Origin of the sequence: Enterobacter cloacae complex sp. SYL003 (assembly GCF_049236925.1) — a bacterium.
Taxonomy (GTDB): Bacteria; Pseudomonadota; Gammaproteobacteria; order Enterobacterales; family Enterobacteriaceae; genus Enterobacter; species Enterobacter intestinihominis.
Window position 1 is genome coordinate 230,687 of record NZ_JBMKJK010000004.1, and the last position, 94,252, is coordinate 324,938.

Below are 94,252 nucleotides of genomic sequence, written 5' to 3' on the forward strand. Positions count from 1 at the left end.
GGATGGGGTTGCCCGATGACGCAACCCTGGCGCGGGAATTTGCCCGCGCCCGCGCGCAAGGCGCACCGGAGAAATGGCTCGCGCCGTTCGAAGGCGGGTTCACCGGCATTGTCGCGACCCTGAATACCGGTCGCCCCGGCCCGACGCTGGCCTTTCGCGTGGACATGGATGCGCTTGATCTGAGCGAAGCGCATGACGACAGCCACCGGCCGTACCGCGACGGTTTTGCCTCCTGTAACCCGGGCATGATGCACGCCTGCGCGCATGACGGCCACACCACCATTGGTCTGGGGCTGGCGCAGGTGCTTAAGCAGCATGAAGCCCAGCTCAACGGCACCATCAAACTGATCTTCCAGCCTGCCGAAGAGGGTACGCGCGGCGCCCGCGCTATGGTCGCTGCAGGGGCGCTGGACGACGTGGACTACTTTACCGCCATTCATATTGGAACCGGCGTTCCGGAAGGGACGGTGATCTGCGGCAGCGATAACTTCATGGCGACCACTAAATTTGACGTGCGCTTTACCGGCGTTGCCGCACACGCTGGCGGTAAACCGGAAGAGGGCCGTAACGCCCTGCTCGCGGCGGCCCAGGCCGCTATCGCGCTGCATGGCATCGCGCCCCACAGCGAAGGCGCGTCCCGGGTTAACGTCGGAGTCATGCAGGCGGGCAGCGGACGCAACGTGGTTCCGGCTAATGCGTTACTTAAGGTTGAAACCCGCGGTGAAAGCGAGGCCATTAATCAGTATGTCTTCGATCGCGCGCAGGCGGTGATTACCGGCGCGGCAGCGCTCTACGGCGTAACAGCCGGGATAAACCTGATGGGGGCGGCGACCTCCAGTGCCCCCTCCCCGGCCTGGGTCGATTATCTGCGCGAACAGGCAAGCCAGGTGCCCGGCGTGACTCATGCCATTAATAAGGTCAAAGCGCCTGCGGGCTCCGAAGATGCCACGCTAATGATGGCCCGCGTGCAGCAGAACGGCGGCATGGCCTCGTATATGGTCTTCGGCACCGAACTGAGCGCCGGACATCACAACGAAAAATTCGATTTTGATGAGCAGGTGATGAACGTTGCCATCGAAACACTGGCGCGAACTGCGCTTAATTTCCCGTGGACGCGAGGTGTGTAATGCAGGAGAACTACGCTTTTATCGCTGATGCCATCGACACGCGATGTCAGACGTTTACCGATATTGCCGACGACATCTGGGATCATCCCGAAACGCGCTTTGAAGAGTTCTGGTCCGCCGAACGGCTTGCCAGCGCGCTGGAAGCCGAGGGCTTTACCCTGATGCGGGAAGCCGGAGGCATTCCCAACGCCTTTATTGCCAGCTACGGCAGCGGCAAGCCCGTTATCGCCCTTCTGGGCGAATACGACGCCCTGGCCGGGTTGAGCCAGCAGGCGCACTGCGCGACGGCGCAATCCGCCACCCCGGGGGCTAACGGCCATGGCTGCGGGCATAACCTGTTGGGTACTGCTGCCTTTGCCGGTGCGGTGGCGGTGAAAAGCTGGCTGGAACAGCACGGCGGCAGCGGAACGGTACGATTTTACGGCTGCCCCGGCGAGGAAGGCGGCTCCGGTAAAACCTTTATGGTGCGTGAAGGATTATTTGACGACGTGGACGCTGCCGTGACCTGGCATCCGGAAGCCTTTGCCGGGATGTTTAACGTCAGCACGCTGGCCAATATTCAGGCCGCCTGGCGGTTTAAGGGGATCGCCGCCCACGCCGCAAACTCCCCACATCTGGGACGTAGCGCGCTGGATGCCGTGACGTTGATGACCACCGGCACAAACTTCCTCAACGAACACATCATTGAAAAAGCGCGCGTTCATTACGCCATCACCGATACCGGCGGGATTTCGCCTAACGTGGTGCAGGCTCAGGCAGAAGTGCTGTACCTGATCCGCGCTCCGGAGATGGCCGATGCGCAGCAGATCTACGCGCGCATCGAGAAAATCGCCAAGGGCGCGGCGATGATGACCGAAACCACTGTCGAGTGTCGCTTTGATAAAGCCTGCTCCAGCTATCTGCCGAACCGTACGCTCGAAGCGGCCATGTACCGCGCATTGCAGCATTACGGCACGCCGGACTGGACGGAAGAAGAACGCGAATTTGCCCGTGAAATCCGCGCCACGCTCACGGCAAACGACCTGCAAAACAGCCTGAAAAACATTGCCGCAACGGGAGCCGAAGAGGGAAAAGCCTTTGCCCGACGCCATCACGAGACGCTACTGGTGGATGAAGTTGCCCCTTACGCCATCACCGATAACGTGCTGGCAGGCTCCACCGACGTGGGGGATGTCAGCTGGAAGATGCCTGTCGCACAGTGCTTTAGCCCCTGTTTTACCGTCGGCACCCCGCTGCATACCTGGCAATTGGTGGCGCAGGGGCGTACCTCTATTGCCCATAAAGGCATGCTGCTGGCCGGAAAAGTGATGGGCGCGACCGCGCTGCATCTGCTTCAGGATGCCGACCTGCTGCGAAAATGTCGGGAAGAATTTGAACAACACATAACAGAAAAACCGTACGAGTGTCCGATCCCACAGGACGTGACACCGTCACCTTTAAAATAAAAAAACACAACACAACACAACAACAGTCCCGAGGAACGCCCATGAGTATGTCTTCCATACCTTCGCATTCCCCATCCGGTAAGCTCTATGGCTGGGTTGAAAGGATCGGCAATAAAGTGCCGCACCCTTTCCTGCTTTTTATCTATTTAATTGTCATCCTGATGGTCGCGACAGCCGTGCTGTCCGCCTTTGATGTGAGCATGCGCAGCCCGGCCGACGGCAGCATGGTGGCCGTAAAAAATCTGCTCAGCGTGGAGGGGTTGCACTGGTTTTTGCCGAACGTGATTAAAAACTTCAGCGGTTTTGCGCCGCTGGGCGCCATCCTGGCGCTGGTGTTAGGCGCGGGTCTGGCCGAACGTGTGGGTCTGCTGCCCGCGCTGATGGTGAAAATGGCCTCGCATGTCAGCGCGCGTTATGCCAGCTATATGGTGCTGTTTATTGCCTTCTTCAGTCATATCTCGTCCGACGCGGCGCTGGTGATCATGCCGCCGATGGGGGCGCTGATTTTTCTTGCCGTTGGCCGTCATCCTGTTGCAGGCCTGCTGTCGGCGATCGCAGGCGTCGGCTGTGGGTTTACTGCTAACCTGCTTATCGTGACCACCGATGTGCTGCTCTCCGGCATCAGCACGGAGGCAGCAAGCACCATCGATGCGGCCATGCACGTCAGCGTGATCGACAACTGGTACTTTATGGCCAGTTCGGTGATTGTCCTGACGATTGTCGGGGGGCTGATTACCGATAAGATCGTTGAGCCGCGCCTGGGTAAATGGGAAGGCCGGAGCGATGAAAAGCTGGAGACGCTGAGCAAAGAGCAGCAATTCGGCCTGCGCGTCGCCGGGATCGTCTCGCTGGCGTTCATTGCGGCTGTGGCGCTGATGGTGGTGCCGGAGAATGGCGTGTTGCGCGATCCAATCAAACACACCGTACTTCCCTCGCCGTTTATTCAGGGTATTGTGCCGCTGATAATTCTCTTCTTTTTCGTCGTTTCGCTCGCCTACGGCATCGCTACCGGTAAAATCCGCCGTCAGGGAGATCTGCCGCACCTGATGATCGAGCCGATGAAGGAGATGGCGGGTTTTATCGTGATGGTGTTCCCGCTGGCGCAGTTTGTGGCCATGTTTAACTGGAGCAACATGGGCAAATTTATGGCCGTGAGCCTGACGGACGCGCTGGAGGCGGCGGGGTTGAGCGGGGTTCCGGCGTTTGTCGGCCTGGCGCTGCTGTCGTCCCTGCTGTGCATGTTTATTGCCAGCGGGTCGGCCATCTGGTCGATTCTGGCCCCCATCTTTGTCCCCATGTTTATGATGCTCGGCTTTCATCCGGCGTTCGCCCAGATCCTGTTCCGTGTCGCCGATTCCTCAGTGATCCCGCTGGCGCCCGTGTCACCCTTCGTTCCGCTGTTTTTAGGCTTCCTGCAACGCTACAGACCGGAGGCTAAGCTGGGTACCTACTATTCGCTGGTCTTGCCCTATCCGCTTATCTTCTTAGGGGTATGGCTGGTGATGCTGGTGGCGTGGTATCTTGTCGGCCTGCCGATTGGACCGGGTATTTACCCGAGGCTGAACTAAGGAATACTGATGCTGAGATTACTCGAAGACAAGATTGCGACACCGCTGGGGCCGCTGTGGGTTATCGCGGATGAAGCGTTCAATCTTCGCGCTGTTGAGTGGGAAGAGCACAGCGACCGGATGGTTGAGCTGCTCAACATTCATTATCGCGCCGAGGGTTACGAGCGTATTACAGCCCGTAATCCTGGCGGGCTGAGCGATAAACTGACGGCCTACTTCGAGGGCGATCTCAGCATTATTAATACCCTGCCAACCGCCACGGCGGGTACCCCTTTTCAGCGCGAGGTGTGGCAGGCGCTGCGTAACATTCCCTGCGGGCAGGTGATGCACTACGGTCAGCTGGCAGAGCAGCTTGGCCGTGCCGGCGCGGCGCGCGCAGTCGGTGCTGCAAATGGCTCAAATCCCGTCAGCATTGTGGTGCCTTGCCATCGCGTGATCGGGCGCAACGGCACCCTCACCGGCTATGCCGGGGGCGTACAGCGTAAAGAGTGGCTGCTGCGTCACGAAGGGTATTTTCTGCTGTAATTCCCAGGCTTTTTGTGCTTAATTTTCTTCCTGTTAGGCTAATAATCCTTAATCATTCTGTGGAATTTCAAGGAGATGGCAGCTCGCTGCCGTCTCTTGTCTTTATTGGGGGTTTGCCAGACTTACGTCCTTACCAAAAAGATGTTAAAATTGACCAATATCAATTAAGGCTTGAGCAAACCTATGATCCCGGAAAAGCGAATTATACGACGCATTCAGTCTGGCGGTTGTGCTATCCATTGCCAGGATTGCAGCATCAGCCAGCTCTGTATCCCGTTTACTCTGAATGAGCATGAACTCGATCAGCTTGACAATATCATCGAGCGCAAAAAGCCTATTCAGAAAGGGCAGACGCTGTTTAAAGCGGGAGACGAACTGAAATCGCTCTATGCTATCCGTTCTGGCACCATCAAAAGCTACACCATTACCGAACAGGGCGACGAGCAGATCACTGGCTTCCATCTGGCGGGCGATTTAGTCGGCTTTGACGCCATCGGCAGTGGCCATCACCCGAGCTTTGCTCAGGCGCTGGAAACCTCTATGGTTTGTGAAATCCCGTTTGAAACGCTGGACGATCTGTCCGGTAAGATGCCGAACCTGCGTCAGCAGATGATGCGTCTGATGAGCGGTGAGATCAAAGGCGATCAGGATATGATCCTGCTGCTTTCCAAAAAGAATGCCGAAGAGCGTCTGGCCGCCTTTATCTATAACCTCTCCCGCCGTTTCGCGGAACGTGGCTTCTCCCCACGCGAATTCCGTCTGACCATGACGCGTGGCGATATTGGTAACTATCTGGGCCTGACCGTGGAAACCATCAGCCGTCTGCTGGGTCGTTTCCAGAAGAGCGGAATGCTGGCGGTTAAAGGTAAGTACATCACCATTGAAAACGGTGAAGCGCTGGCCATTCTGGCGGGTCACTCACGTAACGTGGCATAACTCTCCCGGATATCTTATGCCAGGTCGATAAATTTTCATGATTATTGATCTGGCAAAAACTTCCCCCCTGTTTCATTCAAGATATATAGGTTACTCTTTTACATACAGACTGTGGTGACAGTAGTAAGGAGACCTGTATGGCAAAGTATCAAAATATGCTGGTGGCTATCGATCCGAATCAGGACGATCAGCCAGCATTACGACGTGCTGTGTATTTACATCAACGGATTGGTGGCAAAATTAAAGCCTTTTTGCCGATTTATGACTTCTCATACGAGATGACCACCCTTCTGTCGCCTGACGAGCGCACCGCTATGCGTCAGGGAGTGATCAGCCAGCGTACCGCGTGGATCCGCGAGCAGGCGAAGTATTATCTGGAAGCGGGCGTACCTATCGATATCAAGGTGGTCTGGCACAACCGTCCTTTCGAAGCCATTATTCAGGAAGTGGTGGCCGGTGGGCATGACCTGCTGCTGAAAATGGCGCACCAGCATGACAAACTGGAATCCGTGATTTTCACCCCGACCGACTGGCACCTGCTGCGCAAATGCCCTTGTCCGGTATGGATGGTGAAAGATCAGCCGTGGCCTGAGGGCGGGAAAGCCGTCGTGGCGGTCAATCTGGCCAGCGAAGAGGATTATCACAATTCGCTGAACGAGAAGCTGGTGAAGGAGACCCTTCAGCTTGCCGACCAGGTTAACCATACCGAAGTCCATCTGGTGGGAGCCTATCCGGTTACGCCAATCAATATCGCCATCGAGCTGCCTGAATTTGACCCGAGCGTGTATAACGATGCGATTCGCGGTCAGCATCTGCTAGCCATGAAAGCGCTGCGCCAGAAATTCAGTATCGATGAGAACATGACCCACGTAGAAAAAGGGTTACCGGAAGAGGTTATTCCGGATCTGGCGGAGCATTTGCAGGCCGGGATTGTGGTGCTGGGCACCATTGGCCGGACCGGTATTTCTGCCGCGTTCCTGGGTAATACCGCCGAGCAGGTGATCGACCATCTTCGCTGCGACCTTCTGGTTATCAAGCCGGATCAGTATCAGACGCCGGTTGAACTGGACGATGAGGAAGACGATTGACCCCAAAATGAAAGCCCGCCGGTAACGGCGGGCTTTTTTTATTGCGCTTCGCTCAACCGTTGCGCCGGTGCCTCGTCGCCAGCATTCATCCAGGGCGCGTGCAGAACCATGCTCGGCAGCGCCAGCTTGATCTCCTGCTGGTTCAGCCCCTCCAGAATACGAATATTGATCTCCTGCTGAATATCCATGTACTTGTTGTAATCCGCCGTATTAACGATATGGACCACCTCGAAGGTCAGGCGATCGCGATCGAAGCCCAGGAAATGGGCGCGGTCAAACTTCGTTTCCCCGACGTCGGTAATGATCTGTTTGACCATATCACCCACTGAACGCAGTTTTTCCGGCGCCGTGTCGCTGGCGACCCCGAAGGTAAAGACGATCCGGCGCGTTTGCATCCGCTTGTAGTTATGCAGCGTCTGTTGCAGCAGGATGGCGTTCCCGCAGACAATCTGCTCCCCGCTCAGGCTACGGATACGGGTGGTTTTCAGGCCTATGTGCTCTACCGTCCCGGCGACATCGTTAAACACCACAAAATCGCCGATTTCGAACGGCTTATCAAAACCGATGGAGAGCGATGCAAACACGTCGCTCAGGATCGTTTGCACCGCGAGGGCGATAGCAATACCCCCTACCCCAAGGCTGGCAACCAGAGCAGTGATGTTGACGCCCGCGTTAGCAAGGATAGACAGCAGCATCACTGACCAGACAATGGCACGGAGGATAAGCCCCGTGATCACCAGCGTCACCGGGTTTTTATGGCTTCCCGGCGCCAGCATGACGTGACGAAGCCACGACACCACCCCCTGATCCATCCACAGCGCCACCTGGATAGCGAAGACCAGGAACCAGGCGTGGCTCACGGTACCAAAGAGATGATCCGGTAAGTCGACGAAACGCAGGCTGAACAGCAGCGCCACGACAAAAAGCAGGAAGCGGCTGGTGCGGTTAAGCATATCCGTCAGGATAAAACGCATCCGGTTGGTGGTGGGATGCTTGTCGCCCCAGGTGGTGATCCCCTTCTTAACAAAGGCGATCAGGCGCGTCAGCAGCCAGTACACCAGCAAAGTTACAAAGACTACCGTGGCGACGCCAATCCAGAATGATGGCGTCATCATCAGCGCGATGATGTCAAAGCGGGACAGAAATTGCATTACACCTCCTCGTATTACACAAAGGGTAAAGTATAGACAGAGGAGAATGGCTGACCGCAGAAATAAGAAAACCGCCCCCAGGGGCGGTTTGACAGGATGAAGCGGAATTAAAGAGATTTCAGAATCGCATCCACGCTGGCCTTGGCGTCGCCAAACAGCATGTGGGTGTTATCTTTAAAGAACAGCGGGTTCTGCACGCCAGCATAGCCGGTGTTCATAGAGCGTTTGAAGACAATGACGTTCTGCGCCTTCCACACTTCGAGAACAGGCATACCCGCAATCGGGCTGCGCGGATCGTCCTGCGCCGCCGGGTTAACGGTGTCGTTGGCGCCAATCACCAGCACGGTGTCGGTGTCGGCGAAATCATCGTTGATCTCGTCCATTTCCAGCACGATGTCGTAAGGCACCTTCGCTTCCGCCAGCAGCACGTTCATGTGGCCTGGCAGACGCCCCGCCACCGGGTGAATACCAAAGCGAACCTTGATACCGCGCGCGCGCAGTTTCTCGGTGATTTCCGCCACCGGATACTGCGCCTGCGCCACCGCCATGCCATAGCCCGGGGTGATGATAACGGAATGCGAGTTTTTCAGCATCTCTGCGGTGTCTTCCGCACTGATTTCACGGTGTTCACCCACTTCCTCATCAGAACCGGTTGATGAACCGTCAGAACCGAAGCCACCCGCGATGACGCTGATAAACGAGCGGTTCATCGCCTTACACATGATGTAAGACAGGATCGCACCGGAAGAACCGACCAGCGCACCGGTGACAATCAGCAGGTCGTTGCTCAGCATAAAGCCTGCTGCTGCCGCTGCCCAACCGGAGTAGGAGTTCAGCATGGAGACGACTACCGGCATATCTGCCCCGCCGATAGACGCCACCAGATGCCAGCCGAAGGCTAGCGCGATGATGGTCATCACCAGTAACGCCAGCACCTGCAAGCCTACGCTTTCGGTACGCACGAAGACCACCAGCAGCACAAAGGAAACGACCAGCGCCGCCAGATTCAGCTTGTGGCGGTTAGGCAGCATCAGCGGTTTGGAAGAGATCTTCCCGCGCAGTTTGCCGAACGCCACAATTGAGCCAGTGAAGGTCACCGCACCAATGAAGATGCCGAGGAACACTTCGGTCAGGTGGATGTTCACCAGAATCGGTTCCAGACCCGGTTCGTGGTACAGATAGCTGTTGAAGCCCACCAGCACCGCGGCCAGACCCACGAAGCTGTGCAGAATAGCAACCAGCTCCGGCATCTCGGTCATTTCAACGCGTTTCGCCAGACGAATACCAATCGCACCACCGATGATCATCGCCACCAGGATCCACGCCACGTTGCCAGTGTCCGGCCCAAAGATGGTGGCAATCAGCGCAATCGCCATCCCGGCGATACCAAAGTTATTTCCCTGCTGAGACGTTTCGTGTTTGGAAAGCCCCGCCAGACTGAAAATAAACAGGATTGCAGCAACAATGTATGCGGCTGTAACTAATCCTCCAGACATATGCTACCCCTTAGCCTTTACGAAACATTTTCAGCATGCGCTGAGTCACGGTGAAACCACCGAAAATATTGATACTGGCGATCAGCACTGCAATGAAGCTCAGGAAGCTGATCCAGCCGCCATGACCAATTTGCAGCAATGCCCCAACCACGATAATCCCGGAGATGGCATTGGTAACCGACATCAGCGGGGTATGCAGCGCATGGGAAACGTTCCACACGACGTAGTAACCCACCACGCAGGAGAGCGCGAAGACGGTGAAGTGGCCAAGGAACTCTTTTGGCGCGACGTCCGCCAGCCAGCCAAACAGGATAATGACCAGCGCCATGATGGCGTATTTGCGCCACGGCGACGCAGGTTTCGCTGGTTCTGCAGGCTCAGGCGCCGCTTTCGGCGCAGCCTGAGGCTGAGCGGAAACCTGTATCGGCGGTGCAGGCCAGGTGATTTCCCCTTCACGCACCACGGTCACGCCGCGCACCACCACATCATCAAAATCAACGGTGATGTTGCCGTCTTTCTCTTTGCAGAGCAGCTTCAGCAGATTAACGAGGTTCGTGCCGTACAGCTGAGAGGACTGGGTTGGCAGACGTCCTGGCAGGTCGGTATAACCGATCACCTTCACGCCGTTCGCGGTCGTCGTGACCTGATTTGGCACGGTATACTCACAGTTACCGCCGTTTTGCGCCGCCAGATCGACAATCACGCTGCCCGGCTGCATGGAATCCACCATCTCACGGGTGATCAGCTTCGGTGCCGGTTTACCCGGAATAAGCGCGGTGGTGACAATGATGTCCACCTCTTTTGCCTGCGCCGCAAAGAGCGCCATTTCCGCCTTAATAAAGGCTTCAGACATGACCTTCGCGTAACCATCACCGCTGCCCGCTTCTTCCTTGAAGTCCAGCTCAAGGAATTCGGCGCCCATACTCTGCACCTGCTCCTTCACTTCCGGCCGGGTATCAAACGCACGAACAATAGCGCCCAGGCTGTTTGCGGCCCCAATAGCGGCAAGACCTGCCACACCGGCACCAATTACCATCACCTTCGCGGGTGGTACTTTGCCTGCGGCCGTAATTTGACCGGTAAAGAAGCGACCAAACTCATGCGCAGCTTCGACAATGGCGCGATAGCCGGCAATGTTTGCCATAGAACTCAGCGCATCCAGAGACTGCGCGCGCGAAATACGCGGCACGGAATCCATCGCCATCACGGTGACACCGCGTGCCGCCAGCTTCTCCATCAGCTCCGGGTTTTGGGCTGGCCAGACAAAGCTCACAAGCGTCGTGCCCGCGTTCAGCAGTTCAATTTCACTCTCTTCCGGTGCGTTTACCTTCAGAATAATGGGTGATTGCCAGACCTCAGCACCGTCCACTACGTCCGCGCCAGCCTGAGTAAAGGCCTCGTCATCGAAACTCGCCAGTTTGCCCGCGCCGCTTTCAATCGCGACGGTAAAACCCAGTTTAAGCAGTTGCTCCACCGTTTTTGGTGTTGCCGCTACGCGGGTTTCATTGGCTAACCGTTCTTTTGGTACCCCAATACGCATAGTTTTCCCTTCCATCGGTTTGTGATGATGGTTTGTCGATAATTGCCCGCGGTTCGTATCAATTTTCACCATCGCGATAACGACGGAGAATGATTAACCCCGGAAAATAAAACAGTAACAAACTTTCTATAACCTACTGAAAATAGCGCCCGTGATCTACCGCCAGAAAACACTATTTCTTATTTTATCTGTGAAAAATAAGCGATCGGGGTCACTGACAGAGATATTTACCTTAAATTCGCCTTCAGGACCGATAAATCGCGCAAGCGAAGCGGTAAAAACATGATATAGCGCCATAAAAGAACAACTCATTAACATTAAATTAACTTGTAAAAGTCATATGCTTAATCAGTTTTTCTTGTGAAACGCCTGTTTTTTCCACATATCACAAAATGTTATCGAATCAGGTCCTTTGCTGAGCACAGGCTGTGAAAAATGCCGCAGACAGCGACGGGTGTTAAATGCCATAATCGGGACCGTCTCAAATTAACAACAACACCAGTACATGGTTTGCGCAAGGCGAAGGATTATTTTTATGAAGCTTAAGAACACACTCCTGGCGTCCGCACTTCTTTCCGCGACCGCCCTGTCAGCGAATGCTGCGACAGAGTTGACGCCGGAGCAAGCGGCAGCGTTAAAACCTTTTGACCATACGGTCATTGTGGGTCGGTATAATTCCATTGGCGATGCCGTCGCCGCCGCATCAAAAGCCGCCGATAAAAACGGCGCTGCCTCGTTTTACGTTGTTGACCAGTCCGATCAGGGCAACAGCGGTAACCAGCGCGTGACTGTTGCGCTGTACAAAGAGAATGCCCCAAAGGCAGATGAACAGAAAAACCGCGTGATTAACGGCATTGTTGAACTGCCGAAAGATCAGGCTGTTCAGCTGGAACCGTATGACACCGTGACCGTTCAGGGCTTCTACCGCAGCCAGCCTGAAGTTAACGATGCCATCACCAAAGCCGCGAGAGAAAAAGGCGCTTACGCGTTTTATATCGTGCGTCAGGTTGATGCCAACCAGGGCGGAAACCAGCGCATTACCGCCTTCATCTATAAGCAAGATGCGAAAAAACGCGTAGTGCAAAGCCCCGATGCGATTCCAGCGGATTCAGAAGCCGGTCGTGCTGCGTTAGCAAAAGGCGGTGAAGAAGCGAAGAAAGTTGAAATTCCGGGCGTAGCAACGTCTGCGGCACCAAGCGCTGAAGTGGGTCGTTTCTTTGAAACCCAATCCACCAAAGGCGGTCGTTATACCGTTACGTTACCAGACGGCACGAAAATTGAAGAGCTGAACAAAGCCACTGCCGCGCAGATGGTGCCGTTCGACAGCATCAAGTTTACGGGCAACTATGGCAACATGACAGAAATCTCCTATCAGGTGGCGAAGCGTGCTGCGAAGAAAGGCGCGAAGTATTACCACATCACCCGCCAGTGGCAGGAACGTGGCAACAACCTGACCATCAGTGCTGATCTGTACAAGTAACAAAACGGTTTCATAAAGGCGGCGCAGTGCCGCCTTTTTTGTTACTTTTTTTCTGATTTCTGCCCCATGTCATTGCATGCATCCGTCACACTCCGTAAAATCCCGCGCCTTAGCGTGATCCACCATTTTTATGCGCCTTAGCGAAATAATTATTCTGGATTTGGACTTTTCATAACAGGAAGCCAATGGAAAAGAAACTTGGCCTGAGTGCGTTAACTGCACTTGTATTGAGCTCAATGCTGGGCGCGGGCGTATTCAGTTTGCCGCAGAACATGGCGGCCGTCGCCAGCCCGGCCGCATTACTAATTGGCTGGGGCATCACCGGCGTCGGGATTTTGCTGCTGGCGTTCGCCATGCTGCTGCTGACGCGTATCCGACCGGATCTGGACGGCGGAATATTCACTTACGCCCGTGAAGGTTTTGGCGAGCTGATTGGCTTCTGCTCCGCCTGGGGCTACTGGCTGTGCGCGGTGATCGCCAACGTCTCCTATCTGGTTATCGTCTTCTCGGCGCTCAGTTTCTTTACCGATACGCCCGAACTGCGCCTGTTTGGTGACGGCAATACATGGCAGTCCATCGTCGGCGCCTCGGTGCTGCTGTGGATTGTTCACTGGTTGATTATGCGCGGCGTTCAGACCGCGGCCAGCATTAACCTGGTGGCGACGCTGGCCAAGCTGGTGCCGCTTGGCCTGTTCGTCGTGCTGGCCTTCCTCGCCTTCCGTCTCGATGTCTTTACGCTCGATTTCAGCGGTATTGCGTTGGGCGTTCCCGTCTGGGAGCAGGTGAAAAATACCATGCTGATTACCCTGTGGGTGTTCATCGGTGTTGAAGGTGCCGTCGTGGTCTCTGCCCGCGCGCGTAACAAACGCGACGTGGGACGCGCCACGCTGCTGGCCGTCCTGGCGGCGCTGGGCGTTTATCTGCTGGTGACGCTGCTGTCGCTCGGTGTGGTGGCCCGCCCTGAACTGGCGGAGATGCGTAATCCGTCCATGGCCGGGCTGATGGTGAAAATGCTCGGTCCCTGGGGTGATGTGGTTATCGCGGCGGGTTTGATTGTCTCCGTCTGCGGCGCGTACCTGAGCTGGACCATTATGGCAGCGGAAGTTCCGTTCCTGGCCGCCACGCATAAAGCGTTCCCGCGCCTGTTTGCCCGTCAGAATAAAAACAGTGCGCCATCGGCCTCTCTGTGGCTCACCAACATCAGCGTGCAGGTCTGTCTGGTGCTGATCTGGCTCACAGGTTCGGACTATAACACGCTGCTGACCATCGCCTCCGAGATGATTCTGGTACCCTATTTCTTAGTGGGCGCATATCTGTTAAAAATTGCGACCCGCCCGGCACACTATGCGGTAGGCGTAGGTGCCTGTATTTACGGTCTATGGTTATTGTATGCTTCCGGCCCGATGCATCTGCTGCTGTCCGTGGTGCTCTACGCGCCAGGCCTGCTGGTGTTTATCTACGCTCGCCGTACGCATCAGCTTGATAATGCCCTTAAGCGCCGCGAAATGGCGTTGATAGGTTTGCTGTTAGTCGCTGCCGTACCGGCAACGTGGATGTTAATGGGATAGCGCCGCCTGTCCCATTGTTGAACTGAAAAGGAGATTACGATGGGACACACGCAGCAACGCCCAATATTGATCACTGGCGCAGGCCGTCGCATCGGCCTCGCCCTCGCCCATCACTTTCTCAATCTTCGCCATCCGGTTATCGTCAGTTACCGCACGGAATATCCCTCCATTGAAGGGCTACGACATGCCGGAGCCGTCTGCATTCAGGCGGATTTCTCCACGGATGAAGGTATTCTTACTTTCGCGGAAAAAGTGAAATCGACCACCCCCGGGCTGCGGGCGGTTATTCACAACGCCAGTACCTGGCTTCCTGAAAAAGCAGGACATTCGCTCAGCGAAACGCTCGCCTGCATGATGCAGATCCACGTTAATGCGCCTTATCTGCTCAACCATGCCCTACAGGATCTGCTACGCGGACACGGCCATGCCGCAGGCGACATTATCCATTTCACCGATTACGTGGTGGAGCGAGGCAGCGATAAACACATCGCCTACGCGGCCAGCAAAGCCGCGCTGGATAATATGACTCGCTCGTTCGCGCGCAAGCTGGCCCCCGAGGTAAAAGTCAACGCGATTGCCCCGGCGATGATTTTATTTAACGAGGGCGATGATGCCGAGTATCGTCAGCAGGCGCTTAACAAATCGTTGATGAAAATTGCGCCCGGCGAGAAAGAGGTGATCGACCTGATCGATTATCTGCTGACCAGCTGTTACGTCACGGGAAGGACGTTTGCCGTGGACGGTGGCCGCCCGCTGCGCTAGTGAAAGCGGCTCCAGAAGAAGATGAGCACCCAGGCGCTGAGGCTCCAGCAGACCACCGCCCCGCCCAGCGCCAGGGGCAGACGCAGAAAACTGGTGAAGTACCACAGCGACAGCAGATAGATGAAATACGGGATGATTGACCACATCCCGAATACAATGGTGGCACGCAGCGCCTCTATACCCCGCTCAGAGGCCACAATATAGTGCGCAATTAACGCAAAGGTGGGAAACAGCGGGATAAGCCCGGCAATGTAGTAGTTCTTCGTTTTAGCCAGCACCCCAATCAGCAGCACGACCAGCGCACCCAGCGCGGCTTTGATCAACAGCCCCATTCTTTTCCCTTAACAATCAAATAACATTCCCGTGCAGGATAACGGAACTCCGGCTAATTATGAAAGATTAATGGAAGGTTAAGGTTGTGCGGTGTATGTTGACGTTTTTCGCGATGACAGACGTAGTATGAATAAGATTGTTTATGTTGAAGATGAACCCGAAGTGGGTCAATTGATCGCCGCTTATCTGGGTAAACATGATATTGAAGTGGTTGTCGAACCTCGTGGCGATCGCGCTGAAGACGTCGTCACCCGCGAAAATCCGGACCTGGTGTTGCTGGACATTATGCTGCCCGGAAAAGATGGCATGACGCTTTGCCGGGATCTGCGCGCAAAGTGGGACGGCCCGATCGTGCTGCTGACCTCTCTCGACAGCGATATGAATCATATTCTGTCCCTTGAGATGGGCGCGAATGACTACATCCTGAAAACCACGCCGCCGGCGGTCCTGCTTGCCCGTTTGCGCCTTCATCTGCGTCAGCGTGCCAGCGCTGAGCGTGAAGCGCCTGCGCCCTCTTTAACGCCGCATAAGGCGATGCGGTTCGGCACGCTTTCTATCGACCCGGTCAACCGACAGGTTATGCTTTCCGGGGAGCTGATTGCGCTCTCAACCGCAGATTTTGACCTGCTGTGGGAGCTGGCAACTCATGCCGGGCAAATTATGGACCGGGATGCATTGCTGAAAAATCTGCGCGGCGTAAGTTACGACGGAATGGATCGTAGCGTTGATGTGGCGATTTCTCGCCTGCGAAAAAAACTGCAGGACAGCGCCACCGAGCCCTACCGCATTAAAACCGTACGTAATAAGGGCTACCTGTTTGCCCCGCACGCATGGGAAACCTGAAAAAAAACTACACAGTAAATTTCGAAAAATAACTTGCGATGCATCAGGAATGTTATCGGTATACGTCGTAAGTTTTCGATTATATGCATCGTTAGTCATGAAATATCCCTTGATCACATTCCTCTTACCTGTTCAATTTCGATGTGCATTTTTCGCGTAAACAAAAGTAGCTCTAATGTATTTCATTGCTATAGTACAATATATATTCAGCAGTTCAGGAACCATCATCGATCAAAAATCCGTCACTTAAATGCACATTGTGTTAAAAATGAACTTTACAATTGACTAAAATATTATCTTATCCTTATGAAAACAAAGGGGATATAGTTAGCATATAAATAATATCGATCTTTTTCAATAGCTTACACGTTTGCAGAAATCTAATTCTCATGCTAAACCTTATACTCTCTCAATTATTTAATGAACGAGGTATAGCAATGTCATGGAGAGTCATTAGCTCGGTAATTTGTCCTAACACGGGGATCGTTTATTCAAGCATCTTGGGACTCAAGTTCTTGAAACTCATCATTTGGTATGAAAGCGATGTTTATTTGTACCCCGGCGATAGGATATATCCGACAAAGAATGGCGTCTTCATTAATGGTGTTTTCAAGCCAATATCGATATACAACATCTCCCCTTACAACGAGATGTTATGGAGTGAAATTAAAAACAAGATGGCCTGCCCATACAATCGAAACCAGGAAGAGGAGATATGTACCTACGCGGTGCATTGCAACGCGCGTAAGTGTCCGCATGGGTTTATCACGAATCCACTGATTGTCAGCACAGTCAAATCCAGACATTAACGAATGTTGGTAATGTTCAGGTTACAAAGATAAGTATCTTTGTCGCACCGTTTGCGCCGGATACCTCTCACTGGTAAACGCCATAAATAAAGCCACCCGCAGGTGGCCTTTGTCATTGTTATTCTGATTCACAAATACTCTCAATCGCAAATAAACTCGTATAGCGAAGCGTAAACGGATTACCCGGGCATTGATGGAATAAAGCGATGCGTGTTTTATTACCTTTCGACGAATACCCCTTTTCAACGCATCATGCCTGACTTGCGCCCATAGCGACCCTGCTGGTAAAAGACGTGTAGTGAAGCCCCTGTTTCGGTGAAATTAATGAAGAAGCTGTTTGTTCAGTTTTATTTACTGCTGTTTGTCTGCTTTCTGGTGATGACCATGCTGGTCGGGCTGGTCTATAAGTTCACCGCAGAGCGTGCGGGCAGACAATCCCTGGACGATCTGATGAAAAGCTCGCTCTACCTGATGCGTAGCGAGCTGCGCGAAATTCCTCCGCATGACTGGGCACGTACGTTAAAAGAGCTGGATCTGAATCTGTCGTTTGATCTGCGTATCGAACCCCTGAAGGATTTTGATTTAGCGCCGCCGGCGATGCAGCGTTTGCGCGATGGAGACATCGTCGCCCTGGACGAGAAATATACCTTCATTCAGCGTATTCCGCGCAGCCACTATGTCCTGGCCGTCGGGCCAGTGCCCTATCTCTATTACCTGCACCAGATGCGCCTGCTGGATCTCGCCCTGCTGGGCTTTATTGCCATCTCGCTCGCTTTCCCTGTATTCATCTGGATGCGACCGCACTGGCAGGACATGCTGAAACTGGAATCCGCCGCACAGCGTTTTGGGGAGGGTCATTTAACTGAACGCATACATTTCGATAGCGGTTCCAGTTTTGACCGTCTCGGTATTGCCTTTAACCAGATGGCCGATAACATCAACGCCCTGATTGCCAGCAAGAAGCAGCTTATCGACGGCATTGCGCATGAACTGCGCACTCCGCTGGTACGCCTGCGTTATCGCCTGGAGATGAGCGAGAACCTCACCGCCGCGGAATCGCAGGCCCTCAATCGGGATATTGGCCAGCTTGAAGCGCTGATTGAAGAGCTGCTGACCTATGCCCGCCTCGATCGGCCTCAGACGGAGTTGCACCTCAGTACGCCGGATCTTCCCGTCTGGCTACAGACGCATATTAACGATGTGCAGAGCGTTAACCCTCAGCGAAAACTGCTTACAGCCATTACCCCCGGCGCGTACGGCGCGCTGGACATGCGCCTGATGGAACGCGTGCTGGATAATCTGATGAATAACGCCATGCGCTACAGCGAAACCACGCTGCGCATAGGTTTAGATTTGCAGGGGAGCCAGGCAATTCTGTGTGTGGAAGACGATGGCCCCGGTATTGAGCCAGCGGAGCGTGAAAAAGTTTTCGAGCCGTTTGTGCGCCTCGACCCCAGCCGCGACCGTGCTACCGGCGGCTGTGGTCTGGGGCTGGCTATTGTCCGTTCTATTGCCCAGGCGATGGGCGGTTCGGTTCGCTGCGAAGCGAGCGAGCTGGGCGGGGCCCGGTTCGTCTTTAGCTGGCCGATCTATCACAACATTCCTCTTCCCATACCTGCCTGAACTAAACCGCACGCTGGCCTGACCCGGCGTGTTGTGCTATATCAGTAGTATGTTGTAACTAATTAAGGGCTATTATGGCGACTTACGATCTCATCGAAAGGCTTAACACCACATTTCGGGAAATAGAGCAGGCGTTACTGACCCTGACGGCGCAACTACAGGGCTGCCGCCTGCTGGCCGCCCGCGTCTTTTCCCTGCCCGAGGTGGCGAAAGGCGCGGAACACGACCCGCTGAACACCATTGAGGTAACGCAGCATATCGGTAAAGTGGCGCTGGAACTGACGTTGCAGCACTATCGCCGCCTTTTCATCCAGCAGCAGTCCGAAAATCGCAGCAGTAAGGCCGCCGTTCGCCTGCCCGGCGTCATCTGTCTGCAAACGGATACCGCAACGCGTGAAGCCATTGAGGCGCAAATTACGCATATTAATACGCTGAAAGCCGCCTTCGAGAAAATCGTGACCGTTGAGTCCGGGCTGGCACCGGCTGCCCGTTTTGAATGGGTGCATCGCCAGCTTCCGGGGCTGATCACCCTGAATGCTTACCGCACGCTGACGGTACTGCGCCACCCCGCCACGCTGCGCTTCGGCTGGGCCAACAAGCACATCATTAAAAACTTCACGCGCGACGAGATCCTGGCTCAGTTGGAGAAAAGCCTGAAGTCGCCGCGAACGGTCGCCCCGTGGTCGCGGGAACAGTGGATTGAACGGCTGGAGCAGGAGTACCACAGCATTGCCTCCCTGCCGGCTGATACCCGTCTTAAAATAAAGCGTCCGGTGAAGGTGCAGCCTATCGCTCGTGTCTGGTATGCGGGACAGCAAAAGCAGGTGCAATACGCCTGCCCGACACCGCTGATTGCGCTCTACGATGCCGATCAGGGTGCGGTGGTGCCGGATATAGGAGAACTGCTGAACTACGATGCTGAAAACGTTCAGCATCGCTATAAACCCCAGGCACAGCCGCTACAGCTGATTATCCCGCGGCTGCACCTGTATGTGGCGCAGTGATTACCTGATGCTGCCCACCATCGCTTCCGGGCGGACCCAGGCATCAAACTCGGCGTCCGTCAGGTAGCCCAGCGCCAGCGCAGAGGCTTTCAGGGTAAGCCCCTCTTTGTGCGCTTTTTTAGCGATTTCGGCCGCTTTGTCATAACCAATATGGGTGTTTAGCGCCGTGACCAGCATCAGGGACTCATTCAGCAGCTGGCTGATTCGCTCGCGATTAGGCTCAATGCCCACCGCGCAGTGCTCGTTAAAGCTCTCCATGCCATCGGCCAGCAGACGAATCGATTGCAGTACGTTGTGGATCACCATCGGGCGATAGACGTTAAGCTCGAAGTTACCCGACGCGCCGCCCATGTTGACCGCAACGTCATTACCCATCACCTGACAGCACAGCATGGTCATGGCTTCGCACTGCGTCGGGTTTACTTTACCCGGCATAATGGAGCTACCCGGCTCGTTTTCCGGAATGCTGATTTCGCCGATGCCGCAGCGCGGGCCGGAGGCCAGCCAGCGCACGTCGTTGGCGATTTTCATCAGCGAGGCTGCCAGCCCTTTCAGCGCGCCATGGGTATGGACCAGCGCATCACAGGTCGCCAGGGCTTCGAATTTATTCGGGGCGGTAACAAACGGCTGCCCGGTGATCTTCGCCAGCTCTTCGGCCACGCGCACCGCGTACTCGGGATGGGTGTTTAACCCGGTGCCAACCGCCGTTCCGCCGAGCGCCAACTCCGCCAGATGCGGCAGGCTGTTGTCTATATGCTTAAGATTGTGCTCCAGCATCGCCACCCAGCCGGAGATCTCCTGGCCAAGCGTCAGCGGCGTGGCGTCCTGCAGGTGCGTACGACCAATTTTTACAATGTCGCCGAAAGCCTGCGCTTTCTCGTTAAGCGTAGATTTGAGCACGTTGAGTTGCGGGATAAGCTGCTCGCGGATAGCGATGACGGCCGCCACGTGCATGGCCGTCGGGAACACGTCGTTGGAACTCTGGCTTTTATTCACGTCATCGTTCGGGTGAACCTTCCGCTCCATGCCGCGTACGCCGCCAAGCAGCTCGCTTGCGCGGTTCGCCAGCACCTCGTTCATGTTCATGTTGCTCTGGGTGCCTGAGCCGGTCTGCCAGATGGCAAGGGGGAATTCGTCGGGATGTTTGCCCGCCAGCACTTCGTCGGCGGCATTGATGATGGCCGAGGCTTTATCGGCATCCAGCAGGCCCAGATCCTGATTGACTTTGGCGGCAGCACGTTTGGTCAACGCCAGCGCCTGGATTAGCGAGACGGGCATTTTCTCTGTCGAAATGCGGAAATGCTCCAGCGAACGCTGGGTTTGCGCGCCCCATAGCTTGTCGGCCGGGACGTCGATGGCGCCCATGGAGTCTTTCTCGCGGCGATGCATTGTCATTACTTACTCCTTGATAACAAAGATGGGATTGCTCACATGCTTAAGAGATAAGTATTGATGACTTCTGAGAAACGTTATGGCGCTTTGTGCGCTCTTTTTGATGTCGGGTGGCGGCTGCGCCTTACCCGACCTACGAGAATGTAGGCCGGGTAAGCGCCAGCGCCACCCGGCAATTTACAGAATTACTTCACACACGCCGAACACTGGGAAGACTGGATCTGTTTGAAGAAGTCGTTACCTTTGTCATCCACAAGAATGAACGCCGGGAAGTCTTCCACTTCAATTTTCCAGATCGCTTCCATACCCAGTTCCGGGTACTCCACGCACTCCAGGCTCTTGATACTGCCCTGTGCCAGCACCGCTGCCGGGCCGCCGATGCTGCCGAGGTAGAAGCCGCCGTGCTTGTGGCACGCGTCCGTCACCTGCTGGCTGCGGTTGCCTTTCGCCAGCATGATCATGCTGCCACCGTTGGCCTGCAACTGGTCGACGTAGGAGTCCATACGGCCCGCCGTCGTTGGGCCTAACGAGCCGGAAGCATACCCATCAGGTGTTTTTGCCGGGCCTGCGTAGTAGATCGGGTGATCTTTAATGTACTGCGGCAGCCCTTCACCGTTGTCCAGGCGCTCTTTCAGCTTCGCATGGGCGATGTCGCGGCCCACGATAATCGTCCCGTTCAGGGAAAGGCGCGTTGAAACCGGATACTGCGAAAGCTGCGCCAGGATCTCCTTCATTGGGCGATTCAGGTCAACGCGTACCGCTTCGCCCTCACCCGCTTTACGCAGTTCTTCAGGGATGTATTTGCCCGGGTTGTTCTCCAGCTTTTCGATCCAGATGCCGTCGCGGTTGATCTTCGCTTTGATGTTACGATCCGCAGAGCACGACACGCCCATCCCCACTGGACAGGATGCACCGTGGCGCGGGAGGCGGATCACGCGAATGTCATGCGCGAAGTATTTGCCGCCAAACTGCGCGCCCAGCCCCAGATTCTGCGCTTCGGCCAGCAGTTCCTGCTCAAGCTGCACGTCGCGGAACGCCTGACCATGTTCGTTACCTTCCGTTGGCAGGCCATCGTAGTATTTGGTTGAGGCCAGCTTAACGGTTTTCAGGGTGCTTTCAGCAGACGTACCGCCAATCACAAACGCGATATGGTACGGCGGGCAGGCCGCAGTGCCAAGGGTGCGCATCTTCTCAACCAGATAGTTCTTCAGCTTGCCCGGGGTAAGCAGCGCTTTGGTTTCCTGGTAAAGATAGGTTTTGTTGGCTGAACCGCCGCCTTTGGCAATGCAGAGGAATTTGTACTCGTCACCGTCGACACTGTAGAGGTCAATCTGCGCAGGCAGGTTGGTGCCGGTGTTCACCTCTTTGTACATATCCAGCGCCGCGTTTTGCGAATAGCGCAGGTTATCTTCGGTGTAGGTATTGTAGACGCCGCGCGCCAGCGCCGCTTCGTCACCGCCGCCGGTCCAGACGCGCTGGCCTTTTTTACCGGTGATAATCGCCGTGCCGGTGTCCTGGCAGGTCGGCAGAATGCCTTTCGCCGCGATATCAGAGTTACGCAGGAATTGCAGGGCAACGTACTTGTCGTTCTCGCTGGCTTTCGGGTCGCTCAGAATATCGGCAACCTGCTGCTGATGCGCCGGACGGAGCATAAAGGAAGCATCGTGGAAGGCTTGCTGCGCCAGCAGCGTCAGCGCCTGCGGGTCAACTTTGAGGATCTCCTGCCCTTCAAACTCAGAGACAGAAACGTAATCGCGGGTTAACAGGTAATACTCGGTCCGATCCTGACTGAGGGGGAAAGGATCCTGATAATGGAAGGGTTTATTCGACATTATTCTCTCACTTACTGCTTCGGTCTGTTTATTCAGGGCAGATGTTCCGCTGCCCGGCTTAAAAGCGAGTCAGCTTATCCTACACAATTTTTTAACAAAAACTGAGACTAGTACGACTTTTTACATCCGCAGGTTACTTCCATTCGGTTTATTGCTTTAATACGCGAAGTTAATTCCACATATGAATCAGGGCTTGATAATGCAAAAACTCATCAACTCAGTGCAAAACTACGCCTGGGGAAGCAAAACTGCGTTAACGGATCTCTACGGTATCGCCAACCCGGACAACCTGCCGATGGCAGAGCTGTGGATGGGCGCGCACCCGAAGAGCAGCTCAAAAATTGAAGATGCCAGCGGCCAGGTGCGCAGCCTGCGTGATGTCATCGATGCCGACAAAGCCGCGCTGCTCGGCGATAAAGTGGCGAATCGTTTTGGTGAGCTGCCTTTTCTGTTCAAGGTATTGTGCGCCGACCAGCCGCTCTCCATTCAGGTTCACCCGAACAAAAAAGCCTCTGAGCTGGGCTTTGCCAAAGAAAACGCCGCCGGTATTCCGTTAGACGCCGCAGAGCGTAACTACAAAGATCCTAACCACAAGCCGGAACTGGTTTTCGCCCTTACCCCTTTCCTGGCGATGAATGCCTTCCGCGAGTTTTCCGAGATCATCTCCCTGCTGCAACCGGTCGCTGGGGCTCACAACGCGATCGCCCACTTCCTGGAAAACCCGAACGCAGAAGCCCTGAGCGCGCTGTTTGCCAGCCTGCTGAATATGCAGGGCGAGGAAAAATCCCACGCGCTGGCGGTGCTGAAAGCCGCGCTGAACGACCAGCAGGGTGAACCATGGGACACGATTCGCGTAATTTCCGCGTTTTATCCGGACGACAGCGGCCTCTTCTCTCCGCTGCTGCTGAACGTGGTGAAGCTCAACCCGGGCGAAGCAATGTTCCTGTTCGCTGAAACCCCGCACGCCTACCTGAACGGCGTGGCGCTGGAGGTGATGGCTAATTCCGATAACGTACTGCGCGCGGGCCTGACGCCAAAATACATCGACATCCCTGAGCTGGTTGCCAACGTGAAGTTCGTGGCGAAACCTGCTGCGGAGCTGCTTACTCAGCCGGTGAAAAACGGCTCAGAGCTGGACTTCCCGATTCCGGTTGACGATTTTGCCTTCTCCCTGCATGACCTCAGCGCAGACGAAACCGCCATTGCACAGGAGAGCGCCGCGATCCTGTTCTGTGTGGAAGGCGAAGCGACGTTGCATAACGGTAGCGAGCGTCTGCTGCTTAAACCGGGGGAGTCCGCTTTTGTCCCGGCAAACGAGTCGCCTGTCTTCGTGAGCGGCACTGGTCGCCTGGCGCGCGTTTTTAATAAGCTTTAGGGACTTACTGAATTTTTTAACAACTCTTGCTAAGCTAGTAACAGGCGTTGTAACACCAGGCGGTTTTAACCGCCTGGTTTCATTTTAGGGATAATCGCAATGAAAAAATCGGTCGTAGCGGTAGGAGTGATTGTTGCTTTAGGCGTGATCTGGACGGGTGCTTCCTGGTATACCGGGAAACAGCTGGAAAGCCGTCTGGCAGAGATGATGGCACAGGCAAACAGCGAAATTAAGCGCAGCGCGCCTGAAGCAGGTCTGGAGCTGAGCTACCAGAACTACCAGCGTGGCGTCTTTACCAGCCATATGCAGGTGGTGGTGAAGCCGGTAGCGGGCAATCAGAACGCCTGGCTGAAACCGGGCCAGAGCGTGGTACTGGATGAAGTGGTCAGCCACGGTCCGTTCCCGCTGGCGCAGTTGAAAAAGTTTAACCTGATCCCCTCTATGGCATCCGCCAGAACCGTACTGGTAAATAACGAGGTGACGAAGCCAATTTTCGATATGGCGAAAAATGAGTCGCCGTTCGAGATCAATACCCGCATCAGCTATGCCGGTGATACGCGTTCCGACATCGACCTGAAAGCGCTGAATTACGAACAAGGCACCGATAAAGTCGCCTTCAGCGGCGGTAATTTCCAGCTTGATGCCGATCGCGACGGCAAGAATGTCTCTCTGACCGGCGATGCCGCCAGCGGCCTGGTGAATTCAGTCAATGAATATAACCAGAAGGTCCAGCTCACCTTTAACAACCTGAAAGCCAGCGGCAATAGCCGTATGACCGATTTTGACGAGCGTATTGGCGATCAGAAGCTGAGCCTCGATAAGATCGCCATTGCGATTGAAGGTAAAGAGATGGCAGTGCTGGAAGGCATGGATCTGGACGGCAAGTCTGACGTTTCCAAAGACGGTAAAAGCATCAACACCCAGCTGGATTACAGCCTGAAAAGCCTGAAAGTACAGAATCAGGACCTGGGTACCGGCAAGCTGTCACTGAAAATTGGCAACATTGACGGCCAGGCATGGCACGAATTTAGCCAGAAATACAGCAAAGAGAGTCAGGCTCTGCTGACCGATGCCGCCCTGCAACAGAACCCGCAGGCGTACCAGCAGCAGGCGATGGCCGTGCTGTTTAATAACCTGCCGATCCTGCTGAAAGGCGAGCCGGTAATTACCGTTGCGCCACTGAGCTGGAAAAACGACAAAGGCGAAACCAACTTCAACCTGTCGCTGTTCCTGAAGGATCCGGCGGCCGCGACTGGCGAGCCGCAGACCCTGGCGCAGGAAGTTGACCGCAGCGTGAAATCGCTCGACAGCAAGCTGACCATCCCGATGGATATGGCAACCGAGTTCATGACGCAGATTGCGAAACTCGAAGGGTATGGTGAAGAAGATGCAGGTAAACTGGCAAACCAACAGGTGAAAGGCCTGGCGGCGATGGGCCAGATGTTCCGCATCACGAAGGTGGAAGACAACACCATTTCCACCAGCCTGCAATATGCTAATGGCCAGGTAACGCTCAACGGCGACAAAATGCCGCTGGAAGATTTTGTCGGCATGTTTGGTATGCCGACGCTGGGCATTCCGGCACCGGCTGAACCGGCAGCGCCGCCAGCAGTACCGCAGCAGTAAACGAAAAACCCCTCGCATGAGGGGTTTTTTTATTGCCAGGCGATGTGCAGCGGAGATTACTTCAGCGTCACTAACCGCGCCGCCACAATCTGATGCCCGGCCTGCACGTCCGTATTTTCAATACGCTGCATAATTCGGTCTGCCAGGGTGTATCCCATTTCACGAGCCGGCGTCGTCGCCCAGACGATGGGGAGATCGTCTAGCGCATTTTCACCGACATCCGCAAATGCCCCCAGCGCCACCTGATGGCCGAAGAACGTTTCTACCCCGCCCTCACCGCTCTGGCGTCCGGCGCGGATCAAGCCGAACCACGCCCCCATCGCAATCACATCGTTATAGCAAATCACCGCGCTGATTGTCGGGCTGTTGCGAAGCAACGTGCCGATGGCTTCGGCGGCTTTTTTCTGGCTGGACTCACACTCCACCACCCATTCGCTGTGAAACGGCAGGCCGTATTTGATGAGCGTGGAGCAGTAACCGCCCACCCGCTCCGCACGCGTCAGGGACGAGCTTTTACCGCCGAGCCAGGCGATGCGCTGATGGCCGCGATGAATAAGATGCTCGGTCAGCATTTGCGCGGCCTGCATGTTATCCGGCCGAAGGGTATCGGCTTCGTCGAGATAGCTGGCGCGTGACGCAACCACCAGCGGTACGCCTTTCTGCGCCGCGCGCTCACACAATTCACTGCCCACACCGGACGCGCCGGCCACGATCACCCCATCCACCCCTTGCGTCAGCAGCATATCCAGCCTGGAGAGCAGCTGCTCCGGTTCGCGCCCACCGTGGAGCAGGAAAACCATTCGCCCCTGCGCTTCAAGCGCCTCGGTAAGCCCGGCGGTCAGTTCTGCATAAAACGGCGACGCGAGGTCGCGAACAATCAGCCCTATCACCCCGCTTTGCCCACCGCGCAGCGCCGACGCCTGGCGATTACGCACAAAGCCCAGTTGCTCAACGGCCTCGTTGACGCGCTGACCCGTAGCAGGAGAGATACGCCCCTTCCCGCTCAATACCAGCGAAACGGTGCTAACGGAAACCCCCGCCGCCAGCGCGACATCGTTGATGGTGATCTTTTTCGCTACAGCCATGTGGTGGCGTGACTCCTTGATAATGAGATCGCTAAAACGTTTTATCAAAACGTTATCTTTATACTACCAGTAAAAGCCTGAGAATGTGATTTAGCGCGCACTAAAGTTTGATAAAACGTTTTATCTTTTCGCCCCATCGCGGTCGTTAAATCTCTTTCTACCATTTAAGGAGTCGTTTTATGACGACGAAAGCAGCACAAAAAATATCGCTGTGGGAGTTTTTCCAGCAACTGGGCAAAACCTTTATGCTGCCCGTGGCGCTTCTCTCTTTTTGCGGGATTATGCTGGGGATCGGCAGCTCGTTAAGCAGCCATGACGTCATTACCCTGATCCCTTTCCTCGGAAATCCGGTACTTCAGGCGATCTTCATCTGGATGAGCAAGGTCGGCTCTTTTGCCTTTAGCTTCCTGCCGGTAATGTTCTGTATCGCCATTCCTCTGGGTCTGGCGCGCGAAAACAAAGGCGTGGCGGCGTTTGCGGGCTTCGTTGGCTATGCGGTCATGAACCTTGCGGTTAACTTCTGGCTGACCGCCAAAGGGATCCTGCCCACGACCGACGCGGCGGTACTGAAAGCCAATAACATTCAGAGCGTGATTGGAATTCAGTCCATCGATACCGGGATCCTTGGAGCCGTGATCGCGGGAGTGATCATCTGGATGCTGCACGAGCGCTTTCATAACATCCGCCTGCCCGATGCGCTGGCCTTCTTCGGCGGCACCCGCTTTGTGCCAATCATTACGCTGGTTGTGATGGGTCTGTTTGGTCTGATCATCCCTCTGATTTGGCCGGTTTTTGCCATGGGGATCACCGGTATTGGCCGCATTATCAACGGCGCGGGTGATTTCGGCCCGATGATTTTCGGTACGGGTGAACGTCTGCTGCTGCCATTTGGTTTACAGCACATCCTGGTTGCCCTGATCCGTTTTACTGAAGCAGGCGGTACTATGGACGTTTGCGGTCATTCCGTTAGCGGCGCGCTGACCATCTTCCAGGCCCAGCTGAGCTGCCCGACCACGCACGGCTTCTCTGAAAGTGCGACGCGTTTCCTCTCTCAGGGGAAAATGCCTGCCTTCCTCGGCGGCCTGCCGGGCGCTGCGCTGGCGATGTACCACTGCGCCCGCCCGGAAAATCGTCATAAAATTAAAGGCCTGCTGATCTCCGGCGTTATTGCCTGCGTGGTGGGCGGTACGACAGAACCTATCGAGTTCCTGTTCCTGTTCGTGGCACCGGTGCTGTACCTCATCCACGCCGTACTGACAGGCCTGGGCTTTACCGTGATGGCTGTGCTCGGTGTGACCATCGGTAACACCGACGGTAACGTGATTGACTTCGTGGTATTCGGTATCCTGCACGGCCTGTCCACCAAGTGGTATCTGGTGCCGGTTGTGGCCGCCATCTGGTTCGCGGTTTACTACGGGATCTTCCGCTTCGCCATCACCCGCTTTAACCTGAAAACGCCTGGCCGCGATACCGATACGGCCACCAGCGTTGAACAGGCAGTGGCCGGTACCGTTGGGAAATCCGGATATAACACGCCGGCTATTCTGGCGGCGCTGGGCGGTGCGGATAACATTACCTCTCTGGATAACTGCATCACCCGCCTGCGTTTGTCGGTGGCGGACATGTCCAAAGTGGATACCAACGCACTTAAAGCTAACCGGGCTATCGGCGTGGTACAGTTAAATCAACACAATTTGCAGGTCGTCATTGGCCCGCAGGTACAGTCAGTGAAGGATGAGCTGGCAACCCTGATGCGAACCGTCGAAGCCTGATGCCTCGCCCCCCTCGTCATGAGGGGGTTTTACTTTACGGAGCACCGTCATGTTTGATTTTTCTACCGTCGTGGATCGACACGGCACCTGGTGTACCCAGTGGGATTATGTCGCTGACCGTTTTGGGGCTGCCGACCTGCTGCCCTTCACCATCTCTGATATGGATTTCGCCACCGCTCCCTGTATTACCGATGCGCTGCACCAGCGCATCAACCACGGCGTGTTTGGCTACAGCCGCTGGAAAAATGACGAATTTCTGGCTGCCGTGGCGCACTGGTTCCGGCAACGCTTTAACAGTCAGATTGATACCGAAACCGTAGTGTATGGGCCGTCGGTCATTTATATGGTCTCGGAGCTGATCCGCATATGGTCCGCGCCTGGCGACGGTGTGGTGGTTCATACCCCGGCTTACGATGCCTTTTATAAAGCCATTGAAGGCAACCAGCGTACCGTTGTTTCCGTGCCGATGCAGAAAACGGCGCGTGGCTGGGACGGCAATATGGCCGCGCTGGAAGCGGCGCTGGCAAAACCGGAAAACACGGTTCTGCTGCTGTGTAGCCCGCAAAATCCGACCGGCAAAGTCTGGACGCGGGAAGAGCTGGCCACAATTGCAACGCTTTGCAGCCGTCATGATGTGGCGGTAATCAGCGACGAAATTCATATGGACATGGTATGGGGCACGCATCGCCATACCCCGTGGAATGAGGTTGCACGCGGTAAATGGGCGCTGCTGACCTCCGGTTCCAAAAGCTTCAATATTCCGGCACTGACGGGCGCCTGGGGGCTTATCGCCGATGACGACAGCCGTAACGCCTATCTGAATGCATTAAAAGGGCGGGACGGACTCTCTTCCCCTTCCGTGCTGGCGCTGACCGCGCACATTGCTGCTTACCGGCAGGGCGAACCCTGGCTGGACGCGCTGCGGACCTATCTCGAAGAAAACCTGCGCTACATTGCTGACGAACTGAATGCTGCATTTCCGACACTCAACTGGCAACCGCCAGAGGCCACCTATCTGGCCTGGATTGATCTCAGCCCACTCGGTATTGATGACAAAACGCTGCAAAACGTGCTGATTGAACAACAAAAAGTGGCCATCATGCCGGGATATACTTATGGGGATGAAGGAAAAGGCTATGTGCGACTGAACGCTGGCTGTCCGCGTAGTAAGCTTGAACAGGGCGTTCAACGCCTTATCGCTGGCATCAACACTCTGCTGTAAATAATTTGCGCAACGGAATATTCCCTTGCGCAAATAGCTTTTTCCCCCGTTTTGTTTTTATAATATGGCGCACTTTAACCAGCAAAGAGTGCGACCATGATTGATACACGCCTGCCTTTAACTGATATTCACCGCCACCTCGACGGGAACATTCGTGCCCAAACTATTCTCGATCTTGGTCGCCAGTTCAATTTAACGCTTCCTGCCGAAACGCTTGAAACCCTGATCCCCCATGTCCAGGTGACGTCGAACGAGCCGGATCTGGTAAGTTTTCTGAGCAAGCTTGACTGGGGCGTGAAGATGCTGGCCTCGCTCGATGCCTGTCGCCGTGTCGCCTTTGAAAACATCGAAGATGCCGCTCGCAACGGCCTGCACTATGTCGAACTGCGTTTCTCTCCGGGTTATATGGCGATGACCCACAGTCTCCCCGTAGCGGGCGTGGTTGAAGCGGTCATTGAGGGCGTGCGTGAAGGTTGCAAAACCTTTGACGTTCAGGCGCGTTTGATCGGCATTATGAGCCGTACCTTCGGTGAAGCGGCCTGTCTTCAGGAGCTGGAAGCGTTACTGGCGCATCGCGACCAGATCACCGCCATCGACCTGGCCGGTGATGAGTTGGGCTTCCCGGGCAGCCTGTTCCTGTCTCATTTCAACCGCGCACGTGATGCAGGATGGCATATTACCGTTCATGCTGGCGAAGCCGCGGGGCCGGAAAGCATCTGGCAGGCCATTCGTGAACTGGGTGCGGAACGTATTGGTCACGGTGTGAAAGCCATTGAAGATCGCGCGCTGATGGATTTCCTCGCCGAACAACGTATTGGAATCGAATCCTGCCTGACCTCCAATATTCAGACCAGTACAGTGGCGTCGCTGGCGCAACACCCGCTGAAAACCTTCCTTGAACACGGGGTGCTGGCTTCACTGAACACGGACGATCCGGCGGTTCAGGGCGTGGATATTATTCACGAATACAACATCGCCGCGCCGCAGGCCGGGCTGAGCCGCGAGCAGATCCGTCAGGCGCAAATCAACGGGCTGGAGATCGCCTTCCTGACGCCTGAAGAGAAACAGGCGCTGCGCGATAAAGTTGCTCAGTAGTCCTCTTTACTGCCGGGTGGCGCTGCGCTTACCCGGCCTACGAAAGCGTTTGGCACTTATGCCAGACAGAGCGTTGCGCGATGTTTGGCGGATTCGATCCCCAGCTCGATGAGCTCCATAATCTGGATTGCCTGGCTCGCCGGAACCGGATTTTCACCTGAACCGTTCAGCGCGTCACGAATTGCGGCGTAATACGCCGGATAGTTCCCAGGCTGGGTCAACACCGTCTCTTCAACCAGTACCTCACCCTCCGCACGCGTCACCACCCCGTCCCGCATGTCGTAGCCCCAGTCCTCCTGCGGTAAGCGTTCGCCATTTTTGAGGCGCTCTTCCTGCGGATCCAGGCCGAACTTCACATAGCTGCCGCGCGCCCCGTGAAGGATATAGCGGGCCGATTCCGCCGCCGCAAGCATTGTCCCGTGCAGCACAATGCGCCGCTGCGGATAACTCAAAACGGCGTGGAAATAGTCGGTGGTCTGCGCCCCCGGCCTGAGCTGAGCTAAATCGACCGTCATGCTTACGGGCAGACCAAACAGATGAACGGCCTGATCGAGAAGATGCGGCGCTAAGTCATACCAGATGCCGCTGCCCGGTCCCGCCTGCTCGCGCCAGCGATCTCGCACCTGCGGACGATAACGATCGAAGTGAGACTCAAAAAAAGCAATTTCGCCGAGCGTGCCTTCGTTTATCAGCGCTTTGATCGTCAGGAAATCACTATCCCAGCGTCGGTTGTGAAAGACCGACAATAACCGACCCAGGCTTCGCGCCATCGCATCCAGCTCGCGCGCCTGTGACAACGTCACGGTAAAAGGCTTATCGACAACGACATGTTTGCCAGCCTCCAGCGCCGCTTTCGCCAGGGGGAAATGGGTGTCGTTAGGGGTGGGAATGACAATAAGGTCAATATTAGGATCGTTAAACAGATGCTTAGGCTCCGTTACCACCGGCACGGCTGGCCAGTCGGCATGGACTTTGGTTTCATCGCTGCTTGTGATAGCCGCCAGTTCCATTCCCGGCGTGCCGGCAACCAGCGGCGCATGAAAGGTTTTGCTTGCGTACCCGTAGCCAATAAGACCGACGCGGATGTTTTCACTCATCGTATGCCCCCTCGCTGTGCGCTTATTTATCACTGGCCTTGTGCTTAACGCACAGGTTAATAATGTGCCCTGTGAGTTAAAATAGCATCTCGCGACAGCTTTTTTTGTTACCTCGCATTAAAGTGTGTATATGGGGCCCGGGAATCGTTCCCAAAGCGCTTGCTCTGTCGAAAAGGCCGCTGTAACATTTGTAATCTGTATTTATGGATAAATTACAAACACAAAATATGTCATCAATAATTAATCGAATCATTGAATTAGCGGGATGGATTGTCCTTGGCGTTTCAGTCGTGTTGCTCGGCATTGCCAGCCATATCGATAACTACCAGCCGCCGGAGCCTGTTACTGTTGCTCAACAAAAGTAAGCCGCATCGTCATAAAGCGTGACACATTACGTCATGGAACGTATTGCCAGCCGTAATGAACGGGGTTACCCTTCTCTTCCAGGCATCTGCTGATGCCTGAATCTTCGCAAAGAAAACTCCTAATTTCGTCGCGTTACCCGAGTGGACAGTTTACGTCTTTATTAATCCGTTTATTATTCGAACGCATTACCTTTATGGGTATTACCCTTTTATATGGAAACTTATTAATATGACAGTTCAGGACTATTTATTAAAATTTCGCAAGATCAATTCCCTTGAAAGCCTGGAAAAACTGTTTGACCATCTGAACTACACGCTGTCGGATAATCAGGACATCATCAATATGTACCGCGCTGCTGACCATCGTCGCGCCGAACTCGTCTCTGGCGGTCGTCTGTTCAACGTGGGGGAAGTACCTAAATCTGTCTGGCGTTACGTTGTATAAGAAAGTAGCCTTCGGCGTGAAATGTTATATACTCTCCGCCCTGCAAATTTCTGTATAACATTTCGCGCAGACTATGGGAGAGCGTATGACCGCATTGCCTGGACAGAGAATTGGGGGCTGGTTAATCGCCCCGCTGGCATGGCTGCTGGTGGCTTTATTAAGCGCTTCGCTGGCGCTGTTGCTTTACACCACTGCACTGGTTACTCCTCATGCTATCCAGACACTGATGTCTCAGAGCGCGCTCAATATTGCGACGTGGTTTGTGTCGTTCGTTTTCGCAATCGCGATGTGGTACTACACGCTTTGGCTGACCATCGCCTTCTTCAAACGCCGCAAAAGCGTGCCGAAACATTACATTATCTGGCTGCTGGTCTCCGTGCTGCTTGCCGTCAAAGCGTTCGCTTTTTCGCCAGTTTCTGATGCACTGGCGGTTCGCCAGCTACTCTTTCCGTTGCTTGCGACGGCGCTTCTGGTGCCCTATTTCAAGCGGTCGACGCGCGTTAAGAAGACCTTCGTTAACCCGTAATAACCTTACAGTTAACCTGTTGTGGCCTGTTGTCGTTTATCCGATAATAGGCGGCTCTTTTATTTCAGGCTAAATAATGACCGATTACTTACTGCTCTTTGTCGGAACTGTGCTGGTTAATAACTTCGTACTGGTGAAGTTCCTTGGCCTGTGCCCGTTTATGGGGGTCTCCAAAAAGCTGGAGACGGCAATGGGCATGGGGCTGGCCACCACCTTCGTGATGACGATGGCCTCCATTTGCGCATGGCTGATTGATACCTGGATCCTGATCCCGCTGGACATGCTCTACCTGCGCACCTTGTCCTTTATTCTGGTCATTGCGGTGGTGGTGCAATTTACCGAAATGGTAGTGCGTAAAACCAGCCCTGCCCTGTATCGCCTGTTGGGTATTTTTCTGCCCCTCATCACCACCAACTGTGCTGTGCTGGGCGTGGCGCTGCTCAACATCAACCTTGGGCATAATTTCATGCAGTCGGCGCTGTACGGTTTTTCCGCGGCGGTCGGTTTCTCTTTTGTTATGGTCCTGTTCGCGTCGATTCGCGAGCGTCTGGCAGCGGCGGATATTCCCGCGCCGTTTCGCGGTAACGCCATCGCTCTGGTGACCGCAGGTTTAATGTCTCTGGCCTTTATGGGCTTTAGTGGTCTGGTGAAGTTGTAATGAGTGCTATCTGGATTGCCATCGCGTCCATCAGCGTACTGGGACTCGTCTTTGGCATCATTCTGGGTTATGCCTCCCGCCGGTTTGCGGTAGAGGACGATCCGGTGGTTGAAAAAATTGATGAGCTTTTGCCGCAGAGCCAGTGTGGGCAGTGCGGCTACCCTGGCTGCCGTCCTTACGCTGAGGCGGTGGGCGTGCAGGGAGAAAAGATCAACCGCTGCGCGCCGGGTGGCGAAGCGGTCATGCTTAAAATAGCTGCCCTGCTGAACGTCGATCCGCAGCCTGTCGACGGCGATGAACAGGCGCAGGAGCCCGTTCGTGCCCTTGCTGTTATCGACGAAGCCAACTGCATCGGCTGCACCAAATGTATTCAGGCGTGCCCTGTCGACGCCATTGTAGGCGCAACCCGCGCCATGCACACCGTTGTGGCGGACCTGTGCACCGGCTGTAACCTCTGCGTGGCCCCCTGCCCGACGCAGTGTATAGAACTCCGCCCGGTTGAAACGACGACCGAAAGCTGGAAATGGGATCTTCAGACCATTCCGGTTCGCAATATTCCTGTGGAACAACATGCTTAAGTTATTTTCTGCTTTCAGAAAAGAGAAGATCTGGGACTTCGACGGCGGTATCCATCCCCCGGAAATGAAAACCCAGTCAAACGGTACGCCGCTGCGTCAAATTCCGCTGGCGACCCGCTACGTGATGCCATTGAAACAGCACATCGGCGCGGAAGGCGAGCTGTGCGTGAAAGAAGGCGATACCGTCCTTCGCGGCCAGCCGCTGACCTTTGGTCGTGGACGTATGTTGCCGATACATGCCCCGACTTCGGGCAAGGTGGTGGCTGTTGCCCCCCATACCGTTGCCCATCCCTCGGCGTTGTCTGAGCTGAGCGTCATCATTGAAGCCGACGGGGAAGATCGCTGGATCGATCGTGACGGCTGGAGCGACTACCGTTCCCGCAGCCGTGAAGCGCTGATTGAACGCATTCATCAGTTTGGCGTAGCAGGTCTTGGAGGCGCTGGCTTCCCGACCGGCGCCAAGCTTCACGGCGGCGGCGATAAAATCGAAACGCTGATTATTAACGCCGCCGAGTGCGAACCGTACATCACCGCCGATGATCGTCTGATGCAGGACTGTGCCGCGCAGGTGGTGGAAGGTATTCGCATTCTTGCGCATATCCTGCAACCCCGCGAAGTGCTGATCGGTATTGAAGACAATAAACCGCAGGCCATTTCGATGCTGCGTGCGGTGCTGGCGGACAGCCATGATATCGCCCTGCGCGTGATTCCAACCAAATACCCATCCGGCGGGGCGAAGCAGCTGACGCAGATCCTGACCGGAAAACAGGTTCCCCACGGGGGCCGTTCGTCCGATATCGGCGTGCTGATGCAAAACGTGGGTACTGCCTACGCGGTGAAACGTGCGGTGATTGACGGAGAGCCATTGACCGAACGCGTCGTCACGCTGACCGGCGAGTCCGTCTCCCGTCCCGGCAACGTCTGGGCGCGTCTGGGTACGCCGGTGCATCATCTGCTGGAACAGGCTGACTTCTGCCCGGGGAGCGAGCAGATGGTCATTATGGGCGGCCCGCTGATGGGCTTTACCCTGCCGTGGCTGGATGTGCCAGTGGTGAAGATTACCAACTGCCTGCTCGCCCCTTCCCCAACGGAGATGGGCGAAACGCAGGAAGAGAAAGGTTGTATACGCTGTAGCGCCTGCGCGGATGCGTGTCCGGCAGACTTGCTGCCGCAGCAGTTGTACTGGTACAGCAAAGGCCAGCTGCACGATAAAGCCCAGGCGCATAACCTGGCTGACTGTATTGAATGCGGTGCCTGTGCCTGGGTCTGCCCAAGCAATATTCCGCTGGTGCAGTACTTCCGTCAGGAGAAAGCCGAAATCTACGCTATCTCCATGGAAGAAAAACGTGCCGCTGAGGCGAAGGCCCGCTTTGAAGCGCGCCAGGCGCGACTGGAGCGCGAGAAACAAGCCCGTCAGGAACGCCATAAGCAGGCTGCCGTGCAGCCTGCGGCGAAAGATCAGGATGCGATTAACGCTGCCCTCGCCCGTGTGCGGGAGAAGAACGCGACTGCCGCTCAGCCGGTAGCGATCGTGGCTGGCCAAAAGCCGGACAATAGCGAAGCGATTGCCGCCCGCGAAGCGCGTAAAGCCGAAGCGCGCGCACGTCAGGCGGAGAAGGCGCAAAACGCCAAACCGGAAACCGACACAGACCCGCGTAAAGCGGCGGTGGAAGCGGCTATCGCCAGGGCAAAAGCCCGTAAAGCCGGTCAGCAGACAGTGGTGGTTGAACAGGAAGCGACCGATCCGCGCAAGGCGGCCGTTGAAGCCGCTATCGCCCGCGCCAAAGCACGTAAAGCGGCACAGCTTCAGCCTGCCGAAGAGAGTGAAGCGCCTGTCGACCCACGTAAAGCCGCCGTTGAAGCGGCCATCGCCCGTGCCAAAGCACGAAAAGCCGCACAGCAGGACGAACGGCCTGCGGCCGCCAACGACGATCCACGCAAAGCCGCAGTCGCCGCCGCGATTGCGCGTGTTCAGGCAAAGAAAGCCGCGCAGCAAGCCGTTAACGAGGATTAAATGGTTTTCAGAATTGCAAGTTCCCCTTACACCCATAACCAGCGCCAGACATCGCGTATTATGATGCTGGTGTGCCTGGCCGCGTTGCCAGGTATTGCCGTACAGTGTTGGTTTTTCGGCTGGGGTACGCTTTTCCAGTTAGTTCTGGGTTGCGCCAGTGCCGTCGCAGCGGAAGCAGCGATCCTGAAGCTGCGCAAAATGGAGGTGACTCGCATCCTGAGCGATAACTCCGCCCTGTTGACCGGCCTGTTGCTGGCCATCAGCATTCCCCCGTTCGCCCCGTGGTGGATGGTAGTATTGGGAACGGTATTTGCGGTGATCATCGCCAAGCAGCTGTACGGTGGGCTGGGCCATAACCCGTTTAACCCGGCAATGATTGGTTACGTGGTGCTACTGATCTCCTTCCCGGTACAGATGACCAGCTGGCTGCCGCCGCATGAGATCGCCGCCACGGTGCCCGGCTTTATGGATGCCCTGAACGTTATCTTTACTGGCCACACCGCGATGGGCGCGGATATGAACGCGCTTCGCATGGGCGTGGATGGCATCAGCCAGGCCACCCCGCTCGATACCTTCAAAACCTCCCTGCGTGCCGGCCACAGCGTCGAGCAGGTGATGAAATCGTCTATTTACAGCGGCGTACTGGCGGGTGCGGGCTGGCAGTGGGTCAATCTGGCCTACCTGTTGGGCGGTGCCTTCCTGCTGCAACAAAAAGCGATCCGCTGGCATATTCCGGTGAGCTTCCTGGTGACGCTGGCCGTCTGTTCAACGCTCGGCTGGGTCATCTCACCTGAGTCACTGGCCAGCCCACAGCTCCATCTGCTCTCAGGCGCGACCATGCTCGGGGCATTCTTTATTCTGACCGATCCGGTCACCGCCTCTACCACCAACCGAGGTCGTCTGATTTTCGGCGCGCTGGCGGGCTTGCTGGTCTGGCTTATTCGCAGCTTTGGTGGCTATCCGGACGGCGTGGCATTTGCCGTACTGCTTGCTAACATCACCGTTCCGCTCATCGACTACTACACGCGTCCACGCGTGTACGGTCATCGCTAAGGGTTACGCCATGCTAAAGACTATGCAAAAACACGGCGTCACGCTGGCGATCTTCGCCGCCGCCCTCACCGGGCTGACCGCGCTGGTAAATGAACTGACGAAAAGCACCATTGAAGAGCAGGCAATGAAGCAGCAAAAGGCGTTGTTCGATCAGGTGATCCCATCAGACTTCTATGATAATAACCTGCAAAAAAGCTGCTTTGTCGTGCAGGCCCCGCAACTCGGTAAAGGAAGCCACCGCGTTTATATTGCCCGTAAGGGCGAGAACCCGGTGGGTGCCATCATGGAAGCCACCGCGCCGGACGGTTACTCTGGCGCAATTCAGCTGCTGGTAGGCAGCGATTTTTCCGGCACCGTGCTGGGTACGCGCGTGACGGAACATCACGAAACGCCGGGCCTTGGCGACAAAATTGAAACACGCCTGAGCGACTGGATTTTACACTTTGCCGGTAAGATGATTCATGGCGAGGACGATCCTGCTTTCGCGGTGAAAAAAGATGGCGGTGAGTTTGACCAGTTCACGGGCGCCACGATTACGCCCCGCGCGGTCGTCAACGCCGTCAAACGCGCCGGTCTGTATGCCGAAACGCTGCCCGCGCAGATCAATCATCTTTCCGCCTGTGAGGAGTGACCATGAGCCAGGTTAAAGAGGTTATCGTCCAGGGACTCTGGAAGAACAACTCGGCATTGGTACAGCTGTTGGGATTGTGCCCGCTGCTGGCGGTGACGTCTACCGCCACCAACGCGCTCGGGCTGGGGCTGGCGACCACGCTGGTGCTGACCCTGACCAACTTCTCCATTTCTGTTTTGCGCCGCTGGACGCCATCGGAAATCCGTATTCCGATTTATGTCATGATCATTGCATCGGTGGTCAGCGTCGTGCAAATGCTGATTAACGCCTACGCATTTGGCCTGTACCAGTCGCTCGGGATCTTCATTCCGCTTATCGTGACTAACTGTATAGTCGTGGGCCGCGCTGAAGCCTTCGCGGTGAAAAACAACCCGGCAATTTCCGCGCTGGATGGGTTTTCCATCGGCATGGGCGCGACTGCCGCCATGTTCGTCCTCGGCTCTCTGCGTGAAATTCTGGGCAACGGTACGCTCTTCGACGGTGCGGACGCGCTGCTTGGCGGCTGGGCGAAATCGCTGCGTATCGAGGTGTTCCATACGGACACCCCATTCCTGTTGGCCATGCTACCGCCAGGCGCCTTCATTGGCCTTGGGATGATGCTGGCGTTAAAATACCTGATTGATGAAAAACGTAAACGCCGCGCCGCTGAACGCAGCGTACAGGAAGGGATCCCCGAGAAAGCAGTATGAATAAAGAGAAACGCATTGCGATCCTGACGCGCCTGCGCGATGAGAATCCTCATCCAACAACAGAGCTGAATTTTAACTCGCCGTTTGAACTGTTGATCGCGGTGCTGCTCTCTGCACAGGCCACTGACGTGAGCGTCAACAAAGCCACGGCCCTGCTCTACCCTGTCGCCAATACGCCGCAGGCCATGCTGGGGCTGGGGGTTGAAGGGGTAAAATCCTATATCAAGACCATCGGCCTGTTTAACAGTAAGGCCGAAAACGTCATTAAGACCTGCCGGATCCTGCTTGAGCAGCACGGCGGTGAAGTCCCGGAAGATCGCGCAGCGCTGGAAGCGTTGCCAGGCGTCGGGCGTAAAACGGCAAATGTCGTGCTCAACACGGCGTTTGGCTGGCCGACGATCGCCGTGGACACTCACATCTTCCGCGTTTCTAATCGCACCCGGTTCGCGCCGGGTAAAAACGTGGAAGAGGTGGAAGAAAAGCTATTAAAAGTGGTCCCTGCGGAATTTAAGGTGGATTGCCATCACTGGCTAATCCTTCACGGGCGCTATACCTGTATTGCACGTAAGCCACGCTGCGGCTCCTGCATTATCGAAGATCTCTGTGAATACAAAGAAAAAGTCTATCCCTGAAGGTACATCCACTTGTTACTGTTCAAGCCCTTAGATTAAACAAGGGCTCTGATATCTTCTCCCTTGGCCGTAATTTTCCCTCTCATTGTCCATAAAGTGTTGTCGATTCTGCGGATATTTAACACTCAAACAGGTTAATAGTTTTTTCATCACCAAAAATTTCTATACATCTGTGATCGCGATCACTCTGATAACTTGATGTTGGATTTTTGTTGTTAAAACCCTCTCCACGCCTTTGCCAGACAAGATCTCCTCGTTTACTCACCGCATATAAGACCAGTCATTTTTCAGAATATGGGCTATATCACTGCCTTTCACCCAAAATAGCAGAACATATCGCCATACAGCCATTCATCAGGGTCATTTACAGTGAAAAAAACCACCAATTCTCAACGGATGAAATTTAACGCTGCATAACATTTGCGTGAACCGATAATTATACCGCCACAGTTATATGTAACAGATTATTACAAACGTATTGCCAGATGGGGCTGGATAGTGAACATTACCCGCCGTTTCCCCTCCCAATATAACTATAAAGCGGATGGACTACGGTCATCACGCTATGAACACCCCCGTTAATATGGGATGTAAAAAAAGAGGTATATGTGTCTACTGCAAACAATAAACCAACAGATGAGAGCGTAAGTCTTAACGCTTTCAAACAGCCTAAAGCGTTCTATCTCATTTTCTCTATCGAATTATGGGAGCGTTTTGGCTACTACGGCCTGCAAGGGATTATGGCCGTTTACCTGGTTAAGCAACTGGGTATGTCCGAAGCCGATTCCATCACGCTGTTCTCGTCCTTCAGCGCTCTGGTCTATGGCCTGGTCGCCATCGGCGGCTGGTTAGGCGATAAAGTCCTCGGTACGAAACGTGTCATTATGCTGGGCGCCGTGGTTCTGGCGATTGGCTATGGTCTGGTTGCATGGTCCGGGCACGATGCGGGCGTGGTATACATGGGCATGGCTACCATCGCGGTAGGTAACGGCCTCTTTAAGGCTAACCCGTCCTCCCTGCTTTCTACCTGCTACAACAAAGATGATCCGCGTCTGGACGGTGCATTTACCATGTACTACATGTCCATCAACATCGGTTCATTCTTCTCTATGCTGGCAACCCCATGGCTGGCCGCGAAATTCGGCTGGAGCGTAGCGTTTGCGCTGAGCTTCGTGGGTATGCTGATCACCGTTGTGAACTTCCTGTTCTGTCGCAGCTGGGTTAAAGATTATGGTTCTAAACCAGACTTCGAACCCGTGCATATGGGCAAACTGCTGGCAACCATCGTCGGCATTGTGATCCTGGCCGCTGTCGCGACCTGGCTGCTGCACAACCAGGGTATTGCACGTGCCGTACTGGCCGTGGTTGCGCTGGGTATCGTGATTATCTTCGCTAAAGAAGCCTTCGCGATGCAGGGTGCGGCACGTCGTAAGATGATTGTGGCGTTCATCCTGATGCTGGAAGCGATTATCTTCTTCGTCCTGTACAGCCAGATGCCAACGTCCCTGAACTTCTTCGCAATCCGCAACGTTGAGCACTCCATCCTGGGTATCGCGTTCGAGCCGGAGCAGTACCAGGCACTGAACCCGTTCTGGATCATGATTGGTAGCCCGATTCTGGCCGCTATCTATAACAAGATGGGCGACCGTCTGCCGATGCCGCACAAGTTCGCTATCGGTATGGTGCTGTGCTCTGGCGCATTCCTGGTGCTGCCGCTGGGGACGAAATTCGCGACCGACGCGGGTATCGTGTCTGTTAACTGGCTGATCCTGAGCTATGCGCTGCAATCCATCGGTGAACTGATGATCTCCGGTCTGGGCCTGGCGATGGTTGCACAGCTGGTCCCTCAGCGTCTGATGGGCTTCATCATGGGTAGCTGGTTCCTGACGACCGCTGGCGCAGCCATCATTGCAGGTAAGATTGCGAACCTGATGGCGGTACCGGACAACGTTACCGACCCGCTGGTCTCCCTGAACGTCTACGGCACCGTGTTCATGCAAATTGGTATCGCGACAGCCGTAATTGCCGTGCTGATGCTGCTCACCGCACCAAAACTCAATCGTATGACGCAGGACGACGACAAATCCGCTAAAGCGACCAACACCGCGAACGCGTAATGTCATCGGGAAACGACTGAACAGAAGCCGCTAATTGATTAGCGGCTTTTTTTTTATCTGAACGCGCACTAACATAGCGGGAACCTCAGCAAAAAGGAGTTACCGATGAAACTGTTCTATAAACCGGGCGCCTGCTCTCTTGCTTCGCATATCACCCTTCGCGAGAGCGGTAAGGATTTCACGCTGGACGGCGTTGACCTGATGAAAAAGCGCCTGGAAAACGGGGGTGACTTTTTTGCGATTAACCCAAAAGGGCAGGTTCCGGCCCTGCTGCTGGATGATGGTACGCTGCTGACCGAAGGCGTGGCGATAATGCAGTACCTGGCCGACAACGTGCCTGATCGTCAGCTGCTGGCACCAACAGGCAGTATCTCTCGCTATAAAACCCTTGAGTGGCTTAACTACATCGCGACCGAGCTGCACAAAGGCTTTACGCCGCTGTTCCGCCCGGATACTCCGGAAGAGTACAAACCGACCGTACGTGCGTTACTTGAGAAAAAGATGCAGTACATTAATGAATCACTGAAAGACGATCAGTGGATCTGCGGTGCGCGTTTCACCATTGCTGATGCGTATCTGTTTACCGTTCTGCGCTGGGCGCGCGCGGTGAAGCTGAACCTGGAAGGATTAGATCATATTGCGTCGTATATGGAACGCGTAGCGGCACGCCCTGCGGTTGCAGCGGCGCTGAAGGCAGAAGGGTTGAATTAATCCGAGCGCGCTGTACTGCCGGGTGGCGCTGCGCTTACCCGGCCTACACTATCCCTGCTCTTACAATTGGGTTGCGCTGAAATAATGCTCGGGCTTCGCGATGCGATCCTGCGCCGCGACCACCTGGAGCTCATATTCCTGCATCGTCTTCGTCGCAATCATGATTTCATAAACGGCTGCGGTTACGTGCTCCAGCGCATCGCGCAGGCTTGCGCCCTGCAATAGCTTCACCAGCAGCAAACCGCTGGTCACATCCCCAACCCCGACAGGCTGACGTGTACCGAAATCCACCAGCGGTCGACTGATGTGCCAGGCTTCATCCTTGGTCACCAGCAGCATCTCAAAACGGTCCTGGCTCAACCCTGCGCGTGCCAGGTGCTTAACCAGCACAATCTCTGGCCCCTGGGCGAGGAGCTCGCGAGAGGCGCGTACAGCCTCTTCTACGCTGTTGACTGGATGCTCGCACAGGATCTCAAGTTCAATCAGGTTGGGCGCAATAATATCGCTGGCAGGCAATGCATGACGGACATGAAACTCCGCAACGCCCGGCGCGACGATGCAGCCTTTTTCCGGATGTCCCATCACCGGATCGCAGAAATATTTCGCCGCGGGGTTTGCCGCTTTCACCTGGCGCACAATGCCGAGGATATGTTCCCCCTGCTCCGCCGAACCCAGATAACCGCTCAGTACGGCATCGCAGCGTTTAAGCTGGTCGATATCCGCAATCCCCTGAACGATCTCCGTCAGATGTGACGGCGGCATCACGCAGCCGGTCCATTTACCGTACTGGGTGTGATTCGAGAACTGAACGGTATTGAGGGGCCAGACGTTGGCCCCGAGGCGGCGCATCGGGAATTCCGCAGCGCTGTTGCCAGCATGTCCAAAAACAACGTGGGACTGAATGGCGAGGATGTTCTTCATGTTGTACTTACCAAACCCTGTCAAAACAAAAGGGGCGTGGTTTCCCACGCCCCTGCGTACTTTTAATTACTTCCAGCAGACCAGACAGTAATTTTTCTTACCGCGACGCAGCAGCGTGTAGCGACCATAGAGACGGTCGTTCTCGGTAAAGGTGTATTCCGGATCGGCCTGTTTTTCGCCATTAATGGTGATCGCGTTAGAGGCGATGGTTTTACGCGCCTGACCGCGAGACGGCTGGAGCTCGGAGTCCACCAGCGCCTGCATCAGATCGGCGCCTTTTTCCATCTCCACCATCGGCACGCCATCCTGAGCAAGCTGTTCGAAGTCCGCTTCGCTTAAATCGCTCAGGGTCCCGTTGAACAGGCTCGCCGTAATGCGTTTCGCCGCTGCCAGACCTTCTTCACCGTGAACCAGTTTAGTCACTTCGTCGGCCAGCACATACTGGGCGCGCGGTGCTTTACCGCTGTTCTTGTCTTCTTCTTCCAGCGCATTGATTTCTTCGATATCCATAAAGGTGAAGAATTTCAGGAAGCGATAAACATCGGCATCCGCCGTGTTGATCCAGAACTGGTAGAATTTGTACGGGCTGGTTTTCTTCGGATCAAGCCATACTGCGCCGCCTTCGGTTTTACCAAACTTGGTACCGTCTGCTTTGGTGATCAGCGGCACGGTCAGACCAAACACCTGATTCTGGTGAAGGCGACGGGTCAGATCGATACCGGAGGTGATGTTACCCCACTGATCAGAACCGCCAATTTGCAGCGACACGCCGTGCAGCTTGTTCAGGCAGGCGAAGTCATACCCCTGCAACAGGTTGTAGGAGAACTCGGTGAAAGAGATTCCCTGATCGTCACGGTTAAGACGCTGCTTGACCGCTTCTTTGTTAATCATCTGGTTAACAGAGAAGTGTTTGCCGATGTCACGCAGGAACGTCAGCACGTTCATGCCACCAAACCAGTCGTAGTTGTTCGCCGCAATCGCAGCGTTGTCACCACAGTTGAAATCCAGGAACGGTGCAACCTGTTTACGGATCTTATCCACCCACTCCTGCACGGTGTCTTCGGTATTCAGCTTACGCTCAGCGGCTTTGAAACTTGGGTCGCCAATCAGACCAGTCGCACCGCCAACCAGGGCAACAGGCTTATGACCCGCCATCTGGAAGCGTTTCAGGCATAACAATGGAACAAGATGCCCCAAATGCAAGCTGTCAGCGGTGGGATCGAAGCCGCAATAGAGCGCGATCGGGCCTTGCGCCAGTCGCTCTGCTAACGCTTCCTCGTCCGTCACCTGGGCCACCAGGCCCCGCTCTTGCAATTGTTTAATCAAGTTACTGCTTGCCATCAAATTCTCCATGTATAAACGACTGCACCTTTGCCGGTACACGACTTTTCGCCTGATGCGAAAGGACCATAGAATAAAGCGCCAGCGCGGTGTGCGCTAGCGCTTAAATCAACAAATTTTGGGGATTACGGTGCCAGTCGGTCTATTTTCCAGCCACCGTTGTCGCGCTGGTATAAAAAGCGATCGTGCAGGCGGTGCTCACCGCCCTGCCAGAATTCCATCTGCTCAATGGGGATGCGGAACCCGCCCCAGAAACTCGGCAGCGGCACTTCACCCTGCTGAAACTTCTGTTTGAGTTCGAGGAATTTACTTTCAAGTACGCCGCGGGCCGAGATTCGGCTGGACTGTTTAGAAACCCAGGCGCCAATCTGACTGTCGCGCGGTCGGCTGTGGAAATATTTCACCACTTCGAGCGTAGAGAGGCGCTCTGCCTTGCCGGTAACCATCACCTGGCGCTCAAGCATATGCCACGGGAAGAGCAGGCTAATACGCGGATTATTTTCCAGGTGATGCGCTTTACGACTACCAAGGTTGGTGTAGAACACCAGCCCTTTCTCGTCATAATGCTTAAGAAGAACGATGCGTTGATACGGCTGACCGTTTTCATCAACCGTGGCAACGACCATCGCCGTCGGGTCGGCCAGTTTCGCTTCGCAGGCCTGTTTCAGCCAGCGTTCAAAAAGCACCAGCGGTTCGGCGGGAAGATCCTGGCGGCGCAGACCGCCTTTGGTGTATTCACGGCGCAGATGCGCAATTTGCTGTAGTTCGTCGTTATCTGACATGGCGTTAGCTGAAAGTGAGATTGGGTGGCGCTATTGTGCGCGCCCCCTTCAAAAATCTCAACGCTTCGGATTTTCCAGCTGACAATTGTTCAGCACAATGCGGTCTCGCTTATAGACGGTGGCGCTGTCACCTTTTGACCAGAAGACGTAGATCCCATCCGTGTAACGCGCCCCGGAGGCGGACATCCCCTGCTTCAGCGTCAACAACTTATTGTCATAAACAAGGCTGGCTTCCTGGCGAGTGTTGTTCAGCTTCACCGTCAGCGGTTTTTCATCACAACGATATTCCAGCGTATCGGTTTGCATACGCTCAACGAACTGGTTATAGACGCTGCATCCGGTCATAAGAAAAGGTACAGCAATGAGAAGAAGTTTTTTCATGGGCAGATTCCGAAGACTATCCTGGTCCTGGAGGGCCTAACCGCCCTCCTGTTTTTCCCTATTTTACGGGTTATGCCTCCCGCTGAATTTCAGTTAACTCTGATTATGGCGCGGATTTGCCGGGAAAATAGCACCGAGGACGCTCGCCTCTCGCGCACCGGTTACGGAGGGTAAATTCCCGGGCAGACCGGCAACCGTACGCCAGGCAAGCCAGGCGAAGGCCAGCGCTTCCATGTCGTCTCCGCTGATCCCGACTTCGTCAGTGGTCGTGACTTCGGTGCCCGGCAGCAGGGCGGCGAGGCGTGCCATCAGGAGGGGGTTGCGGCTTCCGCCTCCGCATACCAGCAGACGCTCGCACCCGCCGCTGAGCAACACCTGTTCAGAAATCGACACGGCGGTAAGCTCAGTCAGCGTAGCCTGCACATCCTGAGGCGCAAGGCCGGGGAAGCGTGCCAGATGACGTTCAAGCCAGCCGTAGTTGAAATACTCTCGCCCCGTGCTTTTCGGCGCTGGCAGGGCAAAGAATGGATCGCTTAACAGGGCTTGCAGCAAGGGAAGGATCACTTTCCCCTGGCTGGCCCACTGCGCGTCTTTGTCGTAGGGTTTACCGTTCTGACGCCAGATCCAGGCATCCATCAGCATATTACCGGGCCCGGTATCGTATCCACGCACGGGCTGCCCGGGAATGAGCATCGACAGGTTGGCAATCCCGCCAATGTTCAGAACCATTCTGCGCTCCACCGGGTGCGCCAGCAGCGCCTGATGAAATGCCGGAACCAGCGGCGCCCCCTGCCCGCCGAGGGCCATATCGCGACGACGGAAATCCCCCACCACCGTCACGCCGGTTTTTGCCACAATCTGGTTATTATCGCCAATTTGCATCGTGTGCGGCGCCTCGCCGACAGGTTCATGCCAGACGGTCTGCCCATGGCAGCCTATTGCCACGACATCCTGCGGATGAAGTCTTTCTTGCTGCATCAGGGCCAATACCGCATCAGCAAACAGCGCCCCCAGACGCACATCCAGTTGGCCCAGTTGGGAAAGCGTCAGCTGTTGCCCCTGGCAGATGCTCAGGATCTCTTCTTTTAACGAGACCGGAATAGGCCAGGTCAGGCTTGCCTGCTGCGCCACCATGTTTTCATCAATGGCGGCCAGAACGACATCCACACCGTCAAGACTGGTACCAGACATCACACCGATATAGCGACCCGATTTCATGCGCTTTCCTTACGTTACATGGGCTAAGTGCAACCACTCCATCATAAATAACGCTGCTTTGCTATCCGGTGATAATATTTTTTAACAATCTCAGACCTGTAGCACAGACGGTTTTTGTTTATGTCCCGTTAAGCCCCGTTCAGGTAAAATTTATCTATTCGGCATGCAAAGATATGAACTGTGGTCAGGAATGCCATATAATTTAGCCATAACGGATGCCCCAATCGGGCGTTTTTTGGTGAACAGGAGAGTCAAATGATTTTACGTGTACTGGGCGTTTCGCTGATTGGTTTAACACTGGCGGGTTGTGTGAACGACAATTCACTCTCCGGCGACGTATATAGTGCTTCTGAAGCTAAACAGGTACAGAACGTGACCTACGGTACTATCGTTAATGCCCGTCCTGTTCAGATTCAGGGTGGTGATGACACGAACGTCGTGGGCGCAATCGGTGGTGCTGTGCTGGGTGGTTTCCTGGGTAACACCATTGGTGGCGGCACCGGTCGCTCTCTGGCTACCGCAGCAGGCGCAGTTGCAGGCGGCGTAGCGGGTCAGGGCGTTCAGGGTGCGATGAACAAAACTCAGGGCGTTGAGCTGGAAATCCGTAAAGACGATGGCAGCACCATTATGGTTGTGCAGAAACAGGGTAATACTCGCTTCTCTGCAGGCCAGCGTGTTGTACTGGCAAGCAACGGTAGCCAGGTCACCGTCTCCCCGCGTTAATATCCCGACGGATGCGGTCCTTTCGGGCCGCATCCATTTACAAAAACTATCATTTTAAAAAATGTATTTATAAAAATACATTCACACGGCGTATAATTAATTCCCTCTGATATTGTTCCTGCGCAAAGTATTTTTTATTTCCCTCCTTTAGACTCGTCTGATTCTCTTTTTCCTCTTTTTAATTTTTTAACATTCTATGCTTGCGAACTGTCGATTTGTAATGAACCGCTTTGTGGCCTTTGCACTTGGGTGCATTTTTATCATTGCCGTGTTACAAGGTTGTTTTATAAAACTTGTTGAATGGGTTCCTTCATTCTCTCCGCTATTTTTCCCTACGCTCACTATTTTTCTTCTGGTATTCCATCTGTTTATCGCCTGTTTTATGGCAATGAAATACTGGTGTGATAAAAAACGGCTATATCTCGTTCCGATTGCGTCAGCCTTTGCCGGTTCAGCACTGCTGATGGTGGGTACGCTATCCAGTTTTCCAGGTTGGCTGGATCTCTATCAGTTCAACGAGGCGAACTATAATGACGCGATGATCTTTTATATGTTCCGACACCTCTTAATGGCGGTGCTCATGATGGCCTCAGCCTTACTTTATACGCTTCGCGTTTCCCCCCTTTCACGAAGCACCCACATCGGTATTGTTGTCGGATCGGCTCTCTTTACGGGCTGCATGCTTTGGCTGGCGTGGTTCTATTCCAGCCATTCCACGACGTTAACCCTGGATCTTGTGGATAATGAAACCCGGCAGTTCATGATTCTCTGGAGCCAGACCATCAACATCATTTTGGTCATTCTTTGGGTTGTCACATTAATCACCCTGATGGTCGTGACCCGGATAAGAAATTTGTTCTGGGCGGGCGGCAATTTTTTATGCGTCTGTTATGTCGTCACGCTGTTAATGCTGTTGTTAGGTGGATACGTAGAAGATGTATCATGGTACCGCGCCCGGTTATTCGAAACTGTCGCGACATTAATGATTATTTTCATTTTGCTTTCCGACGTCTTTAATTTGTATCGTGACTCGCACGTCAAATACCAGCAGTCATATCAAAATTCAATCCGCGACCCGCTTACCCGTCTTTATAATCGCAGCTATTTTTATGATTCATTAAACTACGCCCTCAGCACTGCAACGGAGGCACACCCGGTATCGGTGGTAGTAAGCGACCTTGACCGTTTCAAGCGTATCAACGACTGTTACGGGCATTTGCAGGGAGATAAGGTATTACAGTTCGTCTCTAATCTGCTGACGGATTCCGTGCGCCCCCAGGATATCGCGGCCCGAATCGGTGGTGAAGAGTTTGTGTTGATGCTGACAAATACCCCTTCAGACGCCGCGAGGCAGGTGGCCGAGCGCATTCGCCTCAAGCTGAGCGGGTTTGATAAAGCCAGCAGCGGCGGTCATCTGCCGGAACCTATTACCATCAGCATGGGCGTATTCACCGCAACCTCGCCGGAAACCAGTGCGGAAACCTGCGTGGAGAGCGCGGATAAAGCCATGTATGAGGCAAAAGAGACAGGGCGCAACCGGGTGGTGGTGTTCAGATAATAAGAAAGGCCTTGATTTCGCAAGGCCTTTACGTTCGGTCAGTCGCGAGACTGCAGATCGTGGATGTTCTGCTCAAGACGGGCGATGAGTCCTATCAGCATCTCCAGCTCAGCGGGGGAAATACCTTCAAGGATCTCCCCACGCGTTTTACTGATGACAGCTTCCATCTCAGTAATAATCGGGGCCGCTTTTTCCGTCAATTTGATCCGCTTGGCGCGACGGTCGCTGGCGCAGGTTTGTCGGGAGATAAGTCCCTTCTCTTCCAGTTGGTCAAGAGTGCGCACCAGTGACGGCTGCTCAATGCCAATCGCTTTTGCCAGTTGGATCTGTGACTGGTCGGGCGGGAGCTGATGAATGTTATGCAGCGTAACCCAGTGCGTCTGCGTGAGTTCCAGAGGTTTCAGGCGATGGTCAATCAGAGCACGCCAGATGCGTACCAACCTTGCCAGATCAGAACCTAATGGCGATTCCAATTTCATCTCCTTATAATTAGCTTGCTAAGTGATTATAGTGATTTTAGAATAGTTTGCAGTATTTGTATTGCCAAAACAAATGCAATCACGGTATTCATCATTCCTGAAAGGATGATTTACACTGAACGGTAATGCGCCATCGTATTGAAATATGCCATTGTGGCCCTCACCCCACTGCAAAGGATCACTGCTTGTGACGTTCTTTTCCCTCTGCGCAGGGTTGCCCCTCCAGGATCTGATTGTCGGCGCATCGGTCTACTTTCCGCCACTGTTTAAAGCCGTGATGGTCGGTTTTGTGATCTGGCTCATTGCGCATCGTCTGCTGCGCGACTGGATGTATTCCGGTGAAATCTGGCACCCGATGTTAATGGATCTCTCCCTGTTTACCCTTTCCGTCTGTCTTGGCCTTGCCGTGTTAACCGTGTGGTGAGAATAGCATTGAAAAAGTTAAAATATTTTTCCACTCTTTTCGTTTTAGCGCTGGCGCTTATGGCCGGCTGGTGGCTCTGGAATTATTACATGCAGTCGCCCTGGACGCGTGACGGCAAGATCCGCGCAGAACAGGTCAGCATCACGCCACAGGTGTCCGGCAGTATCAGCGCGCTGCTGGTGAAGGACAACCAGTTCGTTCATGCGGGCGATGTGTTATTCCGCATCGATGAGACCCCTTTCCACATTGCGGTGCTCAATGCCCAGGCGCAGCTCGCAAAAGTTCAATCAGATCTGGCAAAAGCCAATAACGAAGCCGAACGTCGCCGACATCTGTCGAGGAATTACATCTCTGCGGAAGATCTCGATACCGCCAATATCAATGTAAAAGCCATGCAGGCCAGCCTGAAGGTTGCAGAGGCAACGCTGAAACAGGCCGAGTGGCAACTGACCCAGACCGTTGTCAAAGCTCCGGTAGATGGATGGATCACGAGCCTGTCGACCCGTGTGGGGGATTACGCCACCACAGGCCAGCCGGTCTTTGCCCTGGTAGATAGCCACTCTTTCTATGTTGTAGGTTATTTTGAAGAGACCAAGCTGCGCCATATCCGCGAGGGTGCGCCTGCCCGGATCACGCTTTACAGCGGTGCAGAAAAGTTACAGGGTCACGTTAGTAGCATAGGTCGGGCAATTTACGATCAGAGCGTGGAAACCGATTCTGGTCTGGTGCCTGACATCAAACCCAACGTACCGTGGGTGCGTCTGGCTCAGCGGGTGCCTGTTCGCGTCGAGTTTGAGCAACTGCCGAAAGACATTACTCTGGTCTCTGGCACAACCTGCACCGTCGCCATCGGATCGCGATGATGAACCTGGGGGCTTTCTCCTGGCGCAATACGCCGTGGATAAAAGCGACACGGCCGCAGTGGCGTTACGCGCTGCGTAACGGCATCGCCATGTGCCTTGCGCTTACGGTAGCCTATTATCTGAATCTGGATGAGCCTTACTGGGCGATGACCTCTGCGGCGGTCGTCAGCTTCCCTACCGTCGGGGGCGTTATCAGTAAAAGCCTCGGGCGCGTGGCGGGTAGCCTGCTGGGTGCGACCGCTGCACTGCTTCTTGCCGGCCATACCCTGAACGATCCCTGGCTCTTTCTGTTAAGCATGTCGGCATGGCTGGGGCTGTGCACCTGGGCCTGCGCCCATTTTACCAACAACGTTGCGTACGCGTTTCAACTGGCAGGTTACACTGCAGCCATTATCGCCTTTCCGGTCGTCAACGTGCTGGATACCACCGAGTTATGGGACATCGCCCAGGCACGCGTATGTGAAGTGATGGTCGGCATTCTGTGCGGCGGCGTCATGATGATGATCCTGCCCAGCACCTCGGATGGCACTACGCTTATCACCGCCCTTAAAACGATGCACGCGCGTTTGCTGGAACATGCCAGCCTGCTTTGGCAGCCTGATAGCAGCGATAACATCCGTCTAGCACACGAAAAGGTCATCGGCCAGATCCTGACCATGAACCTGTTACGCATCCAGGCATTCTGGAGCCACTACCGTTTTCGTCGCCAGAACACGCTCCTGAACTATTTACTGCACCAGCAATTGCGGATGACGAGTGCGATCTCAAGCCTTCGCCGGATGTTGCTGAACTGGCCTGCGCCGCCAGCCCATACCCGGGAAGTTATCGAGGCGCTGCTCGCCGCACTTGCGCGTCCGGATGCCGATATCTATACCGTGGCCCGCATTATCGCGCCGCTCGCCCCAACGGATGAATATGATTACCGGCACCGCGCCTTCTGGCAGCGTCTGAACTATTTCTGCCGCCTGTATCTGCGCAGCAGCCGCTGGTTAAAAGCCGTCGAAAATGCCACGCCCGTCACCGAATTTTCCGTTCCCGGTAGCCCAGCTCTGGCGCGCCATACCGACGCAATGGAGGCGCTGTGGAGCGGTTTTCGTACGTTTTGCGCGTTGACGGCCGTGGGCGCATGGGCCATCACCACGCAATGGGATGCGGGCAGTGCAGCCCTGACGCTTGCGGCAATCAGCTGCGTGCTCTATTCCGTCGCAGCTTCCCCGTTTAATTCCCTGACGCTTCTGCTGCGTACGCTGGTACTGCTGTCGCTGTTCAGCTTCGTGGTGAAATATGGTTTGATGGTGCAGATAACCGACCTCTGGCAATTTCTGCTGTTTCTCTTCCCGCTATTAACCACCATGCAGTTGCTCAAACTGCAAATGCCAAAACTGGCCGGTCTGTGGGGGCAGTTGATTGTTTTTATGGGCTCATTTATCTCTGTAACGAATCCTCCGGTTTACGATTACGCTGATTTTCTCAACGATAACCTGGCGAAGATCCTCGGCGTGGGGCTGGCGTGGCTGGCTTTCGCCGTGCTACGCCCGGGCTCGGATGCGCGTAAAAGCCGCAGGCATATTCGTGAGCTGCGCAGGGGTTTTGTCGATCAACTGAGCCGCAGGCCGCATCTGCGTGAAAGCGAGTATGAATCGCTGGTTTACCATCATGTCAGCCAGCTGAACAACAGCCAGGATTCCCTCTCCCGTCGCTGGCTACTGCGCTGGGGCGTGGTGCTGCTGAACTGTTCGCACGTGGTGTGGCAGCTGCGTGCCTGGGAGACGCGTTCCGACCCGCTTTCGCAGGTCCGCGATAATTGTATTTCCATGCTTCGCGATGTGATGAGCGAGCGCGGAGTTCAGCAACGCCCCCTGAGCGTCACGCTCGCCGAGCTTCAGCGTATTTGCGACGCTCTGGCGCACCACCATCAGCCTGCGGCCCGCGATCTGGCGTCCATTATCTGGCGGCTGCACTGCTCCCTGTCACAGCTTGAACAGGCGCCGCCACCCGGAACAATTGGCGATCAGATCACGCCGCAGGCATAGCGCGCCCCGCCGCCGCCAAGCGGTTTAGGTTGATCGGACATGTTATCGCCGCCCACATGGACCATCAGCGCCTTGCCTTTGACCTCGTCAATCTTTTTCAGCCGGGGCGCAACAACCGGATCGGTGGCTTTACCGTCGTTATTCACCACCAGCACCGGCAGATCGCCGAGGTGCCCCATACCTTCCGGGCCTTCATGCTTACCAGAGTTGTGCGGATCCAGATGCCCCCCAGCGGCCTCAGCGGCTGAAGGTTTCCCCTCTTTCATTGCAGGTTGACAGCTGCCTTTGGCATGAACGTGAAAACCATGTTCACCGGGTGGAAGGGCCTTGAGATCGGGAGCAAATTCCAGCCCTTTATCGGTTTCGGTGATTTTCACCGTCCCGATGGACTGGCCTACCCCCTGAGAAGTGACGAGATTCATTTCAACTTCTTCGCTGGCTGCCTGCGCTCCTGCGCAAACAACCAGCGTGACCACTGCCAGAGCAAAACGCTTCATATGACCTCCACGGGTTATTTTTTGCACCTTAAGTCTATACCAGAGGCGCAGATTTCACCGGAAAGTCAGACTCCACGCACTCAGGGTACGTCGTAGCCCAGAGCCGCCTTGCGGATGCGGAACCACTGCTGACGCGACATATCCAGCTCTTCAGCCACCAGCGCAGCGCGTACGCGCTCAATTTTGCCGGAGCCGATAATTGGCAGCGGTTTAGACGGCAGGCGCAGGATCCAGGCGTAAACCACCTGCTCAATACTCTCCGCATTCAGTTCGCGGGCCACCGTTTCAAGCTCGTTACGCAGCGGCTGGAATGCTTCATCGTTAAACAGGCGGCCGCCGCCCAGGCAAGACCATGCCATTGGACGGATGCGCAGCTGTTGCAATTGGTCGAGCGTGCCATCCAGCAGCAGCGGCTGATGAACAGGCGAAATCTCCACCTGATTCGTCGCCAGCGTAAACGGCAGGCGAGACTGCAATAGCGCAAACTGTGCCGGGGTGAAGTTAGACACGCCAAAATGACGCACTTTGCCGCTCTGGTGTAGCGTCAGGAACGCTTCCGCAACCTCATCCGCATCCATCAATGGATCGGGACGGTGGATCAGCAGCAGGTCGATACGATCGGTGGCCAGGTTGACCAGTGACTGCTCAGCGCTTTTAACGATATGCGCGCTGTCAGTGATGTAATGCCCAAGTGCATGCTCCGGTTTTGCTGTGGTGGCAATACCGCATTTGGTCACAATCTCCATACGTTCACGCAGCGCTGGCGCACGCTTCAGCGCTTCGCCAAAAGCGGCCTCGCACTGATAGCCACCATAAATATCAGCGTGATCGACGGTGGTGATCCCGAGATCGAGATGCTCTTCTATAAAGTCCGCCAGCTGGACCGGAGACATATTCCACTCCATAAGGCGCCAGTAGCCCATAACGAATCGGGAGAATTCCGGGCCCTGCGGGGCAAGGGTAATACGCTGAACCATAACATTTTCCTCAAGGAAGTCATGTCACCAGTATACGCAATTACCCTGCTAAAACAGTGAAGGTTGCTGAGGTTCTTCGGTTTCAACCGCTTTGTTTGCACGAATTTTGCGCAGCAGACGTTGTCGGCAGAGCCGTAAGACCTCCTGCTTTTGCGCGTCGCTGAAATTTTGCCAGTTAAAACGTTCATCGCGTGTGCGCATGCAGCCACGGCAGTATCCTCGTTCATCAACCTGGCAAATACCCCGGCACGGGCTCTGGACAGGGAAAAATTCCAGTTGCTCTGCCACACCTACCTCCAGAACGTCATTATTCCCTACAGTGAAGACCCTAAATGGCCTGCATGCAAGGAGTGTCCGTCACAAACAGGGCATTAAGGTTTCGCTAATCTTCCCTTCTTATACTCGCCGCATTGATATAACGAATGGTCTGGTCATCATGTGGCTCACTAAAAAGTTACACTGTAACGATACGAAATTTACCCTCGCCTGTGCGCTTTTCTTCACCGTGTTCAATGCGCTGTTTATCCAGCGCAGCTGGTCAATTATCGCACCTGCCCGTCTGCATGACATGCTTTTTGCCGCCAGTGTGCCGCTGGTTCTGTTCTGCGGCTGGGTCATTGTTTTTAGCCTGCTGAATATTCCCTTTATTCGCAAGCCGCTCATGATTGCCCTGACCATAGGATGCGCCGCCGCGACCTGGTTTATGTACACCTATGGCGCGGTTATCGATCAAAACATGATTGTGAACGTGTTTGAGACTAACTCCCAGGAAGCGACAGCCCTGGTAACGCCGCAGCTGATCCTGTGGCTGGCCGTCGCGGGTCTGGTCCCTTCCGTCATCTTAGCCCTGACGCGCATTCGAACCGGAAAATGGTGGTATGCCCTGCTAACACGTTTCGCCGCTATACTGGGTGCGCTGCTGGTGATCATTCTCGTCGCGGCAGTGTTCTATAAAGACTATGCTTCGCTGTTCCGCAATAACAAAAGCATCGTCAAAATGGTCACTCCGGCGAACTACGTGAGCGCCGTTGTGAAGTACAGCAAAATGCGCTGGTTTGCCGGCGACCAGACGCTGGTCCGCATTGGCGAGGATGCCCATAAAGGGGCGCTGATTTCCGGCCAACGTAAGAAAACCGTGCTGGTTCTGGTGGTGGGCGAAGCCTCCCGCGCTGCAAACTATTCGTTAAATGGTTACCCGCGTGAAACCAACCCCGAGCTGAAAAAGCGGGATGTCATCAATTTCCCACAGGCCTCCTCCTGTGGCACGGAAACCGCCGTTTCCGTCCCCTGCATGTTCTCCGGCATGACGCGAAAAAAATATGACGCGGACCTCGCCCATCATCAGGAAGGACTGCTCGATGTGCTTAACCACGCCGGGTTCAACCTGCTGTGGCGCGACAATGACGGCGGGTGTAAAGGTGCCTGCGACCGCGTGCCGCACACGGACATGACCCAGTGGAAACTGGATCAGTTCTGTAAGGACAAATCCTGTATTGACGACGTCAACCTGTACCGCCTGGACAACGTGCTGGACGGAATAAAGCAGGATACCGTACTGGTGATACACCTGATGGGCAGCCACGGTCCGGCTTATTACAACCGTTACCCGGACCGCTTCCGGAAATTCACCCCAACCTGCGATACCAATGAAATTCAGGATTGCGATCATCAGTCGCTGATCAATACCTATGACAACTCGATTCTGTATACCGATAGCGTGCTCAGCCGAACCATCGACGCGCTAAAAGCCCGGAAGGCCAGTATGAACACAGCGCTCATTTACCTCTCCGATCACGGCGAATCGCTGGGCGAAAGCGGAATTTACCTGCACGGTACGCCGTATATGCTGGCCCCGGAGCAGCAAACGCATATTCCGTTTATGTTCTGGCTCTCCCCGGACTATGCGAAAAACTTCGGCGTAAACACGGATTGCCTGCGTAACCATGCTGCAAAAGAGGCAGTTTCACAGGACAATTTGTTTGCCACGGTTCTGGGCATGATGGACGTGAAATCAGTGGTTTATCAGCCGCAACTGGATATTTTGTCGCAATGTCGTCGCTAAGCGGGCTTGCATTAGACCGAACGGTCTATTAGAGTAAGAGCATGAGCAGACATACAGAACACGATACACGAGAACATTTGCTGGCTACCGGCGAGCGCCTTTGCATGCATCGCGGGTTTACCGGTATGGGGCTGAGCGAGTTATTAAAAACCGCTGAAGTGCCTAAGGGATCGTTTTATCACTATTTTCGATCCAAAGAGGCGTTTGGCGTAGCCATGCTGGAGCGGCACTACGCCAGCTACCATCAGCGCCTGGCAGCCCACTTCGCCAGCGGCGAAGGTGACTACCGGGATCGTGTTCTGAACTACTATCAGGAAACGCTGAAGCAGTTCTGTCAGCAGGGCATCATCAGCGGCTGCCTGACGGTAAAACTGTCTGCCGAAGTGTGCGATCTCTCCGAAGATATGCGCACCGCCATGGATAAAGGGGCCAGCGGCGTAATCGCTCTGCTGGCTCAGGCGCTGGAAAAAGGCCGCGATGAAACAACGCTCTCCTTCTCCGGCGATCCGCTCACGCAGGCACAGGTGCTCTATTCCCTCTGGTTAGGCGCCAACCTGCAGGCAAAAATGTCTCGCAGCGCCGTGCCGCTCGAAAGCGCGCTGGCGCATGTGAAAAACTGTATTACCGCGCCTGGCGTGTAGCCGGCGTTTTTATTTACCCTTTTACTAGTCGACTGGTCTACTCAGGAGCCATTATGTCCGCTGAAAAGCTATTTACCCCACTGAAAGTGGGTGCCGTTACTGCCCCAAACCGCGTGTTTATGGCCCCACTTACCCGTCTGCGCAGCATCGAGCCGGGAGATATCCCAACGCCATTAATGGGTGAGTATTACCGTCAGCGCGCCAGCTCGGGCCTGATTATTTCCGAAGCCACGCAGATTTCTGCCCAGGCTAAAGGCTACGCCGGTGCGCCGGGTCTGCACAGCCCGGAACAGATCGCCGCGTGGAAAAAAATCACCGCAGGCGTTCATGCTGAAGATGGCCGTATTGCGGTTCAGCTGTGGCACACCGGTCGTATCTCGCACAGCAGCATCCAGCCTGGCGGTCAGGCGCCCGTTTCTGCCTCTGCCCTGAATGCGAATACCCGCACTTCCCTGCGCGATGAAAACGGTAATGCTATTCGCGTCGACACCACCACGCCACGCGCGCTTGAGCTGGACGAGATCCCGGGTATCGTGAATGATTTCCGTCAGGCCGTCGCCAACGCCCGTGAAGCGGGCTTCGACCTGGTTGAGCTGCACTCTGCGCACGGCTACCTGCTGCACCAGTTCCTGTCACCGTCTTCCAATCAGCGTACCGACCAGTACGGCGGCAGCGTTGAAAACCGCGCGCGTCTGGTGCTTGAAGTGGTAGATGCTGTGTGTAATGAGTGGAGCGCAGATCGCATTGGTATTCGAGTTTCCCCAATTGGTACCTTCCAGAACGTCGACAACGGTCCGAACGAAGAAGCGGATGCGCTGTACCTGATTGAAGAGCTGGCTAAACGCGGTATCGCGTATCTGCACATGTCCGAGCCGGACTGGGCAGGCGGCAAGCCCTACAGTGAAGCCTTCCGACAGAAAGTTCGCGAGCGCTTCCACGGCGTGATTATCGGGGCGGGCGCTTATACGGCAGAGAAAGCCGAAGATCTGATCGGTAAAGGTTTAATCGACGCCGTGGCCTTTGGCCGCGATTACATTGCTAACCCGGATCTGGTTGCCCGTTTGCAGAAGAAAGCCGAACTGAACCCGCAGCGCCCTGAAAGCTTCTATGGCGGCGGCGCGGAAGGTTATACCGACTACCCTTCACTGTAATCCCGCTTTGTACATTGATAGCGGCGACCTTTCGCCGCTATACTAAAACATCGTTTCTGTTCAAAAAGATAATCCATTCCACTGGTTAATGAGGAAATTATGCGCCTACTTCACACCATGCTGCGCGTTGGCGACCTGCAACGTTCCATCGATTTCTACACTAACGTTCTGGGCATGAAGCTGCTGCGCACCAGCGAAAATCCGGAATATAAATACTCTCTGGCGTTTGTCGGTTACGGCCCGGAATCTGAAGAAGCGGTCATCGAGCTGACCTACAACTGGGGCGTGGACAGCTACGAGCTGGGTACGGCTTACGGCCACATCGCGCTGGAAGTGGATAACGCGGCTGAAGCCTGCGAACGTATCCGCAGCAATGGCGGTAACGTCACCCGTGAAGCCGGTCCGGTTAAAGGCGGCACCACCGTGATTGCGTTTGTTGAAGATCCGGACGGGTATAAAATCGAACTGATCGAAGCTAAAGACGCTGGTCGCGGTCTGGGCAATTGATCCCGCAGGGCGCACTATGCGCCCGTTGTTTTGCTGCATCCCCTCTCAAAATTTGCCATAATGCGCACTGCTTTTTCCCCCTTGTAAGAGACCCTGATGTCCGATAACGCTCAATTTACCGGTCTGTGCGACCGTTTTCGTGGTTTTTATCCCGTTGTCATTGATGTAGAAACAGCCGGATTTAACGCTAAAACCGATGCGCTGCTTGAAATTGCCGCCATCACGCTGAAGATGGATGAACAGGGCTGGCTTGTACCGGACACCACGCTGCATTTCCACGTTGAACCCTTTGAAGGCGCAAACTTACAGCCAGAGGCGCTGGCCTTTAACGGTATCGATCCGACAAACCCGCTGCGCGGGGCGGTAAGCGAATACGAGGCGCTGCACGCCATTTTCAAAATGGTGCGCAAGGGCATGAAAGAGAATGACTGTAGCCGCGCCATCATGGTGGCCCACAACGCTACGTTCGATCACAGCTTCACCATGGCTGCCGCCGAGCGCGCCTCGCTAAAACGTAATCCATTCCATCCGTTTGTGACCTTCGACACCGCCGCGCTGAGCGGCCTGGCGCTGGGGCAAACCGTGCTCTCTAAAGCCTGCATCACGGCGGGTATTGCGTTTGACGGCACTCAGGCGCATTCCGCGTTATACGATACCGAGCGTACAGCGGAGCTGTTCTGTGAGATCGTCAACCGCTGGAAACGTCTGGGTGGCTGGCCGCTGCCGATGGGCGACGAGGCCGATCTTCAATCGTAGACTGGGTAATCAACAGCCCCACAGGACAAAAAAAAGCGACCAACATAATGTGGTCGCTTTTTTATATCCGCAGAAAACTTATTCTGCGTCCGGCTCTTCGGTTTTATACTTCGCCGCAGTCTCTTTGATCAGCTGTTGCAGTTCGCCGCGCTGATACATTTCAATCAGAATATCACAGCCGCCAACCAGTTCACCGTCAACCCACAGCTGTGGGAAGGTCGGCCAGTTTGCGTATTTTGGCAGCTCAGCGCGGATGTCCGGGTTTTGCAGGATATCAACGTAAGCAAAACGCTCACCACAGGCGGACAGCGCCTGAACCGCTTGCGCGGAGAAGCCGCAGCTTGGCAGCTTCGGAGAACCTTTCATGTACAGGAGAATCGGGTTTTCAGCGATCTGGCGCTGAATTTTTTCAATAGTGGTGCTCATGTCTTGCTTCCTTTAACTTCTGTTACGGCATCAGTCTGACATTGTAGCGGGTCAGGCCGACATCGGAAAATAACATTTTTGTCACGTCTCATTATTTTATCCGCTATCGCGTAAAGTTGCATTGATAATGACGTTTAAGGCTGCGCGCCGTGCGGTTTTGCTTAAGGAGCGAACAAGAGTGCGACAGAATGGTGAATTTTTTTGCACTTGCTAACGAAACACATTTTTTGAATGAAAAATGCTATTAACTTATTCCGATTTTATGGATTAGAATCGACTGGTTTTGTAAATCTCATGCGGGTATGTATTTTGGCTCGCACTTATCAGGGGACTGCCCAGTGGCGCGGATAACTAAAATCTCGATGACGCTCTGTGCTTTACTGTTTACCACACTCTCATTTACGCCAGCGGCGAACGCCTCCGAACAGGCGCGGCATTCTGCTGTACAAAAAACGCATCTGGCAAAAACCACAGAACGTAAGAAAAAAACCACCAGCAAAACAGTAAAGAAGAAAACCACCGCTCACACCAAAAAGACCGCCTCCAGTAAAACCAAAACTCTCCGTTCCGGCACGCACAAAACCACTCGCACGACCGCCAGCCTGGTGAATGATAAATGCACTGTGCGCAAAGGCCATAAAACGAAATGCGCAAAAGTGACGAAGCTGGCTGACGTGCATAAAGCGCGTATGCAGAAAGCGCAAAAAACGGCGATGAATAAACTGATGGGGCAAATAGGTAAACCATATCGCTGGGGTGGCACCTCTCCGCGCACCGGTTTTGACTGTAGTGGGCTGGTTTATTATGCCTATAAAGATCTGGTGAAGTTTCGCATTCCACGCACCGCCAATGAGATGTACCATCTGCGCGACGCCGCGCCTGTAAACCGTGGCGAACTGCAAAATGGCGACCTGGTGTTCTTCCGCACCCAGGGACGCGGCACGGCCGATCACGTTGGGGTGTATGTGGGTAACGGTAAATTTATCCAGTCACCGCGCAGCGGTCAGGACATTCAGATCACCTCCCTCAGTGAAGATTACTGGGTGCGCCACTATGTGGGTGCGCGCCGAGTGATGACGCCAAAAACCATTCGCTAGACCCTGCCCTGCCGCCTCCGTGGCGGGGTAAGTTCCTCTTTTGCATACCCTTTCAATTTGCTATTCTGTCCTTGTTGTCTGTAGGGTTATTGGCAACGTATAAAACTATAAGGAGAGTAGCAATGTCGTTCGAATTACCTGCACTACCGTATGCAAAAGACGCCCTGGCTCCGCACATTTCAGCGGAAACCCTGGAGTACCATTACGGCAAGCATCACCAGACCTATGTCACCAACCTGAATAACCTGATCAAGGGCACCGATTTTGAAGGCAAAACGCTGGAAGAGATTGTGCGCAGTTCAGACGGTGGCGTATTCAACAACGCCGCTCAGGTGTGGAACCACACCTTCTACTGGCACTGCCTGGCTCCAAATGCAGGCGGAGAACCTACCGGTGAGCTGGCCGCAGCGATTAACGCCGCGTTCGGCAGTTTCGCGGATTTCAAAGCGAAATTTACTGACGCAGCCGTTAAAAACTTTGGCTCCGGCTGGACCTGGCTGGTAAGAGAGGCTGATGGCAAACTGGCTATCGTTTCCACTTCTAATGCGGGTACCCCTCTGACCACCAGCGCAACGCCGCTGATGACCGTGGACGTATGGGAACACGCCTATTACATTGATTACCGTAATGCGCGCCCGAACTACCTGGAACATTTCTGGGCACTGGTTAACTGGGAATTTGTTGCGAAGAACTTCGCCGCATAAGGGACACGCAGAAGGGGCAACCCTTCTGCGTTTTTATTTATTCCGCCGTCCACACCGCTTCTGGCTGTTTACGCCCGGACATCAACACCAGCAGCAAGCCGAGTGCGGCAATGACCGCCCCCATCACCGGCACAAAGCTGTAACCTAAACCACCGGAAATCACCGCCCCGCCCGCTGCGGCTCCCAGCGCATTTCCCAGGTTAAACGCACCGATATTCACGGATGATGAGAGCCCCGGCGCCTCATGCGCAACACGCATCACGCGCATCTGCAACGGCGGCACCACGGCAAAGGTTGCGGCGCCCCACACCACCATGGCAACCGCGGCGCCCACTTCGTTACGCGCCAGCCACGGGATCGCCACCATGATGACAATCAGCAGCGTTAAAAAACCTTTCAGCGTCCCGCTGACGGAGCGGTCGGCAAATTTCCCGCCGAGATAGTTGCCAATCGAGAACCCGACACCAATCAGCACCAGCATCGCGGTAACAAAGAGTGGCGTTGCGTGGGTAATGTCGTGCAGCACCGGGGAGATATAGGTGTAGAGCGTAAACATCGCCCCTGCCCCCAGCACCGTGGTGAGCAGCGCGGACAACACCTGAGGACGCATCAGCACCGCCAGCTCTTTACGTACTTCCGGACGTTCTCCCGCACTTCCTTTCGGCAGCGAGAAGAACAGCGCGACCATCGCGACCACGCCCAGTCCGGCGGTTGCGAGGAAAGACATACGCCAGCCGATGGCTTCTCCGAGCCAGGTGGCATCGGGAACGCCGCCGATATTAGCGATAGTGAGGCCCATAAACATAGTGGCTACCGCGCTGGCCTGCTTATGTTTTGGCACTACGCTTGCGGCAACAACCGAGCCCAGCCCGAAGAAAGCGCCGTGGTTCAGGCTGGTCAGAATACGGGAAAGCATCAGCGTGGTGTAATCCGGCGAAATCGCGGAAAGCACATTTCCGAGAGTAAAAATTGCCATCAGGAAAATCAGCGCATTGCGTCGCGCGCGGTGCGAAAGCAGCAGCGTCATCAGCGGTGCGCCCACCATCACGCCGATCGCATAGGCGCTAATCAACATACCGGCCGCAGGGATAGAGACGTCCACACCCCGGGCGATAACAGGCAATAACCCCATCGGGGAGAATTCAGTGGTGCCAATCCCAAAGGCGCCAATCGCCAGGGCCAGCAGGGGAAAATTGATTTTCATGAAAAGACTCCGGATACCGTGCCGTTACCCGGCACAGACTAAGAAGGCAAAAGCATGACATCAATCACAAAAAATGAGAAGTTAACATTTTGGCAAAAGATTTTTGCCGGAGAGGTAACAATAGCGGCAAGGGAGGGAGAAGACTCTCCCTCCACCTAAATCAGTGCAGCGCAGCGGTTAAACCACCCGCAACAATCAGGGCAAGAACAACAATGGTGGTAAACAGCGAAAACTTCAGATCGGTACTCATCAATTTTTCTCCTTTTATTCACCCTACGAAAAGTGAGCTTGCTCATTTTTACACAGTTCAGGTCAAAAATCTTCCAGGATTTAAACGGATATCCACTTTACCTCTTCCCCTTTTCATCAAGATAGGACAAAATTCCACGCTAAATTTATTAGCGTACCGGCCACTGACCCCCTCCTGACGTCCTGTGTCGTTTTCCCGGCGTGTCGCAACTCATGTTTGCGTAATAAGGGTGAGAGAAGGCAAACGTTTACCTTCATTTTTTTCAGGAGCTTAGGATATGGTCTGGAGTGACACTTAATGGCAACAATTAAAGACGTAGCAAAACGCGCAAACGTTTCCACTACAACCGTATCACATGTTATTAACAAAACGCGTTTCGTCGCAGAAGAGACGCGTAATGCCGTTTGGGCGGCAATCAAAGAACTGCACTACTCGCCAAGTGCGGTCGCCCGTAGCCTGAAGGTTAATCACACCAAATCGATTGGCCTGCTGGCCACCAGCAGTGAAGCGGCTTACTTTGCTGAAATCATCGAAGCCGTTGAAAAAAACTGCTTTCAGAAAGGCTATACCCTGATTCTGGGCAACGCGTGGAACAACATTGAAAAACAGCGCGCTTACCTGTCGATGATGGCGCAAAAGCGCGTCGACGGCCTGCTGGTCATGTGTTCTGAATACCCTGAGTCGGTGCTTTCCATGCTGGAAGAGTATCGCCACATTCCGATGGTAGTGATGGACTGGGGCGAGGCGCGCGCAGACTTCACCGACTCTGTTATTGATAACGCCTTTGAAGGCGGCTACATGGCCGGGCGTTATCTGGTAGAACGCGGGCATCGTGAAATTGGCGTGATCCCGGGCCCGCTGGAGCGTAACACCGGTGCTGGCCGTCTGGCCGGTTTCATGAAAGCGATGGAAGAGGCGCTGATTACCGTGCCAGAAAACTGGATTGTCCAGGGCGATTTCGAACCGGAGTCGGGCTATCGCGCCATGCAGCAGATCGTCTCCCAGCCGCATCGCCCTACCGCTGTGTTCTGCGGCGGCGATATCATGGCAATGGGCGCGCTCTGCGCGGCGGATGAACTCGGCCTGCGCGTTCCGCAGGACATCTCGGTGATCGGCTATGATAACGTTCGCAACGCCCGTTTCTTTACCCCGGCGCTGACCACCATTCACCAGCCGAAAGATTCGCTGGGTGAAACGGCCTTCAATATGCTGATGGACAGGATCGTCAACAAGCGAGAACAGTCCCAGTCCATTGAAGTCCACCCGCGCCTGATTGAACGCCGTTCCGTTGCCGACGGTCCGTTCCGCGACTACCGACGTTAATCTCTTTACGGGGCCAGCTACGCTGGTCCCCGCAACCACTCCCGGTTAAGCGTTTCGCTGTCTCCCAGATAATCCAGCAGCCAGGCCATGGCGGGCGATACGTCGTTTTGCTGCCACGTCAGACAGCATGCAGCATCCGGGAAAGGGTTTTCCAGCGTCAGAGCCACCCACTCTCCCGCGTCGATGCGCGGGCGCGCAAAATGCACCGGCACCATGCCAACGCACAGCCCCGCGCTCAGACAGGTGGCTGACGACTCCCAGTCCGGCGCAACCACGCGGCGCTGATTATCCAGCAGCCAGGTAATGCGCTTGGGCAGCGAGCGGGAGGTATCTTCCAGCACCAGCGAGGGCCAGTTGCGTAAGGTGTCATCACTCAGCGGCCCGTCCAGCGCCGCCAGCGGGTGATCGCGCGCGACCACGCAGGTCCAGCTCAGCATGCCCATGTCGCGAAACGCGTAGCGCCCGCCAACCGGGATCGCCTGGGTTGCACCAATCGCCATCTCCGCCCTGCCGTCCGCCAGCGCATCCCATACGCCGTTGAACACTTCCTGCGACACACGCAGTTCGACGTCGGAAAAATGACGATAGAAATCGACGATCATCTGCCGGGTCCGCTCCGGCTTAACGATGTTATCCACCGCGATAGCGAGATGCCCGCGCCAGCCGTTGGCGATCTGCTGGCACTGCTCACGGGTGATCTGCATTTTTTTGATAACAGACCGCCCTTCCTTCAAAAACCACGCTCCGGCAGGCGTGAGCTCCACGTCGCGATGGCGCCGCTCGAACAGCGGGACCGCCAGCCACGCTTCCAGCTGGCGCACCGTATAGCTGATAGCCGAGGGAACGCGGTGCAACTCCTGGGCGGCACCAGTAAAGCTGCCGTTACGCGCCACGGCATCAACCACTTCAAGGGAATAATCTGACCACATCTTTAGCCTGCAAATTTTTTGAATGCACCCACCAAATATTAGCGTTTCACAAGCCGCTTTGCACTCCCTACACTCTGCGCCAACGTACACCTGCCTCCTCAGGAGAAAAAAAGTGCAACCCAGGAAAGGATTTTTAGTCTGGCTCGGCGGCTTAAGCGTGCTGGGCTTTTTGGCGACCGACATGTATCTGCCCGCCTTCGCCGCGATGCAGGAAGATTTGCAAACTCCTGCCGCCGCCATCAGCGCCAGTTTGAGTTTATTCCTTGCAGGTTTTGCTTTTGCGCAACTACTCTGGGGACCGCTCTCTGATCGTTTTGGCCGTAAGCCCGTTCTGTTGCTGGGACTGGCGATTTTTGCCGTAGGCTGTCTGGGCATGCTGTGGGTCCGCGATGCCGCCTGGTTATTGGTGTTGCGCTTTATTCAGGCGGTCGGCGTCTGTGCCGCAGCGGTCACCTGGCAGGCGCTGGTGACCGATTACTACCCCGCCTCACGCACTAACCGCATTTTCGCCACCATCATGCCGCTGGTCGGCCTGTCTCCGGCGCTCGCTCCGCTGCTGGGCAGCTGGATCCTGGCGCATTTCGACTGGCAGGCCATTTTCGCCACGCTCTTTGCGATCACGCTGGTCCTGATGCTGCCCGCGTTCGGGCTTAAACCTGCGCATAAAAAAGAGACGCATCCGGACGCGAAGCCCATCACCTTTACCTCTTTACTGCGGTCGAAAGCCTATCGCGGTAACGTGCTGATTTATGCCGCCTGCTCTGCCAGCTTCTTTGCCTGGCTTACCGGTTCACCGTTCATTTTGCATGACATGGGCTACAGCCCGGCGGCTATCGGCCTGAGCTATGTACCACAGACCATCGCCTTCCTGGTGGGTGGCTATGGCTGTCGCGCCGCGCTGCAAAAATGGGAAGGCCAGCAGATGCTGCCCTGGCTGCTGGTGCTGTATGCGCTAAGCGTGATTGCGACCTGGGCTGTCGGCTTTATTCCCGGCGCCGGGCTTGCAGAAATTTTGATTCCGTTCTGCGTCATGGCGATCGCTAACGGGGCCATTTACCCTATTGTTGTAGCCCAGGCGCTGCGTCCATTCCCTCAGGCGACAGGCCGCGCTGCCGCGCTGCAAAATACCCTGCAACTTGGCCTGTGCTTCCTGGCAAGTCTCGTGGTCTCTGCATTGATTGCAACCCCGCTGCTCACCACCACCAGCGTGATGCTGGTCACCGTTGTGCTGGCAGGATTGGGTTATCGCATGCAGTCCTCCGCCCATCGCGAGCAGAGTGAAAACGCGCAGACAGAAACGTCGCACGCCTGATTACGCGGGAAACTATGTTAAAAACCAGTGATTAGGTTGCTAACAATTTTCTGTTGAATCACCAAATTTTGCGGCCTATACTGAATTTGGTTCGATTAAATACGATAAATATTAAGTGTTAACGGGAGCCGGAGCGCTCCCGTTTTACCATGGAAGGCATTTCGGCAAGGGTTATCTCCCTTCCTCTGTTCTACGTCGGATATCAGCCTCGCGGGCCTTTACCGTGAGATTTCTCACAAACCAAAAAAGCGTCTACGCTGTTTTAAGGTTCTGATCACAGCAAGGTGATGGAGAAGCTATGAGTTCATCGTGTATAGAAGAAGTCAGCGTTCCGGACGATAACTGGTCCCGGATCGTCAGTGAACTGTTGGGACGTGCGGGCATTACGATTAATGGCTCATCCCCCTCCGATCCCCAGATTAAACATCCCGATTTTTTCAAACGCGTGTTACAGGAGGGATCGTTAGGGCTGGGTGAAAGCTATATGGACGGCTGGTGGGAGTGTGAGCGGCTGGATATGTTCTTCTCCAGCGTTTTACGCGCCGGTCTTGAAAATCAGCTCCCTCGTCATTTCAAAGATACCTTACGTATCGCTTCCGCCCGCCTGTTCAATCTGCAAAGTAAAAAGCGCGCGTGGATCGTCGGTAAAGAGCATTATGACCTGGGCAACGATCTTTTCAGCCGTATGCTCGACCCGTTAATGCAGTATTCCTGCGGATACTGGAAAAAAGCGACAACCCTGGAAGAGGCGCAGCAGGATAAGCTACAGCTGATTTGCGATAAGTTGCAGTTGCAGCCCGGCATGCGCGTGCTGGACATCGGCTGTGGTTGGGGCGGCCTTGCCTGGTTTATGGCGAAACATTACGGTGTCAGCGTAGTCGGCGTCACGATTTCAGCTGAACAGCAGAAGATGGCACAGGAACGCTGTCTGGGTCTGGATGTCGATATTCGGCTTCAGGATTACCGCGACCTGAATGAGCAGTTCGATCGGATTGTTTCCGTGGGTATGTTCGAGCACGTGGGGCCAAAGAACTACAAGACTTATTTCGACGTCGCCGACCATAACCTGAAGCCTGACGGAATTTTCCTGCTACACACCATCGGCTCTAAACGCACCGATAACAATGTGGATCCCTGGATCAACAAATATATCTTCCCGAATGGTTGTTTGCCCTCTGTTCGCCAGATTGCGAACGCCAGCGAACCGCATTTTATTGTGGAAGACTGGCATAACTTCGGCGCAGATTACGACACCACGCTGATGGCCTGGCATGAACGTTTCCAGGCTGCATGGCCTGAAATCGCCGACAACTATTCGGAACGATTCAAACGGATGTTCAGCTATTATCTGAATGCCTGCGCGGGTGCGTTCCGCGCGCGGGATATACAGCTGTGGCAGGTGGTGTTTAGTCGTGGGATTGAGCACGGCCTGCGCGTGGCCCGCTGAAAAATAACCCCGGGTAACCGGGGTTATTTTTTATTCTTCTTCCACGGCCTTTATTATCGCCGCCTCTTTCGCCGCCAGCACGCGCTCAACGGTATCCACGACCGCCTGGGTCTGCGGATCAATTTCGATATTTACGCGCTGCCCCAGTTTTTTTGCGCCAAGCGTAGTACGTTGCAGCGTTTCAGGAATTAAATGCACGCAAAAACGCGTCGGCGTCACTTCACCGACGGTCAGACTAATCCCATCGATGCCAATAAATCCTTTATAAAGGATGTATTTCATTAATGACGGATCCTGCACCTTAAACCAGATTTGACGGTTATTTTCCGAGGTCACGATTTTCGCCACTTCTGCGGTGGTCATAATATGGCCCGACATCAGATGCCCGCCAATCTCATCGCTGAATTTCGCCGCGCGTTCAACGTTGACGGTATCCCCCACCACCAGCTCACCCAGGTTAGTGATGCGCAGCGTCTCTTTCATTAAATCAAAGCTTATCTGGTTACCGTTAATTTCGGTCACCGTCAGGCAGCAGCCGTTATGCGCTATCGACGCCCCGGTTTCAATGCCGTCGAGCATATATTCAGGCAGCTCAACTACGTGAGTGCGGAAATTCGGTTTTTCATCAATGGACACCACTTTGGCAGTGCCCTGCACAATACCAGTAAACATGCTTACAGCTCCTGTTCATTCCGAACGGCGATGACACCGTATAATCCCACCACAATAACAGTTGAAAAAACAGGTTGCCAGTGATGCGCAATTTCTGGCGATTTTTTCACTAGATAATTAGTTAAACCCCGCTACAATAGCTGGCATCCCTCTGTTTTTTCTTCTTGCTGCCAGTAACGGCGGCCTTTTTAGTCTCTCAAATAACTACAATACAAAGGTGTACACGTGCAGAAGTATATGATCGAAGCGCGTCAGTTATTGGCACTGGCCATACCGGTGATCGTCGCGCAGGTAGCCCAAACCGCAATGGGATTTGTGGATACGGTAATGGCCGGTGGTTACAGCGCCACCGATATGGCCGCCGTGGCGATCGGAACCTCAATCTGGCTCCCGGCCATTCTGTTTGGTCACGGCCTGCTGCTGGCGCTGACGCCCGTTATCGCGCAGCTTAACGGCTCCGGTCGACGCGACCGCGTAGCCCATCAGGTGCGCCAGGGCTTCTGGCTGGCCGGGGGTGTCTCCGTCCTGATTATGATCGTCCTGTGGAACGCCGGGTATATTATTCGCGCCATGCATAATATCGACCCGGCGCTGGCAGATAAAGCAGTCGGTTATCTGCGCGCCTTGCTCTGGGGCGCGCCCGGTTATCTCTTCTTCCAGGTGGCTCGTAACCAGTGTGAAGGGCTGGCAAAAACCAAGCCGGGCATGGTGATGGGCTTTATCGGCTTGCTGGTGAACATTCCCGTGAACTACATCTTCATCTACGGTCATTTTGGCATGCCGGAACTCGGCGGCGTGGGCTGTGGCGTGGCGACGGCTGCGGTGTACTGGGTGATGTTCGGCTGTATGCTCACCTACGTTAAACATGCGCGATCCATGCGCGACATTCGTAACGACACCGCCTTTAGCACGCCTGACTGGTCGATGATGAGCCGCCTTACCCAACTGGGTCTGCCCATTGCGCTGGCGCTGTTCTTTGAAGTGACGCTGTTTGCCGTTGTCGCCCTGCTGGTCTCGCCGTTAGGGATTATTGACGTGGCAGGCCACCAGATCGCCCTGAACTTCAGCTCTTTGATGTTCGTCCTGCCGATGTCCCTGGCTGCTGCGGTGACGATTCGCGTGGGCTTCCGTCTGGGGCAAGGTTCGACGCTGGATGCGCAAACGGCAGCCCGCACCGGGCTGGGCGTCGGCGTCTGCATGGCAGTCTGTACCGCGCTCTTTACCGTGCTGTTGCGTGAGCAAATTGCCCTGCTCTATAACGACAACCCGGAAGTAGTGACCCTGGCCTCGCATTTGATGCTGCTGGCGGCCATTTACCAGATCTCTGACTCTATCCAGGTAATTGGCAGCGGCGTGCTGCGTGGGTATAAAGATACGCGTTCCATCTTCTTTATCACCTTTATCGCTTACTGGGTTCTGGGCCTGCCGAGTGGGTATATTCTGGCGCTCACGGATCTGGTGGTGGATCGCATGGGGCCAGCCGGATTCTGGATGGGCTTTATCATCGGCTTAACGTCTGCAGCCATTATGATGATGCTGCGCATGCGCTTCCTGCAACGTCAGTCGTCTGCGGTAATTTTGCAACGCGCTGCGCGTTAATGACACAGTAGCCGCCGGCTGGCGGCTACTTTCTCTTCACTTTGCGCGGTAATGAAGCAATCGCGTGAAATCAGAGAGAAAAATGCATTTTCCCTCTTGCCACCTTGGGGCTGTGCCGCTAATATTCGTCCCCGTTGTCACCGACAACACAATGCGTTCATAGCTCAGTTGGTTAGAGCACCACCTTGACATGGTGGGGGTCGTTGGTTCGAGTCCAATTGAACGCACCATTATGCGTCTGTAGCTCAGTTGGTTAGAGCACCACCTTGACATGGTGGGGGTCGATGGTTCGAGTCCATTCAGACGCACCAATCAGTTTCCTCGCACATTTCATTCCCGTTCAGCCTCGTGCAGGGGCAGCAAACTCTTTAAACACATCGAAATTAACCTCCAGCCCGCGCGTGCCGGGAAAAGCGGAATGGCATATGACATTTTTTATCCGTCCAGGCAAAGCATTGACGACTTCAAAAAATGGAGCTGGAGGCGGTCCTGGTGCAGCAGCAAGAAACCGTTACAGCATTCGCGACTTAAATAGCCAGTAGCCAGAAAAGCGCCCCATCAGGTTAGCAAAACGCCCGGCGTTTGCCGGGCGTGAAAACAACATCAGTCAACGATTACGGCTTATGTTCAATTGCCGGGTTGTTGTTGATGGCGATTCGCTGCGGTTTCTCTTCTTCCGGAATATCCTGGTGTAATTCAATCGCCAGCAAGCCGTTTTCCAGCGAAGCGCCGGTTACTTTCACATGTTCCGGCAGACTATAGCTGGCCCGGAAGTCGCTGCGGCTGATACCCCGATGGATCCACCCTTCTTCGCCGTTTTCGGTTTTCTCCGCTTCACGTTTACCGCTGATATTCAGCTGACCGCCAACGGTTTCAATTTCAAGTTCGCTCTCTTTCCAGCCCGGCACGCTGAGCGTCAGTTCATAGCGGTTATCACCCACCCGCCGGATATTGTAAGACGGCGTGGAGGGCAACGGCGTACTGCCGGTTAGCTGGCTAAAAAGGCGATCGATACGGTTAAAACGGTCCGCAAACAGAGAGTCGGAGAGATCGTTCAACATGGGAAAAGCTCTTAGAGTCATCATGTACCTCCTGAACAGTAAAAAAGAATATTCAAAAAGTTCATGTCTTACGGGCAGGTATTCCTTACCCGCTTTCTATATGCGGTTACCGCACAATATTTCAACCTCAGGAGCCTGCAAAATGTAGCTGGAACCTAAAAAACGCAACGGCCCGTTAAGCCCGTTGTTCGTTACATCATCGCAGTTCTATTACTCTCGCCCGCTCAGCCTGCTTTCGGTAGTGGTCGTATCGCTCCCGGAACCATGCCTGCTGTTCATTACTCATATTGCCGGTCACGGCATCGATATCAACTGGCTGGCCCAGGGCGTACATACGGGCAAAACTGCGTGCCAGAAAATCAAAATTCTTTAATGCGTTTATATCTTGTCGCTTCATTAGCATATCCCTCCAGTCATTGTGATTCCTGTTCAAGGTCATATGCTTTTCTGATCTCAGTATCCGCCTGAAAAAGATCGTTTTTTGAGCGATGTGTGCGCATCACTCTGCCAGTGTTCACATTTCAGGAACGACAAAACTCTTCAGCTCTGGTCATGATTTTCCCTCCCTTTTATCACTCACGCAGAAAACATAAACGCCAGCCATGCAGTAAGTTCGCCATGTAGCCGGAAGGTGCGAACGGCGTGCTTTAATGCCAGACGCTGTAACAGGTCGCCCAGCGCGTTCAGGTGGGTTTCCACCTGCAAGCGTCTTATCAGTTCGAATAACAGACAAAGGACGTTTACACTGGCGGATTAATACTGATTTCCTGAACATATGGGTAAATGGGTGAATCCGGGCTTGTTGGCCATATAGAGAGGGGCGCATGTAGGTTGCCGCGGTTGTGTATCGAACTGCGCATTGTTATCTACAACACGCTGCTCATGGCCTTTCACGGCTATTCTCTTTTTCGTCTGCGCTTTCCTGGCGGAGGGCGAGGGTTTTACCTGCCGCGGCAGTTCGGAGGCACCATAACCTGAACAGAATCGCTTAGACTGACTCAGACTTCCGTCATTGCAGACAAAACGGCCATCCGATGTACAGTGTGCTATGCCACCTTTTGAGCCAGAGCAGGGCTGTCTTCCACGGGCGGCATCAGCCTGCATGTTAAAAAGTACACTGACCGTAAGAAGGAAAATTTTCATTTTCATATCTGTATCCATGATTGACGTCATCCTACTCAGGGTATATCCCCTCAGTCATTGACCTTTTTGCCAGATAAAATGTAATGATTCACGGCTAAGAAATAAATTATTAATATTTCAGTACCCGCCACAGCACAAGTGCTAAATCAATACACTGAAAAATAACTCTTTAATGTATCTTTTCTGACCAGAGTAGAATAAATGTCCGGTCGTTCATGTTGCCTGCTCGCCCAATTTTCATGAAGTGATTATTTTCGCAGGCGAAACTCTGCAATAGGCATCCTTGCGATGTCGGTAAAAGATGCGGAGGTGGTTTTGCGTGCTGAATTTCAAAATTGGCTCACACTCTGGCGGTATTATCCAGATACTGCTGTTGTTTCAGATGACGGATTAATACCCTGCCCTCGGGCATAAATTCCGAGCCGTAGCGCACCAGTCCCACCCCCTTCAGCTCCGCATCAATGGCGTAGCGGAGTTCTCCGGGCTGAATCTGTTCCTGCATCACCACGTTAATCCGGCTCAGGCGCGGCTCATATTTCAGCAACACGGCCGACAGTGTGGTAATCAGCTGGTGGGCGGTCCCGGGCATTCCCTGGAGGATTTTTGTCATATCCGGCAGGCCGTAGTCCGGCAGGTGGGTCAGCGTACCGGCGCGACAGTTGAGGATACGCTGCATGTTATCCAGCACCGACATAATCAGCTGGTTCTCCTCGCTTACGCTGTGCAGGTCAAGCCCGCCGGCGAAGTTGCCGTACAGCATGTCATACAGGGACGGACGCGGCATCATTCCCCCTCCAGCGGTTTCAGCGTCAGGCGGTTATTACTGACTTCAATAACCCGCGCCTTATCCGGGTCAAGGTCGTCACGGGTCAGGGTAATACGCCAGGTATCGTTTACCTGATCCGGTGCCATAAACATCCCCGCCACCGCCACAACCTGCGCGCTCTCTTCCATCGGCATATCCAGCGTCACCGATTCGCCAGGGCGCAGGCGAATATCCTTTTCCGCCACCAGGTCGGCTTTAATAGCCTGACTGTCACTGGCGAACAGTGACGGATAATCAGTACTGTCAAACGCCTTACGCTCTTTAAGCTGGTAAATTCGCACCACCGTTGCCAGCGACGCCCCTTTCGCGTTGTTATTCACCCCTTCGCGCGCCTGAATATCCAGATGCAGGGTTTTCACCTGTCTGTAAAAAATGGACTTCGTGACGGCGACGGTGCCGTCCGTCACTTTCTGCGTCAGCCCGCAGCCGGTTAACAGGGTCGCCAGCGTGAGAGCCAGAGTCTTACCAGCGGTAATCGCCATCTTCATCGTTCTTCCTTCGCTGAATGTTTTCCCGGACGCGCTGAAAGCGTCCCAGGTGAATGGTGATAATGTTGTTTCTGTTCTGTTGCGCATTAAGGGGACGCAGCACCGCCGTGCGCCCGACCTGCGCGGTCTGTTCCGCATTGCAGGACAGCCGCGCATCCGGCAGCAAATGTCGGGCAACGCATAACTGCATCCGTACATCCAGGTGCGCGCCCAGCCACACGTGTAGCAGCGCCATCAGGTCGGCATGCAGGTCACCGCCCGGCAGCCAGCCCCGGGCCTCTTTAGGGTTGTCGGTGAAGAGACGCAGCAGCACCTGGCCGTTCACATCCGTGGCGTGCGTGCCCATCACCGGTCGGTGCTTCAGGCTGACCGGCTGGCATGTACTCATCGCAACCGGCTGCTTCAGCGGGATACGGCAGCGGTCGTGGTGATACACCGTTGCGCGGGTATCCGGCGCCAGCAGCCGCACCAGAGCTGCCATCCCCTCCGCCGTCCGTCCCGGCAGCATCATCACCGGCAGCAGCGCCAGAAATCGCGACAGCGGCGTACCGGCTGTCTGAGCACAGCCGGGTATCCCCAGCCCCGCCAGCCCCAGCAGGTATTGTGACGTGTTGTCAGCGCCTCCGGCCTGAAAGGTGGCCGGGTACGAATACTTTCGCCAGATGCGGTAATACTGGGTAATCAGCCGGTGACTGAAAATATCCAGAAAATCCTGCGTCGCGTCGTGCCCTTCCCGTCGCTGAGCGATATCGTCGGTGTAGTGGGTCGGCAGCGGCGACTCCACTCCGTACAGCCCCATAAAGGTGACGCGCACCGACGGCGGCAGGTGCGGATGTTCCGGGTCTTCCATCCCCCGGATTTCACCGGCCGGAAACCCCATCCCCGGATGCGGGCGAAAACGCACCGGCTCCTGCCGCACCCGCCAGTCGCGGCCGGGCACCGGCATCTCCGGCTGGCTCTGTTCCAGCAGCTGGCAGAAGCGGTAAAAATTCATATACGGCAGCTGGTGCCGTACCTGCGCCATCAGCCGGGCAGGCGCGGACTGTGATTCTCTTTCCAACGGATACATTTCCCTTCTGGCTGAACAATCAGCGTGAGCTGGTTAAACTGGTTCATATCGGCATACAGGGCAAAAAAACGGTTGAGCAGTTCGCCAAACAGATGGATATCGCCCTCTCCGGTAAATCCATTGCTGTCGAGCGTCACCTCCACGTCCAGCCCGCGCAGCAAAAAACCGTCCTCAAAGCGCTGAGTGCGATGGTGCCTGACATCCAGGATGGCATCGAGGCGACGGTTGTTCAGCTCGTCGTCCCGCCAGTTATAGAGCGAGAGCGTGCCGCGCAGCACCTCAGCGCTGCTCATCATGTTGAGAAACCGGGAGCCCAGATGGCTCATCACCCGCCAGTGGAAGCGATCCTCCGCAGGCGGGTATGCGGGCAGCGTCGGCTTGCACAGATTACGCACGGTGAGGGGCGAGTCATAGACCTGTTCACAGCGGTCCAGCAGCGTGCTCTGCAACGCCCGACGCGGTAACTGGCCGTTGGTGCCAGTGATGCGCAGCGAGACCGTTTCCCGCTCCAGCATCCGGTCAGCTTCCCACTGCTGGCCGCCCAGTATCAGCCAGGTATCGTGCATACCGGTGACGCCCCGCTTCACGCGGGTGTGGTAATACCGTTCCGGTGCGTGACGACGCATCATGCCGCCCTGATGGCGAAAACTGGCGAACGGCACATAGTGCGCTTCGCCGGTACGCCCGGAGCCGTTGACGCTGTCCACCGAGTAAATCTCGGTATGCCCGTCCTGAAGACGTTTCGGGCGCAGCAGATATTCACTCTCCAGCCCGCTAATGGTCAGCGGGTCAGCTTCCAGGGTGAACAGGTTTATCACCGGCACGCAGTGCAGGCGCAGGCTGCTGTCTGTTACCGGTAAATCGCTTTGCCATACCTGGCTGAATACCACCTCAATATCGAAGTACGCCGTACCCGCCGGGAGCATGATATTTTCCAGCCCGTTAAGATGGACGAACATAAACTTTTCGCGAAAGGTGAAATACTCCAGCAGCAACTGGTAACCGCTGAAGGCGCTGTCGCCCTTCGGCCACAGCCGGTCTTCCTCAGCAAAACCGCCCGGCGAGAAATAACCATCCAGTGCGATCCGCTCCGTCTGCCCCGGCAGGCGAATGTACAGCGCCGCCTGACGTTTTGTCAGCCAGAGGTGCAGGCTGCTGCCCGTCACCCTATCTTCGCCAAGATACAACGGCAGATGCCGGAGGTCAGTCTGCGGCCAGTCCGCCTGCGTACTACAGGCAAAACGCACCCGCAGGAGCGAACGCCCGTCAGGCTCCGTGGTCATAATGACCTTCTCCACCGCGAGCGGATTAAGCGTCAGATCCCGGGTGGTGCGGTAGCGGCAGACAGTGTTTTTAGGACCGACCGGGCGGGAGCTGATTTCCAGCCCGGCGGACAACGTTTCCGCCATTTTCATCGCCGGCACATCCGGCGACAGCACCACCACCGACAGGGACGGGATGGTACGCAGGTAGTGCGGCCACAGCATGCTCACCAGACTTTCGGTCAACTCCGGCAAGTCGTCATCTATCTTTTCGCGCAGACGTCCCATGGAGAAGGCGAAGCCCTCAAACAGCCGTTCAACATACGGGTCAGGTGTGCCCGCCTTGTCCAGGTCGAGCATTGCCGCCCGGTCGGGGTGCGTCTGCGCGAACTCTTTCGCCGCCTCGCGCAGGTAGCGCATTTCAGCGTCAAAATAACGCAGGGTTAAATCTTCCATAATTTTCCGGCTATTAATGTACAGGAGGATGGGTGATGAGCCCTAATACACGCAGTGATATTGGGAAAAATACAATATCCGCAACGGCCGTGAAGGGTGTTAACACGATATTTGTTGCCAGTCGCAGAGGATGAAAGTAAGTTGAGTCTTCTGTAGAATAAAATTCCACATTATGTTTTTTAACCAATTTTTCGCTATTATTAAACAGACTGTCGTTCTTATCTCTGGGAATAATTACCCCTTCCAGGCGTATTTGCTTAACATACCTTCCACCCTCATTCCAGAACCCCGTTTTTTTTAAGGTCACCAATATCCTGAGTGGTAAGGTTGCTGTCGCTTTCATTAACCTGCAGTACAAGCGCATCGGAAAAATGCATGACAAGGTCATTTCCACGCGGTATATCCAGTTTGAGCCTTAAACCCTCAAATTTCTCATAACCGGTAACCAGCGTTACCTGTGTGGATAGTTTATCCAGCGCAAGTAACTCTTTCGCCCCTTTCGTTAATATATAGATGTTTTTTTCACCCTTGAAAGCGACACCATCCCGAGGTATTTCTACCCTGACCTGTGTCTTTCCCTGAATAGCCGAAGCAGAGAGATTTTCATAATAAAACGCAGCGGTAACCTCGTCTGAAATCAAAGTACGTTCTTTTATCTTTGTGTCAGCAACACTGTTTTCTCCCCAAAGAATTGCTGTACAGCCTGAAAGCTGAATAAATATAACCGACAATATTATTTTCATAATCAAATGCATGATTGTTGTATATCCCTGATAATAATTTTTTTGTTACGTTTGTTTAATTATCCGCACTACACGGTAGCTCTGGCAGCGTCAGTTGCAATCAGCCCCGCCAGCAGATGTTCCATCTCCGGATTCAGGCGTGCTTTATCTGTATCATTACGTCCGGCCCTTCATACGGAGCAGCTTCAGGCGGTGGGCTTTGACCTCAAACAGCAGTTCTGGCGCCCACTGCGTGAGCGTGATGGCGCGGCCTGGCAGGCTGTAATCAGTGTATGAACGGATGCCATCAGTACGTTTCCGTGGGGTCGGGGTCATCAGCCAGGGGGTCAGCGGCAGGCTCGCTGACGGTGAATATCTGCAACGGCAGGCTGAAGTTTCGCAGCTTCAGCAGGGCCAGCGGGCCCTCCCCCGCCTCGGTACGCAGGGTGTAGTTTAGCGGTCTGCCATCCTGCGCCTGCCACGTGAGACTGTAACTGCTGCCCGTGCCGGGGTAAGCGCTGACTGACGCCTTGTCCAGCAACCTTATCCATCCCCATGTCCCGGACATATCTGCATACTGCCGGGTGCCGGCCTGGGTGCTTATCCAGCTTAATGCCGCACCCGGCGCTTCGGTGTCCGCAGGCCAGTTAAAACGCTTCCAGGCAGGCATCTGGTTCATATAAGTCAGCTTCTGGCTGTCGATAACCAGCCGCGTCTCCATGATGCCATCCGCCGTTCCCGGGCGCAGCTCAAAGGACAACCCCGCCTCCCCGCGGGTGAACACCACATCGGAAATATGGCTCAGGGTATCAACCGCCCTGAGGAAAGCCGGATTGAAAGTCAGCCCCTGGGCGTTGATGCTGTCCGGCACCCAGTGACTCCCCTCCCTGTGCAGCACGCCGTTAAGACGAGTCTGCAGAAACCGGGTGATGCGCCCGGAATCGGCATTGAGGTATCTGGCCAGCAACGGCAGGGAGACCTCGCTGCTGACATCTTTAAACGGATACCGCCCGCCAAAGGCGCTGTTCCAGTCATCCACCACGGCGGTCTGCCACTGTGCATTCAGGCTTTCAGCGGCGGGTTGCAGCACCTGCTGCCAGGCCTGCTCCATGGGCCGCACAAACATCGTCTGCCCGAAACCGCTCCATTCCTGCCCGAGCCCCGCTGCCACCAGACTGCCGTAGTCGCGGGTCTCGGTTAAGTCTACCGCCTTTCCCTGAAACACCGTCTGCGCCAGCGCCTGGGTCATGGCCTGCGGATCAGCGGCGTTGGTCACCTGCTGTAGCCGCAGGCGCACCTGGGTGACGCGGGTCAGAAACGTCTGCAGGCTCAGGTCGGTATTTCCGCCGCCTTTCTGCTGGCTGTTAATCAACGCCAGTGCCGGGCCGAAGGTCGCCTCCAGCGGACCGCGCGCGCCGCCGCTCTGGTCAATGGCCGGCTGTTTATCGCCACCGAGCAGATTTTTTGCCGATTTCACCAGCGAATCGGATATCGCCTCGCCGGTCTCACCGGTACGCCCCTGGATATTCAGGGTGTTCATCAGTGCCACCAGCGGTGACTGGCGCACATCCGCCATCAGGGTGAGCTGGTCAATGGCGTCGGACAGGGTCACTGCCCGTTGCCAGCGCAGACTGTTGAGAAAATCGAGCCAGGCGGTACTGAAGTCGGCAAAATAACGTGCGGTGAGTCGCTGCTTCAGGGCTTCCGGCGAGGTCTGCTGCGTGGCGGGCTGTCTGCTGTCGCTCAGCACCCAGTCCATCTCCTCGCGACGTTCATTCACCACCTTATCAATGGCAGGCTGTACCGCCTCCTCCCACGCCTGACGGGTGAACATCCCCGGCACCACCTCATCGGTGCTGAACAGGCTTGCGGCGTCGGTGTCGCCGGTCATGTCCGTCAGGCGCATATCGGCATACTGGTTCGACACTTGTGAGAGCATTTTCTGATAGAGTGTGGATTCACTGTTTCGCACCCCCATCTGGCGAACCAGCAGCGTACGCGTCTGACTGACCAGCATATCGTCAGCATGTAAGCGCCACTGCGGGTGTGACACCAGGCTCGCGGCATAAAAAGCGTATAGTGCCGGGCCGCTGCCCTGCCAGAGACCGTTTGCCACACCAGCACGCCGTGGCCAGTCGCGCATCAGCGTGGCGGAAAACCAGGCCGCATCCATTTTCTCCGGCCGCGAGAGCATCAGGTAGAGCCTGAGCCGGTCGTAAACCGATTTTGCCATGCGCTCACGTAACGGACTGTCCGGTGGCAGCTGTACAAAGGCCTGGAGCTGTTGAGTGAGGTGTTCCGCCGCCGCATCGCGCAACAGCGGCAAGGCGCTTTCACTATAGCGCGGGAAGAGCGCCACCAGCAGGGCATCGTTCTGGCTTAAGCCGCCGCGTACGTACCAGGGCACGCCGTGTTGTGCACGGTACTGTAAACGAGCAAGGGTTTTCTGGAGTTCAGACAGGGCGTGCAGACGCTTGCTCAGCGGCTGTTTCTCTGACACAGACTGCTGAACCTGCTCCTGCGCCGTCGTCACCAGGTCACGGTTGGCGACAAAGGAGACGGCCATGGATATGCCCCACAGCGCCATCAGCGCCGCCACACCCACGCCCGCCATCTGCGTCCAGCTGATTCCGGGTTTACGCGGGCGCAGACCTGCCGGTAAGGCCTGTGTAGACGCCGGGATGGCATCCCAGCGGTTGTCTTTGCCCCAGTGATGAGCAACACTGCGACCTGCCCCTGCTGAAGGCGGGCTGAACACCACGCCAGCCAGAGGCAGCGGGCGGTACGGGTTAAGTAATACTGATAAGGGTCCGGTCAGCGATTGCGGCTCGCGGATTAGCTGGTCAGCCAGGGTGAGTAAAAAATTCTGCTGTGGTTTGTCGCAAATCTGCTGAATACCCTGCGCGGTGAGGGGCGGGATCAGGTCGCTTAGCTGGCGGGCCAGTGCTTCAGGTTTACAGGCCGCTGACAGCTGGCACCCCACCGGCTGGGAAATCCGGCCCTGCTGCTCTTCGGCTCGCGGATGCAGCGACCAGACATACAGCGGCAGTTTCCAGCCTAACGCATCACAGCGCCCCTTCAGAGCGTGGGACAGGGCATCCATGGATTCTGGAGTCAGCGGCGCTGCCGGTTCAGCATCTGAACCCGCGAAGCGGTCAAACGCAGAGGTCACCCACACCACGCCATCCACCGGGCGGTGGCGCAGTTTACGCAGCGCGGTAAGCCAGGCGGCGTCCGCCGGTGCTGCCGGGTCACCGCCCCACAACAACAGCGTCCCCTGGTCTTCCTGCCAGAGTTCCTGGGTGAGTTTTGGGGTGAGCTGTTCGACGTCGGCAACGCTGCCGGTGACTAGCAGGATGCGGAGTTTGCGGGGCCAGTGACGACCGTACAAACGGCACATCTCCTGGCGAATTTCCTCTACCGTGATATGACGTGGCGGCGTCAGTGTAATGCGACCTTCTTCGTCAGGTAAGACATTAATCTTCTGAGCCTGGCGACGATAATAAATTTCCTTAACATAACGGGAAATTGCTGGCGCATAACGAATAAGCACCAGCACCAGGCACACCTGGACAAACGCCAGAACTTGTTCACCCCGCGTATCAATATCCAGCGCTTTGCCGTGGTGGGTTATCATCCACCACAGCGCCGCCACGCCTGCAAATACGATCCCGACTCGGCCGAGGAGGCCAAACAGGCTACCCGATGTGTTCATCTTCACTTCCTGCTTTGACGGTACTGATAAAACGTTCTTCGCCGGAGGAGAACAACGTAAGAAGAGAGGTGTTATCCAGACTGACCAGATCTGCCGCAAAGGCAGTCAACAACCACGGTGCAGCCGGCCCCGGAATGCCGCACCATTTTTCAAGCAGCAGTCGATCGGCAAGATCCCAGACGGCACCCTGTTCGTTCCCGACGGTCATTAGTGGTGCGGCAACCTTTTCCCAACTGCAATTGTCGCCCAGAATGCGATCGGTACGGCAGGCAGCCGTCTGGGTCCCGAGAAACAGCTTGAGTTCACTCTCAAATCCGTCCAGTTGCAGCGGCATCGGCCGCAACAGACGGGCCGGATGTGGCAGGCGATATTTTTGCGCCACATCGTCACTGGTCATCAGCAGCGCGGCCAGACCGTCTGAATACGCGTCACGGCCACACAGTTGTATGACCAGAATAAGGTCAACCGTCAGAAAGGGCTGTTTCAAACGCTCTTCGACCCATCCCATCGTGAAAGAAGGCATTATCGTGATGCTGTCAGGCGCAGCGCGCTGAGGAAATAGGGAGGTCCAGACAGTGGCGAAGGACTTCTGTAATCCAGAACAAGGCAGATCGGTTACCAGAGTCACCTTGACCTGAAGGTCAGAAGGCAACAGGCACAGCGCATCCATTGTACCTTTAAGTAGTACGAGGAAGGACTCATCGATCAGACGATTACTGTCAGGCAGATAATTTATTTTTCTGACAAGACCGTACTGCTGTGGTAATTCGCCATGAAGGCATCCCACAGTGATTTTGTCGGGTAAAAAAATACAGTTGCCCACAATCGCAAGATACCGTTCAGCCCAGGCTTCCCACAGTTTCTGGGCATGTTCAGCCTCATTTTTCAAAAAGTTATGTTCATCAACTTTTTTACCCCACAGCCAGCCTCTCAGACAGAGAAGAAACAGCCAGCTACCTGACGGTGCGAGGGAAACCAGCCAGATACTGATCCCTGAAATCGCATTCATCATCCCGGAGGCGTGGATCATAAATAATACAATCCCGGTGATTAGTGTCAGCACGCCGGCCAGATACCACCACATAAAGGATGGTTTTGGGGGTAACTCTGTGGTCAATGATTTCGCTCTGTTCCAGCCCATGGATTATCCTATTGCGCAATCCGGTGCGCTTGAGATAACCTGACACCCGCACTGGCATTTGCATCCGTCAACCACAATAGCTTTGCCGTCAGAGGACCATTCCAGAGAGCCTTCCACTATAGGATTGGGACTATGGAATGGTATTGGACAACTAACCATGTCGCCAATCAGAGCAACTTTTTTGCCGTTAACAATCATGGTTGATGATGCTGAAATAACTTTTCCGCCATGTGTAGTTTCATCACCGAGCAAAACAAAACCTTTAGACATACAAAATACCTTTGTATTTAAGTAAGTATTTATGAAATAGAATTTATTGTTCGAAATTTCAGTCTCACATTACAAAACCAATGAATAAAGAGATGATAAAGTGAATAAAAACTTACCACTCCCCGTAAGGATATTTTTTACCTTTAATAAATTCTATTATATCCTCGTCGTAACCATAAGAAAAATCACTGGATGTGATTTTTTTACACATATCTAGTTTATTGCCATAAACGGTCTCTACAAGTATATCAGTGAGCTCTATATTCGGCTTGCGGCTGTTCTGTAACTATATCCTCACCTTTCCTTCCGGTGCCAGTCCGATAACCATAAATCGATGGTATCGTTGCTCGCCTTTAGCATCATTATGATAAGCTGACTCTACTTCATCATAAGGAGCAAAATAAGGCGTCAGCATCAACGTCCAGACGGCACTGCTGAAGGTTATTCTGGTCTCGTAAACTTTCTTATCGATAACTGAATCCCAACAAAAGCGGATAAACTGGGGCGGGTTTTTAGCTTTGTTAAATGCAGGGATGCCTCCACCTAATCCTTTTTTGGCCCATTGCCCAACACTGGCATCACTTGTATTAACCCCATCTAAAGTTCGGAAGCGATACAAAATTCCATCTGTATCCAGCAACTCCGCATAGGTTACAACAGCGGGAAGGGCTTTAGGTGTTACGAAATCAAAATACCACTCATCATAAGGTGCCAGCAGACTCGAGAGTTCGGTTGATTTTTCTGTGTTATTAGCAGCCAGGGTAAAGCCTGATACAAATAACGCAACAACACTTAACAGGTATTTCTTCAAAACCTTCTCCTTAAATTTTCTCAATAAAAGAAATCACCACTCGCCATATGGATATTTTTTACCTTTAATAAATTCTATTATATCCGCGTCGTAACCATAAGAAAAATCACTGGATGTAATTTTTTTACACATATCTAGTTTATCGCCAAAAACGGTCTCAACCAGTATATCAGTTAGCTCTATATTCGGTTTGCGGCTGTTCTGTAACCATACCCTGACCTTTCCTTCCGGTGCCAGCCCGATAACCATAAATCGATGGTATCGTTGCTCTCCTTTAGCACCATTATGATAAGCGGTCTGTATTTCATCATATGGAGCAAAATAAGGTATTAACATCATCTCCCAAACTTTACTACCGAAGGTTATAGTGGTTTCATAAACTCTCTTGTCAATCACGGAGTCCCAGCAAAAATGGATAAATCGCGGAGGGTTTTTAGCTTTGTTAAATGAAGGTATTCCATAACCAATGCTGTCTCCCCACGAACCTACACTGCTGTCGCTGGAGTTAGTACCATCCAGCGTTCTGAAGCGATACAAAATTGAGTCTGTATCCAATAACTCCGCATAAGTCACAACGGCAGGTAATGCTTTCGGGTATGCAAAATCAAAATACCACTCATCATAAGGTGCTAATAAAGTAGAAAGTTTGTTGGGGTTTTCACTATTGCCACCTGCGAATGCACATCCGTATACAAGCAATGTTGCCATTAAAACTGGCATTTTTTTCATGATATGGTGTTCCCTTTCATATTATAAATTGTACGACGCCAGTTCGTGTCGGGCCGGTTGACAAAACTTAATATCGCAGATGCACGCGCACCACTGGTAACTTTTCTTGCTGAGTCGTCATCTACAGCATTCCAGTTGGCTGAGCAATGGATATATTTACCGATAATGTTAATCTCATCAGATGTATATGGAATTGGTTGTGAACCGGTAAAGATCGCTTTGCCCTGAGAAATTGCTTTTTCGCATAGTGGCATCAATTCGTTATTAAATTTTAATTCAACATTGTTTTGGCGTATTGGTTCGAATGACAATCCTGCTTCTTTAGCAATTTCATACATCACCCTGAGAACAACTTTTGACCAGTCATTTGATACTGTTCGTTCAAACGTGACAGCAGCGCCGACTTTTTTGTTGAAATTGTTATAGCGATCCGGAGACATTCTGTCATCGGAATTACACTCTAATTTTATCACCCCTGATGGTAACAGAGGGGCAAGTGATGGAAAGTCAAAAAGTGATTCACTCTGCACGGAAGCATTACGGTAGACCTGGGTTTCCTGTTCAAGTGTATTATCCGGTACTGTTTCAATTTCGGGACGCGTCAGAAAGTAATATTCCGGTTCTTCAGGATTGTATCCCCCTCCAATATCAGAATGCACACCAGGCAGGCTCAGTTCAGGCCATACTTCTTTAATACTGTTAAGGCAAAAGTTGTACCGGCATTCATGCATTGCTGTGATATGGAAAACGTGTTTTGCAATACCCGGAGGCAACTCCAGTTTGACATCATTGTTGTTACTGTCATGGGGATCAAGGCCATCTGAAAGCGCGGCGACCGCTGCAACGGTATCGAAAGGTCCAATAAACCGGATTTCTCCAGCAGGTTTTCCATGCTGTGTATAGCCACTGAGACCCGCTTTAATCGCTTCGACTAATGCAGGGTCTTCATCATTGACTCGATTTGCAAAATGCCTTGCCGCCGCAGCTCCCCGACTAAACCCAAATACATCAAACTGGATTTTTGCAATGGCGATAGTGCTCATATCATTCTTATTTATAAATAATAAAATTTGTTCTTTTATCAACTCTATCGCTCGGTCAGTTTTGGCTACAATACCTGTCTTATTATTACCGAAACCAAGGCCAAACTTTGAGTCTTTTTCTTTGTTTTTAGTCCCTATACCTTCAATATAGACCTTTCTCTGAGCCTTCATGGCATTATCTGGTATTTTTTCATCTTGTTTATATAAGCCATTCAGCCAGTGAATGTTAGTGAAATAACCTAGATAACTAGTTGCAGCGGAATCCCTATAACCTTTTTTAGCCATGCATTTTTCATTGAATTTAGCTAATTCACTGGAGTCAAGCCCATATAACTTAGAGTCACATTGCTCAATACGACTATTTATGTTTTCAACATTATTCCCCGTCCCGTCAAAAAACACGCCAATGGTTAACGTCACCCCACGAGCAGGTATCCGCTGAAGTACAATTTTTTTTGCAGTATTACGAATACAGGTTTTATGATGTCCGTCAGGGGCATCGTAACAGTAATATTCTGTCATATCATGGTCCTTATAGAGTATGATTTTCCGGGATTATTTTCTGTCACTGCGCAAAATTTCGATTTTCATGTCAGAAGGGAATGCGGTAAACACTGGAAGCGTATTCCCCTCTTCATCAGTCTCGCCGCTGAATACTGCACCTTCGGATGTGGTAATACGATACATCGTTTTGCTGAAAGGAATATCTTTATCATCAGCCAGAACATAGCTTCCTCCGAACCCCATGGGAAGTTCTTTGGCAGGAACATTTATATTGGCAGCGCCCATTTTCTGTACGTTTGCGGCTTTCAGTAAGATGTTACCGGGACAACCAAATTCGATATTCCCTCCACTCATCCGGATATAGGCCCCACCGCAGGTCATCAGTAATTCCTGGCTGGCATTGATAGTGATTTTTCCGGTATTACTCACAACAGAAACATCTTTAAAAGCCTGGATATTCATGGCATCACCCTGCGCCTGAATGTCCACGACCCCATTTCCAGAGAACAGCTGCATTCCTTCACCTTGTGCAAACAGACTTACGGTTTCTTTTGCAGCAACAGTGAATGATTTTGCCGCACTAATATCCGTGTTTTTACCTGACACAATACCCACGCTATGTTCGCCTGAAGCAACACGAATAGCTTCCGGGCTGACGATGCCAATACCGTGAGGCGCATAAGCCAGTATCCCCGCTTCCTGAAGCTCATTCAGTGCGGTATTTAGCTGTGACTGACTGTCTTTTTCAGACGGTGTTGCTTTAGCACTACCCGCCGCTGCACTCAGGCTTTCAGCCAGTGATAATGCCTGTTTCAGTTGCAGGATAGCTGCTTCCATGTCAAGCATTTCGCCCCGCGCATCAGGCTGTCTATCTGCGCTCAGTAATATCCCTTTGCCACCCCGGATACTCACCCAGTCATCTGTTCTGAGTTCTGCACCTTCACCCCGTAAGGTCCGTTCGGCATCGACGTTATGACCAAGATTAAGCTGACTCTTACCGCCATACTCGGTGCTGATCTTGATATGCTCCTCACCGCGCTTGTCTTCCATTCGCAGCTTGTTGTTCGTCGGCGTGCGGATCACATTGCGTGTACTGTTCTTCTCCGTTACATGGTCAACATGTCGTGAGTCATGCAGCGCATGGGCGATATAGGGCCGGTCGGGGTCGCCTTCATGGAATGCTATCGCCACTTCTGTGCCCTGAATGAGCGGGAAGTGAAAACCGTACACGTCGCCGCCGTAGGGTTTGGCGAGACGTACCGGCATGCTCTCCTGACCCTGTCCTTTCTCGTCACGATCGGCGTCAAATTTCACCCGGTACAGTCCGGATGCATCCTGCCAGGCGTAGATATCGTTGGCTTTTGCGCTGGTTACGCGAGCCGTCATCGTCCCGGTTACCTTCGGGCGCGGCAGCGGTGCCGGACGCCAGCACACCGTTTCGCTGTACGGCACGCCCAAAATATCCACCAGAAGGGCGCTCTTGCGACTGGCAGTAAAATGCGTGCTGATAACCAGCACCGGTTCCTGTAAGACAGCAGGCAGGGTGGGTGGCAGGCCGTCGGTAATATTCAGCACCTGAGCAGGTGCCAGCCACGCTGCAGTGCTGTAGCCTGTGATTTGCGTCTGGTTTGCCAGAAAACGCTCGTGGTCCAGGCGGGCGTAAAAGTTAGCCGTTTCTGCCGTGGGGTCTATTTTGTCGCCGCGCGCCAGATGGCGCAGCCGGTAATGGTAGACATCACCATAGTTCACCCCTTCACCGTCTCCCCGGGTCATATCCGCCGGTGCCGACTGCAGTATGCTCTGTGCGTCACGGTGGTTGTAATCTTTCGTGGTGACGCTGGCTTCCACCACATTATGGGTGATGTTCAGGCCCCACACCGAGTCAGCCCCGCTGTCGCTCATCCCGGACGGACTGTTGACTGGCAGGGTTTTACCAAATACCAGCGCCCGCTGCGCATCGGCAAAATGCACCACTTCTGTCTGCGCGTCTTCCTGGAGGGTAAACCAGTAAAATATCCCCACCTCCGCCAGCAGGCGCTGAATAAACGCCAGGTCACTTTCCTGATACTGGTTTATCTGCTCGCGCTTCGGGTAGCTCTGCTTGAGGTTAAATTCATATTCCCAGCCATGCAGGTTATGCTCCTGTAACACCTGTTCGACTACTTCGGGTACTGACTTATTGACAAAGAAACGGTGGCTGCGGTGCTGCTTATCCAGCAAAAACAGGAATGGCTTAAGCGTGATCAGGTACTGTGTCTGGTCGGCAGAGCCGGAAATGCGTCTGAAATGAGTAATGACACCGTGCACTTTTTTCTGTTCAGTCGGGCTCTCCAGTAACCCGCCCCCCATCGTAAGGGTTGCGGGTTTACACAAAAACCAGGCAGCATCAAGATGTTTGTCCGTACTCGTAAAAATGATGTCATACCTGTAAATTCTGCTCAGGCCTTCAATACCGCTGAAGTCTTCCACATCAAGTGGAGAAGGACAGGAAGGAATATCCAGCCTGTAGCGGTTCAGGGTTCCCGCCCCGGTTAAAACGTTTTGCAAAGAGTCAGTGAGATTCATAATTTTTCACTCCATGAACGGTTCTAAAAGGCGATCTGCAGGAACCCTCACGTTCGCCTTGATCAGGCTGAAATTCACTGTTGTCCAGCTCGCCGTACGGTCTTACTGCCTCCATGTCATTAAGCGGAATGTCGAAAATACACTCGCCGACAATCTCTACCCCGGCGACCATTTTGCGCGGCGTATCCTTATCGCGCTCAGAGTGCAGAACGTATCTGACAATGAACTGGCCTTTATCAGGAAAATGATGAAATGAAGGTGGGATACATAGCTGGCCGTTCACAATACGAAGTGTGGGATCAAACGTAATTTGCCGCTCCCTGAACCGGGTTCCTCTTGGAACGATGGAAATACTGACTGGCTGGTAGTCCTCTGGCTCCGGAACGCTGAAACACACATTGTCGCCTCTTGTGCTGACCGTTGTTATTTCATCAGGCCGAATGTAATCCCCGTGGCCGGGGCAACCGGTCAGTACCGTCAGGCTGAGCAAAAAAGCATGCCTGTGGCGAAAGGTCATTGCTTTCACCATGGGAACCCCCGCAGCGTGCTGGTATACAGGTGGTGGATAACGGGCTCAGAAATGTTGCCGTCAAGCGTGACATCACCTGCTTTTCTCAGATCACACCATGTCTCGTATCCTTCAACCTGCAACGTAAAATGGTCAGCAATAATTTGTGCCTGCTGTTCCATGGGATATTCACTTAACAGACGTCCATTCAGGACATAACGGTAACTCACCGCCCAGCTGAACAGCCCCCGCCCGATGATGTTCATTCCTTTTTCACGCTGCCAGACATGTGCCATTTCGTGAATAAAAAGATGTTGCAGAAAAGGTAAAGTCGACGCGTAATCATCCCTGTACCAGTGACCAAAATAAATCTCACCGTTCGGGGACATCGCCGTATTTTTATTCTGGAGGCCAAACGGCAGATAACTGTCATAATGGATCCAAACCTTATGGTAAGGGATCGTCGATTTGTAGACCGACTTCGCCAGAACAATCTCTCCTGAAGTCAGTAACCGCAGCGAACCTTCCTTTTCTTCTTTTTGATCCGCCTTTTTTTTATCGTGGATGGTCATCACTCATCCTCCTGCCGCAGATCAATCATTACCCCCTCTTCCTCATCCCAGCCAAGCGTCAGGGTATGCGGCTTCTGCCCCGCCGCCATATGGCTCAGCAGCTGCTGGCTCAGGACCGGCAGAATCTGCTGGTTCAGCAGCCAGTGCTCGGGCAGGATTTCCGCATGGGCGCGGGTCTGGCACAGGGACGCGGCCCCTTCCATCGCGCGGGCACAGTAAGGGTTAAGACGGCGTAACAGGATTGCGGGATTGTCCATGAGACTCTCTCTTTATCAGTTCCGGACACGCTACCGCCCGTCGCTGTTCCCTGTTATTCAGGAACCCAAAGCGCATCAGGTCGGGCAGGCCGATTGTGTTTTTCTTTGCACAGCGTCCGTGCATACAGACGCTGTGCAAAAAACTGCGGACAGGGCCCTGTCCGCATGCGACTTACTCGGTGGCGCGTTCGTTCCAGGAATCGGAATGAATGATGTTGCCGTCCTTGTAGGTCCAGGTGATTTTTTCGTAGCGCAGTTCAATCTGCTCGAGGTGGTTGTGCTTCTCGAACGCCGGATCCTTGATGTCGTGCATCTTCGGATTCACTTTCACCAGCTTCACGTTCTCAAGCTTCGTGTTGAAGTACTCCACTTCCTGGCCCGCGTCGTTGATTCTGTACCACTTAAATTCCGCAGATTTCAGGGTCTGGCCGGTGGTCACCGCCTTGTACAGGTACGGGCTGGAGGAGTCGATTTCCTTGGTGAACAGGAACGGGGTGTGGATACGGGTACCGGTCAGCTTGCCGGTGTTATTGTCGGTCGGGATGTACAGGTTATGCTCCTGGGCCACCACCTCGATGCTGCCTTCACGATCCTGAACGTCCACAGACCCTTTGATGTCCGCGCCGCCGTCGTCCTTCAGCCACAGATAGACTGGAATTGCCATGATAATTACTCCGTTAAGTTGTTATCAGCGCCATCATCCTGCGATGACGCGGGGGTGTTGCCCGGCAGCTGGCAGGCGTTCGCCTGCGGCACCAGACTGATTTCGACACGGCGGTTCAGCGTCCGGCCTTCTGCCGTGTCGTTGGTGGCGACAGGTCGGCTTTCACCGTAGCCCTGCACCGCAAAACAGCTCTCCGGCACGTCGCCGGTATCACGCATCCAGTCGCGCACGGACTCCGCACGCTTCAGGGACAGGACCTGGTTGGACTGGTCATCCCCGGTGCTGTCGGTATGGCCTGCGACCACAATCAGCCAGCCGGGTTTCGCCTTGATCCCCACAAGTGAGTTCACCAGCAGCTTTGTTGAGGCGGGTTTCAGCGCCCATTTGCCGGTATCGAACAGCGATATGCTGTCGAGGCGGACAGTCTGCGGCCCCTGTACGATTTTCTTAATCACCGGACGAGGGGGCGGCGGTGGCGTCCAGCTATTAATGGCGGCTTCTACCAGCGGGATCAGACGCATGCCCTGGTACAGGCCGAGCCCGTAACGCAGTGGCTCACCACGCCGCAGCCAGTCGTCCAGCAGGCGGCTGTCTGCCTGCAAACGCTGCTGCGCCTGCTGCTTCGGCTCAGGTGGCGTACCGCTGAGACGGTGGTATACGGCAAGGTGGTCGCCCACGCTGCGCACCAGTCGCTGGTTGTTGATAAAGGAAGCCAGCATCGCCAGCGCAAAGAAGACAAAGCAGATACCCCCGGCCAGCCGCATATTCTGCATCCGGCGGCTGATGCCGTGGCGGCGCGGCAGGTACGGCAGCAATACCTCCGGCAGCGGCAGTAAATCCGGTGCAAAGACAGGTTTCGGGCAAAGCGTGGTGATACCGGCTATCAGCTGCTGCCAGAGGTTATCCTCTGTTGCGGCGATCGGTGCCAGACAGATACCTGCCGCGCAGAGATTCAGCTGCGGAAGCTCACCCTGTCGGGCGCTGAGTGGCCGGGTGAGGTGGTGCGCCATCAGCGCCAGTATGCTGTCCAGCCACAGCGTGTCATAAAGGCGTGAGGCGCGGCTGCCGCTCTCCCACTGCCAGTCCGTCACCGGCAGGGCGACATGTCCGTTCTGCCGCACCCGCACGCCCGGTAACTCCGGTGTGACGGTAAACCACTGCGCCTCCTCTTTAGGGTGAAGGTCAGGTGGCGACACCCAGGCCACGCTCCATACCGGCGGAACACCGTTCAGCCAGTTCCGGCACTGCGTAATACTGCGTCGCCAGCCACGGAGCGTCTGCGCCAGCGCCTCTTCCGACGTCTGCTGTTCCGGTATCAGCGCCAGCAATACCGAGACCTGCGACACCAGCGCCGGACGGACGGCCGCCAGATGCTGCGCCAGCAGCGGCAGCTGTTCTGCGTTTTGCGCGTGTATATACCAGCCCTGACGGGTTTCACGATAAACGGTATCGGGAGGGAACAGGCTGGTCGTATCGCCGCAGACCAGCACCACCGCACCCTGAAAATCTTCCGGGGGCAGGACATGCTCCGTTACCGGTATGACGAACTGGCAACGCCGCCACCCATGCCAGAGCGCTGCGCCGCAGACCAGCAGAATACAGACGCTGAGCACAGAACGGCTGACGGTGGAAAGCGGCCAGAAATCCACGACCAGCCACAAAGCAAGGACAGCAGCAAACAGCGTGAGAAGCGTTCGGGAGAGTTGACGCATCCGTTATCCCTGCCCCGCAATCTGCGCCACCATCTGCGACAGCACAGAGGAGAAGGTGAACCACAGCGCCGCCACCACCACGCCCGCCACCCAGCCCAGCCAGTACATCCGGCGTCCGCTGCGCAGGCGGGATGCCCTGACCACCACCGGAGTTTCCTGGGTCAGCGCAAACGGCGGTACGCGCTCACTGAGCGCGCGCACCACATCCTCACGCCGCTCATCATCCTGCGTGCGGTACTGGCCGGTGAAGCCCAGTTGCAGGGTGCGGTACAGGCAGGTCAGCACCGCCACATCCGGCGCAGGCTCGCGCAGGGCCGTACGGATACGCTCCCACAGCTCTTCCCCTGCATTCAGGGTACGGAAAAACCGCGCCTGAAGTGGGTCCTTGCGCCACTGGCGGTAACCGTCATCCTGTTTATCCCGGTTCAGCACGCTCTCATCCATCAGGGCGCAGTACGCATACAGCATATGGTCGCAGGATGTAGTGCTGAACCCGGCTTCGTTCAGTGTTTCTCGCGCGGCGTTCACCCACCGGCAGGCCCGTCGGTACAGCGCTTCGCCGTCCTTTACCTCCTGGCCGCTGCGCAACTGGCTGACCATCAGCCAGCCCGGATAAAACGTTTTGTTTATCAGGTCAATGTCGGCATCGTTCATGAGCGCAGCACCGCAAACAGTTCAAGTTTCACCTCACCGAGGGAGCCCGGCGTATAGAAGGTACAGTTCCCGGCTTCCAGCATGGCACGAGCAGCATCGGTGGACAGATCCAGCGCGAAATACTGATTTTCCAGACGTAGCGGGATGGCCGCCGGAACGTGGCTTAGTGGTTTAATCACCATCCCGCTCAGGGCGATATTCACCACCTCAGAGACATCATCGTGACTTCCCGCCTTACACAGTTGCGGGAAGCGCGTCTGGAGTTCGTGGTTTGGCATGGCGGAGCGCACGGAGAGATAGAAATCGGCCCCTTCACGCAGCCGCGCGTCGTGCAGCTTCCCGCGCCAGATCTCACGGTCTTCGCCCTGCTTCAGTTCAATGGCAATCACGCGCGACGGCAGACTGGCTTCAAGCAGGTTATCGAGCAAGGTAAACAGCGGCGGGAACACCGTTTCCGGCGCGTCATGCCGATAGGGGGGAATGGCGTCCACATCATGTTCAAGCGAAAAGGTCAGCAGGCTGCCGGCAAGGCGGGCCAGCTCGCGGTACAGCAGTTCCGGATGGCGGGACGGCGCCTGGTGCAGCTCCGTCAGTACCGGCTCAACGCTGTTGAGGGCGTTCAGCAACCAGAACAGCGATACATCGGCCACCGCGAAGTCCGCCATCCGCTCGTTGCTTTCACGGCGCATGGCCATCAGGCGCTTACGCCGGGCCGCCAGGCGGTGCAGCAGGTCACTCAGTTCGCTGAGCAGTAACGGGCTGGCAGACAAAGAGAGCAGCGGCGGAATAAAGCTCCGCTCCTGTACCCACTGCCCCTGTGCGTTTCGCATCAGTCTCGCCACCGGGCAGGTAAGCCAGGCGCTGTTTTCCTGAGTCGACAGCCGCAGCGTCAGGGCATGACGAAGTACCGTCAGTTCACTGCGCTCATGCCCGGCCAGTTCCTGCACTGTTACCCGTTCAGACTGCCAGCGGCGCGGACGGGCACTGTCCTGCCCGTCATCCAGATTACCGCCATTGGCGCTGAGGAGCGGCAGACACAGCAGCACTTCAACAGCATCACTCCCCGCCGCTGATAAATCACAGACCGGCGGCAGGGTATCCGCCAGATCTGTGTCCACCAGGGTACCATCCGCGAAGCGCACACAAAGACGGGTGGCATTAAGACGTGAAAGGGCCAGCGCGCCTTCGTCGAACTCCGCGCACAGCACACCCCACGGGTGCGCCAGCGCCATCCGGGCCACGGTGTCGGCCACATGTGCATCCCAGCGGGCCTGCTGCTGGAACTGCTGCGGGGCCAGGAAGGCCCCGTCTTCCCATAACGGACGATAAATTTTCATCCCTGCTACCGCCTTACGCTTTCGCTTTCGGCATCTGGCTCACCAGAGACAGGTTCACATCCATGCCTTCCACCTGGAAGTGCGGCACCGCAAACAGCTTCACGCGGAAGAAGCCCGGGTTGTCTTCGATATCTTCCACCACCACCTTCGCGTCACGCAGCGGATGAGATGCCTGCAACTCATCGCCCGGATCGGTCATTTCCGTCACCAGACTACGCACCCAGGTATTCAGCTCCAGCTCCAGCAGACGGCG

The 94,252-nt window shown here is 54.7% G+C and carries 90 protein-coding genes, 2 tRNA genes and 3 pseudogenes (1 of these 95 only partly in view); 48 read left to right on the forward strand and 47 right to left on the reverse strand.

Translation table 11 applies throughout. From position 1 onward, the window contains the following. From ACOT1A_RS07350 to uspE, 6 genes are all read left to right on the forward strand, one after another. Window positions 1-1,127, forward strand: partial view of a M20 family metallo-hydrolase gene (locus ACOT1A_RS07350; RefSeq protein WP_046620074.1) — the 3' portion only. It extends 184 nt beyond the left edge of the window; only the last 1,127 of its 1,311 coding nucleotides appear in the window; the start codon falls outside the window, past its left edge; the stop codon is at window positions 1,125-1,127. Beyond that, a complete protein-coding gene (locus ACOT1A_RS07355) occupies window positions 1,127-2,572 on the forward strand; it encodes a M20 family metallopeptidase (protein WP_063148148.1) in 1,446 nt (481 codons plus the stop codon). Before ACOT1A_RS07350 ends, ACOT1A_RS07355 begins: the two co-directional genes overlap by 1 nt. Before the next feature lie 41 nt (window positions 2,573-2,613). After that, on the forward strand, window positions 2,614-4,140 hold the full coding sequence (gene abgT / locus ACOT1A_RS07360; protein ID WP_276170099.1) for a p-aminobenzoyl-glutamate transporter: 1,527 nt from the start codon (window positions 2,614-2,616) through the stop codon (window positions 4,138-4,140). A gap of 9 nt (window positions 4,141-4,149) precedes the next feature. Further along, entirely contained in the window at window positions 4,150-4,665 is a 516-nt protein-coding gene (gene ogt / locus ACOT1A_RS07365) for a methylated-DNA--[protein]-cysteine S-methyltransferase (protein WP_015570643.1), read from the forward strand. 183 nt (window positions 4,666-4,848) lie between these two features. Beyond that, window positions 4,849-5,601: a fumarate/nitrate reduction transcriptional regulator Fnr gene (fnr, locus tag ACOT1A_RS07370; protein WP_000611906.1), complete on the forward strand. Its 753-nt coding sequence runs from the start codon at window positions 4,849-4,851 to the stop codon at window positions 5,599-5,601. 137 nt (window positions 5,602-5,738) lie between these two features. Further along, window positions 5,739-6,689 carry a universal stress protein UspE gene (gene uspE / locus ACOT1A_RS07375; RefSeq protein ID WP_003857535.1) on the forward strand — a complete coding sequence of 317 codons (951 nt, stop codon included), beginning with the start codon at window positions 5,739-5,741 and terminating at the stop codon, window positions 6,687-6,689. A 38-nt stretch (window positions 6,690-6,727) separates the two neighbouring features. Here the strand turns inward: uspE and ACOT1A_RS07380 are convergent, their stop codons facing one another. The 3 genes from ACOT1A_RS07380 to pntA all read right to left on the reverse strand — a co-directional run bounded on the left by ACOT1A_RS07380 (window position 6,728) and on the right by pntA (window position 10,876). Next, window positions 6,728-7,840, reverse strand: coding sequence for a mechanosensitive ion channel family protein (locus ACOT1A_RS07380; RefSeq protein ID WP_022647940.1), 1,113 nt, complete (start codon window positions 7,838-7,840; stop codon window positions 6,728-6,730). A 107-nt stretch (window positions 7,841-7,947) separates the two neighbouring features. After that, on the reverse strand, window positions 7,948-9,336 hold the full coding sequence (gene pntB, locus ACOT1A_RS07385; protein WP_022647939.1) for a Re/Si-specific NAD(P)(+) transhydrogenase subunit beta: 1,389 nt from the start codon (window positions 9,334-9,336) through the stop codon (window positions 7,948-7,950). A gap of 10 nt (window positions 9,337-9,346) precedes the next feature. Continuing rightward, entirely contained in the window at window positions 9,347-10,876 is a 1,530-nt protein-coding gene (gene pntA, locus ACOT1A_RS07390; RefSeq protein ID WP_017384575.1) for a Re/Si-specific NAD(P)(+) transhydrogenase subunit alpha, read from the reverse strand. Window positions 10,877-11,411: 535 nt separating this feature from the next. Between pntA and ydgH the strand changes: the two genes are divergently transcribed. The 3 genes from ydgH to folM all read left to right on the forward strand — a co-directional run bounded on the left by ydgH (window position 11,412) and on the right by folM (window position 14,686). Continuing rightward, window positions 11,412-12,356: a DUF1471 family protein YdgH gene (gene ydgH, locus ACOT1A_RS07395; protein ID WP_022647937.1), complete on the forward strand. Its 945-nt coding sequence runs from the start codon at window positions 11,412-11,414 to the stop codon at window positions 12,354-12,356. Between the two features lie 185 nt (window positions 12,357-12,541). Continuing rightward, window positions 12,542-13,924 carry an amino acid permease gene (locus ACOT1A_RS07400; RefSeq protein ID WP_063841947.1) on the forward strand — a complete coding sequence of 461 codons (1,383 nt, stop codon included), beginning with the start codon at window positions 12,542-12,544 and terminating at the stop codon, window positions 13,922-13,924. 39 nt (window positions 13,925-13,963) lie between these two features. Next, window positions 13,964-14,686 (forward strand): dihydromonapterin reductase, encoded by a 723-nt coding sequence (folM, locus tag ACOT1A_RS07405; protein WP_063200822.1) that lies wholly within the window; start codon window positions 13,964-13,966, stop codon window positions 14,684-14,686. Here folM and ACOT1A_RS07410 read toward each other — a convergent pair. After that, complete coding sequence (locus tag ACOT1A_RS07410) at window positions 14,683-15,018, reverse strand: GlpM family protein (protein ID WP_105322726.1); 336 nt, start codon at window positions 15,016-15,018, stop codon at window positions 14,683-14,685. The genes folM and ACOT1A_RS07410 overlap by 4 nt on opposite strands. Before the next feature lie 127 nt (window positions 15,019-15,145). Here ACOT1A_RS07410 and rstA point away from each other — a divergent pair, with 127 nt between their 5' ends. From rstA to tus, 4 genes are all read left to right on the forward strand, one after another. Beyond that, the gene (gene rstA, locus ACOT1A_RS07415; RefSeq protein WP_032671147.1) at window positions 15,146-15,862 is read left to right on the forward strand and encodes a two-component system response regulator RstA; all 717 of its coding nucleotides are present in this window, start codon (window positions 15,146-15,148) and stop codon (window positions 15,860-15,862) included. Window positions 15,863-16,299: 437 nt separating this feature from the next. After that, entirely contained in the window at window positions 16,300-16,671 is a 372-nt protein-coding gene (gene iraM / locus ACOT1A_RS07420; protein WP_023299972.1) for an anti-adapter protein IraM, read from the forward strand. A 324-nt stretch (window positions 16,672-16,995) separates the two neighbouring features. Next, window positions 16,996-18,294: a two-component system sensor histidine kinase RstB gene (rstB, locus tag ACOT1A_RS07425; protein ID WP_023299971.1), complete on the forward strand. Its 1,299-nt coding sequence runs from the start codon at window positions 16,996-16,998 to the stop codon at window positions 18,292-18,294. A gap of 74 nt (window positions 18,295-18,368) precedes the next feature. Further along, window positions 18,369-19,298, forward strand: coding sequence for a DNA replication terminus site-binding protein (tus, locus tag ACOT1A_RS07430; protein WP_022647930.1), 930 nt, complete (start codon window positions 18,369-18,371; stop codon window positions 19,296-19,298). On the opposite strand, the gene fumC is transcribed toward tus, so the two are convergent. Together fumC and fumA are read right to left on the reverse strand one after the other, a co-directional pair. Then, a complete protein-coding gene (gene fumC / locus ACOT1A_RS07435; RefSeq protein ID WP_022647929.1) occupies window positions 19,299-20,693 on the reverse strand; it encodes a class II fumarate hydratase in 1,395 nt (464 codons plus the stop codon). It abuts the gene before it with no gap. A 182-nt stretch (window positions 20,694-20,875) separates the two neighbouring features. Further along, window positions 20,876-22,522 (reverse strand): class I fumarate hydratase FumA, encoded by a 1,647-nt coding sequence (gene fumA / locus ACOT1A_RS07440; protein ID WP_105322725.1) that lies wholly within the window; start codon window positions 22,520-22,522, stop codon window positions 20,876-20,878. A 199-nt stretch (window positions 22,523-22,721) separates the two neighbouring features. On the opposite strand from fumA, the gene manA reads away from it, so the two are divergent. Both manA and ACOT1A_RS07450 read left to right on the forward strand, forming a co-directional pair. Next, on the forward strand, window positions 22,722-23,897 hold the full coding sequence (gene manA, locus ACOT1A_RS07445) for a mannose-6-phosphate isomerase (protein ID WP_105322724.1): 1,176 nt from the start codon (window positions 22,722-22,724) through the stop codon (window positions 23,895-23,897). Window positions 23,898-23,996: 99 nt separating this feature from the next. After that, entirely contained in the window at window positions 23,997-25,523 is a 1,527-nt protein-coding gene (locus ACOT1A_RS07450) for a YdgA family protein (RefSeq protein WP_022647926.1), read from the forward strand. Between the two features lie 56 nt (window positions 25,524-25,579). Here ACOT1A_RS07450 and ACOT1A_RS07455 read toward each other — a convergent pair whose 3' ends face one another. Next, window positions 25,580-26,608, reverse strand: a complete 1,029-nt coding sequence (locus ACOT1A_RS07455; RefSeq protein ID WP_105322723.1) for a Mal regulon transcriptional regulator MalI — start codon at window positions 26,606-26,608, stop codon at window positions 25,580-25,582. A 179-nt stretch (window positions 26,609-26,787) separates the two neighbouring features. Between ACOT1A_RS07455 and malX the strand changes: the two genes are divergently transcribed. The 3 genes from malX (at window position 26,788) to add (ending at window position 30,697) form a co-directional block, all read left to right on the forward strand. Beyond that, window positions 26,788-28,380, forward strand: a complete 1,593-nt coding sequence (gene malX / locus ACOT1A_RS07460) for a maltose/glucose-specific PTS transporter subunit IIBC (RefSeq protein ID WP_023299967.1) — start codon at window positions 26,788-26,790, stop codon at window positions 28,378-28,380. 49 nt (window positions 28,381-28,429) lie between these two features. Beyond that, the gene (locus tag ACOT1A_RS07465) at window positions 28,430-29,602 is read left to right on the forward strand and encodes a MalY/PatB family protein (protein ID WP_023306016.1); all 1,173 of its coding nucleotides are present in this window, start codon (window positions 28,430-28,432) and stop codon (window positions 29,600-29,602) included. 96 nt (window positions 29,603-29,698) lie between these two features. Beyond that, entirely contained in the window at window positions 29,699-30,697 is a 999-nt protein-coding gene (gene add, locus ACOT1A_RS07470; RefSeq protein WP_022647922.1) for an adenosine deaminase, read from the forward strand. A gap of 56 nt (window positions 30,698-30,753) precedes the next feature. Here the strand turns inward: add and ACOT1A_RS07475 are convergent, their stop codons facing one another. Continuing rightward, entirely contained in the window at window positions 30,754-31,794 is a 1,041-nt protein-coding gene (locus tag ACOT1A_RS07475) for an oxidoreductase (RefSeq protein ID WP_105322722.1), read from the reverse strand. Between the two features lie 239 nt (window positions 31,795-32,033). On the opposite strand from ACOT1A_RS07475, the gene blr reads away from it, so the two are divergent. From blr to gstA, 12 genes are all read left to right on the forward strand, one after another. Next, entirely contained in the window at window positions 32,034-32,159 is a 126-nt protein-coding gene (gene blr / locus ACOT1A_RS07480; protein WP_151884424.1) for a division septum protein Blr, read from the forward strand. Window positions 32,160-32,388: 229 nt separating this feature from the next. Beyond that, on the forward strand, window positions 32,389-32,604 hold the full coding sequence (gene ydgT, locus ACOT1A_RS07485; protein WP_000217941.1) for a transcription modulator YdgT: 216 nt from the start codon (window positions 32,389-32,391) through the stop codon (window positions 32,602-32,604). Window positions 32,605-32,689: 85 nt separating this feature from the next. Next, on the forward strand, window positions 32,690-33,130 hold the full coding sequence (locus tag ACOT1A_RS07490) for a DUF2569 domain-containing protein (RefSeq protein ID WP_105322721.1): 441 nt from the start codon (window positions 32,690-32,692) through the stop codon (window positions 33,128-33,130). A 76-nt stretch (window positions 33,131-33,206) separates the two neighbouring features. Continuing rightward, a complete protein-coding gene (gene rsxA, locus ACOT1A_RS07495) occupies window positions 33,207-33,788 on the forward strand; it encodes an electron transport complex subunit RsxA (RefSeq protein WP_022647920.1) in 582 nt (193 codons plus the stop codon). After that, window positions 33,788-34,366 (forward strand): electron transport complex subunit RsxB, encoded by a 579-nt coding sequence (gene rsxB, locus ACOT1A_RS07500; RefSeq protein WP_015570664.1) that lies wholly within the window; start codon window positions 33,788-33,790, stop codon window positions 34,364-34,366. The genes rsxA and rsxB overlap by 1 nt, the downstream gene beginning before the upstream one ends. After that, the gene (rsxC, locus tag ACOT1A_RS07505; protein ID WP_032624360.1) at window positions 34,359-36,380 is read left to right on the forward strand and encodes an electron transport complex subunit RsxC; all 2,022 of its coding nucleotides are present in this window, start codon (window positions 34,359-34,361) and stop codon (window positions 36,378-36,380) included. Before rsxB ends, rsxC begins: the two co-directional genes overlap by 8 nt. Then, the gene (gene rsxD / locus ACOT1A_RS07510) at window positions 36,381-37,433 is read left to right on the forward strand and encodes an electron transport complex subunit RsxD (protein WP_022647918.1); all 1,053 of its coding nucleotides are present in this window, start codon (window positions 36,381-36,383) and stop codon (window positions 37,431-37,433) included. 10 nt (window positions 37,434-37,443) lie between these two features. Continuing rightward, the gene (gene rsxG, locus ACOT1A_RS07515; RefSeq protein WP_022647917.1) at window positions 37,444-38,064 is read left to right on the forward strand and encodes an electron transport complex subunit RsxG; all 621 of its coding nucleotides are present in this window, start codon (window positions 37,444-37,446) and stop codon (window positions 38,062-38,064) included. A 2-nt stretch (window positions 38,065-38,066) separates the two neighbouring features. Beyond that, window positions 38,067-38,753 carry an electron transport complex subunit E gene (locus ACOT1A_RS07520; protein ID WP_003857592.1) on the forward strand — a complete coding sequence of 229 codons (687 nt, stop codon included), beginning with the start codon at window positions 38,067-38,069 and terminating at the stop codon, window positions 38,751-38,753. After that, the gene (nth, locus tag ACOT1A_RS07525) at window positions 38,750-39,385 is read left to right on the forward strand and encodes an endonuclease III (RefSeq protein WP_023306010.1); all 636 of its coding nucleotides are present in this window, start codon (window positions 38,750-38,752) and stop codon (window positions 39,383-39,385) included. Before ACOT1A_RS07520 ends, nth begins: the two co-directional genes overlap by 4 nt. 608 nt (window positions 39,386-39,993) lie before the next feature. Beyond that, complete coding sequence (gene dtpA, locus ACOT1A_RS07530) at window positions 39,994-41,502, forward strand: dipeptide/tripeptide permease DtpA (RefSeq protein ID WP_023299961.1); 1,509 nt, start codon at window positions 39,994-39,996, stop codon at window positions 41,500-41,502. A gap of 105 nt (window positions 41,503-41,607) precedes the next feature. Continuing rightward, window positions 41,608-42,213 (forward strand): glutathione transferase GstA, encoded by a 606-nt coding sequence (gstA, locus tag ACOT1A_RS07535; RefSeq protein WP_045308481.1) that lies wholly within the window; start codon window positions 41,608-41,610, stop codon window positions 42,211-42,213. A 60-nt stretch (window positions 42,214-42,273) separates the two neighbouring features. On the opposite strand, the gene pdxY is transcribed toward gstA, so the two are convergent. From pdxY to anmK, 5 genes are all read right to left on the reverse strand, one after another. Then, window positions 42,274-43,134: a pyridoxal kinase PdxY gene (gene pdxY / locus ACOT1A_RS07540; protein WP_063137521.1), complete on the reverse strand. Its 861-nt coding sequence runs from the start codon at window positions 43,132-43,134 to the stop codon at window positions 42,274-42,276. A 66-nt stretch (window positions 43,135-43,200) separates the two neighbouring features. Beyond that, complete coding sequence (gene tyrS / locus ACOT1A_RS07545) at window positions 43,201-44,475, reverse strand: tyrosine--tRNA ligase (protein ID WP_022647913.1); 1,275 nt, start codon at window positions 44,473-44,475, stop codon at window positions 43,201-43,203. A 125-nt stretch (window positions 44,476-44,600) separates the two neighbouring features. After that, window positions 44,601-45,257, reverse strand: a complete 657-nt coding sequence (pdxH, locus tag ACOT1A_RS07550) for a pyridoxamine 5'-phosphate oxidase (protein WP_003857601.1) — start codon at window positions 45,255-45,257, stop codon at window positions 44,601-44,603. Between the two features lie 57 nt (window positions 45,258-45,314). Next, a complete protein-coding gene (gene mliC, locus ACOT1A_RS07555) occupies window positions 45,315-45,644 on the reverse strand; it encodes a C-type lysozyme inhibitor (protein ID WP_105322720.1) in 330 nt (109 codons plus the stop codon). Between the two features lie 87 nt (window positions 45,645-45,731). After that, a complete protein-coding gene (gene anmK / locus ACOT1A_RS07560; protein WP_105322719.1) occupies window positions 45,732-46,856 on the reverse strand; it encodes an anhydro-N-acetylmuramic acid kinase in 1,125 nt (374 codons plus the stop codon). A gap of 255 nt (window positions 46,857-47,111) precedes the next feature. Here anmK and slyB point away from each other — a divergent pair, with 255 nt between their 5' ends. Both slyB and ACOT1A_RS07570 read left to right on the forward strand, forming a co-directional pair. Next, window positions 47,112-47,579, forward strand: a complete 468-nt coding sequence (slyB, locus tag ACOT1A_RS07565) for an outer membrane lipoprotein SlyB (RefSeq protein ID WP_022647910.1) — start codon at window positions 47,112-47,114, stop codon at window positions 47,577-47,579. A 196-nt stretch (window positions 47,580-47,775) separates the two neighbouring features. After that, complete coding sequence (locus ACOT1A_RS07570; RefSeq protein WP_038415948.1) at window positions 47,776-49,137, forward strand: sensor domain-containing diguanylate cyclase; 1,362 nt, start codon at window positions 47,776-47,778, stop codon at window positions 49,135-49,137. Window positions 49,138-49,175: 38 nt separating this feature from the next. Here the strand turns inward: ACOT1A_RS07570 and slyA are convergent, their stop codons facing one another. After that, window positions 49,176-49,616: a transcriptional regulator SlyA gene (gene slyA, locus ACOT1A_RS07575; protein WP_032623345.1), complete on the reverse strand. Its 441-nt coding sequence runs from the start codon at window positions 49,614-49,616 to the stop codon at window positions 49,176-49,178. 187 nt (window positions 49,617-49,803) lie between these two features. Here slyA and ACOT1A_RS07580 point away from each other — a divergent pair, with 187 nt between their 5' ends. The 3 genes from ACOT1A_RS07580 to ACOT1A_RS07590 are packed head-to-tail and all read left to right on the forward strand — an operon-like array spanning window position 49,804 to window position 52,936. Continuing rightward, on the forward strand, window positions 49,804-50,040 hold the full coding sequence (locus ACOT1A_RS07580; RefSeq protein ID WP_105322718.1) for a DUF1656 domain-containing protein: 237 nt from the start codon (window positions 49,804-49,806) through the stop codon (window positions 50,038-50,040). 2 nt (window positions 50,041-50,042) lie between these two features. Continuing rightward, on the forward strand, window positions 50,043-50,903 hold the full coding sequence (locus tag ACOT1A_RS07585; protein ID WP_105323048.1) for an HlyD family secretion protein: 861 nt from the start codon (window positions 50,043-50,045) through the stop codon (window positions 50,901-50,903). Beyond that, window positions 50,903-52,936 (forward strand): FUSC family protein, encoded by a 2,034-nt coding sequence (locus ACOT1A_RS07590; RefSeq protein ID WP_105323047.1) that lies wholly within the window; start codon window positions 50,903-50,905, stop codon window positions 52,934-52,936. Before ACOT1A_RS07585 ends, ACOT1A_RS07590 begins: the two co-directional genes overlap by 1 nt. Here the strand turns inward: ACOT1A_RS07590 and sodC are convergent. The 3 genes from sodC to ACOT1A_RS07605 form a co-directional block, all read right to left on the reverse strand. Beyond that, a complete protein-coding gene (gene sodC, locus ACOT1A_RS07595; protein ID WP_022647904.1) occupies window positions 52,915-53,433 on the reverse strand; it encodes a superoxide dismutase [Cu-Zn] SodC in 519 nt (172 codons plus the stop codon). The genes ACOT1A_RS07590 and sodC overlap by 22 nt on opposite strands. Before the next feature lie 80 nt (window positions 53,434-53,513). After that, entirely contained in the window at window positions 53,514-54,410 is an 897-nt protein-coding gene (locus tag ACOT1A_RS07600; protein WP_105322717.1) for an aldo/keto reductase, read from the reverse strand. Window positions 54,411-54,458: 48 nt separating this feature from the next. Next, complete coding sequence (locus tag ACOT1A_RS07605) at window positions 54,459-54,698, reverse strand: DUF1289 domain-containing protein (RefSeq protein WP_023299951.1); 240 nt, start codon at window positions 54,696-54,698, stop codon at window positions 54,459-54,461. A gap of 148 nt (window positions 54,699-54,846) precedes the next feature. Between ACOT1A_RS07605 and eptA the strand changes: the two genes are divergently transcribed. From eptA to rnt, 5 genes are all read left to right on the forward strand, one after another. Further along, window positions 54,847-56,472 (forward strand): phosphoethanolamine transferase EptA, encoded by a 1,626-nt coding sequence (gene eptA, locus ACOT1A_RS07610; protein WP_038415945.1) that lies wholly within the window; start codon window positions 54,847-54,849, stop codon window positions 56,470-56,472. Window positions 56,473-56,513: 41 nt separating this feature from the next. Beyond that, window positions 56,514-57,113, forward strand: a complete 600-nt coding sequence (locus ACOT1A_RS07615) for a TetR/AcrR family transcriptional regulator (RefSeq protein ID WP_105322716.1) — start codon at window positions 56,514-56,516, stop codon at window positions 57,111-57,113. Window positions 57,114-57,166: 53 nt separating this feature from the next. After that, on the forward strand, window positions 57,167-58,264 hold the full coding sequence (locus ACOT1A_RS07620; protein WP_023299948.1) for an alkene reductase: 1,098 nt from the start codon (window positions 57,167-57,169) through the stop codon (window positions 58,262-58,264). A 99-nt stretch (window positions 58,265-58,363) separates the two neighbouring features. Beyond that, window positions 58,364-58,771: a lactoylglutathione lyase gene (gene gloA / locus ACOT1A_RS07625; RefSeq protein WP_022647898.1), complete on the forward strand. Its 408-nt coding sequence runs from the start codon at window positions 58,364-58,366 to the stop codon at window positions 58,769-58,771. A 96-nt stretch (window positions 58,772-58,867) separates the two neighbouring features. Next, the gene (rnt, locus tag ACOT1A_RS07630) at window positions 58,868-59,527 is read left to right on the forward strand and encodes a ribonuclease T (protein ID WP_003857625.1); all 660 of its coding nucleotides are present in this window, start codon (window positions 58,868-58,870) and stop codon (window positions 59,525-59,527) included. Window positions 59,528-59,605: 78 nt separating this feature from the next. Here rnt and grxD read toward each other — a convergent pair whose 3' ends face one another. Beyond that, window positions 59,606-59,953, reverse strand: a complete 348-nt coding sequence (gene grxD / locus ACOT1A_RS07635) for a monothiol glutaredoxin 4 (protein ID WP_003832760.1) — start codon at window positions 59,951-59,953, stop codon at window positions 59,606-59,608. A 338-nt stretch (window positions 59,954-60,291) separates the two neighbouring features. On the opposite strand from grxD, the gene ACOT1A_RS07640 reads away from it, so the two are divergent. Continuing rightward, window positions 60,292-61,050: a C40 family peptidase gene (locus ACOT1A_RS07640; RefSeq protein ID WP_023299947.1), complete on the forward strand. Its 759-nt coding sequence runs from the start codon at window positions 60,292-60,294 to the stop codon at window positions 61,048-61,050. Window positions 61,051-61,172: 122 nt separating this feature from the next. Further along, window positions 61,173-61,754, forward strand: coding sequence for a superoxide dismutase [Fe] (gene sodB, locus ACOT1A_RS07645; protein ID WP_063853905.1), 582 nt, complete (start codon window positions 61,173-61,175; stop codon window positions 61,752-61,754). Between the two features lie 37 nt (window positions 61,755-61,791). Here the strand turns inward: sodB and ACOT1A_RS07650 are convergent, their stop codons facing one another. Both ACOT1A_RS07650 and ACOT1A_RS07655 read right to left on the reverse strand, forming a co-directional pair. Continuing rightward, window positions 61,792-62,958 (reverse strand): MFS transporter, encoded by a 1,167-nt coding sequence (locus tag ACOT1A_RS07650; protein WP_421625511.1) that lies wholly within the window; start codon window positions 62,956-62,958, stop codon window positions 61,792-61,794. Window positions 62,959-63,118: 160 nt separating this feature from the next. Further along, the gene (locus ACOT1A_RS07655) at window positions 63,119-63,208 is read right to left on the reverse strand and encodes a YnhF family membrane protein (protein WP_003857632.1); all 90 of its coding nucleotides are present in this window, start codon (window positions 63,206-63,208) and stop codon (window positions 63,119-63,121) included. 297 nt (window positions 63,209-63,505) lie between these two features. Here ACOT1A_RS07655 and purR point away from each other — a divergent pair, with 297 nt between their 5' ends. Next, window positions 63,506-64,531, forward strand: coding sequence for an HTH-type transcriptional repressor PurR (gene purR, locus ACOT1A_RS07660; protein WP_006809011.1), 1,026 nt, complete (start codon window positions 63,506-63,508; stop codon window positions 64,529-64,531). 17 nt (window positions 64,532-64,548) lie between these two features. Here the strand turns inward: purR and punR are convergent, their stop codons facing one another. After that, complete coding sequence (gene punR, locus ACOT1A_RS07665; RefSeq protein ID WP_022647895.1) at window positions 64,549-65,460, reverse strand: DNA-binding transcriptional activator PunR; 912 nt, start codon at window positions 65,458-65,460, stop codon at window positions 64,549-64,551. 112 nt (window positions 65,461-65,572) lie between these two features. Here punR and punC point away from each other — a divergent pair, with 112 nt between their 5' ends. Together punC and cfa are read left to right on the forward strand one after the other, a co-directional pair. Further along, complete coding sequence (gene punC, locus ACOT1A_RS07670) at window positions 65,573-66,772, forward strand: purine nucleoside transporter PunC (RefSeq protein WP_023299943.1); 1,200 nt, start codon at window positions 65,573-65,575, stop codon at window positions 66,770-66,772. 298 nt (window positions 66,773-67,070) lie between these two features. Next, complete coding sequence (gene cfa / locus ACOT1A_RS07675; protein ID WP_022647893.1) at window positions 67,071-68,219, forward strand: cyclopropane fatty acyl phospholipid synthase; 1,149 nt, start codon at window positions 67,071-67,073, stop codon at window positions 68,217-68,219. A gap of 30 nt (window positions 68,220-68,249) precedes the next feature. Here cfa and ACOT1A_RS07680 read toward each other — a convergent pair whose 3' ends face one another. Beyond that, window positions 68,250-68,891 carry a riboflavin synthase gene (locus ACOT1A_RS07680; RefSeq protein WP_022647892.1) on the reverse strand — a complete coding sequence of 214 codons (642 nt, stop codon included), beginning with the start codon at window positions 68,889-68,891 and terminating at the stop codon, window positions 68,250-68,252. Window positions 68,892-69,116: 225 nt separating this feature from the next. Here ACOT1A_RS07680 and mdtK point away from each other — a divergent pair, with 225 nt between their 5' ends. The 3 genes from mdtK (at window position 69,117) to ACOT1A_RS07695 (ending at window position 70,801) form a co-directional block, all read left to right on the forward strand. After that, entirely contained in the window at window positions 69,117-70,490 is a 1,374-nt protein-coding gene (gene mdtK / locus ACOT1A_RS07685; protein ID WP_032622176.1) for an MdtK family multidrug efflux MATE transporter, read from the forward strand. A gap of 153 nt (window positions 70,491-70,643) precedes the next feature. Further along, window positions 70,644-70,720: transfer RNA gene (locus tag ACOT1A_RS07690), tRNA-Val, on the forward strand. Between the two features lie 4 nt (window positions 70,721-70,724). Then, a tRNA-Val gene (locus tag ACOT1A_RS07695) sits at window positions 70,725-70,801 on the forward strand. Between the two features lie 303 nt (window positions 70,802-71,104). Here the strand turns inward: ACOT1A_RS07695 and ACOT1A_RS07700 are convergent. From ACOT1A_RS07700 to ACOT1A_RS07820, 25 genes and pseudogenes are all read right to left on the reverse strand, one after another. Further along, the gene (locus ACOT1A_RS07700) at window positions 71,105-71,575 is read right to left on the reverse strand and encodes an Hsp20 family protein (RefSeq protein ID WP_105322715.1); all 471 of its coding nucleotides are present in this window, start codon (window positions 71,573-71,575) and stop codon (window positions 71,105-71,107) included. A gap of 172 nt (window positions 71,576-71,747) precedes the next feature. Beyond that, a complete protein-coding gene (gene glgS, locus ACOT1A_RS07705; RefSeq protein WP_026080713.1) occupies window positions 71,748-71,948 on the reverse strand; it encodes a cell surface composition regulator GlgS in 201 nt (66 codons plus the stop codon). Between the two features lie 179 nt (window positions 71,949-72,127). Continuing rightward, window positions 72,128-72,250, reverse strand: a complete 123-nt coding sequence (locus tag ACOT1A_RS07710) for a hypothetical protein (protein WP_254909560.1) — start codon at window positions 72,248-72,250, stop codon at window positions 72,128-72,130. Window positions 72,251-72,304: 54 nt separating this feature from the next. After that, the gene (locus ACOT1A_RS07715) at window positions 72,305-72,700 is read right to left on the reverse strand and encodes a hypothetical protein (protein ID WP_123906474.1); all 396 of its coding nucleotides are present in this window, start codon (window positions 72,698-72,700) and stop codon (window positions 72,305-72,307) included. 334 nt (window positions 72,701-73,034) lie between these two features. Next, entirely contained in the window at window positions 73,035-73,478 is a 444-nt protein-coding gene (tssE, locus tag ACOT1A_RS07720) for a type VI secretion system baseplate subunit TssE (protein WP_105323045.1), read from the reverse strand. Then, window positions 73,478-74,002, reverse strand: coding sequence for a type VI secretion system lipoprotein TssJ (gene tssJ, locus ACOT1A_RS07725; protein ID WP_176690895.1), 525 nt, complete (start codon window positions 74,000-74,002; stop codon window positions 73,478-73,480). Before tssJ ends, tssE begins: the two co-directional genes overlap by 1 nt. Further along, window positions 73,983-75,077, reverse strand: coding sequence for a type VI secretion system baseplate subunit TssG (gene tssG / locus ACOT1A_RS07730; RefSeq protein WP_105322713.1), 1,095 nt, complete (start codon window positions 75,075-75,077; stop codon window positions 73,983-73,985). The genes tssJ and tssG overlap by 20 nt, the downstream gene beginning before the upstream one ends. Then, window positions 75,032-76,795: a type VI secretion system baseplate subunit TssF gene (gene tssF / locus ACOT1A_RS07735; RefSeq protein ID WP_105322712.1), complete on the reverse strand. Its 1,764-nt coding sequence runs from the start codon at window positions 76,793-76,795 to the stop codon at window positions 75,032-75,034. The genes tssG and tssF overlap by 46 nt, the downstream gene beginning before the upstream one ends. 275 nt (window positions 76,796-77,070) lie before the next feature. After that, complete coding sequence (locus tag ACOT1A_RS07740) at window positions 77,071-77,550, reverse strand: hypothetical protein (protein WP_232934892.1); 480 nt, start codon at window positions 77,548-77,550, stop codon at window positions 77,071-77,073. 56 nt (window positions 77,551-77,606) lie between these two features. After that, window positions 77,607-77,787, reverse strand: a pseudogene (locus ACOT1A_RS07745) (type VI secretion system protein TssA); the annotation flags it as partial. A 37-nt stretch (window positions 77,788-77,824) separates the two neighbouring features. Further along, window positions 77,825-81,232, reverse strand: a complete 3,408-nt coding sequence (locus ACOT1A_RS07750; RefSeq protein ID WP_105322710.1) for an ImcF-related family protein — start codon at window positions 81,230-81,232, stop codon at window positions 77,825-77,827. Further along, window positions 81,216-82,373, reverse strand: a complete 1,158-nt coding sequence (locus tag ACOT1A_RS07755) for a type VI secretion protein (RefSeq protein ID WP_176690884.1) — start codon at window positions 82,371-82,373, stop codon at window positions 81,216-81,218. Before ACOT1A_RS07755 ends, ACOT1A_RS07750 begins: the two co-directional genes overlap by 17 nt. A gap of 3 nt (window positions 82,374-82,376) precedes the next feature. After that, complete coding sequence (locus ACOT1A_RS07760; protein WP_105322708.1) at window positions 82,377-82,643, reverse strand: PAAR domain-containing protein; 267 nt, start codon at window positions 82,641-82,643, stop codon at window positions 82,377-82,379. A 112-nt stretch (window positions 82,644-82,755) separates the two neighbouring features. Next, window positions 82,756-83,403, reverse strand: a pseudogene (locus tag ACOT1A_RS07765) (DUF2931 family protein). An 84-nt stretch (window positions 83,404-83,487) separates the two neighbouring features. Next, window positions 83,488-84,174, reverse strand: coding sequence for a DUF2931 family protein (locus ACOT1A_RS07770; protein ID WP_105323044.1), 687 nt, complete (start codon window positions 84,172-84,174; stop codon window positions 83,488-83,490). Window positions 84,175-84,179: 5 nt separating this feature from the next. Then, window positions 84,180-85,748 (reverse strand): T6SS phospholipase effector Tle1-like catalytic domain-containing protein, encoded by a 1,569-nt coding sequence (locus tag ACOT1A_RS07775; protein WP_105322707.1) that lies wholly within the window; start codon window positions 85,746-85,748, stop codon window positions 84,180-84,182. A 33-nt stretch (window positions 85,749-85,781) separates the two neighbouring features. Beyond that, window positions 85,782-88,295 (reverse strand): type VI secretion system Vgr family protein, encoded by a 2,514-nt coding sequence (locus tag ACOT1A_RS07780; RefSeq protein ID WP_105322706.1) that lies wholly within the window; start codon window positions 88,293-88,295, stop codon window positions 85,782-85,784. Then, window positions 88,282-88,824, reverse strand: coding sequence for a putative T6SS immunity periplasmic lipoprotein (locus ACOT1A_RS07785; protein ID WP_105322705.1), 543 nt, complete (start codon window positions 88,822-88,824; stop codon window positions 88,282-88,284). Before ACOT1A_RS07785 ends, ACOT1A_RS07780 begins: the two co-directional genes overlap by 14 nt. Beyond that, entirely contained in the window at window positions 88,818-89,375 is a 558-nt protein-coding gene (locus ACOT1A_RS07790; protein ID WP_105322704.1) for a type IV secretion protein Rhs, read from the reverse strand. Before ACOT1A_RS07790 ends, ACOT1A_RS07785 begins: the two co-directional genes overlap by 7 nt. Beyond that, window positions 89,375-89,632: a hypothetical protein gene (locus ACOT1A_RS07795; protein WP_421625512.1), complete on the reverse strand. Its 258-nt coding sequence runs from the start codon at window positions 89,630-89,632 to the stop codon at window positions 89,375-89,377. The genes ACOT1A_RS07790 and ACOT1A_RS07795 overlap by 1 nt, the downstream gene beginning before the upstream one ends. Before the next feature lie 172 nt (window positions 89,633-89,804). Next, window positions 89,805-90,296 carry a type VI secretion system effector Hcp gene (gene hcp / locus ACOT1A_RS07800; RefSeq protein WP_105322702.1) on the reverse strand — a complete coding sequence of 164 codons (492 nt, stop codon included), beginning with the start codon at window positions 90,294-90,296 and terminating at the stop codon, window positions 89,805-89,807. 5 nt (window positions 90,297-90,301) lie between these two features. Next, window positions 90,302-92,008 (reverse strand): OmpA family protein, encoded by a 1,707-nt coding sequence (locus ACOT1A_RS07805; RefSeq protein ID WP_105322701.1) that lies wholly within the window; start codon window positions 92,006-92,008, stop codon window positions 90,302-90,304. A 3-nt stretch (window positions 92,009-92,011) separates the two neighbouring features. Then, entirely contained in the window at window positions 92,012-92,662 is a 651-nt protein-coding gene (gene tssL, locus ACOT1A_RS07810; protein ID WP_105322700.1) for a type VI secretion system protein TssL, short form, read from the reverse strand. Continuing rightward, window positions 92,659-93,999 carry a type VI secretion system baseplate subunit TssK gene (gene tssK / locus ACOT1A_RS07815; protein WP_045309184.1) on the reverse strand — a complete coding sequence of 447 codons (1,341 nt, stop codon included), beginning with the start codon at window positions 93,997-93,999 and terminating at the stop codon, window positions 92,659-92,661. Before tssK ends, tssL begins: the two co-directional genes overlap by 4 nt. Window positions 94,000-94,012: 13 nt before the next feature. Further along, window positions 94,013-94,252, reverse strand: a pseudogene (locus tag ACOT1A_RS07820) (type VI secretion system contractile sheath large subunit); the annotation flags it as partial.

Coding starts and splice junctions, on each gene's coding strand:
- grxD (WP_003832760.1), bottom strand. CDS start 59,953: ATGAGCACCACTATTGAAAAAATTCAGCGCCAGATCGCTGAAAACCCG.
- ydgH (WP_022647937.1), top strand. CDS start 11,412: ATGAAGCTTAAGAACACACTCCTGGCGTCCGCACTTCTTTCCGCGACC.
- ACOT1A_RS07490 (WP_105322721.1), top strand. CDS start 32,690: ATGACCGCATTGCCTGGACAGAGAATTGGGGGCTGGTTAATCGCCCCG.
- punR (WP_022647895.1), bottom strand. CDS start 65,460: ATGTGGTCAGATTATTCCCTTGAAGTGGTTGATGCCGTGGCGCGTAAC.
- ACOT1A_RS07620 (WP_023299948.1), top strand. CDS start 57,167: ATGTCCGCTGAAAAGCTATTTACCCCACTGAAAGTGGGTGCCGTTACT.
- ACOT1A_RS07680 (WP_022647892.1), bottom strand. CDS start 68,891: ATGTTTACTGGTATTGTGCAGGGCACTGCCAAAGTGGTGTCCATTGAT.
- tssF (WP_105322712.1), bottom strand. CDS start 76,795: ATGGAAGATTTAACCCTGCGTTATTTTGACGCTGAAATGCGCTACCTG.
- rsxC (WP_032624360.1), top strand. CDS start 34,359: ATGCTTAAGTTATTTTCTGCTTTCAGAAAAGAGAAGATCTGGGACTTC.
- ACOT1A_RS07715 (WP_123906474.1), bottom strand. CDS start 72,700: ATGAAAATGAAAATTTTCCTTCTTACGGTCAGTGTACTTTTTAACATG.
- tus (WP_022647930.1), top strand. CDS start 18,369: ATGGCGACTTACGATCTCATCGAAAGGCTTAACACCACATTTCGGGAA.
- slyB (WP_022647910.1), top strand. CDS start 47,112: ATGATTTTACGTGTACTGGGCGTTTCGCTGATTGGTTTAACACTGGCG.
- rstB (WP_023299971.1), top strand. CDS start 16,996: ATGAAGAAGCTGTTTGTTCAGTTTTATTTACTGCTGTTTGTCTGCTTT.
- ogt (WP_015570643.1), top strand. CDS start 4,150: ATGCTGAGATTACTCGAAGACAAGATTGCGACACCGCTGGGGCCGCTG.
- ACOT1A_RS07795 (WP_421625512.1), bottom strand. CDS start 89,632: ATGGACAATCCCGCAATCCTGTTACGCCGTCTTAACCCTTACTGTGCC.
- ACOT1A_RS07520 (WP_003857592.1), top strand. CDS start 38,067: ATGAGCCAGGTTAAAGAGGTTATCGTCCAGGGACTCTGGAAGAACAAC.
- ACOT1A_RS07380 (WP_022647940.1), bottom strand. CDS start 7,840: ATGCAATTTCTGTCCCGCTTTGACATCATCGCGCTGATGATGACGCCA.
- ACOT1A_RS07590 (WP_105323047.1), top strand. CDS start 50,903: ATGAACCTGGGGGCTTTCTCCTGGCGCAATACGCCGTGGATAAAAGCG.
- fumC (WP_022647929.1), bottom strand. CDS start 20,693: ATGACAATGCATCGCCGCGAGAAAGACTCCATGGGCGCCATCGACGTC.
- rnt (WP_003857625.1), top strand. CDS start 58,868: ATGTCCGATAACGCTCAATTTACCGGTCTGTGCGACCGTTTTCGTGGT.
- purR (WP_006809011.1), top strand. CDS start 63,506: ATGGCAACAATTAAAGACGTAGCAAAACGCGCAAACGTTTCCACTACA.
- tssL (WP_105322700.1), bottom strand. CDS start 92,662: ATGAACGATGCCGACATTGACCTGATAAACAAAACGTTTTATCCGGGC.
- anmK (WP_105322719.1), bottom strand. CDS start 46,856: ATGAAATCGGGTCGCTATATCGGTGTGATGTCTGGTACCAGTCTTGAC.
- eptA (WP_038415945.1), top strand. CDS start 54,847: ATGTGGCTCACTAAAAAGTTACACTGTAACGATACGAAATTTACCCTC.
- ACOT1A_RS07570 (WP_038415948.1), top strand. CDS start 47,776: ATGCTTGCGAACTGTCGATTTGTAATGAACCGCTTTGTGGCCTTTGCA.
- rsxD (WP_022647918.1), top strand. CDS start 36,381: ATGGTTTTCAGAATTGCAAGTTCCCCTTACACCCATAACCAGCGCCAG.
- sodC (WP_022647904.1), bottom strand. CDS start 53,433: ATGAAGCGTTTTGCTCTGGCAGTGGTCACGCTGGTTGTTTGCGCAGGA.
- hcp (WP_105322702.1), bottom strand. CDS start 90,296: ATGGCAATTCCAGTCTATCTGTGGCTGAAGGACGACGGCGGCGCGGAC.
- ACOT1A_RS07740 (WP_232934892.1), bottom strand. CDS start 77,550: ATGCATTTGATTATGAAAATAATATTGTCGGTTATATTTATTCAGCTT.
- ACOT1A_RS07465 (WP_023306016.1), top strand. CDS start 28,430: ATGTTTGATTTTTCTACCGTCGTGGATCGACACGGCACCTGGTGTACC.
- pdxY (WP_063137521.1), bottom strand. CDS start 43,134: ATGAAGAACATCCTCGCCATTCAGTCCCACGTTGTTTTTGGACATGCT.
- ACOT1A_RS07455 (WP_105322723.1), bottom strand. CDS start 26,608: ATGGCTGTAGCGAAAAAGATCACCATCAACGATGTCGCGCTGGCGGCG.
- gloA (WP_022647898.1), top strand. CDS start 58,364: ATGCGCCTACTTCACACCATGCTGCGCGTTGGCGACCTGCAACGTTCC.
- ACOT1A_RS07755 (WP_176690884.1), bottom strand. CDS start 82,373: ATGGGCTGGAACAGAGCGAAATCATTGACCACAGAGTTACCCCCAAAA.
- rsxB (WP_015570664.1), top strand. CDS start 33,788: ATGAGTGCTATCTGGATTGCCATCGCGTCCATCAGCGTACTGGGACTC.
- ACOT1A_RS07400 (WP_063841947.1), top strand. CDS start 12,542: ATGGAAAAGAAACTTGGCCTGAGTGCGTTAACTGCACTTGTATTGAGC.
- ACOT1A_RS07615 (WP_105322716.1), top strand. CDS start 56,514: ATGAGCAGACATACAGAACACGATACACGAGAACATTTGCTGGCTACC.
- fnr (WP_000611906.1), top strand. CDS start 4,849: ATGATCCCGGAAAAGCGAATTATACGACGCATTCAGTCTGGCGGTTGT.
- ACOT1A_RS07790 (WP_105322704.1), bottom strand. CDS start 89,375: ATGACCATCCACGATAAAAAAAAGGCGGATCAAAAAGAAGAAAAGGAA.
- fumA (WP_105322725.1), bottom strand. CDS start 22,522: ATGTCGAATAAACCCTTCCATTATCAGGATCCTTTCCCCCTCAGTCAG.
- cfa (WP_022647893.1), top strand. CDS start 67,071: ATGAGTTCATCGTGTATAGAAGAAGTCAGCGTTCCGGACGATAACTGG.
- ACOT1A_RS07775 (WP_105322707.1), bottom strand. CDS start 85,748: ATGACAGAATATTACTGTTACGATGCCCCTGACGGACATCATAAAACC.
- sodB (WP_063853905.1), top strand. CDS start 61,173: ATGTCGTTCGAATTACCTGCACTACCGTATGCAAAAGACGCCCTGGCT.
- tssK (WP_045309184.1), bottom strand. CDS start 93,999: ATGAAAATTTATCGTCCGTTATGGGAAGACGGGGCCTTCCTGGCCCCG.
- iraM (WP_023299972.1), top strand. CDS start 16,300: ATGTCATGGAGAGTCATTAGCTCGGTAATTTGTCCTAACACGGGGATC.
- ACOT1A_RS07750 (WP_105322710.1), bottom strand. CDS start 81,232: ATGAACACATCGGGTAGCCTGTTTGGCCTCCTCGGCCGAGTCGGGATC.
- gstA (WP_045308481.1), top strand. CDS start 41,608: ATGAAACTGTTCTATAAACCGGGCGCCTGCTCTCTTGCTTCGCATATC.
- uspE (WP_003857535.1), top strand. CDS start 5,739: ATGGCAAAGTATCAAAATATGCTGGTGGCTATCGATCCGAATCAGGAC.
- malX (WP_023299967.1), top strand. CDS start 26,788: ATGACGACGAAAGCAGCACAAAAAATATCGCTGTGGGAGTTTTTCCAG.
- ACOT1A_RS07600 (WP_105322717.1), bottom strand. CDS start 54,410: ATGGTTCAGCGTATTACCCTTGCCCCGCAGGGCCCGGAATTCTCCCGA.
- nth (WP_023306010.1), top strand. CDS start 38,750: ATGAATAAAGAGAAACGCATTGCGATCCTGACGCGCCTGCGCGATGAG.
- ACOT1A_RS07475 (WP_105322722.1), bottom strand. CDS start 31,794: ATGAGTGAAAACATCCGCGTCGGTCTTATTGGCTACGGGTACGCAAGC.
- tssE (WP_105323045.1), bottom strand. CDS start 73,478: ATGCCGCGTCCGTCCCTGTATGACATGCTGTACGGCAACTTCGCCGGC.
- ACOT1A_RS07805 (WP_105322701.1), bottom strand. CDS start 92,008: ATGCGTCAACTCTCCCGAACGCTTCTCACGCTGTTTGCTGCTGTCCTT.
- manA (WP_105322724.1), top strand. CDS start 22,722: ATGCAAAAACTCATCAACTCAGTGCAAAACTACGCCTGGGGAAGCAAA.
- rsxA (WP_022647920.1), top strand. CDS start 33,207: ATGACCGATTACTTACTGCTCTTTGTCGGAACTGTGCTGGTTAATAAC.
- glgS (WP_026080713.1), bottom strand. CDS start 71,948: ATGAAGCGACAAGATATAAACGCATTAAAGAATTTTGATTTTCTGGCA.
- ACOT1A_RS07700 (WP_105322715.1), bottom strand. CDS start 71,575: ATGATGACTCTAAGAGCTTTTCCCATGTTGAACGATCTCTCCGACTCT.
- ACOT1A_RS07650 (WP_421625511.1), bottom strand. CDS start 62,958: ATGAAAATCAATTTTCCCCTGCTGGCCCTGGCGATTGGCGCCTTTGGG.
- tyrS (WP_022647913.1), bottom strand. CDS start 44,475: ATGGCAAGCAGTAACTTGATTAAACAATTGCAAGAGCGGGGCCTGGTG.
- ACOT1A_RS07770 (WP_105323044.1), bottom strand. CDS start 84,174: ATGCCAGTTTTAATGGCAACATTGCTTGTATACGGATGTGCATTCGCA.
- pntB (WP_022647939.1), bottom strand. CDS start 9,336: ATGTCTGGAGGATTAGTTACAGCCGCATACATTGTTGCTGCAATCCTG.
- ydgT (WP_000217941.1), top strand. CDS start 32,389: ATGACAGTTCAGGACTATTTATTAAAATTTCGCAAGATCAATTCCCTT.
- rstA (WP_032671147.1), top strand. CDS start 15,146: ATGAATAAGATTGTTTATGTTGAAGATGAACCCGAAGTGGGTCAATTG.
- rsxG (WP_022647917.1), top strand. CDS start 37,444: ATGCTAAAGACTATGCAAAAACACGGCGTCACGCTGGCGATCTTCGCC.
- pntA (WP_017384575.1), bottom strand. CDS start 10,876: ATGCGTATTGGGGTACCAAAAGAACGGTTAGCCAATGAAACCCGCGTA.
- slyA (WP_032623345.1), bottom strand. CDS start 49,616: ATGAAATTGGAATCGCCATTAGGTTCTGATCTGGCAAGGTTGGTACGC.
- tssG (WP_105322713.1), bottom strand. CDS start 75,077: ATGTATCCGTTGGAAAGAGAATCACAGTCCGCGCCTGCCCGGCTGATG.
- folM (WP_063200822.1), top strand. CDS start 13,964: ATGGGACACACGCAGCAACGCCCAATATTGATCACTGGCGCAGGCCGT.
- ACOT1A_RS07780 (WP_105322706.1), bottom strand. CDS start 88,295: ATGAATCTCACTGACTCTTTGCAAAACGTTTTAACCGGGGCGGGAACC.
- tssJ (WP_176690895.1), bottom strand. CDS start 74,002: ATGGCGATTACCGCTGGTAAGACTCTGGCTCTCACGCTGGCGACCCTG.
- ACOT1A_RS07785 (WP_105322705.1), bottom strand. CDS start 88,824: ATGGTGAAAGCAATGACCTTTCGCCACAGGCATGCTTTTTTGCTCAGC.
- abgT (WP_276170099.1), top strand. CDS start 2,614: ATGAGTATGTCTTCCATACCTTCGCATTCCCCATCCGGTAAGCTCTAT.
- add (WP_022647922.1), top strand. CDS start 29,699: ATGATTGATACACGCCTGCCTTTAACTGATATTCACCGCCACCTCGAC.
- ACOT1A_RS07655 (WP_003857632.1), bottom strand. CDS start 63,208: ATGAGTACCGATCTGAAGTTTTCGCTGTTTACCACCATTGTTGTTCTT.
- ACOT1A_RS07355 (WP_063148148.1), top strand. CDS start 1,127: ATGCAGGAGAACTACGCTTTTATCGCTGATGCCATCGACACGCGATGT.
- ACOT1A_RS07760 (WP_105322708.1), bottom strand. CDS start 82,643: ATGTCTAAAGGTTTTGTTTTGCTCGGTGATGAAACTACACATGGCGGA.
- ACOT1A_RS07450 (WP_022647926.1), top strand. CDS start 23,997: ATGAAAAAATCGGTCGTAGCGGTAGGAGTGATTGTTGCTTTAGGCGTG.
- ACOT1A_RS07410 (WP_105322726.1), bottom strand. CDS start 15,018: ATGGGGCTGTTGATCAAAGCCGCGCTGGGTGCGCTGGTCGTGCTGCTG.
- pdxH (WP_003857601.1), bottom strand. CDS start 45,257: ATGTCAGATAACGACGAACTACAGCAAATTGCGCATCTGCGCCGTGAA.